This is a genomic window from Mesorhizobium sp. M0618 (genome assembly GCF_040320765.1).
In the GTDB taxonomy this organism is placed as follows: Bacteria; Pseudomonadota; Alphaproteobacteria; order Rhizobiales; family Rhizobiaceae; genus Mesorhizobium.
Window position 1 is genome coordinate 334,676 of record NZ_JAMYQH010000001.1, and the last position, 115,343, is coordinate 450,018.

Below are 115,343 nucleotides of genomic sequence, written 5' to 3' on the forward strand. Positions count from 1 at the left end.
GTGGCCGAGGCGACCGAGAGCATCTATGCCTCGCTCCGGGCGGACAATGCCTACATCGACACACATATCGCGGCGCTTAAGGCGGCGCTGACGCGAGAGGGGATAAAACAGGCGGTGTTCGATCCGACCAAGCTGGCGCAGAACAACCGCTCGGGCCGCAAGTTGATGCAGGCTTATTTTCGGCAGCGCGGCGTGAGCGTGAGGTTCTCAGACTAGAGCCGCGCGCGGGCGATCTCAACCGCGTCGTTGGGAGTTCTCAGCCGGGACATGCGCCGCACGCAGGTTCCAATCGTATGGGAGTTGTTTCAAGGCCGATCCTGGATCGCGGAGGGGATGTGACATGGTGGATTTTGACCGGATCGACAAGTTGATCGCAGCGGTGCCCCCCGCCTTGGCGCTTCGCGCCGGATTGGACCTTGGCATCTTCACCCGGCTCGGTGAAAGCGCGGTGACTGCTGACAGCCTCGGGGCCACGCTCAAAGTCGAACCCGATCGTCTGTCCCGGCTCCTCTACGCGCTCGCCAGCATCGGCCTCCTTGAAGTCGAGGATGGTCAATTTCGCAACGGAGCCGAAGCGTCGGCCTTCCTCGATGCGTCCAAGCCAACCTATCGCGGCGGCGATCATGCGCTCCTGCGCAAGCTCTGGGGAGCCGACCTATTAACCGCGGACTCGCTGCGACAGAACCGGCCGGCCGCGCTGCACGACTTTTCCGAAGCGGGACCTGAGGCCGCGGCCGCCTTCAGCCGCATGCTCGCGCCGGGCGGGGTGATTTTCGGCCGACATCTGGCGCAGGAGATGGACCTCTCTGCGGTCGGTTCGGTGATCGACATCGGCGGAGGCGCCGGGACCATACTGGTCGGGCTTCGCGAGCGGTGGCCGCACATTGCGGCGACGCTGATGGAACTGCCAACGGTCGCAGCGGTCGCGCCAGCTATCCTGTCGGAATACGGTGCCGACGACGTGGTTGTCGAAGAGGGAGATATAACCGCCGCGCCATCGATAGGTCGGCACGATCTGGCGATCCTGAAGGCCGTCGTCCAGGTGCTTCCGCCGGACAAGGCGCGCAGTTCGATCCTGAACGCCGCGCGTTGCCTTACACGTGGCGGCGAGATCGCAATTGCGGGGTGGGGTGTCGTCGATGACGACCGCCTCGGCCCGCCTGAGGGTGTCTTTCTCAATCTCACCTTCCTGAACCTCTATCGCCACGGCGAATCGTACACTGAAGGTCAGTATCGCGCGTGGATGACCGAGGCTGGATTCCGCGATATCTCCAGGTCGCGCCTGACGGACGGCTGCACGTTGTTCCGTGGACGCCTCACGGGCTGACTCAATAACAGCGATCTGCCGCCGCAAGGGCTTCGGTACGGCGAGCTTCGTCCAGGGCGCCAATCCGCCGGACCGATGCATAGAACCTGACATAGTCGCCCGAGCACAAGTCGAACAGGCGCAGAAACGCGGTCACCCGATCGCTATAGACGGAAGTCGCGGCGAGCTTCGCGTTGTTGATCGGGGACGCGAACCAGGCATCGTATCCCCGGTATCGGCCCCAGCGCCTGTCGCGCATGTGTCGGTAGCGCATCCGCAGCCGTTCAATCGCGGCCGTCTTCGCGGCCAGTTTTTGCTCCGAGGTGCCGGAGTTGGAATAGACTTGCGCCAACTCGTCCCGGGTCCGCGACACCAGCGAAAGAAATTCAGCCTTGCGTCCCCGGGCGGCTTCGTAACGGCGCAATGCGGCGGTATCGCCAGTCGCGCGCAGCCATTTTTTCACGCCGGTTGTTTCGACGGCGACAGCGAACGCCTCGTTGAATGCGGAATCGTCGTGCACATAGACGCGCTGGTGGGCCAGTTCATGGAACACCAGCGCTGCAAGATAGGTTTCATCCTGGCCGAACATCGTGCTGAGCAGCGGGTCGCTCGACCAGCCAAGCGTGGAATATGCCGTGATGCCCGTCACATAGACGTCCATGCCCTGTCCTTGAAGTTCGACAGCGGTTTCAGTCGCGGACTTCCTGGAGAAATACCCCCGGTAGGGAACACAGCCGAAAACGGGAAAACACCATGTTCGCAGCGTCAGCGAAAATGCCGGCGCGGCGAAGACGGCCCATGTCACCGAATCCCGACCAATGTCGACATAGCTGCGGTAGCTGTTGTTGTCGGGCAGCGCCAGCTCATCCGTTGCGAACTGTCTTATGGCGCTCGCCGATGCCATTCGGGCGCGCAACGCCTTCGGCGTCGAAGGATCCTCGATCAGTTTTCCGACATCCTGGCGTGCGGTCATGATCTGCAGATGACCCTTCATGGATTGCGCGTAGTAGGAAATGCTGGTGCAGCCGGTCACGCCGGACACCACGGTCATAACCGCAACCAATCGAAAGAATGCGCGCATCACGATTTGTCCACAGCAGTGCTCACCCGTTCCGATGGGGTCGCGATTGCCCCAGGTCGCAAGCAGTCGCCTCGATTGATCGAGGTCTATAGTTTTCTGAAGAATCCGGACAGGTGCTCATTGTGGTGACGCATGTCACCACGCGCAAACCGCGTCCCACCAACCTGCAGCTGATCAGTCCTTTCCCGCCCGCCCGAAAATCCGCGCGTAAAATTCGCCGACGATGCCGCGCCGGAAGATCAGCACGCACACCATGAAGATCAGGCCGGTGGCGATGGTCACCGGAAAGCCGGAAGTGGCAAGCGTGTTTTCCAGGCCGATGACAAGGCTGGCGCCGATGATCGGCCCGACCATCGTACCGATGCCGCCGAGAAGCGTCATCAGGATCACCTCGCCCGACATCTGCCAGGTGACGTCGGTGAGCGTGGCGAACTGGAAGACGATCGCCTTGAGCGAGCCGGCCAGCCCGGCCAGCGCCGCCGACATGACGAAGGCGCCCAGCTTGTAGTTGGCGACGGAATAGCCCAGCGAAATGGCGCGGTTCTCGTTCTCGCGGATCGAGCGCAGGATCATGCCGAACGGCGAATTGACGATGCGCCAGATGGCGAAGACGCCGATCAGGAACACCGCCAGCACGAAATAATACATGTTCAGCGAGACGTTCAGGTCGAGGACGCCTAGCAGCATGCCGCGCGGTATGCCCTGAATGCCGTCCTCGCCTTGCGTGAACGGCGCCTGCACGCAGAAGAAGAAGAACATCTGCGACAGCGCCAGCGTGATCATGGCGAAATAGATGCCTTGCCGGCGAATGGCGAAGAAGCCCATGACGAGGCCGAGCAAGGCCGCACCCGCCATGCCGAGCAGAATGCCGGCTTCCGGCGGCCAGCCCCAGACCTTGACGGCATGCGCGGTGAAGTAGGCGGCGCCGCCAAAGAAGGTTGCGTGGCCGAATGACAGCAGCCCGGTGTAACCAAGCAGAAGATTGAACGCGCAGGCAAACAGCGCGAAGCACAGCATCTTCATCAGGAAGATCGGATAGACCAGGAAGGGTGCGACCAGCAGCGCCAGGATGCCGAGCCCGACCAGCGTCCATTCAAGCCGTGCCGAGGTTTTGGCCGATGTCTCGCGAAGCGTCAGTTCCGACATGTCAGGCGTCCCTTCCGAACAGGCCGGCCGGCCGGACCAGAAGCACAATCGCCATGATGACGAAGACCACGAGGTTGGAGGCCTCGGGATAGAAGACCTTGGTCAGGCCTTCGGCAAGGCCAAGCATGTAGCCGGTGACGATGGCGCCAAGGATCGATCCCATGCCGCCGACCACGACGACGGCGAAGACGACGATGATGAGATCCGACCCCATAAGCGGGCTCACCTGATAGATCGGCGCTGCCAGAATCCCGGCAAGCCCGGCCAGCGCGGAGCCGAGGCCGTAGGTCAGGGTCAGCAGCAACGGCACGTTGACGCCGAAAGCCTGGACGAGGCGGGGATTCTCCGTCGCGGCGCGCAGGTAGGAACCGAGCCTGGTCTTCTCGATCAGCGCCCAGGTTCCGAAGCAGACGATCAGCGAGGCGACGACGACCCAGCCGCGATAGTTGGGCAGGAACATGAAGCCGAGATTGGTGCCTCCCGAAAGCAGCGGCGGCACCGCGTAGGGGTTTCCCGAGACGCCGTAATAGTAGCGGAAGATGCCTTCGAGCACGAGCGCGAGGCCGAAGGTGAAGAGCAGCCCGTAGAGCGGGTCGAGGTCGTACAGCCGCGACAGCGCCAGGCGCTCGACCACGATGCCGAAGACACCGACGATCAGCGGTGCAAGGATCAGCGCCGGCCAGTAGCCGATGCCGAGATGGGTGAGCAGCAGATAACCGACGAAGGCGCCGAGCATATATTGGGCGCCATGGGCGAAATTGATGACTCGCAGCAGGCCGAATATGACAGCCAGGCCCAGGCTCAGCATGGCGTAGAACGAGCCGTTGATCAGGCCGACCAGCAACTGGCCGAGGAAAGCCTGAACGGGGATGCCGAAGATCATGGTCATGGCGCCATCATACACCCAGGACTTCGTGGAGCAGCGTCATGCGGTCCGGCAGTTCGCCGACCGGAAACCCCGCCACCACCTTGCCGTGCTCCATCAGATAGAAACGGTCGGCGACACGACTGGCGAAGCGGAAGTTCTGCTCGACCAGCAGGATCGTCATGCCGCGCTTTTTCAACGTCGCCAGCAACGCGCCAATGCGCTGCACGATGACGGGGGCCAAACCCTCCGTCGGCTCGTCGAGAAGCAGCATTTTCACACCGGTTCTCAACATGCGCGCGATCGCCAGCATCTGCTGTTCGCCGCCCGACAGCCTCGTGCCTGGACTGTTGCGCCGCTCCTTCAGATTGGGGAACAGATCGAAAATCTCCTCGACGCTCATGCCGCCCTGCGCGACGACCGGCGGCAGAACCAGGTTCTCGTCGACGGTCAGCGTCGCGAAGATACCGCGCTCCTCCGGCACGAAGCCGATGCCTTGATGCGCGGTCCGGTGCAGCGGCAGCCGCATCAGATCCTGGCCGTCGAAAGCGATCCGGCCGGTTCGCTTGCGGATCAGCCCCATGATGGCGCGCAGCGTCGTCGTCTTGCCGACGCCGTTGCGGCCGAGCAGCGTGACCGTCTCGCCGGCAAACACCTCCAGATCGACGCCGTGCAACGCATGGCCCTCGCCATACCAGGCGTTGAGGCCGCTGACTGCAAGCAGAGGTGCGGCACTAGTCATCGGCGGTGCCCATATAGGCGATCTTGACGCGCTCGTCGCGGCTGACCGTGGCGTAGTCGCCGGCGGCCAGCACCTCGCCGCGCTGCATGACCGTTATCCAGTCGCAAAGGTCGGCCACGACGGTCAAATTGTGCTCGACCATCAGCACGGCGCGATCCCTGGCCACCGAACGGATCAGGTTGGAAACGGTGGCCACGTCCTCATGCCCCATGCCGGCCATCGGCTCGTCCAGCAGCAGCACTTTCGGATCGAGCGCCAGGGTCGTAGCGATCTCGAGCACGCGTTTCCTGCCGTAGGAAAGGTCGCCGGCGAGCCTGTTCCTGGCGTCGTCGAGACCGACCGAGCGCAGCAGTTCCTCGGCGCGCGGCGTCAGCCGGTCGAGCGCCGCGAGCGAGCGCCAGAACTGAACGCTGAGCCCGCCCGGCCGCTGCAGCGCGACGCGCACATTGTCGAGCACGCTGAGGTGCGGAAAAATCGCCGATATCTGGAACGAGCGCACCAGGCCCATCCGCGCGACCCTGGCCGGCGAGGTGCGGGTGATGTCGTGGCCGAGCAGCTCGATCCTGCCGCTGGTCGGCGCCAGGAACTTGGTGAGCAGGTTGAAGACGGTCGTCTTGCCGGCGCCGTTGGGTCCGATCAGGGCATGGATGTTGCCATGGCGGACATCGAGATCGACGTTTTTGACGGCGATGAAGCCGGCAAAGTCGCGCCGCAACCCGCGGGCGGAAAGCACCACAGGCGGCTCGTTCGCGCTCAGGTCAGTCGGCGCCATCGGCCGCGCCGATCACTGGCCGGCCGTCGGACAGCCGCTTTCCTTTTCGCTAAGGAAGGCCTCGTTGCCAGGAATGGTGGCGAGATATTTGTAGTAGTCCCACTCCTGGGTGCTCTCGGCTGGCGACTTGACCTGATAGAGGTACATGTCATGGACCATGTTGCCGTCCGCCTGCACTTTGCCGTTGGTTATCGCGGCGTCGTCCACGGGCATCGAATGCAGTTGCTTGGCGACCGCTTCGGTCTCGTCCGTGCCGACCTTGTCGATCGCTTTCAGGTACTGCGTCACCGCCGAATAGGTCGAGGCCTGGATCATGTTCGGCATGCGGTTGGTGCGCTTGAAAAAGCGCTGCCCGAATTCGCGGCTCTTGTCGTCGCGATCCCAATAATAGCCTTCGGTCAGCACAACGCCCTGCGCCGCTTGAAGGCCAAGCCCATGCACCTCGGCCAGCGTGAACAGGAGTGCGGCAAGACGCTGACCGCCCTGCACGATGCCGAATTCGGCCGCCTGCTTGATCGAGTTGGAGGTATCGAGGCCGGCATTGGCCAGGCCGATGACCTTGGCGCCCGACGATTGCGCCTGCAGCAGGAAGGACGAATAATCGGTCGATCCCAGGGGGTAACGCACCTCGCCCAGCACCTTGCCGCCATGGCTCTCGACGAACTTGGTGGTCTGATCCTTCAGCGAATAGCCGAATGCATAGTCGACGGTGACGAAGAACCAGCTGTCGCCGCCCTGCTGCACGAGAGAGCCGCCGGTCCCCACCGCTTGCGAATGTGTGTCATAGGCCCAGTGGAAGCCATAGGGCGAGCATTGTTTGCCGGTCAGCTCGGTGGTCGCCGCGCCGGTAACGATATCGATCTTCTTCTTTTCCTTGGAAATCCCCTGGACGGCGAGCGCCACCGAAGAGGTCGTCAGTTCCATGATGGCATCGACCTGCTCGGTGTCGTACCACTGCCGCGCGATGTTGGAGGCGATATCCGGTTTGTTCTGGTGGTCGGCGCTGATGATTTCTATCGGCGCTCCCTGCACCTTGCCGCCGAAATCCTCGACCGCCATCTTGGCCGCCTCGACCGACCACTTGCCGCCGAAATCGGCATAGACGCCCGACTGGTCGTTGAGGATGCCGATCTTGACCTTGCCGTCGGAAATTTCGGCGGCCGAGGCGGGGATCGCAGATGCGGCGAGAAGTGCGGCAGAAACGAAATAGCTTACCTTCATGGTTGACTTCCTCCCATAGCGATGAATCCGACCGACCCTCCTACGATCGATCATCGCAATAGTATTGAACATGAGGAAGATAGGGACAGAGGGCAAGAGGCCGTCCCGGATTTCGTGTTCGAAGCGATGCGCTTTGGCGGCGGAACGCCACCTTGAGCCCTGGATGGAAACACAAACACGTGAGCCGCGACCTGTGGCAGTCCTTACCTCAGCCCTCGGCGGCGACGAGGTGGCCGTTGCCGACATCCCTCAGCGCCAGTTTCAACGGCGCCTCGCCGATCCTGCGGGTGGCGCTCGGGATCTCCTGGTCGAGGCGGGCGAAGCGGCTTCTTCGCTTGGCTGGATCGGGCACCGGAACGGCTTCGATGAGGCGTCTGGTGTAGGGGTGGCGCGGGTTGGAAAAGACCTGGTCGCGCGTGCCCATCTCGACGATCTGGCCGAGATACATGACGGCGACGCGGTCGGAGATGTTCTCGACCACCGCCATGTCATGCGAGATGAAGAGATAGGCGACGCCGAATTCGCGCTGCAATTCCTTCAACAGATCGAGCACGCGCGCCTGCACCGAGACGTCAAGCGCCGAGACGCTTTCGTCGGCGATGATCAGCTTCGGCCGCAGCGCAAGAGCACGCGCAATACAGACGCGCTGGCGCTGGCCGCCGGAGAATTCATGCGGATAGAGTTCCATCTGATCGGCCGACAGGCCGACGCGCTCGAACAGCGCGGCCACACGGTCGCTGCGCTCTTGCTTCGAGGCGATGCCATGGATCAGCAGCGGCTCGGCGACGAGTTCGCCGACGCGCATGCGCGGGTCGAGCGAGGCGTAGGGATCCTGAAAAATCATCTGCACGTCGCGGCGCACCGCCTTACGCTCGTCGCGGCCAAGGCCAGACAAATTGCGGCCGCCGATGACGACGCCTCCGCTGTAGGGCACCAGTCCGGCCAGCGCCTTGGCAGTGGTCGACTTGCCGCAACCGGATTCGCCGACCAGCGCCAGCGTCTCGTTGGGCGCGATCGAAAAGCTAACGCCTTCGACGGCGTGGACGCGACGGGTGACCCGGCCGAAGAAGCCGCCATGCTGGTCGAAGCGGACATGCAGGTCGTTGACCTCGGCGATATTGGCCGGCCTTGCCGTCTCGGCATTCCTGGATTTCTGGCGCCCGACACCGCTGCCAATGCGCGGCACGGCGGCCAGCAGCTCGCGCGTATAGTCGGCTTGGGGCCTGGCAAAAATGTCAGCGGTTTTTCCCTCTTCGACCATGCGGCCATGCCGCATGATGATGACGCGGTCGGCCATTTCGGCGACGACGCCCATGTCGTGGGTGATCAGGATGACACTGGTGCCGTGCTGGCGCTGCAGGTCGCGCAGCAGCTCCAGCACCTCGCCTTGCACGGTGACGTCAAGTGCCGTCGTCGGCTCGTCGGCGATCAGCACGTCCGGCTCGAGCGCCAGCGCCATGGCGATCATCACCCGCTGGCGCATGCCGCCGGACAGTTCGTGCGGAAACTGCTTTAGCCGGCTTTCGGCTTCCGAAATGCGCACCGCTTTCAGAGCCTCGATGGCGCGCCGGCGGACTTCGCCCTGCGACAGGCTGGTGTGTGCCTCGATGGATTCGGTGAGCTGCCGGCCTATCGACAGCACGGGGTTGAGCGAGGTCATCGGCTCCTGGAAGATCATGGCGATGCGGTCGCCGCGGATGCGCCGCATCCGGCGCTCGTCCAGAGTTGTCAGATCTGTATCGCCGAGATGGATTTTCCCAGACGATATGCGTGCCGAGGGCTGCGGCAGCAATTGCATGATGGCCAGTGCGGTCATCGATTTGCCGGAGCCGGATTCACCGGCAATGCAGAGCGTCTCGCCACGCGCCAAAGTCAGCGACAGGTCGGAGACGACCTCGCGCTCGCCATCTTCGCCGCGCACGCTGACGCAGAGGTTGGCGATGTGGAGGATGGGTTTGCTGGCGGCGATCATTGCGCGTGTGACCCGGAGGGGGATTTACTCCGGCACACCCCCCTCTGTCCTGCCGGACATCTCCCCCGCAAGGGGGGAGATTGGCGGCTTTGCCGCGGCGTCCATTCGTCACCGTTGAAAAGTGGCGAAGCCCGTCGTGACATCCGATCTCCCCCCTTGCGGGGGAGATGTCCGGCAGGACAGAGGGGGGTGCAGCGCCGGCCCAACCTCATTCAAACACGCAGCGCGGGAAGTAGAACGACACCACCCAGTTCGGCATGTCGACGATCTCGCTGATGCGGAGATCGCCGCAGACCGAGGCCAGCATGTAGGCCTCGACGGGGTCTATTCTGTAGCGGGTGGAAAGCAGGTCGACCATCTGGGCAACCGCCTCCTTTGCACCCGTCATCAGGTCCGGCCCAACTCCCGTCGTCACCTCATAGCCCTTGGCGTCGAGATGGCGCGTCACCGGGCCTGGCGTGGTGAAGCGCGGCGTCTTCAGCCTGGCATCCTTGACCAGGTCGAGCTTGAGCACGACGTCCATCGGACTTTCGATCGCCGTGCCGCAGACCTCGCCGTCGCCTTGCGCGGCATGGGTGTCGCCGACCGAAAACAGCGCGCCCGCCACTTCCACCGGCAGGTACAGCGTGGTGCCGGCGGCGAGATCGCGGATGTCGAGATTGCCGCCGACGCGTCTTGGCGGGACCACCGAGTGGTGACCCTTTTCCGCCAGGGCGTTGCCGATGGTGCCGGCGAAGGGTTTCAGCGGCACCCTCGCATTTTTGCCGAACAGCGCCGGCTCGAGCGAGGCAGCGTCGTACTTCCAGATGTTCAGCGCCGGCTCCTTGAAGTCGTCGGCGAGCAGCCCGAAGCCCGGAATGTTGGCCGTCCAGCCGAAGCCGGACGGTTTGAACATCTCGATCGTCACCTTCAGTGCGTCACCCGGCTCGGCGCCCTCGACGAAGATCGGCCCGGTCACCGGATTGACGGTGGCGAAGTCGAGCTTGGCGACGTCGGCGACCGTGCTGTCGGCCTTCAACTGGCCACCAGAGGAATCCAGGCACTGGAACTCGATGGTCGAGCCGGGCGCCACCCGCTCGGCCGGGGCAAACGAATTGTCCCAGCCGAAATGATGTTGGCGCCCGTGGATGGTGTAGTCGCAGTTATTGCACATCTTTTACGTACACATTGTCGTAGTTGATCGGGATATGGACCGGGTCGACATAGAGGTTGTCGGCGCCGCCCATGCGCGCCGATTTCATGGTGAAGCGCTGCTCGTTGAAGACCGGCGCCCAAGGCGCGTCCTCCATCACCTTGTCGTAGATGGCGCTCCACATCTTGTCGCGTTCGCCAGCCTTGGCGGGATCGACCACCGAGTCGGCCTCGGCCGCCTTGGCGTCGAGATCCTTGTTGCAGTACCACGACCAGTTCCAGCCGCCCGGCACCGCACCGGCGCAGCCGAGGATCGGGCCGTAGAAGTTCGACGGATCGGGGAAGTCGGCGATCCAGGCCATGCCGCCGGACCAGATCATCGGTGCGCCGGCCTTGTCGCCGCCGGCGGCAATGACATTGGCCTGCGCCAGCGACTGGATGCTGGCCTTGATGCCAATGGCCGCCAGGTCCTGCTGGATCGCCTGGGCGATGCGCGGGTTGGGATCGGTGTTCATGGCGAACAATTGCGTCTCGAAACCATCGGGATGGCCGGCCTCGGCAAGCAGGGCCTTGGCCTTGGCGACGTCATAGGGATAGCCCTTGTATTCCTTGTCGTAGCCCGGCATCGACGGCGGCAGCGGCTGATTGGCCGGCACGGCGCGGCCGTTGATGATCTGGATCACGCGCGCCTTGTTGATCGCCATGTTGACCGCCTGGCGCACCTTCACATTATCGAACGGCGCCATGGTGGTGTTCATGGTGACATAGCCGGTGTGCAGCTGGCCGCCTTCGACGACGCGCGCCTTCTGCTCGGGATCAGCCATCACCTCCTGGAATTTTGCCGGCGGAATGCCGTCGCCGGGCACGTCGATCTCGCCCTTCTGCAGGCGCAGCAGCGCAACGATCGGCTCCTGGCCGATCTCGAAGGTGATCTTGTCCAGATGCGGCAGGCCCTTGTGCCAATAGTCCGCATTGCGCTCGAAGACGATGCGCTGGCCGAGTGTCCACTCGGCGAGCTTGAAGGCGCCGGTGCCGACCGGATGCTTGCCGAAATCGGCGCCGTATTTCTCGACCTCTTCCTTCGGCACGACATGCGAGAAGTTGATGGCCATGACATGCAGGAAGGTTGCGTCGGGGCGGGTCAGTTCGAACTTGACCGTGTAGGGGTCGACGACGGTGACGCCGGAGAGGCTCTCGGCCTTGCCGGCGGCGACATCGTCATAGCCCTTGATCGAGCCGAAAAAGCCGGCGCCGGGGCTCTGGGTCTTTGGATTGGTGACGCGGTCGAGCGAATATTTCACGTCGTCGGCGGTCATTTCGCGGCCATTGTGAAATTTCACGCCATGGCGCAGCTTGAAGGTGAAGGTCTTGCCGTCGGGCGAGATCTCGTAGCTTTCGGCGAGGTCGGGTTTCAAATTGGTGGTGCCCGGCTCGTAGTCCATCAGCCCGTCGAACAGGCTCTTGATCATCGACCAGTTCTGCCAGTCATAACCGATCGCCGGATCGAGCGTGGCGACATCGTCCTTGTAGGTGATGGTGATGGCGCCGCCCTGCTTGGCGTTCGGGTCGACGGCGTCTTCGGCGCGAACACTTGTCATGCCGAGCATCAGCGCCAGCGCCGATACCGCTACCGTGGATGCGAGAAACTTTTTCATTTTTATGTTCCCTTTCTCTGTCTGGTTTTCATTTTCATCTGAGCTTGATGCGGGGGTCGATGAAGGGCGCGATGACGTCGGCCAGCAGATTACCGAGCACGATGGCGAAGGCCGAGATCAGGGTGACGCCCATGATGATCGGGATGTCCACGCGCTGGATGGCCTGCCACGCCAGCTGGCCAATGCCAGGCCAGCCGAACACGCTTTCGACGACGACAATGCCACCCATGAAGATGCCGATGTCGATGCCGATCATGGCGATGACCGGCAGGATGGCGTTGGGCAGTGCATGGCGGAACAGGATGGCTCGCCGCGCCAGGCCCTTGGCGCGGGCGGTGCGGACATAATCCTGGCGCAGAACATCGATCATCGACGAGCGCATCATGCGGGCGTACCAGCCGGCGCCGAGTATGCCCATGGTCAGCGACGGCAGCACGAGATGACGCCAGGTGCCATAGCCGCCGATCGGGAACCAGCTGAGCCGCACGGCAAAGACGTAGAGCAGCAGCAGGCCGACGACGAATTGCGGCGCCGAAACGCCGACGAAGGAGGCGACCATCAGCGTCTGGTCGGTGGCGGTACCGCGCTTGACGGCAGCGATCAGGCCCATGCTCAGGCCGAGCAGCAGCTCGCACAGGATGGCGCCGACCATCAGCAACAAGCTGGCCGGCAGCCGTGAGACGATCAGCTCGGTGACTTCGGAGCGCTGGATGTAGGAGCGGCCGAGATCGCCGCTGATGAGCTTCGTGAGATAGCGCCAGTACTGGACGATGAAGGGCTGGTCGAGGCCGAGCTGCTGGCGGATGTTCTCGACCGTCTGCGGCGTGGCGCTGCGACCGGCGATCTGGCGCACCGGATCGGCGGGCAGGAGATAGAGCAGCGCGAAAGTGATCAGCGAGACGCCGAGCAGGATCAGCAGCGACTGGATCAGGCGGCGGCCGAGATAGGCGATCATGCCCGGCCCCTCTGCGTCGGATCGAGGATGTCGCGCAGTGCGTCGCCGATCAGGTTGAAGGCCAGCGCCAGCGCCAGGATCGCGGCACCGGGGAAGAACACCAGCCAGGGTGCGGCCTGGAAATAGGTCTGGTTCTCGAAGATGATGTTGCCCCACGACGCCGTCGGCGGCTGCACGCCGATGCCGAGGAAGGAGAGTGTCGCCTCGAGCAGCACCGTGGTCGAGATGCCGAGCGTGCCCCAGACGATGATGGTCGGCAGCAGATGCGGCAGGATATGGCGAAACAGGATGCGCGGTGCACTCGCCCCAATGGTGCGTTCGGCGTCGATGAATTCGCGCTCGGCCAGCGAAGAGGTTTCGGTGTAGATGACGCGGGCGGTCTGCACCCAGTTGACCAGCGCGATGACCATGGCGACGATCCACAGGCTGGGCTCGAACACCGCCGCCAGGCAAATGGCGAGCAGCAGTGCCGGAAACGCCATCATCAAATCGGTGAAGCGCATCAGCGCGCTGCCGATCCAGCCACGGAAATAGCCGGCGACAACACCGACCAGCGTGCCGATGAACAGCGCCACGCCATTGGCGACGATGCCGATGATCAGCGAGGTGCGGGCGCCGTAGAGGATGCGGGTCAACAGGTCACGGCCGAGCAGGTCGGTGCCCAGCCAGAATTTTGCATCCGGCGGCAAGGGCGAGCCCTCGATGGTCAGGCCGTCGAACATCTGCTCGTTGGGATCATAGCCAGTCAGCCATGGCGCCAGCACGGCGCCGGCAACGACAATGGCGACGATCATCAGCCCAAGCAGTGCGAGACGGCGCCTGACCAGCCGGCGCCAGACGCCGGCGCGTGGTTTGACCGGCATGCGCCCTGGCGCGGTGAGATCAGGCGCGATGGGACTGGTCATCGCCGCCTTCTTCCCCTGTTGCTTCTTCACTTGTCATTGCCACGATCCGCCGCGCGGCATCCTCGACGCTGATCTGCCAGCTCATCGCCAGCGAGCGAAGCTGCGCATAGGCGCGGCCGTCATCGGTGCCTTTCGCCAGTGCGGTCACCGCGCGCACGATGGTCTGGCGCTCGGCGACGCGCTGGCGAAGCGAGGCAATCTCACTGGCCAGGTGTTTTCGCGCCTCGAAACTCTGGCGCGCGATCAGCAGTGCGCTGTAGACGCCGGCATTGCCGACCGGCTTGAGGAGCTGGGCATCGGCCTTGTGCGACAGCGCCCATTCGATGCGGCCCGGCGCCTCGGAGCCGATCAGCGCCACCAGCGGCATCGGCGCCTCGCCCGGCTTCCAGGGGAACTGCTCGTCGAAACCGAGATCGGCGTCGAAGAACACGAAATCGGCCGCCAGCGCCTCGGGCGGCAGTTCCGGCCAGCAGTCCAGCGTGATCAGGCCGATGGCCGACAATTGCCTGGTGATCGCCTGCACCGTCGGATGCGGGCGATGCAAGATGAACGCCTTGGCGCCGCCGAGATTGGGGATGCGTGGGGCTCTCGTCACGACACCACCCTCAGGCGTGGGCGGCCGAATGTTTTTGCCGGGTCGTAGCGCGACAGATAGGGATCCGGCGCGACTTCGTCTTCGCGGCTGACGACCTCGAAGAAGCCGTCCGCGATCCGCCCGATGATCACCGGCAATGTGGCGTGCTGCGAGTGCGCGTCGATGACGATCGGCCCGAGCCGGGTGGAGAAGCGGCGTTCTGCGAAGGCTCTGGAAAATTCCGCCGGACCGGCTTCGGGATTGCTGGAGAGCACGTCGGCCATCACCTGCACGGAGGCATAGGCGGAGGCCTCGAAAGACGAGGCGAAGGCGGCCGGCCGCGGCGCGAAGTACGGCCCGACCGATAGATGTCCCTTGCCGGATTCACCGATCGCCGGCAGCTCACCTTCGGTGAGGTTGCAGGAGATGACGGGACAAGTCTCGGGACTGAAGGCGGCATCCTCGTGACCTAGGTCGCGATAGGCCGCGAGGAAGGCGTAGGACGAGGTGCCGATCAGGTTGTTGAGGATGAAGTTCGGCCGCGTGGCGCGGATTTCCGCGATCAGACGCGACACGTCGGTCTCGCCGATGCGCAGATAGCGTTCGCCCAGAACCTTGCCGCCGGCATCGGCGATCAGGTCGCGGGCGACGCGGTTCATCTCCCAGCCCCAGATATAGTTCGAGCCGAGCAGGAAGCCATTGGCGCCGAAACGCGGCACGACATGCGCCATCAACGGCACCAGATGCTGGTTGGGGCAGGCGTGCATGTAGACGACGTGCTCGTTGGCCTCGAAGCCCTCATAGGGGCAGGCGTACCACAGCATGCCGCCCGCCTTCTCGAGCACCGGAATGGTTTCCTTGCGGCTCCACGAGGTGACGCACCCGACGACATGGCGCGCGCTGCTGGTCCTGAAAATATCCTCGCACAGCGTTGCGTAGCGGTCGGCATTGCTTTGCGGATCGCGCTCGACCGGCACCAGTTCGATGCCTGAGCTGCGATCGGCGTTGATGTCGGCGATGGCGCGCATGGCGCCGATGCGGCACGCATCGGAGACGAGCTGATAGCTCCCCGAGCGGGAATACAGGATGCCGATCTCGATACGCCGTTTCAAACAGATCCCCAAAATGACAATGCCTCGCAGCCAGCGCCGGGAGGGCGAGGCATACGAGGCATTCTTGCCGCCCGGCGATCAGAGCCGGTATTTTGCGCTAGCGTATTCTGTCCGGCGGGTCAGTCAAGCCCTCAACGATATTTGCGTGACCGTCATCGCCGTTTCGCTGCCACTGGCCTCTGACCGTGTTGACGCGCATAGGTCACGCAGGCGTCCACCGTGCTGACACAAAGCGCGTCGCGCCTGTTCGGCATATTGTTGTCGCCGGCGTAGGCAACTTCGGCGACGCGACCGTCGACCATGCGAATTTGCGTATCGCAATAACCGCCGGGAGCGACATTGACGGAGCCACCGACCGCCGGGATCGCGCCCAATGCCATGGTTGGGACGACGATGCTGAGATTGCCGCGCTGAACGACGCGCTTATAGGACCAGATCTGGCCCGATCGGCCGGCGTCCGCGGTGGCGGTCGGAAACCCCGCGCACATGCGGACGTCGGCTTCGCTGAGGCCGACCATCTCCTTGCGAGCCGCCGCCGCGGTGGGGTCAACCTTGGCCACGCGCGACGTATCGTCGGGAACGACGCAGGAAGACTGGATGCCAACGAAGAGAATAGGAAGGGCAAGCTTTTGAATGCAGGAAAATATCATGCCGACCGTCAGATTGGTCCGATGTCAGATTTGCGTGGCACCCGCCGCTCCTTTCTACCTAGGCAGGCAGGCGAAGGGATCAACCCGTTCAGCTTCACGAAAAAGTGGCTGTGGCTGCAACATCGAGGATTGCGCGTCACGGGGTCTGCATTTCACGCAGGATCAATGGCCCTGCAAGTGCTTCCGGCGCCAGGCGGCGGGCGCTTCGCCGACTCGCGCGCGAAAGAACCGTGAAAAATACGCCGGGTCGTCGAAGCCGATCTCGTAGGCGATGTCCTCCACCGTGCGTACGGTGAACAGCAGCAGGCGCTTGGCCTCCAGCAGCCGCCTTTCGCTGACGACCCGCTTGACGCCGGCGCCCAGAACCGCATGGGCAGCCTTGTCGAGAAGATGCGGCGTGGTGGCCAGCGCCTCGACGTAGCGATCGACCGGCCAGTTGTCGCGGAAATGCGTGTCGGCGAGCCGACGCAGGCCCCGCGCCAGCGAAGCATCGGAAGAGGCGGCGGAGGCGGTCACGCCGGGGCTGAGGCGCGCAATGTGGGAGAGTGCGACGGCGATCAGCGCCGGCAGGACCCTGTCATTGCCGGCTTGCGCCTGGGCATATTCGGCGGCGATCATCTCCAGCACCGCCGCCAGTCTCGCCCACGCTGCGTGTCGTGGCAGACCGTCGGCAAAGACCGGCCTGTCCAGCGGCAGCAGGCTGTGAGCGGCGATGGCCGCGAGCGCGCCGTCGGCGACCGAGACGACGATGGCATCGGTGCCGGGTCCGATCGAGAAGCCATGCACGACAGCGCTCGGCACGAAGCTGACGGCAGGCGCCGAAAAGTCCCAGGATCGGTCTTCGATACGGTAGGTGCCGGAGCCGCTGGTCCAGTAGGTGATCTGGCCCATCTGCGGATGCTTGTGCGCCGCAACCTGACCAAGATGGATATTGCTGCGCGCAAGCACCGTCTCGACATGCAGGAAACCGACATCGAGCGGCCGCACAGGCTCGCCATAGACGAAGAAGTCGGGGATGGAATTCTGGCTCATGGCGCCTGAAAAAGTCCAATCGGTTTTGCCGTTCCGTCCATAACCGATGCATGCCCAAGGCGCTAGTGTTGCGACTCAAGAGGAGGACCATCATGCGATCAGAAGACTTCCGCGCCGACAAGGCACGGCCGTTCACCGGGGCCGAGTATCTGGAGAGCCTGCGCGACGGCCGCGAGGTCTATATCAATGGCGAACGCATTGCCGATGTCACCACGCACCCGTCGATGCGCAATTCGGCGCGGTCGCTGGCGCGCCTCTACGATGCGCTGCATGATCCCCTGCGACGGGACACGCTGACTTCGCCGACCGACACCGGCTCGGGCGGCTACACCCACAAATATTTCCGCGTCGCCAAATCCTCTGGCGAACTCGCCGCCCAGCAGACGGCGATCGCCGAGTGGTCACGCATGTCCTATGGCTGGATGGGGCGCACGCCCGACTACAAGGCGGCGCTGATGAATACGCTCGGCGCCAACGCAGACTGGTACGGGCCGTTCAGGGACAATGCCCTGTCCTGGCACAGGCGTGCCCAGGAAGCCGTGCTGTTCATGAACCATGCCATCGTCAACCCGCCGATTGACCGCCACAAGCCGGCCGAACAGGTGAAGGACGTCTTCGTCCACATCACCAAGGAGACGGATGCCGGCATCTACGTCTCCGGCGCCAAGGTGGTGGCGACGTCCTCGGCGCTGACGCACTATAACTTCCTGGCGCAGGGATCGGCGACGGTCACCGAGGATCCGTCGCTGTCGGTGATGTTCATCGTGCCGATGAATGCGCCGGGGATAAAGATGTTCTGCCGCGTCTCCTACGAGCAGACGGCCAACACGGTGGCGGCGCCGTTCGACTATCCGCTGTCGTCACGCTTCGACGAGAACGACGCGATCCTGGTGCTCGACAATGTCTTCATCCCCTGGGAGGACGTGCTGGTGCTGCGCGATGCGCAGAAGATCCTGTCCTTCCACCCGGCGTCCGGCTTCATGCATGGCTACTGCTTCCAGGGCTGCACGCGTTTCGCCGTCAAGCTTGATTTCCTCGCCGGCCTGCTGGCCAAGGCGCTGCGCGCCACGGGCGGCGATGCTTTCCGCGGCAACCAGGCGGCACTGGGCGAGGTCATTGCACTGCGGCACATGTTCTGGAGCTTTTCCAACGCCATGGCCTACAACCCGATCCCGTGGGCGAATGGTGCGGTGCTGCCCAATCTGGAAGCCGCGCTCGCCTACCGCACCTTCATGTCGGAAGCCTATCCGCGCGTCATCGACACCGTGCGCCGGGTGATCGCGTCCGGGCTGATCTACCTGCCATCGTCGGTGCGCGACTTCAACAACCCCGAGATCGACAAGTATCTGGCGCAATATGTGCGCGGCTCCAACGACATGGGCCACATCGAGCGCATCAAGATCATGAAGCTTTTGTGGGACGCGACCGGCACCGAGTTCGGCGGCCGTCACGCGCTCTACGAGCTCAACTATGCCGGCGCGCCGGAAGAGGTGCGGCTGCAGGTGCTGAAAGGAGCTGAACGCGGCGGGCGGCTGAAGGCGATGGAAGAGCTCGTCGACACCTGCATGGCCGACTATGACGAGAATGGCTGGACGGGCGATACCTGGTTCAATCCGCTTGTCTCAACGGCCGAGTGAAACCAGATGGCCACGCAGATTTCGAAAACCGATTTCCGCGACGCCATGGCGAGGGTCTGCGCGCCGGTCAACATCGTCACCACCGATGGCCCGGCAGGGCGCGGCGGCTTCACCGCCACCGCCATGTGCAGCGTCTCCGACGAGCCGCCGACGCTGCTGGTGTGCATGAACGGGCGCTCGACGCAGGCCGCCATGTTCCTGTCCAACCAGCGCTTCTGCGTCAACGTGCTGACGCATGACCACATGCATCTGGCGGGAAAGTTCGCCGGCGCGACCAGGGACATGGAAGCGCGCTACTCCGCCGCACGCTGGCAGACGCTGACCTCCGGTACGCCGGCGCTGTCGGATGCGATCGTCAATTTCGATTGCGAGATCGAGACTGTGCATATCGTCGGCACGCACAATGTCATGATCGGCCGCGTCATCGATGTCCGGCACGGCAGCGGCGGTTCGGCCCTGCTCTATGTCGACCGCAACTACACGCAGCCGACGCGGCTTGGCAGCTTTGGCGGGTGAAGCCGGGTGTCAGACGGTTTGGTGGCGGGGATGCCTCCGCCTATCCCGTACGCGGCCGTGCCACCAGCCAGTCTTTCACCCCCGCCGATCCAGCCTCGCCACCAGCCGGTCCCCCGCCCACTGGATGCCGCAGACCAGGATGATCAGCACGATGACCACGGCGATCATGATGGACGTCTCAAATCGTTGATAGCCGTAGCGGATGGCGAGGTCGCCGAGGCCGCCGGCACCGATGGCGCCGGCCATGGCCGAGGCACCGATCAGCGTCACCAGCGTCACCGTGAAGCCGGCGACAATGCCGGGCAGGGCTTCCGGCACCAGCACCTCGCGGATGATCGTCCAGCGGTTGCCGCCCATGGCGCGCGCCGCCTCGATCAGCCCGCGATCGACTTCGCGCAGCGACACTTCGGCGATGCGCGCATAGTAGGGCGTGGCGGCGATCGACAGCGGCACGATGGCCGCCCATGTGCCGATCGAGGTGCCGACGATCAGCCGCGTCACCGGGATGAGCGCGACCAGAAGAATGATGAAGGGCACCGAACGGAAGCCGTTGATGACGGCGCCAAGCGACCGGTTCACCCACAGGCTTTCGGCAATCCCGCCGCGTTCGGTGGCGATCAAGGCCAGGCCGAGCGGCAGGCCGAAGACCAGCGAGATGAGGCCGGAGGCGGCCGTCATCAGCACCGTCTCCCAGATCGAACGCAGCAGAAGTTCAAACAGGATCGGCGACATGGCCAAGCACCTCCACCCGCGCCTGGCGGGCCTTCAGGAATGTGATGATGTCAGCGAGATGATTTGCATCGCTGCCGGGAACCGAAAGGAACAGCGTGCCGACCGGCTGCTGCTGGATATGGTCGATGCCGCCATGGACGAGGCGGAAGGTGCCTGGAACAGCCGTGGCAAGGTCGGACAGCAATGGCCCGCTTGCCGCTTCGCCGGCCACATCCACGCGCAGGATCGTCTCCGCGCCGGCCGCCGGCAGCAGCCGGGCCGCCAGTTCGGCTGGCAGCTGCGGCCGGATGGCGCCGAGCAGGCTCCTGGTGATGTCCGAGCGCGGGTCGGCGAATACCGACCAGACCGGGCCTTGCTCGACGATGCGCCCGGCATCGATCACCGTCACGCGGTCGGCGATCGAGCGGATCACCTCCATCTCATGGGTGATCAGCAGGATGGTCAGGCCGAGCTGCCGGTTGATATCCCTGAGCAGCGCAAGGATCGAGCGCGTCGTCTCCGGATCGAGCGCCGAAGTGGCTTCATCCGACAAAAGCAGCGCCGGCCGTGCTGCCAGCGCCCTGGCGATGCCGACGCGCTGCTTCTGGCCACCCGACAGCGACGCCGGATAGGCTTTTGCTTTCTCCGACAGGCCGACGAGATCGAGCAGTTCGGCGGCGCGCTTCAGCCTCTCGGCTTTCGGGCGCCCCTCGATCTTGAGCGGTAGCGCCACATTGTCCTCGACGGTCTTGGCCGACAGCAGGTTGAAATGCTGGAAGATCATGCCGATGCGTCGCCGCAACGGCTGCAGGTCGCGCTCGCCTAGCCGGCTGATCTCGCGGCCCTCGATGAACACCTCGCCGGAGTCAGGCCGTTCCAACCCGTTCAGGCAGCGGATCAACGTCGATTTGCCGGCGCCGCTGCGACCGATGATACCGAGGATCTCGCCCTTGCGCACGGTCAGCGAGATGCCGTCGAGCGCCGCTGTCACACCGAAGCGGCGCTTCAGGTCGACGAGGCGCACGACGTCCTGAGACGCGTCGGGCCGGGCATGCGTCGGATCGGCGGTTTCTCCGGATGCCGTGATATGCTGGTTCATGAATGTTCCTGTTCTCCGAAAACGCAATCGCGGCCCGCGCCTGAGCGCGGACCGCTATTGCTCTCGAACCGGGTTTCCGGTCGACGATCGGGTCAATAGGCGCTGAGGCCGGTGCCCTTGTAGACCTTGTCGAACTCGGCCTTCACCGCCTCGTTCTGATAGGAGGCGACCAGCGTCTTCACCCAGGCCTCGTTCTCGTTGCCGGCCTTCACCGCGATGAAATTGCGGTAGGGATTGTCGGCGATGGGCTCCTGCGCGATGCGGTTTTCCGGCGTCAGGCCGCTTTTCAGCGCCCAGTCGGTGTTGACCACGGCCGCGTCGAGATCCTCGACCGAGCGGCCGACGATGCCGGCGTCGAGTTCCTTGATCACCACCTTCTTCGCATTCTCGGCGATGTCGGCGGTGGTGGCCAGAATGCCGGTGCCGTCTTTCAGCTTGATCACGCCCTCGTTCTGCAGCACGCGCAGCGCCCGGCCTTCGTTGGATGGGTCGTTCGGCACGCCGACGACCGCGCCCTCGGGCAGGTCGGCGACTGCTTTGTACTTCTTCGAATAGAGGCCGATCGGCCAGACGCCGGTATAGCCGACACGCACGATGTGATAGCCTTGAGTCTTGATCTGGTTGTCGAGATAGGGCTGGTGCTGGAAGGCGTTGGCGTCGATTTCGCCGCGCTCCAGCGCCTCGTTGGGCTGGGTGTAGTCGTTGAACACCACGGTCTCGATGGCGAGGCCCTTTTCGGCCGCCTGGGCAACGACGACGCGCCAGACATCCTCGTCCTCGCCGCTGATGATGCCGACCTTGATCACCTTCTTGTGCTCGGCGAACGATGCATGCGGTGCCATCAGGCTGCCGACCGCGACGGCCGATGCGAACAGCAGAGCCAGGCCGCTGCGCCGGTTGATGGTTGACCCTGAGGAAGATGGCAAAGTGTTTTTGAAGTCGGACATGATTGATCTCTGCAGTTGTGAAGTCATGCGGCCAAGCGGACTGCCTAGCCTTGATCACATCGTCAGGAATTCTATTGATTTAATCAAAGAACGCGTTTCGCCGTTCTCGCCAAAGCCAGGAATATTCTCTCAAAAATTCCAACGAAGAGAGAACAAGACGGCGCTCGGCCGACCGCCGCCGGATCTAAGGCGATCCTGGGCATCTCCGTGGGAAGGTCAGATTCGGAGGCAGGCCAGCGCCACGGTTGGTCTCAAAGCGCGATCCACGCGGTCTTGAGTTCCAGATATTTCTCCAGCGCGTGCAGCGACTTGTCGCGGCCGAAGCCCGACTGCTTGACGCCGCCGAGCGGCACGGTGATGTCGGCGCCGCCATAGGTGTTGACGTGGACGACGCCGGCATTGATGGCGCGCACCATGCGATGCGCGGTGGAGAGGTTGGCGGTCCACACCGCGGAGGCAAGCCCGTAGACGGTCGAATTGGCAAGCCGGACCGCCTCCTCCTCGGTTTCGAAGCGCATGACGCCGAGTACGGGCCCGAACACCTCCTCACGCGCAAGCTGCATGTCTTGCGTGACGTTCTCGAAGATCGTCGGCGCCATGTAGCTGCCGCCGGTCTCGGTCAGGATCCCTTCGCCGCCGGTGACGAGACGGGCACCTTCTTCCGTGGCCCTGGCGACGAAACCGAGGTTCTTGTCCAGCTGTTCGGCGCTCGACACCGCGCCGATGTCGCTGGAGAGATCGAGCGGGTCGCCGACTTTCAGCCGGGTCGTTGCCAAGAGAAGCTCGTCCATGAAACGGTCATAGACCGACGCCTGGACGAGCAGGCGCGAGCCGGCGACGCAGACCTGGCCGGAATTGCGAAAAATGCCGTTGGCCGAGACGCCCGCCGCCTGTTTTAGGTCGGGAGCATCGGCAAAGACGATGTTGGGCGACTTGCCGCCGAGTTCGAGGAAGACGCGTTTCAGGTTGGAGCGAGCGGAATATTCGAGCAGCCGCCGGCCGACCGGGCCGGAACCGGTGAAGGCGATGGCGTCGACATCCATATGCAGGCCGAGCGCCTCGCCGGTAACCGAACCACGGCCGGTGACGACATTGAGCACACCGGCGGGAAGTCCGGCCTCGCTTGCCAGTTCGGCCAGCCGCAGCAGCGTGAGCGAAGCGATTTCCGGGGGCTTGACCACCACGCAATTGCCGGCGGCAAGCGCCGGCGCAATCTTCCAGGCGCCGATCATCAGCGGAAAATTCCACGGCACGATGACGCCGACGACGCCGAGCGGCTCCTTGTGGATCAGTCCCAGAACATTGTCGGCCGTCGGCGCGATCTCGCCATAGACCTTGTCGATGGCCTCGGCGTAGTAGCGGATGGTGCCTGCCGCCGAGAGCGGTTCGGCCTTGTAGGCCATGCCGATCTCGGTGCCATTGTCGCGCACGCCGAGCACGGCGAGCTCGTCGGCATGCTTTTCGACCAGCTCGGCGAATTTCGTCAGCACCTTCTTGCGAAAGGCCGGCGCTGATCGCGACCACGAGCCCTTCTCGAACGCCTTGCGCGCCGACTTGACCGCGCGGTCGATGTCGGCGGCATTGCCATCGGCGATACTGGCAAACGGGCGGCCATCAACCGGCGACGTCACCGGCAGGGTTTCGCCGCTTGTAGCCTCGGTCTGTGCGCCATCGATGAACAGGCCCCGCGCGCCGATCTCCGTCTTGCGCAGCGTGTCGATGGCAACCTGACTGATCATGGATGACGGACTCCAAGGGACACATGCAATGTGGTGGGCGCGCGGAATTCCCAGCCGCGAAACACCGGTTCCCTGCCCTGCACAAGGCTGAGATCGGGGAAGCGTTGGAGCAACAGCCTTACCGCAAGGCACATCTGCTCGCGTGCGAAGAACCGGCCCGAGCAGAAATGATGGCCGAAGCCGAAAGCGGCATGGTTGCCTTCGTCGCGGTTGATGTCGAAGCGGTCGGGATCGGCAAAGCGGCTCTCGTCGCGGCTTGCCGAAGAGACGAGGGCGGCTACCGCGGCGCCGGCGGGGATCGTCACGCCGCCAAGCTCGACCGCCCGCGTCGTCTGCCGCGTCTGCGTGCCGATCGGCGCCACCCAGCGCAAACCTTCATCGACAGCCTTCGGCACAAAGGTCTCGGGATCGGCGAGCACCTGCCGCAATTGTTCGGGGTGGGCCAGCAGGCCGGCGACGATCGAGCCGGCGCCATGTCCGGGCTCCTGCATGCCGCCAAGCAGGATGACCTTGATGCTCGGCATCAGGAAGTCGATTGGCCGCGTCGTGCCCTCCGGCATGCCGTCATGCAGCATATGCGACAGCGCGGAATCATCCGGTGCGTGGACAAGCCTTTCCAGCGTCGGCAGGATGGCGTCGCCGACCTCGGCGCTGATCGCGTCGGCGATCTCCTGCCGCTTCGGGTCGTTCTCGAAATTGATGGCGCCCTGGGCAAGGCCATAGAACCAGCGGCGCAGCGTCGGCATGTCGATGTCGGCAAGGCCGAGCGAGCGCGCCAGGCTGAGCGTCGACACCGGCTCGAAATAGTCGGCCATCAGCTCGGCGGAACCCTGGTTGGCGATCCGATCGAGAAAAGGTTCGGCGATCGACCGCACGAGGTCGCTGGCATAGGCGGCGACTGTGCGCGGCCGGTATTTCGGGTCGACGCCTTGGCGCAGTTGCTTGTGCGTCTCGCCATCGGTGGTCAGGATGGTGGGCTTGCCGAAGGAGCGCTCGACCGGCGACGAGCCGACGACGGCGGAGAAGATGTCGGGCGACTTGGCGACGCTCTCGACATCCTTCCAGCGGGTGACGAACCACAGATTGACCGCCGGCACGAAAGCGACAGGCGCGCTGCGCCTGAGCTCTGCATAGATCGGGTAGGGATCGGCTTCCAATGCCTCGACGGTGATATTTTCGGCAAAGCTCAAATCCGCCACTCCCCTTGGTGTAAGGGGCGGCGTGGCACGCCGCCCCTTTGCTTTTCTCAATCTTTCAACGGCTGGCCGAGGGTTTCGAAGGCTATGGGATCGCGGCTCTTCAGCGCGCTGGCCAGCAGCAGGCCGACGATCGCGGCGATCAGCACCAGCCCCGGCAGGAACACACCGAGAAAACCGCCGGCCCCGGACAGGCTGCCGAAATTGATGACGATCAGGTAGATGATGATGACGAAGGCGATGAAGGTCAGCCCGGGCAGGATGGTGGTCTTCATCGCGTTCTCCTGCGTCGATGGATTGGCGCGGAAGAACATCACCACGGCAAGCGAGGCCACCGCCATCATGACGATGACGCCGAGCGTCGCGACATTGGTCAGCCACGAAAACAGCGCCAGCACCGGATCGAGGCCGAGCACGGCGAAGAGGCCGACGACGACCGCGGCGAGCACGCTCTGGATGATGGAAGCGACATGCGGGCTCTGGTGCACCGCATGCGTCACGCCGACCGTCTGCGGCAACAGTTTTTCGCGGCCCGAGACATAGATATAGCGCGCAACCGCATTGTGGAACGCCAGCACGCCGGCAAACAGGCTCGACACGAACAGGATGCTCATCGCCTGCGACAGCATCGTGCCGGCGTAACGATCCGACAGGCCGAACAGGAAGGTCGTCGGATCCTGCAGCCCTTGCAGCGTCGGCAGCAGCTTGTCGACACCGGCGCCGACCGCCATCAGCCATGCCGTGAGCATGTAGAAGACACCGATCAGCACGACCGAAAAATAGGTGGCGCGCGGAATGGTGACCTTTGGATCGCGGGCTTCCTCGGCATAGATCGTCGTCGCCTCGAAACCGATGAAGGCGGCAAAGCAGAACAGGATTGCGATGGCCGGCGAGCCGCTGACGATCTGGCTCCAGCTGAATGGCGCCGCCGACAGGCCGCTGTCGCCGCCGGTCTTGAGGATGGCGATGTCGAGGACCAGCACCACAAGATATTCGCACAGCACCAGCACCGTCAGGATCTTGGCGGAGAGGTCGACCTGCCGATAGCCGAGCACGGCGACCAGCGCGATGGCGATGAAGCTCCACACCCACCAGGGCAAATTGATGCCCCAGCCGGCGAACAGGCCTGATGTCGCGGCACCGAGCAGGCCCATGACCCCGATCTGCATGGCATTGTAGGACAGGATGGCGATCAGCGCCGTGGCGCCGCCGGCCATGCTGCCGAGGCCGCGCGCGGCATAGGCATAGAAGGCGCCGGCATTGCCGACATGGCGTGACATGGCGACATAGCCAACCGCGAACAAAAGCAGCAGCACCGTCACGATCAGATAGGTGCCGGCAAAGCCGGCGCCATTGCCCATCAGCATGCCGAGCGGCGTGCCGCCGGCGACGGCCGTGAGCGGGGCGGCCGCCGAAATCACCATGAAGGTGATGGCGCCGACGCCAAGACTGTTCTTGCGCAGCCTGTTGGCCGGCGCCTGTTCTGCAACTGCCGTCATTGATCCCTCCTGTTTGCAAACCCTCAGGCTCGCCGGCCGAATGGCCTGTCCCATGCACTCTGGTGGTCGGTTCATTATTCGAACCGTTATTTTGAATATAGACTTGCAAACAATGCCGATGCCTGTCAAGTTAATTCACACGTTAAATGATTGTCCCGAACCGGGAGGCAAATTTGAGTACGGTCGGAAAAGCGATCTCGCTTCTGGAGCTGTTCAGCGTCGACGAGCCCGAGCTCGGCCTGTCCGATCTGGCGCGCCGCTCGGGCTTCGACAAGGCGACGACAAGGCGGCTGCTGGTTGCGCTGGCCGGCCATGGTTTTGTCGAGCAGGATATCGGCACGCGGCACTATCGCCTCGGCGCCGGCCTGTCGCGGCTGGCGCGCATCCGCGAAGCGCGCTTTCCCTTCCTGCAGACGGCTGTTCCGCTGGTGCGGGACCTGGCAGCATCGACGGCCGAGACCGTGCATTTGTCGGAATTCGGCGTCGACAGCCTGGTCACCGTCCATGTCGAGCATCCGGCATGGGCGAACCGGGTCAACATCGACATCGGTCAGTTGCTGCCCCTGCATTCGACCGCGTCAGGCATCGCCTATCTGGCCTTCGCCCGCGACGAGACCGTCAAGGCATGCCTGACGGGTTCGCTCGACGCTTTCACGGCCCATACGCTGATCGAGCCGGCCGCAATCTCAAGATCCATGAGCGAGGCGCGCGAGCGCGGCTATTCGATCTGCGACCAGGGCTATGAGGAAGGTGTGATCAGCGTCGCGGCGGCAATCCGCGGGGCGGATGGCTTTGCGCTCGGCACCATCGCGGTGGCGGCGCCAAAGGCCAGAACGACGGCAGCCGCGATCGCCGAACGGGGACTTGCCGTGAGGGAGGCGGCACGGGAGATTTCCATGCGCCTCAACGGCGAAAACCTGCAAATCTTGAGGAGGCAGGCCTGATGCCCTCGGAGACAGCGCCCCGCATCCTGGTCATCGGCACCGGCGACACAAAGGCCGAAGAGCTGCTGTTCATGAAACAGTGCATCGAGGCGTCGGGCGGCAGCGCCGTGATGATGGATGTCAGCGTGCTGGGCGACCCGCCCTACAGCCCGGACCACGACAAGCACGCCGTGGCCCGGGCTGTAGATGTGACGATCGCCGAGATCGTTTCGAGCGGTGATGAGAACACCGCCATGACGCTGATGGCCGGCGGCGCCGTGCAGCTGGTGCGCAAGCTCCATCAAAGTGGCGAGATCGACGCGTTCATTGCCATAGGCGGCTCCATGGGAACCGATCTGGCGCTCGACGTGGCGCTTTGCCTGCCGCTCGGCGTGCCGAAATTCGTCGTCTCGACCATCGCCTATTCGCATCTCATCCCGCCCGAGCGCGTCGCCCCCGACCTGATGATGATCCTCTGGGCGGGCGGACTGTACGGCCTCAACAACATCTGCAGGCTGGTCCTGTCGCAGGCCTGCGGTGCGGTCGTCGGCGCGGCTAAAATCGTACTGGCGTCTCGCGCGTCGGCGCAGGCACCGGGGCCGACCATCGGCATGACCTCGCTCGGCAGCAGCTGCCTGCGCTACATGAAGACGCTGAAGCCGGCCCTGGAACGGCGCGGCTATGACGTTGCGGTCTTCCACACCACCGGAATGGGCGGCCGCGCCTTCGAATCGATCGCCGGCCAAGATCATTTCTGCGCGGTCTTCGACTTCAGCCTGCAGGAAATCACCAATCATCTCGCGGGATCCGTCGTCAGTTCCGGCGCCGACCGGCTGGAGAATGCCGGCGCTCGCGGCATTCCGCAGATCGCCGCACCCGGGGCGGTCGACATGGTCGATCTGCCGACCTGGCAGGATTTGCCGGCTAAATTCTCGACGCGGCCGTTTCATGCCCACAACAGGCTGATCGCTTCGGTCACCGTCGATGCCGACGATCGCCGCCAGGTCGCCAAGACCATCGCCGCCAAGCTCGGTGCCGCGAAAGGCCGCTCCGCCTTCATCCTGCCAACCGGAGGCATCCAGGAATGGGACGTGCAGGGCGAGCCGCTCTATGACCCCGAGGCTCTCGCGGCCTTCACTGACGAAATGCGCAGGGCTATTCCCGCCGGGGTCGAGTTCCACGAGATCGACGCTCACATCAACAGCGACGACTTCGTCGGCAAGGCGCTCGAGATCTTCGACCGCTGGGTCGAGGAAGGCATCGTCCCGCGCGGCAAGCCGGCCAAGGGAGTGGCAGCGTGAGTGCTGTTCCCGCCCAGGCGCTTGTCCTCGATTTCGGCGGCGTCGTCACCCGGACCCTGTTCGAAACGCATGCTTTGACCGAACAGGCGCTCGGCCTTGCGCCTGGAACGCTGCAATGGCGCGGGCCGTTCGATCCTGACAGCGATCCGCTGTGGCGCGCGATGCAAGCAGACGAGATCAGCGAGCGCGACTACTGGCGCTCCCGCACCAGTGAGGTCGGTCAGCTCATCGGCGAGGACTGGCAGGCGATGGAAACCTTCGTCCGGCGCGCGCGTGGCGCGGAGCCGGAAAAGGTGGTGCGGCCCGAAGCCGACAGCGCCATTCGCACGGTGCATGCGGCCGGCTTTCGACTGGCCATACTGTCCAATGAACTCGACCTGTTCTACGGCGCCGACTTCCGCCAGCGGCTGCCGTTGCTCGGCTTCTTCGATGTGATCACCGACGCCACCTACACCGGCATCCTCAAGCCCGATCCGCGCGCCTATGCCTTGGTCACCGAAGCGCTCGGCCTGCCGGCCGGTGCTTGCGTCTTCGTCGACGACCAGCAGCGCAATGTCGATGGCGGCTGTGCTGCCGGCATGCGCACGGTTCATTTCGACGTTGCTCACCCGGCCCAATCCTATGCCGAAGCACTCGGCCATTTCGACCTCGTTTCAGCTGCCTGAGATTTTTGCGGAGCCCTTTCATGCGCGACATCAATTTCCTCACCGAGACCAACGCCAAGCCGATCTGGCACCCAATGGCGCATCCGGCCGAGATGCGGGCCAACCCGCCAAAGGTGATCATGAAGGGCGAGGGCGTGATGGTCACCGACATCGCCGGCAACACGGTGCTCGATGCCGTCGGCGGCCTGTGGAACGTCAATCTCGGCTACAGCTGCGCCCCGATCAAGAAGGCGATCGCCGACCAGCTTGGCGCGCTGCCCTATTATTCCGGTTTTCGCGGCACCTCGACTGGACCGTCGATCGAACTCGCCTACGAACTCTGCGAATGGTTCGAGCCTGAAGGCATGGTGCGGACCTTCTTCACCTCGGGCGGCTCGGATTCGGTCGAAACGGCACTGCGACTGGCCAGGCAATATTGGAAGATCCGCGGCCAGGCCGACCGCACCAAGTTCCTGGCGCTGAAGAAAGGCTACCACGGCACGCATTTCGGCGGCGCGTCGGTTAACGGCAACGCCAATTTCCGTCGCAACTACGAGCCGCTGCTGCCCGGCGTCTTCCACATTCCCGCACCCTGGACCTTCCGCAATCCATTCGACGAGACCGATCCCGCGCGGTTGGCGAGGCTCTGCGCCAAGGCGCTGGAGGACGAGATCGCCTTCCAGGGCGGCGACACCATCGCCGCTTTCATCATGGAGCCGGTTCTCGGCGCCGGCGGCGTCATCGTTCCGCATGAGAGCTTCATGCCGCTGGTGCGCGAAATCTGCGACCGCCACGAGATCCTGCTGATCGCCGACGAGGTGGTGACGGGCTTCGGCCGCACCGGCGCATGGTCGGGTTCGCGTCTGTCCGGCGTGAAGCCGGACTTCATGACCATCGCCAAGGCGATCACGTCAGGTTATTTCCCGCTCGGCGCGACCTTGATCGGCGGAAAAGTCGCCGATGTCTTCGAGGCCGACAAGACCAGTTTTGGTGCGATCGGCCACGGCTATACCTATTCCGGCCACCCGGTCGGCTGCGCCGCGGGTCTGGCGGCGCTTGCCGAGACCAAACGGCTTCGCCTGAACGAGAACGCGGCGGCACGGGGCGTCGAACTCGCGGCCGCGCTGGAGGAGCTGAAGGCCAGGCATGCGATCGTCGGCGATGTCAGGTACAAGGGCTTGATGGCGGCGCTGGAGTTGGTCTCGGACCGCACGACGAAAAAGCCGGCCGACAAGAAGACCATGGCCGTGGTTTCGGAGGCCGCCTATGAGGCCGGCGTCATGCTGCGCGTGTCGGGCAACGCCATCATCCTGTCGCCGCCGCTCATCATCACCGCCGCCGACGTGACGAAGATCGGTGAGGCGCTGGATGCCGGCCTGTCGAAGGTCTGACGGTTTAGTGGATGGAACGGAGTTTCGAGATGCAAATGGCTCAATCGCAGGAAGCTCTGGTTAGCCGGCGTTCCCGCCTGCTCGGGGGGAAATCGCAATTGTTCTATGATGAGCCCGTGCACCTGGTGCGCGGTGAAGGCGTCTGGCTCTACGAAGCCGACGGCCGCAAATATCTGGACGCCTACAACAATGTCGCGCATGTCGGCCACTGCCACCCGCATGTGGTCGAGGCCCTTTGCCGGCAGGCAAGCCTGCTCAACACACACACGCGCTACCTGCACACCGCCATCCTCGACTATGTCGAGCGGCTGACCGCGACCTTCGATGCCAGCCTGTCGACCGCCATCCTGACCTGCACCGGCAGCGAGGCCAACGACATCGCGCTGCGCATGGCGCAGGCCGCGACCGGCCGCATGGGCATCATCGCCACCGACGCCACCTACCATGGCAACACCACGGCGGTTTCGCAGCTCAGCACCCGCATGCCGCCGGTCGGAGGCCGCGCCCGCAACGTCAGGCTGGTGCCGGCGCCCGACAGCTATCGCCAGCCGGATGCGATGGCCAACAGCAAAGCCTTTGGCGACGCGGTGCGCGAAGCCATCGCGTCGCTGGAAGAGAACGGCATCGGCCTGTCCGGCATCATCCTCTGCCCGCTGCTCGCCAATGAAGGCTTTCCGACGCTACCCAGCGGCTTCTTCGACGGTGCCATGCGCGCGGTGCGCGACGCCGGAGGACTGGTCATCGCCGACGAGGTGCAGCCCGGTTTCGGCCGAACCGGCAGCCATTTCTGGGGCCACCAGCGCGCCGGCTTCGTTCCCGACATCGTCACCATGGGCAAGCCGATGGGCAACGGCCATCCGGTCGCCGCCGTGGTCACCACCAAGGACACATTGGCGACCTTCCGCAACGCTTTCCGTTACTTCAACACCTTTGGCGGCAATCCGGTTTCCTGCGCGGTGGCCAATGCCGTCCTCGACGTCATCGAGCAGGACGATCTCGTCGCCAACGCACGCGATGTCGGCGCCTATGCGCTCGGTCTGCTGCGCCCGCTGGCCGAGCGCCATGAATGCATCGGCGAGGTCAGGGGCGCCGGCCTGTTCTTCGGCGCCGAACTGGTTCACGACCGCGAGACGCGCGAGCCGGCGCCCGACATTGCCGAGCAGGCCGCCAACCGCATGCGCCATCGCGGAGTGCTGATGGGCAAGACTGGTATCCACGGCAATGTGCTGAAGATCCGCCCGCCAATGCCGTTTTCACGCGACAATGCCGACGTCCTGATCGGGCTGCTTGACGAGGTGCTTGGTGAAGTCGGCGGAGTGAAGGCGTGAGCGCTGTTTCCGCGCAGTCCGAGCCCGAGACGGCAGCCGATGTCACGGCGCTTGCCAGGCGCGCGCTCACCCATTGGGGCATTGATGAGGGTGAGCCGGAGCTGCTGAAATTCCGCGAGAACGCGGTGTTTCGCGTCATCTTGCCAACAGGCCAGCCGGCCGCCATGCGCATTCATCGGCTTGGCTATCACACGGACGCCGCCCTGCGCTCGGAACTGCAATGGATGGGCTTTCTGCAATCGGCCGGCATCGCCACACCCTCGCCGGTCGCCACGCCGGCCGGCGATCTGTTCGTGCTTGTCAGCGCCAACGCCTCAGTGCAACCCCGTCAAGTCGATTGCTTGAGCTGGCTGGAAGGCCGCGCCGTCGGCGCGCGAGGCGTGCCGCTGGATTTTACGCCCGAGCAGGCAAGACAGGTCTTTACCGCGATGGGGCGAACCATCGCCCACATGCACAATGTCACGTCTGCCTGGACGCCGCCCGCCGGCTTTGCCCGCCATGCCTGGGATTTCGACGGCTTCTTCGGTGCGAACCCGATTTGGGGCCGTTTCGAGACCTCGCCCTTCCTCGACGGCCCTCGTCGCGAGCTGATTTTCCAGGCGCGGGAAAAGGCCGTGGAGGCGCTGTCGGAGCATGAACGCAGCGCCCGCAATTTCGGCATCATCCACGCCGACCTGGTGCGCGAGAATGTGCTCGTCCATGACGGCGCGATCCGCATCATCGACTTCGACGATTGCGGCCATGGCTGGCACATGTACGACCTTGCCGTCGCGCTGTACCAGAACCGCGAGGAGGCGATCTATCCGCTGATCGAGGCCGCTCTGCTCGACGGCTATCGGCAGGAGCGGGAGCTGACGGCGCGCGACATCGCCGCGCTGCCGCTGTTTTCGGCTCTGCGCGCCTTCGCCTTTCTTGGCTGGGTGCAGAGCCGCGTCGAAGGCGACATCACCAGGGATGTCGGCATGCGCATGTCGGCCATCGCAGCCGATGTGGTGGTTGCCTATCTGCGTGGCGAATAGAGGCTGCCGTGCGGGTTGGCGGCGGAACCGTCAGCCCTTCGCGAAGTGAATGCTGACCGTGCCCGAACTGCCGAAATCGGCGACGATTGTGTCGCCGGGCCGCGCCTCGACCGGGCGCACGAAAGAGCCTGACAGCACCACCTCGCCGGCCGCGATCGACATGCCGTAGCGGGCGAGCCTGTCGGCCAGCCAGGCAATGCCCATCGCCGGATGGTTGAGCACGCCGGCGCCGAGCCCGGTTTCCTCGACCTCGGCATTGCGCGAAACGATGGCGCCGATCCAGCGCATGTCGGCCTCATCAGGCCGCTGCGGCCGGCCGCCGATGACGATGCCGGCATTGGCGGCATTGTCGGAAATCGTGTCGAAGAAGGTGCGTGCCTTCTTCGTCTCGGCATTGATGCGTTCGATGCGCGTGTCGAGGATTTCCAGCGACGGGGTGATGTAGTCGGTGGCGTTGAGCACATCGGAGATGGTCACGCCGGGGCCTTTCAGCGGCGCCTTCATGACGAAGGCGATCTCGGCCTCGACGCGAGGCTGGATGAAGCGGCCGGCCGGCACCGTCGCGCCGTCATTGAAGAACATGTCGTCGAACAGCACGCCCGAATCCGGCGTGTCGATGGCAAGAGCGTACTGCATCGCCTTGGAGGTTAGCCCGATCTTCCAGCCCTTCGGCTTCAGCCCGGCATCGATCTTGCGCGTCACCAGCGCCGCTTGCACGCGGTAGGCGTCCTCCATCGTCGCATCGGGAAAATCGAGGCTGAGCAGACGGATCTGGCGGCGCGACCGCTCGGCCTCGAACAGCCGTGCCGCGGCGTCTTCCACTTGCTCCGGGGTCATTGCGCTGCCCCGTCGACGACACCGTTTCTGAGCACGCCGATGCCATCGGCCTCCACCTCGATCACATCGCCGGGCTTCAGCCAGATCGGCGGATCGAAGCGGGCGCCGGCACCCGTCGGCGTGCCGGTGACGATGATATCGCCCGGCACCAGCGTCGTGAAGGTCGAGATGTAATTGATGATCTTGCGGAACGGGAAGATCATCCGGCTGGTGCGATCCTGCTGGCGCAGCTCGCCATTGACGCGGGTGGTCAGCGCAATGTCGGCAATCTGCGCCTCGTCGGTGAACGGCACCAGCCAGGGGCCGATCGAACCCGTGCGGTCGAAATTCTTGCCTTGCGTGACGTTGAACTTGGCATGGCGCACCCAGTCGCGGATGGTGCCCTCGTTGCACAGCGACAGCGCCGCAATATGGCCGAGCGCGTCGGCTTCCGCGATGCGCCGGCCTGCCTTGCCGATGACGATGACGATTTCGCCCTCATAGTCGAGCTGGGGTGATTCCGGCGGCCGCACCAGCGGCGCGCCATGGCCGACGAATGAACGGGGAAAGCGGATGAACAGCGACGGGTTGGAGGGCGCAGCCTGGCCGTCCTTGTACTCCTCGTTGCGGTCCGAATAGTTGACGCCAACGCAGATGATCTTTTCCGGCGACGGGATCGGGATTTCGTAGGCGATGGCGCCGAGCGGGAAATCGGCGGCGAAGGCCTCAGCCCCTTCCGCCAGCCGGCGCAAGGCGCCGGCCTCGATCACTTCGCGCAGCGTCGGCCACTGTCTGTGGCGCGCCGACAGGTCGACGACGCCCTTGCCCGTGATCGCGCCATAGCGCGCCTTGCCGCCGACGGTGAAGGTGGCGAGCCGCCCATGTCCAGTCATCCGGGTCTCCTCGTCCATCGTCACGGCGCAATGATCGGCGAAGCCGCCAAATCCGGCTGGCGCACCGCAGCTCCGGCAAATACACTACCCTCCTCGAACCAGCTTTTCGGCGCCGGCGCGCCCCACAGCGTCTGGCGCTGCGGGTCCTTGAGGTCCCATTTGATCGGCTCGAGGTCCGGATCGACCGTCTGGTAGTCCGAACAGTAGATCTCGATGCGGTGGTTGTCCGGGTCTCTGACATAGAGGAAGAAGGCATTGGAAATGCCGTGCCGGCCGGGGCCGCGTTCGATGTTCGGCAAATAGCCCGTCGTTGCCATCAGATCGAGCAGGTCGATGATGTTGAGCGGCGTCGGCACCCAGAAGGCGACGTGGTGCAGGCGCGGGCCGATGCCGTTGGTGAAGGCGATGTCGTGCACGCCGCCCTTGCGGTGCGTCCACGCCGCCCACAGTCTTCCGCTGCTGGCGTCCTCGGTATACTCGGTCACCCGGAAGCCGAGCTCGTTGTAGAAGGCGACGGACTCGTCGACATTGGGCGAGAAGCAGTTGAAGTGGTCGATGCGCAGCGGCTTCACGCCCTTGTACAGCGCGTATTTCTGGTGGATCGGCGGCAGCCGCTCCATCTCAGCGTAGAATTCGAGCGGAATGCCGTGCGGATCGCGGGTGCGGAAGGTTCGCGACTGGTAGGGTCGCTCGACCCATTTCACCGGCAGGCCTTTTCCCTTGAAGAAATGCACCGCTTTGTCGAGATCCTCGTCCGAGAAGACCTTGAAGCCGAGGTCGCGGGCTTCGGCCGTGGCCCCCTTCTTCAGCACGATACAATGGTGCCCGCGCTCCTCCAGCGCCCTGAGATAGATGGTGTCCGAAGTCTCGTCGGTGACCTGGAGGCCGAGCGTATCGACATAGAACGCACGGGATTTGGCGAGGTCGGTGACGGCCAGCTCGACATGGCTGAGGCGCACGATGTTGAAGGCGGGATAGAGATTGGGCTTGGGCAAGGGCATCTGATTTCCTCCGGTCAGCCGCCGAGTTTCTGGATCGCGTGCGCGGTCGTCGCGAAGGCTACGTTCTTCGTCTCCATGTAGAAGTCGAAGGAATGGTCCCCGCCGTCGCGGCCGATGCCGGAACTCTTGACGCCGCCGAACGGTGTCGGCAAATGGCGCACATTCTCCGAGTTGACCCAGATCATGCCGGCATCCAACGCATCGGTGAAGCGGAAGGCGCGGGTGACGTCGGACGTCCAGAGATAACCGGTCAGACCGTATTGGGTGTCGTTGGCCAGCGCGAGCGCTTCAGCCTCGTCCTTGAAGGGAATAGCGCTCAGCACCGGCCCGAAAATCTCCTCCTGCGCGATACGCATGCCGTTGGAGACGTTGGTGAACAGGGTCGGGCCGACATAACAGCCGCCGCCCGGCCCATCGACCTTGCCGCCGCCGACGGCGAGCGTGGCCCCCTCCGACCTGCCGATCTCGATATAGGACAGCACCTTCTTTTCATGCACCGGATGGATCAGCGGCCCGACCACCGTTTTCGGATCGAGCGGGTGGCCGACGACGATGCGCTTCGCCCTCTCCGCGACTTTGGCGGTGAAGCTCTCATAGACCGAGGCTTCAACCAGCAGCCGCGACGACGAGGTGCAGCGTTCGCCATTCAGCGAATAGATCATGAATACGACGGCGTCGGCGGCGCGTTCGAGATCGGCGTCGGCAAAGACGATCACCGGGTTCTTGCCGCCAAGCTCGAAATGCACGCGCTTCAACGTGTCGGCGCCTTGTTTCATGATCATCGAGCCGGTGCGGCTTTCGCCGACAAAGCCGATCGCCTTGATGTCGGGATGCTCGGTCAACGCCTTGCCGGCATCTTCACCCAGGCCGTTGACCAGGTTCCAGACACCCTTCGGCAGGCCAGCCTCCTCGGCGATCTCGACGAGCAGGCGGGCGGTCAGCGGCGAAAATTCAGCCGGCTTATGAACCACGGTGCAACCGGCCGCCAGCGCTGGTGCGATCTTCCAGGTCGACAGCATGAACGGCGTGTTCCACGGCGTGATGATGCCGACCGGGCCGATTGGTACCCGCGTGGTGAGGTTGACCTGGCCCGTGGTCCGCAGCGTCTCGCCGTCGCGCGCTTCGGGCGCACGGTCGGCGAAGAAGCGGAAATTCTCGGCACCCCGCAACGCCGCCTTGGCCATAAATTTCAGCGCCTGGCCGGTATCCATGCATTCGACGAAGGCGATCTCCTCGGCACGCGCCTCGATCGCGTCGGCGATTCTGTGCAGCAGCTTCTTGCGTGCCTCGCCAGGCATGGCGGCCCAGGCCGGGAAAGCCGCCTTCGCCGCCCTGGCGGCGCGGTCGATGTCGGCAGCCCCGCCGCGCGCGACGCTTGCCAGCGGCTTCAGGTCGACCGGCGACAGCGTTTCGAACGTCGTGCCGTCGAGCGCCGGCACCGCCTCGCCGCCGATCTGGTTCAACACGCCATCGTGCTTGAAGCGGGCCAGATAGGCCTCGGCCTTATTCAGATTGCCTTGCAGGTCGGACATGTCGGGTTCCGTCACTTGCCGCGCAGTCGCGGGTGGATTGCGTTTCTCTTCCAGCTGAGCACCGGGTCGATTTCCCGGATTTCGAGCGACAGGGCGAAATGCGGGGTCTCGAACAGCGTGCCAAGGTATTCGCTCACCGCCGCGAAGACAGCCTCGCCAGTCCGCTTCTTGTCGTCGGCGCTGCGGCCGGTGCCGATGCGAAACGACATGTCGAGAAAGGCGTTTTCCGGCAGCCTGTCGGCCATCGCGTAGGCCTCGGCGCGAAACGCCCGCACCCGCACGGCGCCGGTTTCGAACAGCCCGGTGTCCAGCACTGTGCGCAACACCAGAGCGCACAATTCGCCCATATCGACCTTGGCATCGAGATTGGCCGAATACTCGATGGAGAAGTGAGGCACGGCGTTTCGTTCCCTGGGTTATTGCCTTGTTGTAATTAACGCGTTAATTACATGCAGCATGCGCGAAGTCAAGCCTTGCATCGGGCTTGGTGCAACGATACGGGATGGCGGGAACGGGCCCTGGCAGGCGGATTCGGCCGAGGGAGGCCTGTTTCGATCGCAAGCGTGGGAGGCTCTTTTCTTGCTGCCGGAAAATACCCGTCGTTCTCTGCCGATGGCGCTGCTTCATGCCCGCGAAGCGGTGATGGCGCGGTTTCGGCCGATGCTTGCCGCGCATGACGTGACCGAACAGCAATGGCGCGTGCTGCGCGTGCTGAGCGAAGCCGGCCCGGTCGAGGCGACGGAACTCGCCGACCGCGCCTCGGTTTTGCCGCCCAGCCTGACGCGCATCATCAAGGCGCTCGAGGGACGCAAATTCATCACCCGCAACAAGGCCGAAGGCGACGGCCGCCGCGTCGTTCTAACCATTGCGCCCGCGGGTTCCGCCTTGATCGACGCCCTGTCGCCCGAGCGTCGTGTCATTTATGACGACATCGAACAGCGCTTCGGCCACGAAAAGCTCGAGCAGTTGCTCGATTTGCTGGAGACGCTGATCGATGGCGAAAGCTGATCGTTCCGGCTACCGCAGAAGTTTCGACGGTCGCTCGGGTTGACGGACCGCATACCTTGGACAGGCCGAAACACCCGATGGGGGTCAGCTAACCTCGCAACCTCACACCTTCCGGATCGAAGAACGGTATCGGCGCCACGACCGCACGCGTCGGCTGACCACCGATATCAATGTTCAATTCGGTGCCGACAGCCGTGAAGGGCAGCCGCAGATGCGCGGTGGCCAGCACCTTGCCGAGGGAATAGCCGTGGTCGCTGTAGGTGACGATGCCGGCGTCCTCGCCATCGGCCAGAACCTTGGCATCGGTCGCGGCCGGCTTGTCGCCGTCGAGGATCAGTCCGACCCATTGTTCGTCGAGGCCGGTGTCGCGGACCTTGAGAAGCGCCTCGCGGCCGACGAAATCGCCCTTGTCGAACTTGATCCAGCGGTCGAGGCCGACATGGAACGGGGTGCGGCTCTCGTCCATGTCGATGCCGTGCGCCGGGTAGGCCTTTTCCAGGCCCAGCGTGAACATCGCCAGCACGCCATAGGGTTTCAGGCCAAAGTCACGGCCGGTGCGCATCAGCGCGTCCCAGAGCGAGGCCGCCTCGTCGGCCGGCACGAACAATTCGAAGCCGAGTTCGCCGGTCACGCCGGTGCGCGAGATCAGCACCCGCGTGCCGTTGATATGGCCCGACGTGAACGACCAGCGCTTCAGTCCATCCAGATCGGCATCCGCAATCAACGCTTTCAGCAGTTCGCGCGAGCGCGGGCCCTGGATGGTCGGGAAGGCGATGGCCGCCGTGATGTCGGTGACATAGGCCTTGCGGCCCTGGGCGTGATGATGCAGCCAGGGCAGCATCTTCAGGCGGTTGACCGAGCCGGTCACCAGCATGAAGTGCTCCGGGCCCAACCGAAACACGGTGAGGTCGTCCATGATGCCGCCATCGTCGCGACAGACGGTGGAATAGCGCACCTGCCCCGGCTTCATCGCGGCGGCGTCATTGACGATGACATGGTTGACCAGCGCCTCGGCGTCCGGCCCCTTGACGTCCATCTTGCCCATCGTGCTGAGATCCTGCACGCCGACATTTTTGCGGGTGTTCAGGTGCTCGTCGGCAATGTCGGAATAAGTTTTGGCCGAGATGAAATCGCCCCCGACACGACCCATGGTCGCGCCCAGCCCGACGATGCTGCTGTAGAAAGGGGAACGCCGCTCAGCCAAGGAAGTCTCCATCATCCAAGAAAAACGGCAGCGCCAGGCGGCGCTGCCGAAGGTGATTGCGTCAGGATCAGCCGCCGTAGACGTCGAACGAGAAATATTTGTCGTTGATTTCCTTGTATTTTCCGTTGGCGCGCAGCGCGTCGATGGCCGTATTGAGCTTGTCGGCCAGTTCCTTGTTGCCCTTCTGCAGCGCGATGCCGACGCCGGGGCCGTGAATGGCCGGATCGGCCGTCAGAGTGCCGAGCAGCTTGCAGCAGGCGCCGTCGGGCTTCTTCAGCCATTCGGTCAAGATGATCGAGCCGTCCATCATCGCGTCGAGGCGGCCATTGGCCATGTCGGTGCGGGCGTCGTCGCCGGTCGGATAGGCCTTGACGGTGGAGCCTGAATATTTCTGCTCGGCGAATTTCTGGTGGATGGTCGCGGTCTGCACGCCGAGCGCCTTGCCTTTCAGGTCGTCCGGCGAGGTGCCCGCGACGGTTGAGTCCTTCGGTACGGCGATGGCCGGCGGTGTCTGGTAGTATTTGTGGGTGAACTCGACCTTCTCGGCCCGCTCGGGCGTGATGGTGATGTTGATGATGGCGTCGAACTTGCCGGCCTGCAGCGCCGGTATGGAACCATCGAAATCCTGCACGCTGAACTCACACTCGGCCTTCATCTCGGCGCACAGCGCCTTCCCCAAGTCGATGTCGAAGCCACCCAGCGTGCCGTCGGCACTGGCGTAATTGAAGGGCGGATAGGCGCCCTCGGTACCGATCCTGAGTTTTTTGTCCTGGGCGGAGGCGGCGCCCGTGGCAAGGGTGAGAGCGACGGAAGCGGCAAGCACGAAACGACCGGAAAGACGCATGTTCGAGTTCCCCGTTGAAAGCGGGAAGTCTACGGTCTTCCAGGCGTGTGACGGAGACGGAAACGACATGCGCTGCGGCGATCGCGGCGCGGCGGGCGATCCAGGCCAGGCGATCGGTGGTGCGTTACCCGGCGCGCTGCTTGTTGGTCGCCGCCCGGTCGATGGCCAACTCCCCGGCCGAGAGGACAACGCCAAACTTTTCGGTGGCTTCCTCTGATGTGTAGTACCCCAGCGCCACGTCGCGCAGCACCAGATCCGGATCGCGCTGCAGCGGATCGCCGTAGCCGCCGCCGCCCGGCGTGCCGACGCGCACGCGGTCGCCGGCCTTGAGCGCAATGTCCTGCTCCTTCGAAAGGTGCAGCGGCACATGTTCCTCGCCGTTGCGGAAGACGGTCACCGTGTTGACCGCGCCATCCCTGCCGCCGAGTGCGCCCTGTGGGCCGAAACGGCCGTGGTCCATGACGAAGGAGGCCCGGGCGTCACCGCGCAGGATTTCGACCTCATAGGCGAGGCCGAAACCGCCGCGATGCTTGCCAGCGCCGCCCGAACCCTCGCGCAAGGCATAATGGCGGTAGAGCACCGGGAATGCCTGTTCCATGATCTCGACCGGTGGCGACTTCGAGATGCCGATGGTCGAGCAGCCATTGGTCAGCCCGTCATGGCCTGAATTGCCGCCATAGCCGCCGCCGGAGATCTGGTACATCACATAATCGCGGCCGCGCGCCGGGTCGTTGCCGCCAAGAGCGAAATTGCCGCTGGAGCCGGCGGGCGCCGCCGTCACCTTGTCGGGCAGCGCCTGCACCATGGCCGCGAACACCGCCTCGGCGATGCGCTGCGACACTTCGGCGGCGCAGCCCGAGACGGGGCGCGGGTATCTGGCGTCGAGGAAAGTGCCTTCCGGCCGCTTGACTTCAAGCGGTTCGAAGGCACCGGCGCTGATCGGCACATCAGGGAAAATGTGGCGCATGGCGAGATAGACCGAGGACAAAGTCGTCGCCAGCACGCTGTTCATCGGCCCGGCGCAGGGCTTTGACGAGCCGGTGAAATCGAAAGTCAGCGTATTGCCTTTTTTCTCGACGGCGAGCGCGATGGTCAGCGGCTCGTTGACCACCCCGTCGGAATCGACAAACGCCTTGGAATGGTAGGTGCCGTCGGGAATGGCTGAGATGTTGGCGCGCATCTGCTCGGCGGCGCGGCGGCGCAGTTCGGCGATCGCCTCGACAACGGTTTCGTCACCGTAACGATCCAGGATTCCGTTAAGCCGGTCCTGGCCGATCAGCAGTGCGGCGGCCTGGGCCCTGATGTCGCCGATGCGCTGGTCGGCAACGCGGATGTTGGAGCAGATGATGGCGTAGATCTCCGGATCGAGCACGCCCTTCTTGAACAGTTTTACGGGCGGCAGCCGCAGGCCTTCCTGCTCGACCGCGGTCGCGGAGGCCGAAAAACCGCCCGGCACCGAGCCGCCAATGTCTGGCCAGTGGCCGGTGTTGGACAGCCAGCAGAAGATTTTTCCGGCCCGGTAGACCGGCATGGCGAAGCGCACATCCATCAGATGGGTGCCGCCGAGATAGGGGTCGTTGACGATGTAGATGTCACCCGGCTCCGGGGCTAGGCAGCGGCCGTCGGCGATCATCTCGATCACCGTCCTGGTCGAATATTGCATGACGCCGACGAACACCGGCAGGCCTTGGCTTCCCTGCGCGATCAGCGAACCATCGACAGCCGAATAGATGCCGTCGGAGCGGTCGTTGGCTTCGGCGATGACAGGCGAGAAAGCGGCGCGAGAGAACGTAAGGTCCATCTCGTCGCAGACCTGTTGCAGGGCCGCCTGGAGGACCGAAAGGGTGATGGCGTCGAGTTTTGCCATATCAATGTCAGGCATCTCAGGCCTCGCCGATGTCGATGATGATGTTGCCGTCGGCGTCGCAGCGTGCGCGGTCGCCGGGCTCGAGCACGGTGGTGGCGTCCATCTGTTCGAGGATCGCCGGCCCTTCGATTTCAGCGTCAAGCGGCAGTTTTTCGCGTGCATATACCGGCGTATCGTGCCAACGCCCGCCATACCAGACCGGCCGGATTTCGCGCCTTGCCTCATCCAGCGTTGTTGCGCGCCCCGCCGGATCGATCAGCCGCGACAGATCGATCGCCGGACGCACGCCGGTCACCGACGTGTTGAGATTGACGAGGTTGGCGCGGATTTCCGGCAGTTCGACCTTGAAGCGGGCGAAATAGGCCTTTTCGAAAAGCTGCTGCAGTGTTGCCCGCGTCACCGATGAGGACGGCAGCGGCACGTTGATGATGTGGGTCTGGCCGACGAACTGCATGTCGGCGGAGTGGGTAACGCGGATCGTCTCCGGCTTCACCGCTTCCTTGCCGATCAGCTCTTCACCTTCGTTTCGGTGGCGTTCCAATACAGTAGGAAGCTGTTTTTCGTCGAGCACCGCCACCGGCTGGTTGATGGTGTTGACGAAGTCATGGCGCAGGTCGGCGACGACGCAGCCGAGTGCGTTGGTGATGCCCGGACGCGCCGGCACCAGCACCTTGGGCAGGCCGAGTTCGCGCGCCAGGGCGGTCGCATGCAGCGGGCCGGCGCCGCCAAAGGCGAACAGCGCGAAATCACGAGGGTCATGGCCGCGCGACACCGAGACCATGCGGATGGCGCCGGCCATCTTCATGTTGCCGAGCCGCAGCACCGCGCCCGCCGCCTCGACGCCGGACAGGCCGGTCGCCTTGCCGATCTTGTCCTCGAAAATGCTGGTGACGCGCTCTGATGTGACGGGATTTTGGACCGCCAGCAGCTTCTTCGGCGCCAGCCGGCCGAGCACCAGATTGGCGTCGGTAATGGTTGGCTCGAGGCCGCCACGTCCGTAGCAGATCGGGCCGGGATTGGCGCCGGCACTTTCCGGACCGATCTGGATCAGGCCGGCCGCATCGACGCGGGCGATCGAGCCGCCGCCGGCGCCGACCGTGTGCACCGCCACCATCGGCACATGGATCGGCATCGCATATTCGATCTCGATCTCGTTCGAGACTGCCGGCTCGGCATTGCGGATCAGCGCCACGTCGGTCGAGGTGCCGCCCATGTCATAGGTGACGAGGTTTTCGAAGCCGGCGCGTTTTCCGGTATAGGCGGCGGCGATGACGCCGGAGGCCGGGCCGGACATGACCGTCTTGGCCGATTCACGTGTGACGAAGCGGGCCGAGATCATGCCGCCATTGCCGTTCATGATCAGGAAGTCGCGGGCATAGCCTTTTGCGCCCAATTCCTTGCGCAGCCGCTCGACATAGCGCTCGAGGATCGGCTGCACGGAGGCGTTGACCGACGCGGTGACGCCGCGCTCGAACTCGCGCGCCTCCGACAGCAGCGCGTGGCCTGCCGTGATGTAGCCGTTCGGCCAGAGCTCGGCGGCGATTTCGGCGGCGCGCCGCTCATGTGCCGGGTTGGCGTAGGAATGCAGGAAATGGATGACGAGGGATTCGCAACCGGCCGCGATCAGCGTCTGCACGGCGTCGCGCATCTCGGTCTCGTCGAGCGGCGTGCGCACCGCGCCCGATGCTTCGACGCGCTCCGAGACTTCGAGCCTGAGATTGCGCGGAATGATCGGCACGAAGCTGCCGGTCATGCCATAGGCCTGCGGCCGCGTGCGCCGACCCAGTTCGATCACGTCGCGAAAACCGCGCGTGGTGATCATGCCGGTTTTCGCCAGCCGGCGTTCCAGCACCGCATTGGTGGTGGTGGTCGTGCCATGCACGATGAGGTCGATGCTATCGATGGCAAATCCGGTGGCGCCGAGTGCCGAAACGACACCGAAAGCCTGGTTGTCCACCGTGGTCGGCGTCTTGGCCAGATACACCCGGCCGCCGTCGCTTCCGTCGATCAGGAGCAGGTCGGTGAAGGTGCCGCCGACATCGATACCGGCGACGACATTTCCCCGGGAATTGCGCGCTTGCGCCGAAATATTCTCTTCCATCGTCGAAACCCGAAATGCGCGGACTACGGATATGCGCCAGTTTGGAAAGCTGTTTTAAGGGAGCATCTTGACGCAAATATCGTTTGTATACTAATAAATTCCGGACACAAGAGCTTGCCGCTTTGCAGTGTGCGAACAGCCCGCCGGGATCTGAATGGTCCGGGCGTGCAGGTGAAAGTTTGGCGCCCGCGTCCACGGTTGGGCCAGAAGGTTGGATTTGATGAACACCACATCCGCTCTCAACACCGTCGGCGCCCGACCGCTGCAGTTCCCGATTCCGGCCAACGTCTATGCCGAAACCGTCGTCTCGGTGAAGCACTACACCGACCGGCTGTTCTCGTTCCGCATCACCCGTCCGCAGTCGTTGCGCTTCCGCTCCGGCGAGTTCGTCATGATCGGCCTGCCCAATGCCGAGAAGCCGGTGTACCGCGCCTATTCGGTGGCAAGTCCGGCCTGGGACGAAGAGCTGGAATTCTTCTCGATCAAGGTGCCGGACGGCCCGCTGACCTCGGAGCTGCAGAAGATCCAGGTCGGCGACACCGTCATCATGCGCCAGAAGTCGACCGGCACGCTGGTGGTCGACGCGCTGACCCCGGCCAAGCGGCTGTTCATGATCTCGACCGGCACCGGCATCGCGCCTTTCGCCAGCCTGCTGCGCGACCCTGACACCTACGACAAATTCGATCAGCTGGTCCTGACCCATACCTGCCGCGACAATGCGGAACTCACCTACGGCCAGGAGCTGGTCGCGGCGTTGGAAAGCGACCCGCTGATCGGTGAACTGACCACTGGGCGCGTCACGCTCTACAATTCGACGACCCGCGAAGAGTCGGCACGCATGGGCCGCATCACCGCGCTGATCGGCTCCGGCAAGTTCTACAGCGATCTCGGCATCGACAAGCTCAGCCCGGAAACCGACCGCATCATGATCTGCGGCTCGATGCATATGCTGAAGGACGTCAAGGACCTGGCCGAAAGCCTCGGCTTCGAGGAAGGCTCGCTGAGCCATCCAGCGACTTTTGTCGTCGAGCGCGCCTTCGTCGGCTGAGCCGCACCAACATCTCGAAGTCTATGCTTTTGACCGCACGGTCAAAATTGCTGCTTTCGCCGCCTTTTTCGGTTATGACCGCCCGCAGGACTCGTGAAGTACGGCTTCACGGGCTATCTTCGGCACACGTCGCTGAATGAAAGGGCAGGAGATGAGCAGCACAATCCGAGAAGCCGATATCGGCTCGTCCAAGGTGACGCCGCTGCCGGCGCGTGCCGCCGCCAACACAGCCGTTCCACCGGACCATCGCATTGCGCGCAATCCCGGCATGAAGCTCGATCTCGGCTTCATGGAATCGGTGCGCAGCGTCAACCGCTCGGCGCTGGAACGGCGCGTCGCCAGCCTGACCAAGCGGCGCTCGATCAAGGCCGACAACCAGGCGGCCTGGCTGCTGCGCGCTGTCGCCTGCATGGATTTGACGACGCTGAATTCCAACGACACCGAGGAGCGTGTGCGCCGGCTCTGCGCCAAGGCGATCAATCCGTTCCGCCGCGACATCGTCGAGGGCCTGGGCATATCAGGTGAAACCATCCGCCCGGCCGCCGTCTGCGTCTACCATCCCTTCGTCACCACCGCCGTCGATGCCGTGCGCGGCGCCGGCATCCATGTCGCCGCCGTCTCCACCGCCTTCCCGCATGGTCTGGCACCCCTGTCGACCCGCCTGCAGGAAATCGAAGCCTCGGTCCGCGACGGCGCCGACGAGATCGACGTGGTCATTCCACGCGGGCTGGTGTTCGGCGCCAAATGGCGCGAGCTATACAATGAGATCGTCTCGATGCGCGCCGCTTGCGGTGACGCGCATCTGAAGGTCATCCTCGGCACCGGCGACCTCGCCACGCTGCGCAATGTCATGCTGGCCTCGATGGTAGCGATGATGGCAGGCGCCGACTTCATCAAGACCTCGACCGGCAAGGAAAGCGTCAATGCGACGCTGCCCGTCGGCCTCGCCATGGTGCGCGCCATCAGGGCCTATTTCGAGGAAACCGGCTATCTCATCGGCTTCAAGCCGGCCGGCGGCATTTCCACGGCCAAGGCCTCACTCGACTGGCTGGTGCTGATGAAGGAAGAACTCGGCCGCCCATGGCTGGAGCCGGACCTGTTCCGCTTCGGTGCGTCGAGCCTCTTGACCGACATCGAGCGCCAGCTCGAGCACCATCTGACCGGACACTATTCGGCCAATCATCGCCACGCGATGGCTTGAGAGATTTACCCCCACCCCGATCGGCAAGCCGATCGACCCTCCCACAAGTGGGAGGGGTGAAGGAGGCGCCCAATGAACATTCTCGACCGCTACCACGCCATGGAATACGGCCCGGCGCCGGAAGCCCGCAACGAGGCCGATGCATGGCTTGCCGCGCGCGATTTCGGCAAGGCGCTGTTCATCGGCGGCGACTGGAAAGCCGCGTCCGGCGGCAAGACTTTCGAAACCAGCGAGCCGTCTTCCGGCAAGCTGCTGGCCAAGATATCCGACGCCAATGCCGTCGACATCGACGCGGCGGTTGCGGCGGCCACCAAGGCGCTGCCGAAGTGGTCGGCAGCCTCGGGCTATCAGCGCGCCAAGGTGCTTTATGCCATCGGCCGCGCCATGCAGCGCCACCAGCGCCTGTTCGCAGTGCTTGAGACCATCGACAACGGCAAGCCGATCCGCGAAAGCCGCGACATCGACGTGCCGCTGGCGATCCGCCATTTCATACACCATGCCGGTTGGGCGCAGGCGCTGGACAAGGATTTCCCCGGCCACAAGGGTGTCGGCGTGGTCGGCCAGATCATCCCGTGGAACTTTCCGCTGCTGATGCTGGCCTGGAAGATCGCGCCGGCCCTCGCCGCCGGCTGCACCGTGGTGCTGAAGCCGGCCGAGTTCACGCCGCTGACATCAATCCTGTTTGCTGAGATCTGCGAGCGCGCCGGCGTGCCGAAAGGTGTCGTCAACATCGTGCAGGGCGGTCCTGAGGCCGGCGGGGCCATCGTCAACCATCCCGGCATCCAGAAGATCGCCTTTACCGGTTCTTCCGAAGTCGGCAAGATCATCCGGAAAGCCACCGCCGGCTCGGGCAAGAAACTGTCGCTGGAACTTGGCGGCAAGTCGGCCTTCATCGTCTTCGAGGATGCCGATCTCGACAGCGCCGTCGAAGGCCTGGTCGACGGTATCTGGTTCAACCAGGGCCAGGTATGCTGCGCCGGTTCGCGACTGCTGGTCCAGGAAGGCATCGCCGACGCCCTGATCGCCAAGGTCAAGACGCGGATGAGCCGGCTGCGCGTCGGCAGCCCGCTCGACAAGAACACCGATATCGGCCCGCTGGTCGACGCCACACAGCTCGAGCGCGTCAAGGGCCTGGTCGCCGAAGGTGCCAGGCAGGGCGCCGTCTGCTGGCAGCCGGATGCGGCGCTGCCGTCTTCCGGCTACTACCATCTGCCGACGCTCGCCACAGGTGTTTCGCCGGCTAACATATTGGCGCAAGAAGAGGTGTTCGGCCCTGTTCTGGCGACCATGACCTTCCGCAATACCGAGGAAGCGATCGAGCTCGCCAACAACACGCGCTATGGCCTCGCCGCCTCGGTGTGGAGCGAGAACGTCAACCTTGCCCTGCACGTCGCGCCGCAATTGAAGGCCGGCGTGGTCTGGGTCAACGGCACCAACATGTTCGACGCCGCCTGCGGCTTCGGCGGCTACCGCGAGAGCGGTTTCGGTCGCGAAGGCGGGCGCGAGGGCATGTTCGAATATCTCGCGGCGAAACTGCCGCTCGGCCAGATCATCAAGCCGGCGACGACCTCCGCACAGCCAGTCGAGCAGGCCGACGGCTCGGCAATCGACCGCACGGCAAAGCTATTCATCGGCGGCAAGCAGGTACGGCCGGACGGCAATTATTCGCTGGCTGTCGCCACCGCCAAGGGCAAGCTGGCCGGTGAGGTTGGTCTCGGCAGCCGCAAGGATATCCGCGACGCTGTCTCCGCAGCCCGCGCCTGTAGGGGCTGGCCCGAGGCGACCGCCTGTAACCGCAGTCAGGTGCTTTACTATCTGGCCGAAAATCTCTCCGGCCGCGCCGCCGAGTTTGCCGCCCGCCTCACCGAGCTGACCGGCGCCAGCGCCAAGGCCGCGCGGGAAGAAGTAGAACAGTCCATAGAGCGCCTCTTCCTCTATGCCGGTCTGGCCGACAAGTTCGAGGGCCGCGTGCACCAGCCGCCGGCGCGTGCCGTGACGCTGGCGCTTCATGAACCGGTCGGCGTCGTCGGCATCGTCGCCCCCGACAGCTCGCCGCTGCTCGGCCTGATCTCGCTGGTCGCACCGGCGCTGGCCATGGGCAACACCGTGGTCGCGGTGCCTTCGGAGCGCTATCCGCTGCTGGCCACCGATCTCTACCAGGTCATCGAATATTCCGACGTTCCCTCAGGCGCCATCAACATCGTCACCGGTCGCAGCGCCGAACTTGCCGGCGTGCTGGCCAAGCATGACGATGTCGACGGGCTCTGGGTGTTCGCCGACGCTGAGACCTGCGCCCAGGCGGAAGCCGAGTCCACCGGCAACCTCAAGCGCATCTGGAGCGGAAATGGCCGCGGCCTCGACTGGGCATCCGACGAAGCCGCCGGCGACGCCTTCCTGCGCCGCGCCGTCGAGGTCAAGAATGTCTGGGTGCCTTACGGCGATTAATGTATGTCGCCCAAAAGTGCGCAGCGGTTTTGGGGCAACGACATATATAAAGGCAAAGAGCCAAAGCGCGTCGCGCGCTTTAAGCTCCCCCCGGTGCTGTCGAGACCGTGTTCGGGGTTGACGCACGGACAGATGTTCTTTAACGAGAAAAAACATCTTTATCAGTGAACGATCAACGGCGCAGGCTGCACGATCATGCGTGACTGGCACATGACGCCTTGGCCAGCCGCAGGTAGACCCGAACTATCCCAGTGGACGAGGAGAACAGTATGGCGGATCTGGCAGGCAAGGTCGTTGTCGTCACGGCAGCGGCGCAAGGCATCGGCAAGGCGAGCGCACTGGCCTTCGCAAAAGCTGGCGCCATCGTCTACGCCACCGACATCAACGAGGCCCTGCTGGCGGAACTCGCCAAGACGCCGGGGATCAAGACCCGCAAGCTGGACGTGCTCAACGACGAAGCCGTCAACGCCGCCTTTGCCGAGATCGGTGTCGTCGACGTGCTGTTCAACTGCGCCGGTTTCGTCCATTCGGGCTCGATCCTGGAGATGAAGGACGGCGACCTCGATTTCGCGCTGAACCTCAATGTTCGCGCCATGATCCGCACCAGCCGGGCTGTGCTGCCCGGCATGCTGGAACGCGGCGACGGATCGATCATCAACATGGCCTCGCTGGCCAGTTCGACCAAGGGCGTGCCCAACCGCTTCGTCTATGGCCTGACCAAGGCCGCCGTCATGGGCCTGACCAAGGCGATCGCCGCCGACTATGTCGGCAAGGGCATACGCTGCAACGCCATTTGCCCCGGCACGGTCGAGAGCCCGTCGCTGCAGGACCGCATGCACGCGCAAGGCGACTACGATGCCGCCCGCGCCGCCTTCATCGCCCGCCAGCCAATGGGCCGGCTCGGCACGCCGGAGGAAATCGCCGATCTCGCCGTCTATCTGGCCGGCGCCACCTACACGTCCGGGCAGGCCTACAATATCGACGGCGGCTGGTCGATCTGACTGCGGAAATCATACGCGAGCAGGACGATCTGGCCCTTTCCCGGCGTTTAACAGGGGATCGAAGAGTCTGAAAATCCCGCGCGCCGGCTATCTTGTATGGCGATCGCGCTTGTCCGTAGTCAGGTCGATGGGTACGGTCCGCCGGTTCCTTGAAGGAGCATCGCCTTGGCGGAAAGTTTGCAAAGGGCCACGAGGCCGCAATCAGGAGAAGGATTTAGATGAAACTGCTGCGCTATGGCGAGGTGGGAAGCGAACGTCCCGGCCTGCTCGATGCGGATGGAACGATCCGTGATCTCTCCGCTCACGTCACCGATATCGGCGGCAAGACGCTCGACCCGGCATCGCTGGCTGCACTGGCCAAGCTGGATCCCAAGTCGCTACCGGCGGTTTCCGGCAGCCCGCGCCTCGGCGCCTGCGTTACCGGAACCGGCAAGTTCATCTGCATCGGCCTCAACTATTCCGACCACGCCGCCGAGACCGGCGCCACCGTGCCGCCGGAGCCGATCATTTTCATGAAGGCAAGCTCGGCCATTGTCGGGCCGGATGACGACGTGCTGATCCCGCGCGGCTCGGAGAAAACCGACTGGGAAGTCGAACTGGCCGTGGTCATCGGCAAAACCGCCAAATATGTCAGCGAGGCCGATGCGCTCGACTATGTCGCCGGCTATAGCGTTGCCCACGATGTCTCCGAACGCGCCTTCCAGGCCGAGCGCCAGGGCCAGTGGACCAAGGGCAAGTCCTGCGACACGTTCGGCCCGACCGGCCCGTGGTTGGTGACCAAGGACGAGGTAGCCGATCCGCAGAACCTCAAAATGTGGCTGACCGTCAACGGCAAGACGATGCAGAACGGCTCGACCAAGACCATGGTCTACGGCGTAAAGTATCTGGTGTCCTACCTCAGCCAGTTCATGTCGCTGCACCCCGGCGACATTATTTCGACAGGCACGCCGCCCGGCGTCGGGCTCGGCATGAAGCCGCCGGTGTTCTTGAAGGCCGGCGATGTCGTGGAGCTGGGCATCGAAGGGCTGGGCCAGCAGAAGCAGACGTTCAAGGCGGACGTATAGAGGTTGCGCTGCCCCTCATCCGGCCGCTTCGCGGCCACCTTCTCCCCGCTGGGGAGAAGAAGTGAGCGTCGGCGCTGACAATCTCCTCTCCCCTCGGGGAGAGGTCAGCCGAGCGAAGCGGAGGCTGGGTGAGGGGGCTGCGCCCGCCTACTTCAGCACCTTCCCATCAGCCCCAAACCTATATGTCTTCGCCGGATCCGGCGTCGCATAGAGCGTCGCACCCGGCTCTGCATCATAGACGCCGAAAATGCGCACGGTAATCAGCCCCGCCTTCTCGCAATCGAGATACAGATTGGTGTCGGCGCCGAGGTGCTCGGCGTGCACCACCGTTCCCTTCCAGGCGCCGGATTTCGGATCGACGGTCAAATGTTCCGGCCGCACGCCGATGGTCTTGGCGGTTTCGCCGAGGCGGGCGCCGTCGACGAAATTCATCTTCGGTGAGCCGATGAAGCCGGCGACGAACTCATTTGCCGGCGAATTGTAGAGCTCCATCGGGCCGCCGATCTGCTCAATCCTGCCGGCATTGAGCACGACGATCTTGTCGGCCAGCGTCATCGCCTCGACCTGGTCGTGGGTGACGTAGATCATCGTTGCCTTCAGCCGGCGATGCAGCTGCGCGATCTCCAGCCGCGTGTTGACGCGCAGTGCCGCATCGAGGTTCGAAAGCGGCTCGTCGAAGAGAAAAAGCTTTGGCTCGCGCACCACGGCGCGGCCGATGGCGACGCGCTGGCGCTGGCCGCCGGAGAGTTCGGCCGGCCGTCTTTCGAGATAGGGCTCCAGCGACAGCATCGATGACGCGATGCCGATGCGGCGCTCGATTTCGGCCGCCGGCGTTCCTGCCTGCTTGAGGCCAAGGCCCATATTGTTCTTCACCGTCAGATGCGGGTAGAGCGCATAGGTCTGGAACACCATGGCGATGCCACGCTTGGCCGGCGGCGTGGCCGAGACGTCCGCGCCGTCGATGACGACGCGGCCCGAGGTCGAATCCTCCAGTCCGGCAATGACTCTGAGCAAGGTCGACTTGCCGCAGCCAGACGGGCCGACGAAGACGACGAACTCGCCGTCGTTCACTTCGAGGTTGATGCCCTTCAGCACCTCGACCGGCCCGAAGGCCTTCTTCACGTTCTCAATGTTCAGCGAGCCCACGGCAGTCCTCCAAATTGGAATGTGGGCGCGAATGCAACCCGTGACGACAATTCTGCGGTCACAATCGCACCGCCTTTCCACTGCGCACGCTCTCGTCTGCGGCAAGGCAGACGGCGAGCGATTTGACCGCGTCGTCCATATGTTTGGTGAGATCCAGATCCTCGCGGATCGCCTTCAGCACGAAGGCCTGTTCGAGGTCGCAGAGGTCCTGATGGCCGGGTTCGCCCTCCATTGACAGCATCTCGTCGGCTTTGAGAAACTTGCCGTCCGCGCCGGTCGCCGCATTGTGCAGGCGGATGGTGGAGGTCTTGGTGTGGGTGTCGATGTCGTCGGACTTCACACCTTCCTTCATGACGATCGACACGCAGCCATTGGGCGAGATGACGTCCTTCACAAAGAACGCCGTTTCCGAAATCATCGGCCCCCAGCCGGCCTCATACCAGCCGACCGACCCGTCATCGAACAGCACCTGCAGATGGCCGTAATTGTACATCGAGGGTGCCACCTCCTCGGTCAGCCGCACGCCCATGCCACGCACCTCGATCGGTTTGGCATCGGTGATCTGCAGCATGACGTCGAGATAGTGCACGCCGCAGTCGACGATCGGCGACGTCGTCTGCATCAACTGCTTGTGCGTCTCCCAGGTGTGGCCCGAGGATTGCTGATTGAGGTTCATGCGGAAAACGTAGGGGCCGCTTAGCTTGCGCGCTTCGGCGATCAGCCTGATCCAGGACGGGTGATGGCGCAGGATATAGCCGATCACCAGTTTTCTGCCATTGGCCTTCGCCGCCGCGACGACGCGCTTGGCGTCGGCCACCGTCGTTGCCAGCGGCTTTTCGACGAAGACATGGCAACCGGCCTCGAACGCCCTCACCGCATAGTCGGCATGGCTGTCGGAATAGGTGGCGATGCAGGCGACATCGGGCTTTTCGTCACGCAGGGCTTCATCGAAGGAGCGCCTTATGCCGTAACCCGACAGCCTGTCCGGCAGCGGCACGTCGGAGCGGTTGATCAGCGCTGCGATCTGAAAACCTGGATTGGCATGGTAGGCCAGCGCGTGGCTGCGGCCCATATTGCCGAGGCCGGCAACGACGACGCGAAGAGGTGTTTCAGAGTTCACTTGACGGCTCCCGACGTGATGCCGCGGATCAGCTGCCGCGAGAAGATGACGTAGAGGATCAGCACCGGCATGATCGCCAGCGACAGTGCGGCTAGGATGGCATTCCAGTTGGTGACGAACTGGCCGAGGAAGAGCTGTGCGCCAAGCGTCACCGTCTTGGTTTCCTCCGATGGCGCCAAGATCAGCGGGAACCACAGGTCGTTCCAGATCGGGATCATGGTGAAGACGGCGACGGTTGCCATCGATGGCCTGACCAGCGGCAGCACCAGGCGGAAGAAGATGGTGTATTCGGACAGGCCGTCGATGCGGCCGGCATTCTTCAGATCGTCCGAGACCTGCTTCATGAATTCCGACAGGATGAAGACGGCAAGCGGCAGGCCCTGCGCGGTGTAGACCAGGACCAGCGCCGTCAGCGTGTTGACCAGCCCGCTCACCACCATCAATTGCAGGATGGCGACGGTGCCCAGCCGGATCGGGATCATAATGCCGAGCGCCAGATAAAGCCCCATCAGCGAGTTGCCGCGGAAGCGGTATTCCGACAGCGCGAACGCCGCCATGGCGCCGAACAACAGCACGAAGAACAGCGAGGCGACGGTGACGACGAGGCTGTTCTGGAAATAGTGGATGAAGTCGCCCTGGCCGATCACCGTCGTGTAGCCGATCAGGTCGAAGGTTTTGGGCGTCGGCGGCGTCAGCGGCGCGCCGAAGATGCCCGCGCGCGACTTGAACGAGTTCATGATGACGAGGATCACCGGAAACAGCGCGATCGCCGTGTAGGTCAACAGGATCGCGTGGGCGCCGATGGTGCGGGGCACGGAACGGGTGGCGGTGCTCATTGGGAGGTCTCCTGACGCACACTTCCAAGGAATGGCGCCAAGGCACCCCCCTCTGTCCTGCCGGACATCTCCCCCGCAAGGGGGGAGATCGGATGTCGCGACTGCTTTCGCCAATCACCAACGCAGCAAGATGGCCGGCAAGGCCAACGCTGCCAATCTCCCCCCTTGCGGGGGAGATGGCCGGCAGGCCAGAGGGGGGTGTTCAAGCTCGACATCTCGCCCCTCAGAACTGGTAGCGACGCAGGCGCGTCTGGACGAGGAAGAGGTAGACGCAGACGCCGCCGAGGATGATCAGGAACATCATCGTGGCGATCGCCGCGCCCATATTGGGGTCGCCGACCTGCAGCTGGAAACCGAAGAAGGCGCGATAGAGGAAGGTGCCGAGAATGTCGGTCGAATAGTTTGGCCCGGCGAGCGCCCCTTGCGCGGTGTAGATCAGGTCGAAGGCGTTGAAATTGCCGACGAAGGTGAGGATCGAGATGATGCCGATCGATGGCAGGATCAGCGGCAGCTTGATCTTCCAGAACTGCGACAGGCCGGTAATGCCGTCGCATTCGGCCGCCTCGATCACCTCTTCGGGAATCGACAGCAGGGCTGCGTAGATCAGCATCATCGGGATGCCGACGAACTGCCACACCGAGATCAGGCTAAGCGCCGTCAGAGCATATTGCTCCTTGCCCAGCCACGGCGTGAACAAGCTTTTCAGGCCGACAAGATCCATCAGATGCGGCGCCACGCCCCACAGCGGCGACAGGATCAGCTTCCAGGCGAAGCCGACGATGACGAAGGACAGGATCGTCGGAACGAAGATCGCCGTGCGGTAGAAGGCCGCGAATCTCAGTCTCGGGCTGGACAGCAGCGCGGCCAGCATGACGCCGATCGGGTTCTGCACCAGCATGTGGATGATGAAGAACCAGGTGTTGTTCCTGAGCGCGTTCCAGAAACCCACCGACCAGTTGGGGTCGCCGAACAGGGTGCGGAAGTTTTGCAGCCCGACGAAGACCTGGTGCTGCTCGATGTTGCGGAACAGCGACAGCTGCAGCGTGCCGGCGAGCGGCAGGATCATGATCGCCGTGTAGACGAGCACCGCCGGCGCCAGGAAGATGCCGATGTGCCAGCGGAACGGTCTTTTCGGTCGTGTTTCTGCGGCCATGAGTTCGGTCCCCGCCGTCTCTCGGTTCCAAAGGGTATCGATCTAGATGATGCCTCGATGCACGGCCCGACCGTTCTTGCCCGATGCGGCAAGAACAAAGGCCTGCGACTGGTCAGCTAGCCTTTCCCCACAACAGCGAGGGTAAGGCCGAGAGGCGGTGCCGACAATCGCAATCTGAAAAACCAGGATAGTCCGAGACCGGCCAGGCATACGCCCGGCCGATCTCGTTGCCTGAGCGCTTACTTGGCCGGCTTGTACCAGCTGTCGAGACCGGTCTGCAGCTTCTTGGCTGCAGCGTCCGGGGTGTCGGTGCCGTTGATGACGTTGGCCGATTCAACCCAGGTCTCGTTCTCGAGGTTCGGCGTGCCGCGCGACAGGATCTGGTAGGTCGAGCGGATCGTCGACTTGCACTTGCCGCGCCAGGAGACGAATTCCTGCGCCAGCGGGTCTTCCATCTTCACCGGCGCGGAGTTCAGGCTGAAGAAGCCCGGCAGCGCGTTGGCATAGATGGTGGCGAAATCCGGCGAAGCGACCCAGGACAGGAAGGTCTTGGCCGCATCGGCGTTCTTCGAAGCCGCATTCAGGCCCATGCCGATATCGGTATGGTCGGAGATGTAGCAGGTGTCGCCGGCCTTTTTGACCGGCGGCGGGAAGGCGCCCATCTTGAACTGGGCCTGGGTGTTGAACAGGCCGATTTCCCACGAGCCGGCCGGGTAGATGGCGGCGCGGCCGAGCGTGAACAGGTTCTGGCTGTCCGGATAGGTCTGCGCCTCGAAACCGTCACCCAGATAAGGCTTCCACTTGGCCAGTTCCTCATACGGCGCGACCCAGTCCTTGTCGGTCAGCTTCTGATCGCCCTTGATCAGCGCTGCGCGGCCGTCCTCGCCCTTCCAGTAGTTCGGGCCGATGTTCTGGTAGCCCATGGTCGCGGCTTCCCAGAGATCCTTGGTGCCCATCGCCATCGGGATGTAGGTGCCGTCGGCCTTGATCTTCTCGAGCGCGGCGAAGAACTCGTCGCGGGTCTCCGGCACCTTGATGCCGAGCTTTTCGAAGGCGTCCTTGTTGTAGATGAAGCCGTGAATGACCGAGGCCATCGGCACGCAGAAGCTCGCCTTGCCGTCGTCGGTCTGCCAGGCGGACTTGGCCACCGGCGAGAAGTTCTCCATGCCGGGCAGCGCCGAGAGGTCGGCAAGGTTGCCCTTCTTGAACAGTTCAAGCGACTTGTCGAACGGGCGGCAGGTGATCAGGTCGCCCGCCGAGCCGGCGGCGAGCTTGGCGCCAAGTGCGGCGTCATACTCGGTCGGGGCCGACGGTGCGAACACCACCTTGATGCCCGGGTTCTTGGCTTCGAAGGCCGGGATCAGCTTGTCCTTCCAGATGGCAAGGTCGTCGCCGCGCCAGCTTTCGATGTTGAGTGTTACGTCGTCGGCATAAGCAACCCCGGCCGAGCCGAGAATGCTGGTGCCCAGAAGCAGTGCCGTCAGTAGTTTCGTTGTCATGCTCAGTCTCCCTGTTGACCTTTTTCAGGTTCGGTTTTGATGAGAACGGAGGCAGTGCGCCCCTTGCTCCCCTCTATAGCGGAAAGGGCCGGCCGCAGCTTCTGGCCGGCCTCTTCCAGTATTTTCTGCGCCGCGTCAGCGCTGGCGGCGCCGGCGGCGAGCAGAATGGCGGTCTTGACCGCGCCGCCGCTCTTCTCGAGCAGGCGGGCCGCCTCGTCCGTGTCGCGCCCGCTGACGGCGGCGACGATGCGCGCCGCGCGGTCGCGCAGCTTGATGTTGTCGGCCATGAGATTGACCATGTAGCCGTCATGCACATGGCCGAGATGGATTGCGGTCAGCGTCGACAGCATGTTGAGCGCGATCTTCTGGGCGGTGCCGGCGCCCATGCGCGTCGAACCGGCGATCAGCTCCGGCGGCGTTTCGAGCAGGATGGCGGTTTGTGCCTGGCGCAGCAGCGCACAGTCCCTGTTGTTGGCGATGCCGATGGTGGCAGCGCCACGGCGGGCAGCCTCCTCGATGGCCTTGACGGCATAGGGCGTCGTGCCGCTGGCGGAAATGGCGATCAGGCAGTCGCCCTTGCCGAGGCCCGCCTCGGCGACCGCTGCCGCAGCCTCCTCGGTATCGTCTTCCGGCCCGCCGGCCAGCGTGCGGAAAGCGTCGGCGCCGCCGGCGATCAGGATGGCAATACGGTCACGATGAATGCCGAAGGTGCCCGGAAGCTCCAGCGCATCGGCCAGTGCCATCAGGCCTGAGCTGCCGGCCGCGGCGTAGGCAAGCTTGCCCCCGCTCTTCAGCCTGCCCGCGATGATTTCGGCTGCCCTGGCAATGGATGGAATGGCATGGCGCACGACCTTCGCGGCTTCGATCTGCGCGTCGGCCAAATAGGAAAGGACGGTGTCCGGGGCCTGGATATCCAGCCCCTCGGCATTTTTGTGAAGCGCTTCGGTGCGCGTTTCGGCCATCCCGGTTCCTCCAATACCAGAACAATACCAAAAAAATACCACTTGTCCACACGCATTAACGAATTCGCTGGTCGGAAATCGCTGAGCCGACGAGATGCGCAGATTTTCCAATAAAATACGGCTTAATCTTTTTGAAACGGAAATTAACCCTTGGCTATTGGTATTTTATTGGTATTATCCGCCTGGAGGAGAAATCACGTGAATTTCGTGCTCGGAATCGATGGCGGCGGCACCAGCTGCAGGGCCGCCCTGGCAACGGCGGACGGCATGGTGATCGGCCGCGCCAAAAGCGGCGCCGCCAACATCCGCACCGACCTGACCGGCGCCCGCTCGAACATCGTCGAGGCCGCGCGGCAGGCGTTCCTCGCCGCCGGGCAGGATGCGGAATTGATCCCGCGAACTCCCGCAATTCTCGGCCTTGCCGGCGCCAATGTCGGCACCTACCGTCAGCAGCTCGAAGCGATCCTGCCGTTCAGCATCAGCCGCGTCGAGACCGACGCCGAGATCGCACTGGAAGGCGCTGTCGGCTCCGGCGACGGCGCCATGGCGATCCTCGGCACCGGCACCGCCTATATGGCGCGCAGACAAGGCAAATCGCGCGCCATCGGCGGCTGGGGCTTCCAGGTTGGCGACCAGGGCAGCGGCGCCCGTATCGGCCGCGACCTGCTCGAACAGACACTGCTTGCCTATGACGGCGTCCGCGAAGGTTCGCCGCTGACGCAGAGCATGCTGGCCGTGTTCCGCAACAACCCGGAGGACGTCGTCGAATTCACCACCAATGCCAAGCCGGGTGACTTCGGCGGCTTCGCACCCAAGGTGTTCGAGCATGCCGGGAAGGGCGACAGCGTCGCCAACTGGATCCTCGACAGGGTGGTCGCCGATGTCGAAGCCTCGCTCGGCGCGCTCGACCTCTCAGAAGACGCGCCGCTGTGCCTGCTCGGCGGGCTGGCGCCGCTCTACGCGCCGCGGCTGTCTGCCCGCTACCGGGCGCTGCTGAAGCCGCCGCTCGACGACGCGCTGGGCGGCGCGGTGCAGATGGCGGTTCGCCTTTTCGCCGGACACGCGGAGGCAACTCGATGAGCGAGGCCGCCGACCAGATCTTCGCCACGCTCAAACATCAGGCGCAAAGCGGCGCGCCGCTTTATCTGCAGCTTCGCAAGAGCATCGAGGACGCGGTCAATCGCGGCCTGATCGGGCCGGGCGACGCGCTGCCTTCCGAGCGCGACATCGCCACCAAGGCCGATATTTCGCGGGTCACCGTGCGCAAGGCGGTGCAGGACCTCGTCAAGGGCGGCATCCTGGTGCAGCGCCACGGCTCCGGCACTTTCGTGGCGCCGCGCATGGAGCGTGTCGAACAGTCGCTGTCGCGGCTGACCTCGTTCACCGAAGACATGGCGCGGCGCGGCATGGCTGTGCGTTCGGCATGGCTCGACCGAGGCCTTTACGCACCTTCGCCCGACGAGATGATGGTGCTCGGCCTGTCGTCGAGCGAACTCGTGGCGCGCGTGGCGCGCCTGCGCATCGCCAACGACACACCGCTGGCGATCGAGCGCGCCTCGCTGTCGGCCAGCGTGTTGCCCGACCCGGCCGATATAGGCTCCTCGCTCTATGCGGCGCTGGAATTGACCGGCAACCGGCCGGTGCGCGCCGTGCAGCGCATTTCCGCCGCCAATCTCGGCGACAGCGACGCGCGCCTGCTCGAAGTGCCGCCAGGCATTGCCGGCCTGCACATCGAACGCATTTCCTATCTGGCGAGCGGCAAGGTGATCGAATTCACCCGCTCCATCTACCGGGGCGACGCCTATGATTTCGTCGCCGAACTGCGGCTGACAGGGCCGAGCGAAGAGGGCCGACCATGAGCACGACAGAAATGACCCATATGCGGCGCGAGATCGAGGAGGTCCCGCAAGCGGTCGCCCGCCTGCTCGACGGCTCCGGCGCCGTGTTGACCGAGGCCGGGCGCGGCATCCGCGAACGCGACCCGCAGTTTGTCGTCACCGTGGCGCGCGGCTCGTCCGACCATGCCGCCACCTTCATGAAATATGCCGTCGAACTGACCGCCGGCCTGGCCGTCGCGTCGGTCGGCCCGTCGATCGCCTCGATCTACGGCCGCAAGCTCAGGCTCGCCGGCTCGGCCTGCCTGGCGATCTCGCAGTCGGGCAAGAGCCCCGATATCGTCGCTATGGCCGAAACCGCGCGGGCGGGGGGCGCGCTGACCATCGCCATCACCAACACCGCTGATTCGCCGCTGGCGCGCGCATCGGACTATGCGATCGATATCCTGGCCGGCCCCGAGCGCAGCGTGGCGGCCACCAAGACCTTCATCAATTCGGCCGTCGCCGGCCTCGCTCTGATGGCGCACGCCACCGGTGACGATGCGCTGTTGGCCGCACTTGCCCGCCTGCCGGAGCATTTCGGCAAGGCGATCGCCTGCGACTGGATGAGCGTGCTGTCTGAGACGATCGAGAAGCAGAAATCGCTGTTCATCCTCGGCCGCGGACCGTCGGCGGCGATGGCCAATGAGGCGGCGCTGAAATTCAAGGAAACCTGCGGCATGCATGCCGAGGCCTATAGTGCGGCCGAAGTCATGCATGGCCCGCTGGCGCTGATCGGCCCCGACTTTCCGGTGCTGGCGCTGGCCGCGCGCGATGCGTCCGAACCGTCCATTGCCGAGGCCGCCGACAGCCTGGCGGCCAAGGGCGCGCCGGTGTTCGTCACCTCCGCACTAGCCCAGCGCGCCGTGCGCCTGCCGCATGTCGCTACCGGCCATCCGCTGACCGATCCGCTGACGCTGATCGTCTCCTTCTACATGTTCGTCGAGGCCTTTGCCCGCCATCGCGGTCTCGACCCGGACACGCCGCGCAATCTTCGCAAGGTGACGGAGACAGTATGAGCGATCGCTTTGCCCTGACTGGCGCCCGGATTTTCGATGGGGACGACTGGCATGAAGGCCACGCACTTGTCGTGCGCGACGGTCTCGTCGAGGCCATTTTGCCCGCCGGCGCCATCGCCTCGGATATCCGCGTCGTCGACACCGGCGGCGGCGTGCTGGCGCCGGGCTTCGTCGACCTGCAGGTCAATGGCGGCGGCGGCGTCATGCTCAATAACCACCCCGATGTCGCTTCGATCGAGACCATCTGCCGCGCGCACGCGCCTTTCGGCACGACGGCGCTGCTGCCGACGCTGATCACCGACACGCCCGGCATCACTGCCGCCGCTGTCGCCGCCGGCGAGGCAGCGGCGCGCCAGAAGGTGCCTGGGTTTCTCGGGCTGCATCTCGAAGGCCCGCATCTGTCGGTCGCCCGCAAGGGCGCGCATGATCCGGCGCTGATCCGGCCGATGACGGATGCAGATCAGGCGATGCTGATCGCCGCGCGGCAGAAACTACCGGTGCTGCTCACCACCATTGCCCCGGAATCCGTCGAGCCGGCGTGCGTCGCGGCACTCGCCAAGGCCGGCATCATCGTCAGCCTTGGCCATTCCGATACCGGCTATGCCACCGCCAGCGCTTTTGCCGCGGGCGGCGCCTCGATGGTCACCCATCTGTTCAACGCGATGAGCCAGATCGGCAATCGCGAGCCCGGACTGGTCGGCGCGGCCATCGACATCGGCAGCTTGTCGGCCGGTCTCATCGCCGACGGCATCCATGTCGATCCGGCCACGATCAAGATCGCGCTGCGCGCCAAGCAAGGTCCCGGCAAAATCGTGCTGGTCACCGACGCCATGGCGACAATCGGCACCGACATGACGTCGTTCACACTCAACGGCCGCACCATCTATCGAAGGGACGGCAGCCTGAGGCTGGCCGACGGAACACTGGCGGGCGCCGATCTCGATATGATCTCGGCCGTTCGTTTCATCCACCGCGTCGTCGGAGTCGAGCTTTCCGAGGCCTTGCGCATGGCCTCGCTCTATCCGGCGCAAGCAATCGGCCAGTCGCACCGGCTGGGCCGATTCGCCAACGGCACGGCCGCGGACATGGTCGCGCTGTCGGACGATCTCGACACGAAGGGCGTCTGGATCGGCGGCGAAAAGATTTTTGCGGCCGGTTCCGCCACTGCGTTGATTTCAGGTTCAAGTCGGCTGACGTCATGAAACCTTTTGATTTTGAGGTCGTTGTCGGAGCGTATGTCCGAGGCGAAACCCAAATTGAAACAGGCCGACGGCATCAAACCGCGCGGTGCCTTGAAGCCGCGACAGCAAGCGCCGCGTGACCAGAGGCCACGCCACGAGGAGCTGCGCGAAAAAAAGCCGTCGGCCGCCGAAGCTGCCCCCGAGGTCGACGGCCAGCCGGGACCGCCACCGGAGGCTGTCGAGCCCGATCCGCAACTGACGCTCGAAGAGGCCGAGCAGGCGCGCAAGAAATATCTGCTGCGGCGTTTCTGGATCAGCGCGCGCGGTTACTGGAGCCGGCGCGGCGACCGGCTCGCCTGGCCGTTCACGATCGGGGTGTTGCTTCTAATCTGCATCAATATCGGCTTCCAGTATGGCATCAATGTCTGGAACCGCTCGATGTTCGATGCGCTCGAGCAGCGCAACGCCCGCAGCGTCTACTTCCTCAGCGCGGTATTCGTGCCGCTGGTGATCTGCAGCGGCAGCCTTGTCGTCGCGCAGGTTTACCTGCGCATGACGATCCAGCGCCGCTGGCGTTCCTGGCTGACCACCGCGGTCATTGCGCGCTGGCTGGCAAGCGGTCGCTACTACCAATTGAACCTCGTCGGCGGCGACCACCAGAACCCCGAGGCCCGCATGACCGAGGATTTGCGCATCGCCACCGAGTCGCCGGTCGATTTCATCGCCGGCGTCCTCAACGCGTTCCTGTCGGCCTCGACCTTCATCGTCGTGCTGTGGACCATCGGCGGCGCGCTCACCCTGCCGATCGGCAGCGAGAGCATTACCATTCCCGGCTTCCTAGTCATCACCGCGATGATCTATGCCGCCATCACCTCGACCTCGATGGTGGTCATCGGCCGCCATTTCGTCCGGCTCTCCGAGCAGAAGAACCAGGCGGAAGCCGAATTGCGCTACACGCTGACGCGCGTGCGCGAAAACGGCGAGAGCATCGCCTTGCTGGGCGGCGAGGAGGAGGAGCGCAGCGGCATCGACAGGAATTTCGGCCATGTGCTCAGGCAATGGGCGCTGCTGACGGGCCAGCACATGCGCACGGCGGCGGTGTCGCAGGGATCGAGCCTGTTTGCGCCGGTCGTGCCGATCCTGCTGTGCGCGCCAAAATTCCTCGAAGGCTCGATGACGCTTGGCGAGGTGATGCAGGCAGCGTCTGCCTTTGGCATCGTGCAAGGCGCGTTCGGATGGCTGGTCGACAACTACCCGCGTCTTGCCGACTGGAACGCCTCGGCGCGGCGCATCGCCTCGCTGATGATGTCGCTCGACGGGCTCGAGCGTGCGGAGCAGAGCGACGCGCTCGGACGCATCCAGCACGGCAAAACCGAAGACGGTGCGATGCTCAGCCTCGACGATCTCTCCGTCACGCTCGACGACGGCACCTCCGTGGTCAAGGAAACCGAGGTTGCGATCGAACCGGGTGAGCGCGTGCTGGTGGCTGGCGAATCCGGCTCGGGTAAGTCGACGCTGGTGCGGGCCGTTGCTGGCCTGTGGCCATGGGGCGGCGGCAGCGTCAATTTCCACGCCGACAGGCGACTGTTCATGCTGCCGCAACGCCCCTACATCCCCTCGGGCACGCTTCGCCGCGCGGTCGCCTATCCCGCGGCGGCGGACAAGTGGACGATCAAACAGATCAAGGCCGCCCTCGACAAGGTCGGCCTTGCCTATCTTGCCGAAAGGATCAAGGAAGAAGCGCCATGGGACCAGACGCTGTCGGGCGGCGAAAAGCAGCGCCTCGCCTTCGCGCGCCTGCTGCTGCACCGCCCCGATATCGTCGTGCTGGATGAAGCAACCTCGGCGCTCGACGAGAAGAGCCAGGACACCATGATGGCGACGGTGATCCGCGAATTGCCTGATGTCACCATCATCAGCGTGGCGCACCGGGCCGAGCTGGAAGCCTTCCACAGCCGCAAGATCACCCTCGAACGGCGCGAGGGCGGCGCCAAGCTTGTCAGCGACATCAATCTCGCCCCACGCAAGCGCAACCTGCTGAAGCGCGCCTTGTGGGGTTCCGGCAGCCGGGCCGAAAGGCCGCGCAAGGAGTAAGGCGCCCCTGCCCCAGCGCAACTATGATGCGTATATGTCCTTGTAGGTGTCGCGCAGCAGGTTCTTCTGTACCTTGCCCATGGTGTTGCGCGGCAGTTCATCGACGAAGATCACCCGCTTCGGGTACTTGTATTTCGCCACCCGCCCGGCGATGGCGCCGAGAATTTCGGCACCGGTGATCGGCGATGACGGCGCCCGCACGACGACGGCGGTGACGCCTTCGCCGAAATCCGGATGGGCAACGCCGATGACGGCGCTTTCGCTAACCCCGTCGAGGGCGTCGATCTCGCTTTCGAGTTCCTTCGGATAGATGTTGTAGCCGCCCGATATGATCAGGTCCTTGCCGCGGCCGACAATGTGGACGTAGCCGTCGGCGTCGACCATACCGAGATCGCCGGTGATGAAAAAACCGTCGGCGCGGAATTCCGCCTTGGTCTTCTCCGGCATGCGCCAATAGCCGCCGAAGACGTTGGGGCCTTTGACCTCGATCATGCCGACCTCACCCTGCGCAAGTGCTGCGCCGCTGTCGGGATCGGCGATGCGAAGCGTGACGCCGGGCAAGGGGAACCCGACCGTACCGGCGCGCCGCTCGCCCTCATAGGGGTTCGAGGTGTTCATGTTGGTCTCGGTCATGCCGTAGCGTTCGAGGATCGCGTGGCCGGTGCGCTCGCGCCAAGCCTTGTGCGTCTCGGCCAAAAGCGGCGCCGAGCCGGAAATGAACACACGGATGTTTTTTGCCGCCTCATGGGCCAGCCCATCCTGCTGCAGCAGGCGCACGTAGAAGGTCGGCACGCCCATCAGGGCCGTGGCACGCGGCATCAGCGAGACGATGCGGGCCGGATCGAGCTTCTGCTCGAACAGCATCGAGGCGCCGGCCATCAGGACGACATTGGTGGCGACGAACAGGCCGTGCGTGTGGAAGATCGGCAATGCGTGGATCAGCACGTCGTCTCCAGTGAAATGCCAGTGCTCGACCAGCACGCGCGCGTTCGAAGCAAGATTCTCGTGGCTGAGCATGGCGCCTTTCGAACGGCCGGTGGTTCCCGACGTGTAGAGGATTGCCGCAAGGTCATCCCGCCCGCGCGCCACGTCACGAAAATCCGTCGGCAGCCGCGAGGCCTGATCGGTCAGCGATCCCCGGCCGTCGCGGCCGAGCGTGACGGTGACGGCGCCCGTCTTTTCCGCCAGCGCGCCGATATCGGCCGCTCTTGCCGGATCGCAGACGACCAGGCGTGGTTCCGCGTCGCCGAAGAAATACTCCAGCTCGGCCAGCGTATAGGCGGTGTTGAGCGGCAGGAAGACGGCGCCGGCTCGCAAGCAGGCGAGATAGAGCATGACCGCTTCCGGGCTCTTCTCGACCTGCACGGCAATGCGGTCACCGGGTTCGACATCCAGTTGCAAGAGCGCATGCGCAAGCTGCGCAGAGCGGGCCAGCATATCGCCATAGGTGAGCAAGCGGCCATCATCGGTCTCCATCAGCAAGCGCGCTGGCGCCGGCATCCGGGACCGGAACGCATCGAACAGATGATTGCTCATGAAGACTTCCTGGGGTGCTACGGCGCTGAGCATGCGCCTGTCGCGGCATGCCTCGGCGGCGAGAGTTCGCGGTTCTTGGCCGCGCCGTCAAGCCCGCCGACAGCAGTTCACGCCAGCCGCTCTCCACGCAGGCTGAGCGCAAGAAACGAGCGCAAGAGACCCGCCAGGAAACGACTGCTATCGCCGAGCGCGTTTGCCGGCGAGTTCCTTCGTTTCGTCGTCCTGCTCGAAGCGCTTCATGCACATGGCGGCAGTCAACCGGTAGTGGTTGAGCAGTGCCTCGACGGCACCGTCGGCATTGCCGTCCAGGGCACATTCGGCGATCAGGCGATGCTCGCCGAAATCGTCGCGCTGGACGCCTTCGCCATCATTGGCCATTTGCCGGTAGCGATAGGCGTGATCGGAGAGCTGGTCGCAAAACCCCACCAGCCATTGCGACCGGCAGGCCGAAATCAGCACCCTGTGAAAGATGCGATGCAGCCTCTCCCAATCGGGATTGAGCGAGACGAGGTTCTGCGGCGAAAAACGTGACGCACGGCCCAGGCGATGCAGCGCCAGCACGAGTTGTTCTTCCCATTCGGCGGTGCGGTGGACGATGGATTCGCGAAGCGCCCGCTCCTCGAGCCAGCAGCGGGTGCGCGTCAGCTCTTCGAGTTCCGGCGCACTGACCGGCATGATGAAGAAGCCGCGCTGGTCGTGCCGGCCGAGAAGTCCTTCCGAGGCGAGGCGATTGAGAGCCTCGCGGACAGGTGAGGCGCCGGCCCCATATTTGGAGACAACCCATTCGACCCGCAGTTTGCTCTCGGTTTCAAGGACACCGCCGAGAAGATCGTCCCGCAATTGCTGATAGACCGTACTCGCAAGCGTGCTCTTCGGTCCCGCAACGTCGTCGTTCAGATTGGCAGCTCCGTATGTCATAGCGACTCCTTGTCCCCAAGACTTGGCCTGGGCGATTCGAGTCTGAAAGCATTCGCCGTCTCGTACTTGTACCATACAGCGCGAGCATTCGCCTGCTCAAGCAGAAGATCACGCTATTGTACTTTAGCACGAAGGAATATGCGGCATTCCGGAGCTCAATGCTGTAATTCCGCGCATTTTCACAACCTGTGGAAACTTAACATGTTTTGTATGCACGCAGGAGAATCTGTCTTTCTGTTCTTTTGTATGCGCGCGAGATCAACTGTCTGCTTTGGGCATAGGCCGGCGGACCTTGAGACCGAATCAGGCAACCGCTCAGCCCGATGCCGTTGCGCATCAGATTTTCACAAGCCCCGCCCGGGACCAGAACCTTAGCCGGCATGTCGGGCCGACCGCGGGAACACCGCTGGTCAGCCGGCTGCGTTGTCGGCTGCCGTCCTGATCGCCTGGATGTTCTGACGATAAGCCTCGACGCTGCCGCCTTTGAAGATGGCGGCGCCCGCCACCAGCACGTCGGCGCCGGCAGCGGTGACCAGCGGCGCGGTCTCGGCTGAAACACCGCCGTCGATCTCGATGCGGATCGGCCGGCCGCCGATCAGGGCCTTGACCCGCTTCACCTTGTCGACGACCGCCGGGATGAAGGCCTGGCCGCCGAAGCCCGGATTGACGGTCATGATCAGGATCAGGTCGAGCCGGTCGAGCACGTATTCGACCACGCTTTCCGGCGTCGCCGGATTGAGCGACACACCGGCCTTCTTGCCAAGGTTCCTGATGGTCTGCAGCGAGCGGTCGAGATGCGGGCCGGCCTCGGCATGGACGGTCAAACCGTCGCAGCCGGCCTCGGCGAAAGCGGCCAGATAGGGGTCGGCCGGGGCAATCATCAGATGGCAGTCGAAGAAGGCCTTGGTGCGGTTGCGGATCGCCTTGATCACCGGCGGGCCAAAGGTGATGTTGGGCACGAAATGCCCGTCCATCACATCGAGATGGATCCAGTCGGCGCCTGCCGCCGCCACCGCTTCGACCTCATCGCCGAGTTTGGAAAAATCCGACGCCAGCACCGATGGTGCAATCAGGGTCTTTCTGCTCATGGGTGCGGCCTTTCCGAGTGTCCTTCTCGTTCGGCCACCCTATCGACTGCCTAATGCGCCACAGCCGACTTGTCGAGGGTGCAGGCGCGGGCACCGCGCAGGCTGACGTGCCAGCATCCCCGATCACGTGCGGCCAATTCCCGCTTGCCCCCACAGCTACGAAGAAAAACCCGCCGAATTGCTCCGGCGGGTTTCTGGTTTCGTGTCGAGCAGTGGTTATTGCTGCTGGAGTTTCAGGATTCTGTCTGGAACCGGATCCTGTTGCTGTTCGACCTGCGGCCTGCGCCGTGGCAATACCTGCTGCAGCAGGCCGGGGTTGAGCTCCAGCGACGGTTGTCCGCGGACGGGCCGGCAGTTCGGATAGCGCCCGATCGTGCCTTCCGGGCAGCGCCGCCTGATGATCGGCTGGCATTGGCCATTGATCATCTGCGAGCCCGGTGCGCATTCCACCTCCTGTCTGGGCTTGCGGCATGCGCCGTTGATCACCTGCGTCCCACGCGGACAGACACACTCGCCACGCTTGTTGTGGACCTGGCCGCGTATGTCGCATTGCTCTTGCGTCGGCTGCTTGCGCCGGCAGGCATTGCCCCGCACCTCGGTACCCCTCGGGCAGACACAATTGCCGTTGGTGTCGTGGACCTGACCACGGATGGTGCACTGGTCAGGCTTTGGCCGGATCGGACGACAGGCGCCGTTGCGCACCTCGGTCCCTCTCGGGCAGACGCAGTCTCCATCCGCGTCGTGAACCTGACCACGGATCGTGCACTGCTCAGGCTTTGGCTGGATCGGGCGGCAGGCATTGCCCCTGATCTCGGTTCCCCTGGGGCAGACACAATCGCCATCCGCATTGTGGACCTGGCCACGGATGGTGCACTGCTCGGGCTTGTCGGTCCTGACACATCTGCCGTTCTCGAGCCCGGTTCCGCGTGGGCAGACGCAACGGCCGTCCTCGGTGCGGATCTGGCCTTCGAGCAGCACACAGCGCTTCGGCTGTTCCGGCTTCGGCACGATACCACCGCCCGGCGAGCACTGGCCGTTGCGGTAGGTGGTGCCTTCCGGGCAAACGCAGCGGCCGGCATCGTTCATGACGAAGCCTTGCGAGCATTCCTTCTTCGTCTCCTGGCCAATGGTGAAGGGATGGCAGGCATAGGCCTTGCCGCGATCGCCCTCGATGTTGGCCTGGTCGTCGGAAAGCACGTCGCCACCGCCTTGCACCCGTGTGTCGGGAGAGAGCACGCCGACGCAGTTCTGGCCGCTGACATTGCCCTGCAGATTGGCCAGGCGACCGTCGTCGGGAATGACCACGGTGACATGGTGCACCCGGCTTTCGCCGGCGCCGAGCGACAAATTGGCAATGCAGGATAGTGGCAAGATTGCCGGTTCCGGCGAACAGCCAAAGGGCGGATCGATCGACGTGATCTCAACGCCTTCCAGCCTGCCGAGACCCTCCACGCCGATCGCATCGCCAATGCGGACCGGCCCGGAGAAGGGGGTCGTTCCGTCATTGGTGATGGTGATCTCGAACGAACAGGGTTGGCCGAGCCTGCATTCACGGTCGCCGGTCTTTTCGACACGGATGGTCGAAGAACCGCCGCCCTTGGCGCAGGCCTGGCCAAAGGGATAGACGACGTCGTCGCCCGGTGCCGGCCCATAGGAGCCGCGCGCGCAGTTTTCGAACGCGCCATTGGCCGAGACCGTCACGTCGAAGTGGCGGCTGGTTCCAGGTACCATGACGGCACCGGGAATCTGGCACGACAGCGCGTTGGCCGGAACCGGTCCACACGCCCATTCCGCACCGTCAGGGGTGACGGTTTGGATCTGGACAGGCGCGCCGCCGGCAACCAGCGTGGCGGCATCGTTGACCCGCACCGGGCCGGTGGGGGCAGCGGTGCCAAGGCTGATGACGGTGATGCGGCAAGAGATGACCGCAGCGCCGGCGAGCGAGCCGTTGCACACCTTGGTGATGCGCAAGGTCGGCTTGCCGCCATTGGGATGACGGAAGCGTTCCTTTGCGCAGGCCTTGTTGTTGGTGAGATCGTTTTCACCGGGGATGGGCTTCACCGTCGCGCAATTCTCGACAGTGTCCGACTGGTAGCCGGCCGGCATGACCGCCTTGACGACGATCGGCGTCGAGCCGCCCGGAGGCAGCGAGATGCCCGCATTGTCGCAGCGGAACAGCCCGGGGCCGGTTGGTGCGCAGGTCCATGGCGGGCTCGGGCCGAAGGTCGAGGAGGCTGGCGCGCCGCCGGGATAATTGTCGATGACCGTCAGCGGTCCATTGTAGGTGGCGCTGCCGTTGTTGATGATGTCGATCACGAAGTAGCAGATGCCGTCGGCCGTGCAGACCGGGATACGGGCACGCTTCTTCAGGATCAGGTCGACCTTCTTTTCGACCGGCGGCCGGCAGTCGCGGTCACGGTCGCCACGTCGGCAGACCGGGATCGAGGCACAGCCGCGGTCGTTCGACTGGCTGCCGAACAGTGGCTTGTCGCTGGCGCCGTAATTATAGGTGGCGCAGTTGCGCAAGACGCTGCCTTGCCAGCCTCCGGCCGGCTTGAAGCCGAGCTTGAGGTCGACGGAGGCCCCCGGATTGAGCGTGGTCACCGGATGGGTGCAAATCATAGGGGTGGTGCCGGGTACGCAGACCCAGGGCGGATTGGGCCCTGAATCGAGCGTCGAGCCGGCCGGCAGCGTCACCTCGTCGAGCACGATCTTGCCGTGGTAGGCACCGGTGCCGACATTGGTGACCCTGATGGTGAAGTCGCAGCCGCCGCCCATCGTGCAACGCGTCACGTCGGCGCGTTTCTCGACCTTGAGGTCGGGCTCCTTGTCTTTGGGCGGGCACCTCTGGTCACGCGGGATGACGATGTCGATGGTCTGCGTGCAGCACAGGCCCCAGCCTTCCTTCGGACCGGCATAGGTTTCGATGCCGGTGACGATGAGGTGGATGACGTCGCCGGGCGATGCGCCGACGATCTTCCAGTTGAGCACACCGCCGCCCGCCGGCACCAGTTGCGTGTCGGGGATGATGGTGATGCCGGGCGTGGTCGTCGAAACCTGCACCCATTTGCCGCCCATCTCCGGGCCGACCGGCATGTGGTAGATGAAGGCACCGCCGCCGAGCACGCAGTCGACGGTGCCGCGCTCCACCTTGAAGCATTCCTTGCCGGGAGGTGGCGGCGGCGGGTTGCACTTGGTGACGTCGATCTTGATCGAGGTCTTCACGCCGGTCTTGAAGTCGCCGTCGTCGGGCTTGCTCGGATCCTGCGACGGGATGATGGTCCCGGTGCCCGGTCCGGCGGTCACCTTGATCATCCCCTGGTTGTCGACGATCGTCGGCGCGGGAAATGCCGCATGATCGATCTTGGCCGTGATCTTGAAGTTGATGACGCGCTCGTTGGGAGCGCCGGCGTCGTCGAGATCGGAAGTGGAGATGCGGAAGTCTGAAACAACAGCGGTATCGTTGGGACCCGCCGAGGTGCTGATCGTCGCGCCCGGCAGTGGTCCGCCGGATGAATCCGTGCCGTCGCCGGACACATTGACGTTGACGATCTCAAGGCCGTGCGGAAGCTGGTCCTTGAAGTCGACCCGGACCTTCTTCAGCCTGGCCTCAAGGCTCGGGTCGGCAAGGCCCTGCGGATCGCCGCGCAGGCCGAAGCTCAGCGAATAGACGACGTAGTCGCAGCCTCGTTGAGTGCCTTTCTTGGTGAAGAAGGGTACGACCCGGTCGGGCCTCGGAGTGATGACGCGCGAACTGTCGAGATCGAGCTTCAGCTCCGGGGTGATCGGGGCAGCGCCTTCCGCAAAGCCTTGCACCGGGGTTAGCATGGCGACCGCGATACCGGCCGCCATCAGCCAGCGCGCGCCGCGCCTGGCGTATGACAGGGGTTTCATGATCGTCTCCACGATGGTTTCTTGAGTGTTGGTTGCGAATGGGGAGAGTGCGAGATTTTTCATCTTCCCCTCCTCAACGTTCGCAGCTGACGGCTGGGGTTCGGAGCGGCAAGATCATCTTGCAGCAAGGGTAGTAGCCACCCTTGTCCTTGTCGGACTTCCTGTAGAAGCAAAGTCCAACATCCACTCTGTCGCCCGGATAGTGGCCAGTAATGTCGATCGTGTAAGGCTGGCCGGGCGCATGCGACTGGGATGACGTCACCCCGACGCCTGGCGTCCTGGACTTTGTCTCATTCGAAGGTTGGGCCTTGATCGAATCGCCGCCGAAGCCGGCATGGTCATGGAGATAGAGATCGGCCTGGAGGCCGCGAGGCGTGCAGTAATACCTGATATCCTCGACATCGATGCACGGAGGCAGATTGCCGGGCGGTGGGAAGTCCGGCGGGTAGAAGGGGGGCAGGTAGCCGCCCGGGATTTCTTCATAATAGCCGGCGCGGCCTTCACAAGGATGCCAGACGGCGACGTCGCCGACATGGCCCTCGACCTCCGGGTCTTCGAAATAGCTGTCGAAGTCGACGAACCAGGAGCCGAAGGGCGGCACATTGGCCGGCTTGACCAGCTCTTTCGGCGTGATCTGCACGCCATGAACGGCGAGCGGCCCGCCGGCGGCGAGCTGTTCGGCAAGAGCCGGATTGTCGCGAAATTTGTCGCCGGTGTTGACCAGCGTCTGCGTGCAGACCGAGGTGTCGAGATTGCCGTCGGAATCATAGCCATACTGCAGGTCGAGACCGCCGGCCGACTGCCGGTTGCCCTGCGGGAAGCCGACCGCATATTCCTGCGGCACTTCGACCCAGACCGATTCCGTTTCCGGATCGTCCGGGTTCTCTCTGAAGTAGCGGATGACCTCGCTCTTGCCGGAATCGGCGAACTGGCTGTAATCGTAGCGGTTCTCGACCGGGCCGCGCTGGGCCAGGTACATGAAGCCGGTGTTGTCGAAAGCGATGTCGGTGACGGCGTAGTCCTTGTCGGCCTTGACCGTCAGTTCCCAACGCGGGTCGCCGGCAAAGCTGCCGTCGCGGGCAATGCCCACCGACCAGATTTCAGACTTTTCACCGACCGAATAATAAAGCCGGCCGCCATGGTAGGAGACGCCCCAGACGCGGCGCTCGTCCTGCGTGTAGCCCCAGCTGTCGGGGTCTTCGCTGTCGAAGGCCGCGCCCTGTATGTCCATCACCGAACCATCGTCGGCGACTGGAGCGAGCTCATGCGCCGGGCGCCCGGCAACGCCGTGGTCGAAACTGTCGATCAGCGCGCCGGTGGCGTCGATGCGATGGACCAGGCCGGTATCGAGGTCGGAGGCGAAGAACTGGCGGTGAGTGGCGTCGAAAGTGAGATTGCCGATGCCGGGACCGCTGTTGGTGTCGATGTCGGCGAATTTGGAGACCTGGCCGGTGATGCCGTCGATCTTCCAGATGGTGCCCGGCCCGCCACCGTTTTCGGTGCCGAACTGGCCGTCCATGAAGGTGGCGCCGGCCGCGCCGCGGCGCTGCCGCTCGGGGCGGCCGTCATCGTCGGCGTCCAGGGTGACGATGCGGATGCCGTGCAGCGAGGTGGCGCCGGCATAGAGATTGGGAATGCCCGATGGAACGCCGTCGCGCACGCCGTCATCATAGGTGACGCCGAACACCTGGCCGATCTGCTCCGCCGTCACCTCGAGGGGCGGCGGGGTGTTGACCAGTTGCCCGGAGGCCGGGCCGCCCAGATGCGAGACGTCGAACACGCGCAAGGTGGCGCGCGTGGTGTCGATGAAGGTTTCGTCGACCGGATCGACGCCGGGCGGCAGGCCCCCTTTTTCGGAATCAGGAGGGTCGAAATTGGGAATGATGGTGCCGGAAAATCCGGTCACCGCCATCGAACCGGGATAGATGATCCGGGTTTCCTGCGCCTGCGCGGCGCCCAGCCACAGGCCGAGTGCCAGCGCCAGCAACCCGCCTGGATGCACAGCGCGGCGCAAGCCGCCATCAAGAGACGACACGAACGAGCCGCGGATGCGAGACATGACACTACCCCCCGTAGTCGACGGGAGAACGTCGGGTCTGGCCGCGCAAATCAGGGCAAGGCGCGGCGGTCCGGCTCGTTCTTCCCTGATCGAATTGTCTGCTTTCCTCAAAATCACGATACGCCTGCTCTTACGCAGGGTCAACGGAATCAGCGGGAAGCCCAGCGCATCGACCTCGTCCCGAAGGCGTTGGTCGCGCCGAGCTCCTGTTGTTCCCGGAGACCGCAGAGCCTCTGGGTTATTGGTCATGGGGGCTTCCTTTCCGGGCCGCACCATGCGGCACCTGGAGATCAGTCGCGGGCGGAGGTGGAAAGGTTCATGGAAGCCTTGCGCAGAATGCTTGCGCGCGATGCCGCCTGTTCTTATATACGCGCCAAGCCGTTCGGCGCCGGAATGCCGGTTTGCCGGAACGGGATTTCTTGTGAACAGGGGCTTTCGTCGGAACGCCTGTACGGGTCCTGAGAGCCTGCTTAGCGGAGAGACTAGAAAAATGGCAAAAGTAATCGGTATCGATCTCGGCACCACCAACTCCTGCATCGCCATCATGGATGGCAAGGAGCCGAAGGTAATCGAGAATGCGGAAGGCGCGCGCACGACGCCTTCCATCGTCGCCATCTCGGGCGACGACGAACGTCTGGTCGGCCAGCCGGCCAAGCGCCAGGCGGTCACCAATCCTGAAAACACCATCTTCGCGGTCAAGCGCCTGATCGGCCGCCGCTATGACGATCCGGTGACGGAGAAGGACAAGAAGCTTGTCCCCTACAAGATCGTCAAGGGCGACAATGGCGATGCCTGGGTCGAGGCCGGCGGCAGGAAGCAGTCGCCCTCGCAGATTTCGGCCATGATCCTGCAGAAGATGAAGGAGACGGCGGAAGCCTATCTCGGCGAAAAGGTCGAGAAGGCGGTCATCACCGTTCCAGCCTATTTCAACGACGCCCAGCGCCAGGCGACCAAGGACGCCGGCAAGATCGCCGGCCTCGAAGTGCTGCGCATCATCAACGAGCCGACCGCGGCAGCGCTTGCCTATGGCCTCGACAAGAAGGAAGGCAAGACCATTGCCGTCTATGACCTTGGCGGCGGCACGTTCGATATTTCGGTGCTCGAAATCGGCGACGGCGTGTTCGAGGTCAAGTCGACCAATGGCGACACCTTCCTCGGCGGCGAGGATTTCGACATGCGCCTGGTCGAATACCTGGCGGCCGAGTTCAAGAAGGAACAGGGTATCGACCTGAAGAACGACAAGCTTGCCCTGCAGCGCCTCAAGGAGGCGGCTGAAAAGGCCAAGATCGAGCTGTCGTCGACCACCCAGACCGAGATCAACCTGCCCTTCATCACCGCCGACGCGACCGGGCCGAAGCACCTGACGCTGAAGCTGACGCGCGCCAAGTTCGAGCAGCTGGTCGACGACCTGGTCCAGCGCACGATTGCCCCTTGCAAGGCGGCGCTCAAGGATGCCGGCCTGAAGGCCGGCGAGATCGACGAAGTCGTCCTGGTCGGCGGCATGACCCGCATGCCCAAGATCCAGGAGATCGTGAAGCAGTTCTTCGGCAAGGAGCCGCACAAGGGCGTCAATCCGGATGAAGTCGTTGCTCTCGGCGCCGCCATCCAGGCCGGCGTGCTGCAGGGCGACGTCAAGGACGTGCTGTTGCTCGACGTGACGCCGCTGTCGCTCGGCATCGAGACGCTGGGTGGCGTGTTCACCCGCCTGATCGAGCGCAACACGACGATCCCGACCAAGAAGAGCCAGGTGTTCTCGACGGCCGAGGACTCACAGTCGGCCGTGACCATCCGGGTCTTCCAGGGTGAGCGTGAAATGGCCGCCGACAACAAGGCGCTCGGCCAGTTCGACCTGGTCGGCATTCCGCCGGCGCCGCGCGGCGTGCCGCAGATCGAGGTCACCTTCGATATCGACGCCAACGGCATCGTCAACGTTTCGGCCAAGGACAAGGGCACCGGCAAGGAGCACCAGATCCGCATCCAGGCATCGGGCGGTCTTTCGGACGCCGACATCGAGAAGATGGTCAAGGACGCCGAGGCCAATGCCGAGACCGACAAGAAGCGGCGTGCGCTGGTCGAGGCCCGCAACCAGGCCGAAGCGCTGCTGCATTCCTCGGAGAAGTCGCTGAAGGAATATGGCGACAAGGTTTCGGAAGGCGAGCGCACGGCGATCTCCGACGCGATCGCGGCGCTTAAGACCGCGACCGAAGGCGACGACCCGGCCGACATCGAAGCCAAGAGCCAGGCGCTTGCCGAGGCTTCGATGAAGCTTGGCCAGGCCATGTACGAGGCTTCGCAGAAGGAAGCGGCGGAAGCCGACGCCAAGGCGGACGCCGCCAAGGACAGTGACGTTGTGGACGCCGATTTCGAGGAAATCGACGAGGACGACGACAAGAAGAAGTCGGCCTGAACCGTTTGACGGCAAGATAAAGCGAAAAGCCCGGCGAAGGCCGGGCTTTTTTGCAACCCCTTGCAGAAAAACAGCGGGCCTTGCTGAAAAAATGCAGGCAAGGCCGCGTCGACACTGGCATCGCCCTTCCATCGCACCTAAATCGAAGCGTCAGTGCCGGCAAGAGACGCAACAATGCTTCAAGACGTTGAGCATCCGGACAGCGGGAAAAAATGAAAGCTGATTTCTATGAGACGCTGGGCGTCCAAAAAGGCGCCGACGAGAAGGAGCTCAAGAGCGCTTTTCGCAAGCTCGCGATGCAGTTCCATCCCGACCGCAACCCCGGCGATCATTCCTGCGAGCACAAGTTCAAGGAAATCAACGAAGCCTACGAGACGCTGAAAGACCCGCAGAAGCGCGCGGCCTATGACCGCTTCGGTCACGCGGCCTTCGAACAGGGCGGCATGAATGGCGGCGCGCAAGGTTTCGGCGCCGGCGGTTTCGCCGACATCTTCGAGGATATTTTCGGCGACATGATGGGCGGGCGCCAGCGCCGCTCGTCGGGCGGCCGCGAGCGCGGCGCCGACCTGCGTTATAACATGGAAATCACCCTGGAAGAGGCTTTTGCCGGCAAGACCGCGCAGATCCGGGTGCCGGCGTCGATCTCCTGCTCTGAATGTTCGGGCAGCGGCGCCAAGCCCGGCACCCAGCCTGTCACCTGCTCGATGTGCAACGGCCACGGCAAGGTGCGCGCCACGCAAGGGTTCTTTTCGATCGAGCGGACCTGCCCGCAATGCCAGGGGCGCGGCCAGACGATCAAGGATCCGTGCCCGAAATGCGCCGGCCAGGGCCGCGTCACCGAGGAGCGTTCGCTGTCGGTCAACATCCCGGCCGGCATCGAGGACGGCACCCGCATCCGTCTTGCCAATGAGGGCGAAGCCGGCCTGCGCGGCGGGCCATCGGGCGATCTCTATATTTTCCTGGCGGTCAAACCGCACGAGTTCTTCCAACGCGACGGCGCCGACCTGTATTGCAAGGTGCCGATCTCGATGACCACAGCCGCCCTTGGCGGCTCCTTCGAGGTGACGACGCTGGACGGGACGCAGACCAAGGTCAAGGTGACCGAAGGCACGCAGAACGGGCGCCAGTTCCGCCTCAAGGGCAAGGGCATGCCTGTGCTGCGCCAGCCCAATATCGGCGACCTCTACATCCAGACCGCGGTCGAGACGCCGCAGAACCTCACCCGCCGCCAGCGCGAACTGCTGGAGGAGTTCGAACAGCTCTCCTCGCAGGACAATTCGCCACAATCGAGCGGCTTTTTCGCCCGCATGAAGGATTTCTTCGAGTCGTTCGGCGAACGTTGATGTACTTTGGCCCGCCTAAGCCGATTTGCAACGCGTAAATCCTTGAATCTCGTCACCCCTTGAGACGCGACGAAAATTATCTTATCCACGACATGCGTCCGGCCGCGCCTTGCCTAGCACCGCTCAGGTGCTAAGTAACTTGCGGGGAGCGCTGAGGAGAGCTTGCATGACACGTGGCCCTGGACTGCGGAAGGCGCTTGTCGAAAAGTTCGACGACGAACTCAAATTCTTCAAGGGCTGGATCGACAAGCCGAAGGCGGTTGGTTCGATCGTGCCGACCAGTTCGGTCACCGCGCGCAAGATGGCGTCGATCGTCAATCCTAAATCCGGCCTGCCGGTGCTCGAGGTCGGTCCCGGTACCGGCGTCATCACCCGCGCCATCCTGGCCCAGGGCGTGCGGCCCGAGAACCTCTACGCGGTCGAGTATTCCACGGATTTCGTCCGTCACCTGCGGCGACTCTATCCCGGCGTCAACGTCATCGAGGGCGACGCCTTCAACCTCAACGCCACGCTTGGCGACAAGAGCGGGATGATCTTCGATTCCGTCGTTTCCGGCGTGCCGCTGCTCAACTTCCCGGTCGCCCAGCGCATTGCCTATATCGAAAGCCTGCTCGACCGCATCCCGGCCGGACGGCCGATCGTGCAGCTGACCTACGGCCCGATGTCGCCGATCCCGGCCGGCCGTGGCAATTATACGGTCAAGCATTTCGATTTCATCCTCCGCAACATCCCGCCGACCCAGCTGTGGATCTACCGCCGCGAAGCGCATTAATTTCTCGGCGCAGGGTTGTTCGCGGATCGCCAGTGCTCACCGCATACCTTGGCGATGGCGGGAACGTCCCTCGCTTCGTCATCCACGGGCGGAGCAAGGAGCGCAGCGACGCAGCGCAGACCCGAGGATCCATGCCGCGACTTCCGAGCGCCGCTACGGCGCAGAATTCTGTTCCGCTGCACTCCTGGATAGCTGTCACGGAATGGATTCCAGGGTCTCCACGACGGAGCTTCGCTCCTGCTTCGCCCAAGGATGACGAAGTTGGCGTTGATTTGCTCGATCCTTGGCTGTACCTGTCCGGGAACAAGGGTGGCCAATGGCAGTGATCCCGAAAATCCTCGTCTTCGCCGGCTCGGTTCGCAGCGGCGCCTATAGCGGCAGGACCGCCGACGTGGCGCAGAAGGAACTCGCCATGCAGGGCGCCGAGGTGACCCGCATCTCGCTTGCCGACTACCCCCTGCCGATCATGGACGAGGATTTGGAAAAGGAAAAAGGCGTTCCTGAAAACGCCCAGAAACTTGGCCGTCTGGTGATCGCCCATGACGGGCTGCTGATCGCCACGCCCGAATATAATGGCTCCATTCCGCCGCTGCTCAAGAACACGATCGACTGGGTGAGCCGGGTGCGCAGGGATGGCGGCCGGCCGGTGAGGCCGCTGGCCGGCAAGGTCGCCGGCCTCTGTTCGTCCTCCAGCGGGCACTTTGCCGGCATCCGCTGCATCAACCATCTGCGCGCGGTGCTGGTGCGCTGCCAGATGGAGGTGGTGACGCCGGAATGCTCGGTGCCCGACGGCGGCGGCGCCTTCGACGAGGATGGAAACTTCCGTGACGAAAGACTGCACAAATCGATGGAGCACCTATGCCGCACCCTGATCGAAACCTCGCGCATGCTGTCCACCCGGATCGAGGCGTGATCGCAACGACGATGCAGGCACAATCCATACAGGCACGATCCATGCAGGAAAGACTGATAGTCGGCCTCGATGTCCCGACCGTGAGGGAGGCCGAGCAGGCGGTGCGCGAACTCGACAGCGTCGTCTCCTTCTACAAGATCGGCTACCAGCTTGCCTTCGCCGGCGGGCTCGATTTCGCCAGGGAACTGGCCAGCGGCGGCACCAAGGTTTTCCTCGACATGAAGCTGCTCGACATCGACCACACGGTGGCCAAGGGCGTCGAGAACATCGTCAAGATGGGCATGACCATGCTGACCATCCACGCCTACCCGAAGGCTATGCAGGCCGCCGTAGAGGCGGCCAGAGGCAGCGATCTTTGCCTGCTTGCGGTCAGCGTGCTGACCTCGATGGACGAGCAGGACATGATCGACGTCGGCTATGAGTACGACCCGCATACGCTGGTGCTGCGGCGCTCGGAACAGGCGCTGCATGCCGGCATGGGGGGCATCGTCTGCTCGGCCGCGGAAGCCGAAGCGGTGCGCCGCATCGTCGGCCCCGACATGGCGGTGGTGACGCCCGGCATCCGGCCGGCGGGCAGCGATCATGGCGACCAGAAGCGCGTGGTGACGCCGGGCCAGGCGATCCGCAACGGCGCCAGCCACCTCGTCGTCGGCAGGCCTATCATTGCTGCGGCCAACAAACGGGAAGCGGCCGAAGCCATCCTCGACGAGATGCGCTCGGCCTGAGATTTCCAAGAACAAGTTCGGAGACCAAGAAAATGCCCAAGGGATACTGGATCGCCCGTGTCGATGTGCGCGACGCGGAAGGCTACAAGGACTACGTCGCCGCCGCCAAGCCTGCCTTCGAGCGCTTCGGCGCGAAGTTTCTGGCGCGCGGCGGAGAGCATGAAAAGGCCGAAGGCCCCGGCCGGGCACGCAATGTCATCATAGAGTTCGAATCGCTCGCCGCCGCGCATGATTGCTACCATTCGCCGGAATACCAGCGCGCCGTCGCCATCCGTCAGAAGGTCGCCGACGGCGAGATCGTTCTGGTCGAGGGCGCCTAAAATCCGCCTCGAGCAGTTTTGACGAATCGCGGGTGTGACGGACGGCATACCTTGGCGATTGCCGCAAACGCCCAGCGCCTTCGTCATCCACGGGCAAGCAAGGAGCGTAGCGACGCAGCGCAGACCCGAGGATCCATGCCGCGACTTCAAAGCGTTGCAGCGGTGTAGAATTCTGCTCCGCTGCATTCTTCGGCCAAGGTCGCGGCATGGATCCCAGAGTCTCCGCGACGGAGCTTCGCTCCTGCTTCGCCCTAGGATGACGAAGTTGGGAGGCTTCGGCCAATCTCGAACGCTTAGGATGGTCCACCAACGAACGATGAAATCTCGGCCGTCGATAGGCATCCTGTCAAATCCCTGCTGCAGCGCTAGTAGCAGGACTTCAGACGAAATCCTGCAGGTTTACGTCCGCAGTTTGGCGCCGCTAAGCAGGGCTCCGACATCAGGTACATGGCCGGGGCGGCCCATCGCGCAATCAACGTCCGAGTCCGAATAGCCGCATCCAGTCTTGCGATGCGGGGCGAACTGTAGGTTGACATGCAGGTATTTACCTGCATATTATGCCTTACAACAGAGTGAGGCAGATGGACGCCGACAAGGTTTTCAAAGCGCTGGGCGACCCGACACGCAGAAGGCTGCTTGACCTTCTGTGCGAGCAGAACGGGCAGACGCTCGGTCAGCTTTGCGAAAACCTGGACATGGCCAGGCAATCCGCCACCCAGCACCTCGATCTGCTGGAGGCGGCCAATCTGGTGAGCACGGTCAAGCGCGGCCGCGAAAAGCTGCATTTCATCAATCCCGTGCCCTTGCACGAAGTCTACGAGCGCTGGGTACGGAAATTCGAACGGCAGCGGCTCAGCCTGCTGCACGACCTGAAGCAAGAACTCGAAGGAGAAGACCAATGACCAGGGAAACGACCAGCTTTGTCTACGTGACCTATATCCGCTCGACGCCGCAGAAGGTGTTCGAGGCCATAATCAAGCCCGATGTCGCAAAGCGCTACTGGGGTCACGAGAACGTCTCCGAATGGACGCCGGGCTCGAAATGGGAGCATATCCGCGCCAATGACGAACGGACCGTCGAACTCGTCGGCAATGTCGTCGAGGTTTCGCCGCCGACCCGCCTCGTCATCACCTGGGCGAACGCTTCGCAGGCCGACGATCCGTCAAAAACGAGCCGGGTGACGTTCGCCATCGAGGAATACGACACCATGGTGCGGCTGACCGTCAGCCATGACGAACTCGAAGCCGGCAGCGGCATGGCGAAAGGCGTCAGCCAGGGCTGGCCGGCGGTGCTGTCGAGCATGAAATCCTTCCTCGAAACCGGCAGCGGCATCGACATTTTCGCCAAGCCGAAATCAGCCCTGATCGCCGCGGGAGAATAACGATGACCAAACGCTATACCGGCGGCTGCGCATGCGGCGCGATCCGTTACGAAACCAATGACGAGCCGATCTTCCAGAACCACTGCCAGTGCAGCGATTGCCAGAAGCGCTCAGGCACCGGCCACGGATCCTACCTGACCTTCGGCCAGCGCACCGATATGGCAATTACCGGGGAGGTGAGCACCTGGCGCGTGGCGGGCGCCAGCGGCAATGAAAAAATCCACACCTTCTGTCCAACCTGCGGAACGCCGGTCTTTTTGATATCCGTCGCCATGCCGGAATTCATAGCGGTCCACGCGGCCAGCCTCGACGATCCGGAACAGTTCAGCCCGCAGATGGTGACCTACACGAGCCACGGCCATGCCTGGGACAAGATGGATCCGTCCTTGCAGGCGGCCGAGCGAATGCCTGGCGGGTAGCGTCTGCTGGTTAGCCCGCCGACACAAGGCGCACAGCTATCGGTCGACACCGGTCAGCCGGCTGGCCGCAGTTTCGGCCATGGCGCCGGCCAGATCGAGGCCCCATTGCTGGCGGCAATAGGCGCGAAAATCGAAGCAGGGCAGGCCGGGGCAAACCTCGAACTCGATGAGGTGGACGGTGTCGTCGGCCTCGACCCTGAGATCGATGGAAAACACATCGCGCAGGCCGAGCCCGCTCATCAGCTGCCCGGCGATCGCACGTATCGTGGCGTCGGCGGCCGGCTGGCTGTCGGCAACCGCAACGAGCTCCGGTTCGGCGTAATGTCCCTCCGCCTTCGCTGCCTCGCCGGTGTCGCCGTAGAGCGCCAGGCTGTCCGCCATGGTCTGGAAATCGGCGCCTGAATCGACAAAAGCCACGCCAAGCGCTTCGACCCCGGCGCCTGGCACCAGGCCGAGGAAACTGGCGCGCACGTTGCGGCCGGCGACATAGGGCTGGACGACGACATCGTCGCGATAGGCCGAAAAGACGCGCCGGCTGAGTTCCAAAGCGTGGGCGAGATCGCAACAGCGCGAATCCGGCCAGATGCCGATCTTGGCGCCGAGCCGGTTGGGCTTGACGAACCAGCCGGCGGGCGAGGCCGGCGGCTCGACCAGCCATTGGCCGTCGCGCGCAAGCCCGGCCTGCGGCACCGGCAGGCCGAGTGCGCCGAGCACGGCGCCGGAGCGGAACTTGTCCTGGCAGAGCGCGAACAGCGCATCATCTGCGCCGATCGTCTTGAAACCGCCCAATCGCGCCAGAGCGGGCGCCGCGCCGCCGCGAAAATAGGCGATGCCGTCGGTCAGCGTCCAGACCAGCGTTGTGCTGGGATGCTCGCCGGCGAGCACGCCGGTGGCCTCGTCCAGCGCCACCGGCGTGAACGACAGGCCGCGTGCCTGGCAGGCACGGCCAAGCACGTCGAATTCGGGGGCGAGGTCGGTCGACTGCGCCAGATAGGACGCGATTTCGCCGGCGCGCTGCGGTGCATGACCGTCGGCGACCAGACGGTCCAGGCAGGCCTTTTCCGGCTCATGGACGAGGATCAGTTTCGGCTTGCGGCTGGGCATGAGATGACGATCCCCGGCAGTAGGATTGCCTACCATCGCATGGTCAAGGCGTCAGGCTCTCGTGAAACCGACATGGCGCGGGCGGTTGCGTGACAACGCACCGTCCAACCGCAGAATCCAGTTCGCTCAGGCGATCAGCACGCGCGGCTCGAAGCGGCCGTTGACGGGAATGTCGAGCAGAAAGGTCATGCCGCCCTGCAGATCCAGCAGACGCTGCTTCTCATCCTTGCCCGACCAGGCGGAGGTGACCGCCAGCCGGTCGGCCTTGGCGCCGACAAAGGCCGGGCAGGACGGTTGCGTCACCGGCATGGCGACCGTGCGGACGAGCTTGCCGTCGGGTCCGTAGGCTTCGATGACGCTGCCGCCCCAGACGGCGTTCCACAGGATGCCGTCGCGGTCGAGCACGGATCCGTCAATATAGCCCTTGGCCGAGCGGTGATCGACGAACAGCTTTGGCTCACCGGCAGGCAGGCCGGTCGCCGGGTCGCAGGCGACGCGCATCAGCAGCCCGGTCGAGGTGTCGGTGTAGTAGGCGATTGCGCCATCCTCGGTAAAACAGATCGAATTGGAGACGGTGATGTCCGAAAACAGCCGGCGCAGTTCGCCTCTGAAAAACCAGTAGATCGAACCCGCACCCTTTTCCTCGCCCTTGCCCATGGTGCCCATCCACAAGGCGCCGCAGGGGTGGACCCGGGAATCGTTGGAGCGCGTAACCGGATTGCCGGCCTCGACAGGCGTGTGCAGCGTCAGTTTGCCGGTCGCGACGTCGCGCACATAAAGGCCGGTCTCGGCGGCGATAAGCTGGCGCTTGTCGTCGATGACGGCGATGGCGCTCGCCATCTGGCCAAGCTCATGGACGGTGGTCGCGCCGCCGGACAGCCGCTTTTCCAGGAGCTGGCTGTTGACGATGTCGAACCAATACAGCGTATCGGTGGCGGGATCGTAGCTCGGCCCTTCGCCGAGCTGGCAGACGTGGTCGGAAAAAACCGAAACGATCGCTTCGCTCATCCTGCTTCTCCGAACGCCGCATCCCAGGCTGTCACCGCCGCCTCGGCCCGCGCGGCCACCTCGTCGACGCTCATGCCCGGCTTGAACAGGCTGGATCCCAGTCCAAAGGCGGTAACGCCGGCCGCCTTGTAGCCGGCAAAATCTTTTTCGGAGACGCCGCCGACGGCACCGACCAGCGTCTGCGCCGGCAACACAGCGCGCATCGCTGAAATGCCGCCGGCACCCAGCACGCTCGCCGGGAAAAATTTCAGGGCTGAGGCGCCGAGCTTGATCGCCAGCAAGGCTTCGGTCGGCGTGAACACGCCGGGCATCGTCACCATGCCGTAATGCATGGCGCGCGCCATGACCTCGGCATCGATGTTGGGACTGACCAGCAGCCGCCCTCCGGCCTGGTGCAAGCCATCGACATCGGCCGGCGTCAGCACCGTGCCGGCACCGACCAGTGCCGTTTTCGGCAGCACTTGGACGATGCGGGCGATCGACGAGAACGGTTGCGGTGAGTTCAGCGGCACTTCGATCGCCTCGATGCCGGCGTCGAACAGCGCCTGGCCCATGGCCATCGCCTCGGTGGGCTTGAGCCCGCGAAGGATGGCGACCAGCCCGCGCTTGAGTTTTGGAAACGGTGCGGTCTGGCTCATCGGGCTGCTCCAATTCTGGCGATCATGCCGTTCTCACGCGCCGCCTCGACGAGACCGGCACGCACCGCCTCATCAGCATCGACGGTCCGGACCTTAAGCCCGGCAGAACCAAGTGCGGCCCGGTAGAGCGCGGCGAGCGCGCCGGACGCAATCAGCACCACGGGTTCCGTGCCAGCGCCATGCCGGCGGCTGGCGGAGGCGATCTCGCCGCCGATCAGAAGGCCGGACAGGCAGGCGGCGGCATCGTCGGCTTGCAAATCCTGCAGCAGGCCGGCGGCGCGAATGGAAAACAGCCGCGAGGTGACATCGCCGCCATCAGCCAATGCGGTTTCGCACCAGCGGCGGAAGAACGGATTGTCCGATGTAACGGGTTTCGGATGTTCGCCGAGCGAATGGCGCAGGATCGAATGCGCGGCAAGCACGGAAAACAGCTCGCCGGTCGGCCAGGTGCCGAAGCCGGCAACCGCGCCATCCTCTATCAGCACCCATTTCGAATGGGTGCCGGGCATGCAGACCAGCTGGCGCCCCCTGGCCGGCAGGCCGGCGCCGGCGAGCTGGGTTTCCTCGCCGCGCATGACGTCGGGCGCATCGGCCAGCCGCTGGGCAAGACCCGGAACGATGCGGATGTCGCGGCTCTGGCCGGGCACGCTGGCGGCACCAGCAAGAATGGCGCTAAGCGGCGCCGGCACGGTGACATAGGGCGCTTCCAGCCAGCCCTGGCGGGATCCGGCCATGCCGCAGATGATGACGGGCAGCGCCGCTGGTGCTCCCATCGCCGCCAGATGCCCTTCGAGGATGGTCGAAAAGCCCTTCTGCTGCGCCGTGATCAGGCCATCGTCGCCACGGCGTTCGGCAAGCACCTTGCCTTGCCCATCGATCAGCCAGACCCGCATGCGGGTCGTGCCCCAGTCGACGGCGGCGACCGCCGGTGCGTTGCCGGCTGGGCTCACAGGAAACCTCCATCGACGATCAGCATCTGCGCTGTCAGCATGCGCGAGGCGTCCGAAGCGAGGAACAGCACGGTGCCGACGATGTCGTCCGGCTGCATCACCTGCTTGATGCACTGCTTGGCGACATGGGCGGCAAGCCCCTGTTCGGTCACCCAGAGCTCCTTCTGCCGCTCGGTGATCACCCAGCCAGGCGCAATGGCGTTGACGCGGATGCCGTCGACACCGAGCTTGCCGGCCAGCCCCTTGGTCAGACCCAGGATGCCGGCCTTGGCGGCCGTGTAGGACGGCATGTCGGGGTGGTTGATCAGATAGGATGTCGAGGTGAAGTTGATGATCGAGCCGCCGCCGGCCCGCTTCATGCCCGGCGCCACCGCCTGCGCAGTGAAGAAATGCGGCCGCAGATTGATCGCCTGGTTGTTGTCCCAGAACTCGACCGTCACATCCTCGACGGCGTGGCGTTCATCCCAGGCCGCATTGTTGACCAGCACGGTGACATCGCCATGCGCCTCGGCCGCCTTCGCGGCGGACGCACGCAGAGCCTCGACGTCGCGCAAATCGGTCTTGAGATAGAGCGGCCGGCGGCCGAATTCTTTCTCGATGCGATCGGCAAGGGCCGTGCTCGGACCGTCGGCGATGTCGATGAAGGCGACATTGGCGCCCTGGCGCACAAACCCCTCGGTCAGTGCAGCACCTATTCCGGAGCCGCCGCCGGTGATCAGCACCGAGGCTCCTTCGAGGTCGGCAAAATGCGCCGATGGCATCATCGTTCCTGTCTCCCAGCGTGATCGGCGCGCATCCTAGCCACGCAAGGCGCGCGGGCAAGGGCGAACCGCCGGATTTCAGGGCTTATGTCAGACAAAACGACAATACGCCGCGCTGGACACCCGAGGTGAAGTCACCAGGATCGCAAACCGCTTCGAGATCGCCGGTCAGATCGCCTTGGCGCGCAGGGCCCCGCGGAAGGAATCACGGAGATAGCCGAGCGTGGCGTCGGCATCGACGGGCTTGCCGAACAGATAGCCTTGCCCGCCGGCACAGCCGAACTGGACGAGGCGGTCGGCCTGCGCTTCCTGCTCGATGCCTTCGGCGACGACGTCCATGCCAAGCCCCTCGCACATTGCGAGAATGGCGCGGATGATGTGTTCCGACGGCCTGTCGTCGAGAATGGAGGAGACGAAGGCGCGGTCGATCTTGAGCTTGTCGAAATGGAATTCGCGCAAGCGGCCGAGCGATGACTGGCCGGTGCCGAAATCGTCGAGCGAGACGCGGATGCCGACGCGGCGCAGATCCTCGACGATCTGCGCAGCCGAGGCCGGGTCGTTCATCAGGCCAGTCTCGGTGATCTCGATCTCCAGCCGCCGCGGATCGAAGCCGGTGCGATCGAGGATCGCCAGTATGTGCAGGCCAGTGTTCTGGTCGACGAGCTGCGAGGGCGACAGGTTGAAGGACAGGAACAGATCCTTCGGCCAGCTTCTGGCGGCCTCGGTCGCCTTGCGCAGCACCAGCTGCGACAACGGGCCGATGATGCCACGCTCCTCGGCGATGGGAATGAAGACGGTCGGCGGCACGGAACCCAGGTCGCGATCTGTCCAGCGCGCCAGCGTCTCGAAGCCGATGGTGCGGCGCGTGTTGAGGTCGACGATGGGCTGGAAATGCGGCTCCACCTCGCCGGCCGAGACAGCACGGCGCAGCGCCTGTTCGATGCGGGTGACGCGCTTGGCCGCTTCTTCCATCTCACGGGTGTAGACGACGACGCGGCCACGGCCGGAACGCTTGGCATGGTAGAGCGCCGTCTCGGCCTTGTTGATGAGGATTTCCGTGGTCTCGTCGCCCGAATAGAACAGCGAGCAGCCGACCGAGGCCGAAAGCCTGGCGGTGCGTTCGCCGACATCATAGGGCGCCGACAGGATCTCGATCAGCATGCGGGACTTTTCGGCCGCTGCATCCTCGCTGAACACCAGGGGATAGAGAAAGGCGAATTCGTCGGCACCGATGCGGCAGACCGTGGAATGGCCGTCCATCGAGGCGCGCAGCCGCATCGCGACCTGGATCAGGATGTCGTCGCCGGCCTTGTGGCCGAACAGATCGTTGATCGGCTTGAAGCCGTCGAGGTCGAGAATGCCGACGGTAAAGGGCGCGGGATCCTCGGCACGGTCGGCGATCAGGCGATCGACCTTGTCGAAGAAGCGGCGATGGTTGCCAAGCCCGGTCAACGGATCGGTGAATGCCAGATCCGTGCTCTCCCTGTTTGCCTGACCGGTGCCAAACGAAGTTTGCATCGGTGTCCCTGTTTTGTGACGTCGGAATTTATTTTCAGACTGGCAGCAAACCCTTTAGGAAACGTATCGCGAAATCGATATTTCACAGACAAGCGCGACCTTTCCGAAGGGTCGATGAAAGCAACGCATTCGGGTGTCGGATGCCAAACCCAGGAATGTCGCGATTGGCAGACGGGCAGTGAGCCTGTACAGGCAAGACAGTCGTCCATCCGAGCCGCCGGAGACCCGCAATGAAGCTGAAAATCGCCGTCCAGATGGACCACATCTCCACCGTGTCGATCGCCGGCGACACCTCGTTCGCGCTGTCGCTGGAAGCGCAGCGGCGCGGCCATGAGCTGTTCCACTACACGCCGGATCGGCTGTCGCTGCGCGACGGCAAGGTGTTTGCCCGCATCGAGAAAATGCAGGTGCGCGACGAGAAGGGCAGCCACTATTCGCTGGGCGAGAAGGTGCGCACCGATCTGTCGGAGATGGATGTCGTGCTGCTGCGCCAGGATCCACCCTTCGACATGAACTACATCACCACCACGCACATTCTCGAACGCATCCATCCCGGGACGCTCGTGGTCAACGACCCGGCTTGGGTGCGCAACAGCCCCGAAAAGATCTTCGTCACCGAATTTGCCGACCTGATGCCGGACACGCTGATCACCAAGGATCCACTCGAAGTTGCCGCCTTCCGCAAGGAATTCGGCGACATCATCATCAAGCCGCTGTACGGCAATGGCGGCGCCGGTATCTTCCACATGCTGGAGGCCGACCGGAACCTTGCCTCGCTGCTGGAAATGTTCGGCCAGATGTTCCGCGAACCCTATATCGTGCAGCGCTATCTCAAGGACGTGCGCAAGGGCGACAAGCGCATCATCCTGATCGACGGCGAGCCGGTCGGCGCCATCAACCGGGTGCCGGCCGAGCATGATTCCCGCTCCAACATGCATGTCGGCGGCCGCGCCGAAAAGACCGAACTGACGGCGCGCGAACGCGAGATCTGCGCCCGCATCGGTCCATCACTGAAGGAGCGCGGCTTCATCCTGGTCGGCATCGACGTCATCGGCGACTACATGACCGAGATCAACGTGACCTCGCCGACCGGCGTGCGCGAGGTCAAGCGCTTCGGCGGCGCCGACATCGCCAGCCTGTTCTGGGACGCGGTCGAGGGCAAGCGCGGGTAAGCCGTTTTCATTTTGTCTTAACCATGTTCCGGTTTCTGCAACCGGCCACAACCCAGCCGCGACCGGCGCGGCTGCATATTCTTGTAATGTTCCTCATTTGATCAGGCGATTGTATAAGCCCGCTGCGGATCGACACCGGCGATGGGCTTCCCTCCCCGCCACTGACCTTGCTGTTTCCACTTGGTTGCGCGACGGCTAATATGTGCGTGTAATTCGAAGCCTGAAGGCCCGCGCCATGAAAATCAATGTCGTCTACGCGCATCCACTAGCCGACAGTTACCAGGCGGCGCTCCACAAACGGGTCGTTCAGACCCTCAAAGCCAGGGGTGACGAGGTCGTTGATTTCGATCTCCATCAGATGAAGTTCGATCCTGTGATGCATGCCGAAGAAAGACATGGCCACTTTGACCCTGCCCAGGCACCCAGCGACTTGCAGGTTTACATCGACGCGTTGAGATGGGCGGAGGCATGCGTTTTCTGCTTTCCGACATGGTGGTCAGGCATGCCCGCAATCTTGAAGGGTTATTTTGATCGAGTTTGGCGACCGGGGGTGGCTTACGAGTTGCCGGCAGACGGTGGCGTGATCAAGCCGGCGCTATTGAACATCCGGCGGATGGGCGTTGTTACCACATGCGGGTCGCCGTGGTGGTATACTGAACTGTACATGCAAAACCCGGGAAGGAAGGTGCTGCTGCGCGGTCTCAAGACTATGTGCGGCCGCAACGTGAGGCACCTCTACCTGACGAGATATTCCGTCGAAAACATCTCTGATGACCAGAGGGAAATGTTCGCCCGCAAGGTGGAGCGCCTGTTCGACAAATTCTAGCCATCTATGCTCGGGTATGTCATCTTTGATGCCAGCGAGCCTTTGACGGAGCGGGCGCTCAAGCTTCCGATCAAAGCCTAGCTTATGGACGGCGCTCCTTGCCGGCAGAATTCCTCACCGTGGTGAAGCTATATGTTCTCGTAATGTTCTTGCTTAACTCCGAAATCTGTGGTTGTCTTCTTTGACTTCGCTCACACCCTGATCGCCAGGGCATGGGCGAACTACTGTCCGGGGGTACAAAAAATGGTGGCGCGGGTTCGCACGGTCGCTTTCCAGGGCATCGAGGCCGTGCCGGTCGACGTGCAGGTGATGATCGCGCCCGGCAAGGTCAACATGCACATCGTCGGCCTGGGCGACAAGGCGGTGGCCGAAAGCCGCGAGCGGGTGCAGGCCGCACTGCATGCTTCCGGCCTGTCGATGCCGTCGAAGAAGGTGACTGTCAATCTGGCGCCGGCCGACCTGCCGAAGGAAGGCAGCCACTACGACCTGCCGATCGCACTCGGCCTAATGGCCGCGCTGGGCGCCATTCCGGGCGACATGCTGGCCGGCTATGTCGTGCTTGGAGAATTGTCACTCGACGGCACGATTGCCGCGGTCGCCGGCTCCTTGCCGGCGGCGATCGCCGCCAATGCCGAGGGCAAGGGCCTGATCTGCCCGTTCGCATGCGGGCCGGAAGCGGCCTGGGCTGGAAAGGATATCGACATTCTGGCACCGCGCAGCCTGATTGCCATCGCCAATCATTTTCGTGGCACGCAGGTGCTGTCGCGCCCCGAGGCCGGTATGCACGCCGCGGCGCTGGATCTGCCTGACCTCGCCGACATCAAGGGCCAGGAGACCGCCAAGCGGGCGCTGGAGGTGGCGGCGGCCGGCGGTCATAATCTGCTTATGATCGGACCGCCTGGATCCGGCAAATCGATGCTGGCGCAGCGGCTGCCGTCGATCCTGCCGCCGCTGGCGCCGAAGGAATTGCTCGAAGTCTCGATGATCGCCTCGGTGGCGGGAGAGCTCGGCGAAGGCAAGCTGACCGACCGGCGGCCGTTCCGCGCCCCGCATCATTCGGCCTCGATGGCGGCGATGGTCGGCGGCGGCATCCGCGCACGGCCGGGTGAGGTGTCGCTTGCCCACCACGGCGTGCTGTTCCTCGACGAGTTTCCCGAGTTCACGCCGCAGACGCTCGATGCGCTGCGCCAGCCGCTGGAGACCGGCGACTGCATGATCGCGCGGGCCAACCATCGCGTCACCTATCCGGCGCGTATCCAGCTGGTGGCGGCGATGAACCCGTGCCGTTGCGGCATGGCCGGCGAGCCGGGCTATCGCTGCCTGCGCGGCGAGCGTTGCCGCACCGACTATCAGGCGCGCATTTCGGGTCCGCTGCTCGACCGCATCGATCTCAAGATCGAAGTGCCCGCGGTGTCGGCCAGCGACTTGATCCGGCCCGACCGGGCGGAGAAAAGTGCCGATGTGGCGCTGCGTGTGGCACGCGCCCGCACCATCCAGCGCGAACGCTTCGAGCGGCTCGGCGCCACCCGCGCCACCACCAACGCGCATTGCTCACCGTCGATCATCGAGGAAATCGCCATGCCTGACGCCGCCGGCCTGTCGCTGCTCAAGGACGCCAGCGAAAAGCTCGCCTTTTCGGCGCGGGCCTATCACCGTGTGCTGAAGGTGGCACGGACGCTTGCCGATCTCGACGCCAGCGAAACCGTCGGCCGAATCCATCTGGCCGAAGCGATCTCCTACCGCATGAGCTCGGAGCGGATGGCGCAGGCGGCGTAGGTCACTCGCCGCCCGACAAGCCGACCTCGCCACATTGCCTTCCGCGATCACGCCATAACACCGCCTCTGCGAATCGATCATCTCCACGGTGCGGCGGACCTGATTGTCCGCTTGGCCGGCGTCCTCACCACCCAACGGCCTCACCGAGCGGGCGCCGGCCATTTTCTTCCTCTTCCAGAAGCGTGGATGTCATCGACGCCGGACCAAAGTCTTGGTCTCTGCATTGGACATTCCTTATTTAGACAATGCGAATATGGTTGCGGTCGGGGAGCCCGCTATGTTCATTGACTACTACGAAGTTTTGGAAGTTAGCCCGAACGCCAATTCGGAAACGCTGGAGCGCATATTTCGCTATTTTGCGATGCGCTATCATCCCGACAATCGCGAAACCGGCGATGAAGCCCGCTTCAGTGAAATCGTGGAAGCCCACAACACGCTCAAGGATCCGGTCAAACGCGCTCAATACGACATCGCGTACAAGGACCATGCCGGCCTTCGCCGCGAGCTGACCGAGGAAGCCAGCAGCACCAAGGGCGTCGAGCGGGATGTCGTGATCCAGGCCAGGCTGCTGTCGCTGCTTTACGCGAAGCGCCGGCACGACGTCAGCAATCCCGGGATCGGAGATGTGGAGCTCGAACGCTTGTCAGGCTGTCCGCGAGAGCATCTCGAATTTCATCTCTGGTATCTGAAAGCGAAGGGCTGGATAGCAAGAGTGGAAAACGGGACGATCGCGATTACGGTGGAAGGCGTCGATCGGGTCAACTCCGAACACCGTCGCGATCCCACCATCCGGCTCCTGGACCATACAGCTTCCTGACGCCTCACCTCCGGAGGAAGCCAGGCCGAAGACCTGCCGCTCCATTCACGGCAGGGACTGGGCTCTTCAGCTCAGTTGCGCCTTCAGTTCCAGCCGCCGCGCGTGCAGCACCGGCTCGGTGTAGCCGTTGGGCTGGACGCGGCCCTTGAAGACCAGGTCGCAGGCGGCGAGGAAGGCTATCGACTTGTCAAAGTCGGCCGCCATCGGCTGGTAAAGCGGGACGCCCGCGTTCTGGCGGTCGACGATGTCAGCCATGCGCTTCATCGTCGCCATCACCTGGTCCTCGCTGCACACGCCGTGGTGCAGCCAATTGGCGATGTGCTGTGAGGAAATACGCAGCGTGGCGCGGTCTTCCATCAGGCCGACATCGTTAATGTCAGGCACTTTCGAGCAGCCGACGCCTTGGTCGATCCAGCGCACGACATAGCCAAGAATGCCCTGCGCGTTGTTGTCGAGTTCCTTCTGGATGTCTTCAGGCGACCAGTTCGGCCGCACCGCGACCGGCACCGACAGGATGTCGTCGAGCTTTGCCTTGGGCCGGTTCTTGAGTGCGGCCTGCACGGCATGGACATCGACCTTGTGATAGTGCGTGGCATGCAGCGTCGCCGCCGTTGGCGACGGCACCCAGGCGGTGTTGGCGCCGGCCCTGGGATGGGCGATTTTCTGTTCCAGCATCGCAGCCATCAGATCGGGCATCGCCCACATGCCCTTGCCGATCTGGGCGTGGCCGGCCAAACCGCATTCCAGCCCGATGTCGACATTCCATGCCTCGTAGGCGGAAATCCAGGCGGCCTGCTTCATGTCGCCCTTGCGGATCATCGGGCCGGCTTCCATCGAGGTGTGGATCTCGTCGCCGGTGCGGTCGAGGAAGCCGGTGTTGATGAACACGACGCGCTCTTTTGCGGCGCGGATCGCCTCCTTGAGGTTGACGGTGGTGCGCCGCTCCTCGTCCATGATGCCCATCTTGATGGTACTTCTGGCCATGCCGAGCAGGGCCTCGACACGGTCGAAGATCTCGACGGCGAAAGCGACTTCGTCGGGCCCGTGCATCTTGGGTTTCACGACATACATCGAGCCGGCGCGGGAATTGGCGCGGCGGCCGTTCGGCCCGACATCGTGCAGCGCGATCAGCGCCGTCATCGCAGCATCCAAGATGCCTTCCGGAACCTCGTTGCCGTCGTGATCAAGGATCGCCGGGTTGGTCATGAGGTGGCCGACATTCCTGATCAGCATCAGCGAACGGCCGGGCACGGTCAGCGTGCCGCCGGCGGGCGCGGTGTAGGAGCGGTCGGGATTGAGCTTGCGGACAAAACTCTTGCCGCCCTTGGTGATCTCTTCCGCCAGATCACCCTTCATCAGGCCGAGCCAGTTGCGGTAGACGACGACCTTGTCTGGCGCATCCACCGCCGCGACCGAATCCTCGCAGTCCTGGATGGTGGTCAGCGCCGATTCCAGGATGACATCGGCGATGCCAGCCGGATCGGTGCGGCCGATCTGGTTGTTGCGGTCGATCACGATCTCGATGTGCAGGCCGTTGCGCACAAGCAGCACGGTATCGGGATTGGCGGCATCGCCACGATAGCCGACGAATTGCCTGGGGTCGGCCAGCGTCGTCGAGCCGGCGCCGGCGCTTAGCCGCAGGGCGCCTTGCGCCAATGACAGACCGTTGACCCCGGCCCATTTGCCCGAGGTGAGCGGGGCAGCCTCGTCGAGGAAGGTCTTCGTCCAGGCAACGACCTTGGCGCCGCGCGCCGGATTGAAGGCTTTGCCCTTTTCGGCGCCATCCGTTTCGGGGATGGCATCGGTGCCGTAGAGCGCATCGTAGAGCGAACCCCAGCGCGCATTGGCGGCGTTGAGCGCATAGCGCGCATTCATCACCGGCACGACCAGCTGCGGTCCGGCAACATCAGCGATTTCGGGGTCGACATTGTCGGTCGACACGCTGAAGGGCGGGCCCTCCAGAACGATATAGCCGATCTCTTTCAGGAAGCCCTTGTAGGCCTCCATGTCGACCGGCGCGCCGTGATCGCGATACCAGCCATCTACCTGTTCCTGGATGGCGTCACGCGCTGCCAGCAGCGCCCGGTTCTTCGGCGCCAAATCATGGATGATGGCCGAAAAACCGTTCCAGAAGGCGTCCGCTTCGATCTCCGTGCCCGGCAGCGCTTCCCTGGCCACGAACTCATGCAGCTCGCGGGCAATCCGCAATCCGGCGATCTCGATGCGGTCGGTCATCAGGCTACTCCAGATGAAAGGCTTTGCGGGCCTTTGGCATGTCAGGTTTGCCGGGTCAATTCAGCTTAGGGTGAAGGTGGCGTATTTCGCCGCCCCGCTCAAACCGCAATGCGCGGCCTTCCCGAGGCCACGGCCACGACATGCGCCTCGATGAACATGCGCTGGGCTTCGACGGTCGAGACCCGGAATTCGGTGGCGACGTCGATCTCGGCGCTGTCGGTGCCGGCATCCCTGGCGCGCTCCGCGACGATGGCGCGGACATCGGCCTCGGCCGCCGCGATCGCCGTCGCCTCGTCGAGGAAATCGCGCACGGTCTCGCCCGAGGCGAGACGAAACAGCCCTTCCATGGGCTGGCTGACCCGCGCCTCGGCCGATACCCTGACCTGGCCGACGACGGCGCCGAGCGCGTTGGCGACATCGGTATCCCTGGGCACCACGCAGTCATTGCCGATCAGCGGCGGCAGCCCGGCATAGTGCAGCGGCGCCGAGGCGCCGAGGCCGATGACCGGGCGGTCGAGCGCAACGCTCAGGCGGGCGATGCCGGGATGCGCGTCGACCGCGCGCTGCACCAGGGCGTGCGCCACCGTCGACGCGCCATCGAGCCCATCCTCGGCAAAGGCGGTCTCGAGGATATATTCGGCCGACCAGCGCGTCAGCGTCACCAGCACCCGTTCCGAAATCGCTTCCGGCGAAGCGGCGATGTTCTGGCCACGGCCGTCACGCTTGCGGGCGAACAGTTCGGCGCCGAGGCGCGCGGCGATGGGATCCCAGTTCGCCTGCTTGCCCAGCACATGGGCGGCGTCCGACGGGGTGAAGCCGGCGACATGCACCAGCCCGCGCGACACCAGCCGGTTCAGCGTCGCGTTCTGCGCGTTGGAACTCAAAAGCCTGTCGACGGCGAGCGGCACGGCACCGATGGCCTCGTAAAGCCTGGCTTCGGCGCCGGTCAGGCCGGCGGCGAGCCGGTCCGGCACGCCGGTGCGCACCGCGAAGCGGCCGTCCATGCGGCCGGGATTGGGCGCCCGCAGCTGGCGTTCGAGTTCGGAGGTGACAGCTGTACCGTGCGCCATGCCGGCCAGCGCCAACGGCACCAGGCGGCGCGGCCCGAGCAGGATCTTCGGGTTGAGCGCGCCATCTTCCAGCGCCACTTCGGAATCGCCGCCGAGGCCGAAGGTGCGCATGGCGACGGCCTCGACCATGGTGCGGAAGCCGCCGACGGTGGCGCCTTCCGGGTCGAGCCTGGGACGGCCGCCATCGAGCACGGCGACGTCGGTGGTGGTGCCGCCGATATCGGACACCATGGCATTGTCGAGCCCGGTCATGTGGCGGGCGCCGACCAGGCTGGCGGCCGGGCCGGACAGGATGGTCTCGATCGGCCGCTGGCGGGCAAACGCTGCCGAAACCAGCGCACCGTCGCCGCGCACCACCATCAGCGGGGCTGCAATGTTGCGCGCCTGGAGAAAGCCTTCGGTTGCCGCCACCAGCCGGTCGATCATTGAGATCAGCCTGGCGTTGAGCAGAGTGGTGAGTGCCCGGCGCGGGCCGCCGAGCTTGGCCGACAGCTCGTGGCTCGATGTGACCGGCAGGCCTGTCTTTTCGCGGATCAACTCGCGGGCGGCGATCTCATGCGCCGGATTGCGGGTGGCAAAATAGGCGCAGACGGCAAAGCCGGACACCGAGGCGCCGAGTTCCGGCAACGCCGCCTCCAGTCCAGACAGATCGAGCTTGGCGGCATTGCCGTGCACATCGTGGCCGCCCGGACAAAAAACCACCGGATCGGTGCCGAGCGCGGCCTTCAGCCCGTCGCGGGCGAGGTCGCCCTCGGAAAAGCCGATCATCACCAGCGCGACGCGGCCGCCCTGGCCCTCGACAAGCGCGTTGGTGGCAAGCGTCGTCGACATCGACACCAGCTTGATATCAGCCGGATCGGTTCCCGCTTTCTGCAGCACCGCGTCGACGGCGCCGGAAATACCCACGGCAAGATCATGCCTGGTGGTCAGCGCCTTGGCCTTGGCCAGCACCTTGCCTTTGTTCGGCCCCTCTTGCGGGCCTTCCGTCTCAGACCACAACACGGCGTCGGTATAGGTGCCGCCGGTGTCGATCCCGAGGAACAGCGGCTTTGGCTTGGTCTTGGCTGTCATCTTTTTGGCGGCGGTCCGGGTGGCAATTTATTTGTCCCTGCCCTTAGCCGATACGGAACGGACGATAAAGCCGCGAGCGCTGGGCCACGGTAGGTAGGTTGGTGGTGGTGAACAAGCGAGGTCGGCGGGACAGCACCCCCCTCTGCCCTGCCAGGCATCTCCCCCGCAAGGGGGGAGATCGGATGTCATCCCCGCTTTCGCCATCTTCAATGCCGAAAAGGGCGCCGCCGGCGGAAACTGCCAATCTCCCCCCTTGCGGGGGAGATGTCCGGCAGGACAGAGGGGGGTGCTGTCCCGCCGGCCAAAACAGCTACCCCACAAACCCCACCTTCTTGTGCGTGCCATCGCAGAACGGCTTGTTGGCGGAATGGCCGCAGCGGCAGAGGAAGGCGCGTTGGGTACGGTCGACCGTATGGCCGGTTCCGGTGACGATCTCGAGATTGCCCTCGAGCTTGAGCGGGCCATTGGTGGTCGGCGTCACTTTCAGCGGACCATTCCTCGCTTCGAGCGCCGGCGTGTCCTTCAGCGGCGGCTCGCCGGTGGCGGCAAAACCGGACTTGTTGTGGCTGCCGTCGCAAAACGGCTTGTTTTCCGAAGCGCCGCAGCGGCAAAGCGTGGCACGATAAGAAGTCTCGCCGTCGAGCACGATCTCGGCGTGTACCGCCAGCGGGCCGTTTTCCCGCAGCCGCACCGTGTTGACCACCGGCGATTGCTCCTGCGGCCCGCCATCCTTCCGGACATAGGTGATGGCGCCCGAGGGGCAGCTTTCGGCGATGGCAACGATCTTCTCGACGCTGGCCGCCTCGGGATGGATCCATTGGCCCGGCGCGTTGGGCACGAAGACATGCGGATCGCCGAGCACGCAGTTGCGCGAATGGATGCAGCGCTTGCCGGAAAACCCGACGTCGATCTTGTCGCTTTCGACCATGCCGGCCATAGCTGAGCTCCTTTTGCCTGAAGCGCGTCGCGTCTGAACAGGTCGAGGCGTCGCGCGCTGGGTATTTGCACAGGCTATGGCTTCCGGTCCGAAGACCGTCAAGCTGGCAAACCGGTCAGGGGACCAGTTCGATCTCCTCGGTCTCGCCGCCGTTGCAGGTGTAGCAGCAATCCTCGCATTTTTCCGTGTTGCCTGGACCGACGCCCCAATAGGTGCCCTCGTCGCCATCGACCCAGGCGCCGTAGCAGATCGATTCGCCCGCGTTGCAGGATATCGGCAGCTGCTTGGTCTCGCCGTCGTCGAGGACGTAGTCCTTGTCCTCGCCCGGCCAGACATAGTCGCGATCCTGGCTGTAGAGCTCGACGCGCATGGCATTGGGATGGCTGTTCTTGATGGCGAAGGTGACATCGTCGGCATGCGCCGCCGACGCAACCAGCATGACGAAGGACAGCGCGGCCAGCATGCGGCGCGCATAGGCATGAAACATGATAACCCCCGAATAAGCGGCCCACCCGGCCGCGGGGCGACCATTGCATGCAGCGCTGAATCGCGGAAGTGGACCGGACGGGCCGATCCCCGACTTAATTTGGGTCCAACGAAACTTCCGCGCTCTACGGCACCAGATCGATCGTCTCGGTCGAGTGTTCCACGCAGATGAAGCAGCAAGTGTCGCAGGGCTGGTCATTGTCCGGCCCGACGCCGGCCGAGAGGCTGTCATTGCCGTCAACCCAGGCGCCATAGCAGATATGTTCGCCCTGATTGCAGGACAGCGGCACGGATTTCTGCGACTCGGGTTCGATCAGGAACACCTTGTCGTTGCCCGGCCAGACCGTCTCACGGTCGCGGCTGAACAGCTCGACCGCGACAGATTCCTTGCGCAGGTTCTTGACGAAAAAGGCCATGTCGGCGGCCTGCGCCGGGGCGGTGAAGACCAGCGCTGCCAGTGCAACCATACGAAACAGCGTCACGGCCTGGATCTCCCGAATCATCGCGGCAGAATCGCATGCCTGCCCGTAACTAGGAAGGCGCGGAACCCTGCGTTGCGATGTCATGCCCCAGCCGCACCGTTTCATGCACCAGAAGGTCGAGATCCTCGCGCCGTGTGCGATGGTTGGTGATCGCCACGCGCAACCAGTGCTCGCCATGCACCGTGGTGTCCGAAAGGGCCGCAATGCCCTGTTCCTGCAGCCGCAGCATGATCTCCGTGTTGAGCGCCTTCAGAGCCTCGCCTGTCAGACCGGGCTGATAGCGGAAGCAGACGATGTTGACGGTCGGCGATGCCGCCAGCTGCAACCGCGGCGCGGCCTCGATCAAGCCGGCAAGATAAACGGCCTGGGCAATGTTCTGGTCGATCAGGCGGCCGAATTTTTCGACGCCATGCTGCTTCAGCGCCATCCACACCTTCAGCGCGCGAAAACCGCGCGACGTCTGCAGGCCGTAGTCGTGCAACCATTCGCCGGAAGCGAGGCCGCGCGGCGTCGATTCCAGATATTCCGGCGTCACAGCGAAGGCCCCGCGATGCGCGGCGGCATCCCTGACCAGGGCGCAGCCGACTTCGAACGGCGCGTGCAGCCATTTGTGGGGATCGAGCGCGACCGAATCCGCCCGTTCGATGCCGGCGACGCGATGGGCATTTTCAGGCGCAATCGCGATCAGCGCGCCGATGCAGCCGTCGACATGGAACCAGAGGTCTTCCTCATGTGCCAGCTTCGCAAGCGCCTGCAAATCGTCGATCGCCCCGGTGTTGACCGTGCCGGCCGTACCAATGACGCAGGCCGGTTTGAACCCTGCCCTGCGGTCCTCGGTGATCGCCGCACGCAAGGCAGCGATATCGATGCGCAGCCCGGCATCGGTCGGTATGCGGCGCAGTGCCCGGTTGCCGAGGCCGAGTGCCTCCATCGCCTTGCGGTGGCACGAGTGGATCTGCTCCGAGCCGTAGAAGCGCAGCGGCTTTTCGATGGCGGCGACACCGTGCTCACGCACGTCGATGCCGGCCTTGACATTGCGCGCCACGGTCAGCCCTATGATGTTGGCCATCGAGCCGCCGCTGACCAAGGTACCGCCGGCAGAAGCTGGAAAGCCCAGCATCTCCTTGCACCAGTTCACCACCTGGCTGTCCATCAGCCCGGCGGCGTGGTTGCCGCCGCCGAGGTTCGAGCCCTGGATAGCCGCCAGGAAATCGCCGAGCGCGCCGGTGAAGTTGCTCGACCCCATATACCAGGACCAGAAGCGCGGATGGATATTGCCCATCGGATAGGACATCACCGTGCGGGACACCTCGGCATAGACAGCATCCAGCGGCGCCGGGGAGCGCGGCAGCGGCGCCGAGAAGGCCTTTCTCACATCGGCCGGCATCTCCCGCCAGACCGGGCGGTCGCGCACATCGCGGAGATAATCGACCGCATCGTCGATGACCCGGTGCGACAGGGCCTGCACATCGGCCCAGTCCAGGGGATCGAGCGTTGCCTCGGCCACCAGGCCGGGGTTTTCTTGCACGGCGTCCATGACGGATCTCCGTCAAGCCGCGGGAAACTGACAGCCGGGCGTCGAGCGCGACAGGGCAGTCTCGTCGGCATCCATCTCGGCCTCGATGCCGTCGAACAGCGGCGTCGACATGTAGCGCTCGCCGGTGTCGGGCAGCATGCACAGGATCACCGCGCCGGCCGGCGCCTTCTCCGCGACCTGCCGCGCCACGGCGAAGGTGGCGCCGCCGGAAATGCCGGTGAAGATGCCCTCTTTCCGCGCCAATTCTCTGGCCCATTTGATGCCCTCGGGCCCGGCGATCGGCATCACCTCGTCATAGAGGCTGGTGTCGATCGCCTCCTGCAGCACGTTGGGGATGAAATCCGGCGTCCAGCCCTGGATCGGGTGCGGCTCGAAGGCTGGATGGCTGGCGGCCGGGGCACCATCGGTGCCGCGCTGCTGCACCTTGCCGCTGCCGATGAGCTGCGCGTTGGCCGGCTCGGAGAGCACGATGCGGGTTTCCGGACGCTCGCGGCGCAGCACGCGCGCCACGCCGACCACCGTGCCGCCGGTGCCATAGCCGGTGACGAAGCAATCGAGCCGCGAGCCGGCGAAATCATTGACGATCTCGCGCGCCGTCGTTGCCTCGTGGATGGCGGCGTTGGCCGCTGTTTCAAACTGGCGGGCAAGGAACCAGCCATTGGCCTCGGCCAGTTCCACCGCCTTCTTGTACATGCCGAAACCTTTTTCGGCGCGCGGCGTCAGCACCACCCTGGCGCCCAGCATGCGCATCAGCTTGCGGCGCTCGACCGAAAAACTGTCGGCCATGGTGACGACCAGCGGATAGTCCTTTTGCGCGCAGACCATGGCGAGGCCGATGCCGGTGTTGCCGCTGGTCGCCTCGACCACCGTCTGGCCCGGCTTCAGCGCACCGCTGCGCTCGCCCTCCTCGATGATGTTGAGCGCCAGCCGGTCCTTCACCGAGGCGCCGGGATTGAAATACTCGGCTTTGACGTAGATCGTCGCGTGGGACGGTCCGAGATTGTTGATGCGAACCACCGGCGTGTCGCCGACGGTGTCGAGAATGCTGTCGAACAGGCGGCCGCGCCCGGCCGTGGTTCTGATCTTCTGCTGCTGCAACATCTTGGTCTCCCTGATTGTCATCGTGTTTTGTCTTCACGGGCCGGTTACAAGCCAGCGGGTTGGGCGGCGAGGTTTGGTGACCTTGCCGCGCTAGGACTGACATGCCGCACAGCGGCAATGGCTGTATCGGGCGCTGAAATCCGCTGCCGGATGCGCCGTGTCGTGTTTGGTGATACAGGAGAGGCCGACAGGCCAGCGTGGGAGCAGGCGTGGAAACACACGTGGAATCCACCCGATCGAGGCCGGACGTCGAGATGCCGGTCCTTTCCGTGCGCCTGCTCGGGCCGCTGATGATCTCCCACGACGGCGCTCCGGTTGCCCTCCCCGCGTCACGCAAGCTGCGCGCGCTGCTCGCCTATCTGGCGCTGGCGCCGCATCCGGTTGGCCGCAGTCGCCTGTGCGAGTTGTTGTGGGATGTGCCGAACGACCCGCGTGGCGAGTTGCGCTGGTGCCTGAGCAAGCTGCGCGGCGTTCTCGACCAACCGGACCGGCGCCGGGTCTCCACCCAAGGCGACACGGTCGCGCTTGATCTGAGCGATTGCCTGGTCGATGTACTCGAAGTCACCGGCGCCGCCACAGAAGGGCTCGGCACCCTTGATGTCGAGCGCTTGCGGACGCTGGCCAAACTGTTTGCCGGCGATTTCCTCGACGGGCTGGAGCTCGAGCGCAGCCCGCATTTCAACAGCTGGCTGACCGCGCAGCGCCGCCGCTTCCACTCGTGCCACGTCGCCGTGCTGGAGCAACTCGTCGGCAGCCTGGCGGCAGACAGCGACGAGGCGATCGCCCATCTCGACACATGGGTGGAACTGGCGCCGTTCGACCGGCGTGCACATGCGGCACTTTTGGCAGGTCTGGCCGGACGCGGCGAGATCGGCGCGGCTGAAGAGCATCTGGCGGCGGCAGAACAGTTGTTCAAATCGGAAGAACTGGATTTCGCACCGCTTCGCGCGGCCTGGCGGGCGATCCGTGACCGACAGTCGGGCATCTCGCTTCGGACGGCCTGCCTGTCCACATCGCCATTGGTGGCCACGCCGACCGCACCCGGCCCGGTCGAGCCCAGCCATGCTTCGCTGGCGGTGATGCCGTTTGTCGAGGAGGTCGGCGGCGCACGCGGCGGATTGGCCGACGGTTTCACCCACGACATCATCACCCGCCTGGCCAAGCTCAGGGATTTCTTCGTCATCGCGCGCGGATCGGTGTTTGCGCTGGCAGAGCAGAACATCGCGCCCGAGGATGCCGGCCGCCGGCTGAATGTTGACTATGTCGCCACCGGCACCGTGCGCAGCCCGTCCGGCCGCCTCATCGTCAGCGTCGAACTGATCGAGGTGCGCAGCGCCAGGATCGTCTGGGCCGAGACCTTCGAGCGCAGGCCCGATGACATCTTTTCCGTGCTTGACGACATCGGCAACAGCATCGTCTCCTCGATCTCGGCCGAGATCGAAACGGTCGAGCGCAACCGCGCCATGCTGAAGGCGCCCTGCTCGCTCAACGCTTGGGAGGCCTATCATCGCGGCCTCTGGCACATGTACCGCTTCACCCAGGCCGAAAACGAGCAGGCGCGGCATTTCTTTGCCCAGGCCCTGCAGCTCGACCCGACCTTTGCCCGCGCCTATGCCGGCCTGTCCTTCACCCACTGGCAGAACGCCTTCCAGCGCTGGGGCGACCGCGACCGCGAAAGCGCGCTGGCCTTCGAGAGCGCCGGACACGGCCTGCTGGTCGACGACCACAATCCGGCCGCGCATTGGGCAATGGGCCGGGCGCTGTGGCTGCGCGGCGAGCAGGACGGCTCGCTGCTCGAACTGGAGCGGGCGGTCGATCTCAGCCCCAACTTCGCGCTTGGCCACTACGCGTTGTCTTTCGTGCATTCGCAGTCGGGCGACCCGCAAGCGGCGATCGGCTCTTCCGATCATTCGCGCCATCTCAGCCCGTTCGACCCATTGCTGTTCGGCATGCTGGGCGCACGCGCCATGGCGCATGTCCGGCTCGGCCAGTTCGAGGAAGCGGCCGAATGGGCACTGAAGGCGGCGGCGCGGCCCAACGCCCACGCCATCATCCTGGCGATCGCCGCGCACTGCCTGGCGCTGGCCGGACGGCTCGACGAGGCGCGCGGCTTCGCCGCCGCCATTCGCAAGACAAGGCCGGACTATTGCGCCGACGATTTCATCGGCACCTTCCGCTTCGAGCCGGATGCCGTGGCGCTGTTCCGGCAGGGCGCCAGGCTTATCGGGCTGAACTGAAGCCTGGCATCGCCGTCTCTGGGGCATCGCTTGGGAATTTCGCCTCAATTCCGCTGGGTTAACGAAGTCGGAAGGAGTTGTTTAACCGTTCGCGGCTATGTCACCGCGTGGGGGACCGACAAAGTGAGTATGATGAGCAACAGCCCCGACAAGCGCAATGAATGGCGCGCCATATTCTACGTGCAAGCTCGCGTCGCCATCCTGTTTGTCCCGGTGGTTGCCAGCCTGCTGATCATAGCGGCGCTTGCCGGAAACGAACGCAAGTCCGTTCCCAGCATGATCGACCCGACCGTCACCGGCTCCGTGCGGTAGACCAGCGGTCATCGGTTCTTCGAGGCGCTCCCGGAGGCGGGCGCCTGGCGTGCGCTATCGGCGGTTTTCATTTGGCGCTAAACCATCTGATGGCACTGAATGAGTGGGCCCGAACGATCAAGCGCGATGTGCATGCGCTCTACCTCGCCGCTCGCGATCCCCGAACGCCTTGGTATGCCAAGGCGCTTGCCGTGTGTGTTGCAGGCTATGCCTTGTCGCCAATCGACCTGATCCCCGATTTCATTCCGGTGATCGGCTATCTCGACGACGTCATCCTTGTCCCTTTGGGCGTCCTTGCCGTGGTCAGGATGATACCGCCCGAGGTGATGGCGGAACACAGAAAGACCGCCGCGCTGGCCGCCGCCAGGCCGGTGAGCCGCTACGCGGCGGTGATCATTGTTTGTATCTGGGCTGCCTCGATCGTGCTGGCCGGCTGGCTGGGATATCTGTATTTCGCCGACTGACTGCCAAGCCGTTCTGCAGGGGGGGCGGCCGCCAAGAAAGCCCGGATGGATCGCGCTTTTCTCGGGATTCCTTCGCCATCTGGCGTCGCTCAAACAAAGCGCGGGATCGGACCGTTCTGCGGGGTTACATCGTCGCCAAGCTCGATAAAAACCTCGTCGACATAGCACCATGCCCAGCCTTCGGGTGGATCGTAGCCCTCGATGATCGGATGCTTGGTGGCGTGGAAATGCTTGGTGGCGTGGCGGTTGGGCGAGTCGTCGCAGCAGCCGACATGGCCGCAGGTGCGGCAGAGCCGCAGATGCACCCATTGCGACCCACTCTGCAGGCATTCCTCGCAGCCGAGCGCGCTCGGCGTCACCTTCCTGATGTCGCGCGTATGTCTGCATTCATCCATCATGTTCTCCTGCCATTCGAGGTGTATCGGCGTTGCCGCGCGCGAGATATGCATGCAATGCCGCGACCACCTGGGCGCCTTCGCCGACAGCCGCCGCGACACGTTTGACCGAGCCGGCGCGGACGTCGCCTATGGCGAACACGCCGCTGCGGCTGGTCTCCATCTGCGCCGATCCTATGTCCGAGCCGGTGCGCACGAAACCTCTGGCGTCCAGCGCCACATCGCAGTTCGCCAGCCAATCGGTATTCGGATCGGCGCCGATAAAGAGGAAGAGATGGCGGATCGAGCGCGTCGTTTTCGCGCCGCTGGCGCGGTTGCGCCAGCGCACTGTTGCAAGATTGCCCTCTTCGCCCTCCAGAGCCTCGATTTCGGTCCCGGTCAGCACCTCGATGTTCGGCTGCGCCCGGATGCGCTCGACCAGATAGCGCGACATGCTGGCATCGAGGCTGCCGCCGCGCGCCAGGAGCGCCACTTTCCGCGCATGACTGGCCAGATAGACGGCCGCCTGTCCGGCCGAATTGCCGGCGCCGACCAGCGCCACTTCCTGGCCCGCGCAAAGCCGGCCTTCGATGGGCGACGCCCAATAATGCACGGACGTTCCCTCGAACCGCGCCAGATTGGCGATGTCGAGGCGGCGATAGCGCGCGCCGCTGGCGATCACCACGCTGCGCGCGCGCACGGTCTCGCCGTCGCCGACATCGAGCAGATAGCGGGCGCCTGACGCGTCGGCGGCGGCGCTCAAAAGCTTCGCCTCGTCCGGGATCACCATTTCGACACCGAATTTCTGCGCCTGGTTGTAGGCGCGCGCCATCAGCGCCATGCCCGAAATGCCCGTGGGGAAACCGAGATAATTCTCGATGCGCGAGGAGGCGCCGGCCTGTCCGCCGAAGGCACGGCAATCGAGCACGATCGTCGACAGGCCTTCGGATGCCGCATAGACCGCCGCCGCCAGCCCTGCCGGGCCGGCGCCGACGATGGCCACGTCATACACCGTATCGGCATCGATCGGCCGCAGCAGGCCGATGCAGCGGGCGAGGTCCTTTTCACCGGGGTTCATCAGCAGCCTGCCGTTTGGACAGAGCACGATCGGCAGGTGGTGCGGATCGACCTCGAAGCGTTCTACCAGGGTTTTGGCGCAGGGATCGCTGTCTGAATCGAGCACGCGGTGCGGTTGGCCGCTGCGGGCGAGGAAACCCTGCAGCCGCAACACGTCGGCATTGTCCTGGGGTCCGATGATGATCGGCCCGCTGGTGGCGCTCTCCAAAAGCCCGACGCGGCGCAAGATCAGCGCCCGCATGATGCGCTCGCCGAGATTGGCCTCCTGCACCATCAGGTCGCGCAGCCGCTGCGAGGCGATGACGAACGCCTCCACCGGTTCGGCGGCCTGCGCATTGACCAGCGAGGGACGGGCCGAAAGCTGCGCCAGTTCGCCGACAAAGCTGCCTGGACCGTGGGTGACGATCGTCTCGTGCCGGCCGAGCCCCCCGTCCTGGGTGATATCCACGCTGCCCGACAGCACGACGATCAGACCGGGCGCTACATCGCCCGCCGTGACGATGTTCTCGCCGGCCGCATAGGCGCTGGCCTCGCCGAACCGGCGCATGCGGTCGATGTCCACCTCGGCCAGCGTGGGGAACGCCTGGTCGCGGCGGGCACCGAAGATCTGGGTGGTGGATTGAGCCATGGTTGAGCGTAGCGAAGCGGGCGCGGAGTTTGAAGCGGTTTGTTGGAGCCCTGACCAGGAGGGGAGGTCTGGCTGGTAGACACCACGCCGTCGTCATCTCGGGCGAGGATCCAAACCGAGACACCAGCCGAAGAACCTCAGTCGGAAGGCCTTCGTCAGTGGCTGAAGACTCGTTCCAAAGCACCCGGCTCATTGTGCATGGCAAGTTTGTCCATGATGGTGACGCTGGCCTCGTTGAGACCTACCACCTCCACCTCGACGCCCTCGCGGCGGAACTTGAGAACGGCGGTGTCGACTGCGCCGACGCCAGTGAGGTCCCAGATATGAGCGTGAGTGACGTCGATGACGGCGCGCTGGAGGCGCTCCTTGAAATCGAACGCGTTCAGAAAGTCCTCCGCTGAAGCGAAGAATAACTGGCCCTCGATAAGGTAATGGCGCTCCGCGCCGTCGCCACTGAGGGTCGAGGTGACGCGGAAAATCTGCGACACCTTCCAAGCGAAGAAGATGCCCGAGAGCAGCACGCCCACCCCGACACCAAGCGCGAGATTGTGGGTCCCGACCACGGTGATCACTGTCGCCAGCATGACGATGCTTGAACGACGGGGGTGCTTCCTGAGATCGTTCAGAGAAGACCAGCTGAACGTGCCGATCGATACCATGATCATGATGGCGACCAGGGCCGGCATGGGAATGACGCGCAGCCAGTCGCCGAGCGACATGAGCATGAACAACAGGAACGCCCCGGCCACAAATGTGGAAAGCCGCGTGCGTCCACCAGATTTGACGTTGATAACCGACTGGCCGATCATGGCGCAACCGGCCATGCCGCCCAGGAACCCGGTTACGAAGTTGGCGATACCCTGGCCAACACATTCACGGTTCTTGTCGCTTTTTGTGTCGGTCATCTGGTCGACAATGGACGCCGTCAGCAGGCTTTCGAGCAGGCCAACCGCGGCCACGCCTAGTGAATAAGGCAAAATGATCCACAGCGTTTCCAGCGTGAAAGGCACGTCTGGCAGCAGGAAGGTCGGCAAGCTCGACGGCAGTTCGCCGAGGTCGCCCACCGTCCGCACGTCGATGTGAAGCAGCAGCGATAGGGTGGTGAGCACGATGATGCACACCAGAGGCGAGGGCACCGCCTTCGTGATGCGGGGAAACAGATAGATGATGGCAAGGCCGAGACTGATCATCGCATAGGTTTGCCACGGCATGCCGACCAGCTCCGGCAGTTGGGCCATGAAGATCAGAATCGCAAGCGCGTTGACAAATCCGGTCATCACCGAGCGCGACACGAACCGCATCACATAACCCAGCCTAGCGAAGCCGGCCGCGACCTGGACCACGCCGGCCAGAATGGTTGCCGCGAGCAGGTATTGCAGACCATGGTCGCGCACCAGTGTGACCATGAGCACGGCTGTCGCCGCGGTGGCTGCTGAAATCATCGCCGGCCGGCCGCCGGTGATGGAGATAATCATGGCGATGGAGAAAGAAGCGTAGAGCCCAATCTTGGGGTCAACGCCGGCAATGACAGAAAAACCGATGGCTTCTGGTATCAGCGCCAGGGCGACAACAATGCCCGCGAGCACGTCGCCGCGCAGGTTGCCGCGCCACTCGTCGCGGTAGGTTTTGAATGTGAGCATGGAATTCCGGTCAATCATTTCCAGACCGCGACGGACCGCAGCCCATCATAGTCAGCGCAGATCTGGTTTTGTTGTTGTCCGGCGGATCGGCGGCCGGAAGAGCCACCCGGAATTGCACCGGGTCCATCTTGGATATCTGCACATAGCCGCAAATTTTGGTGCAGTGCAACAAGTCTTTGCTGCACGGCGTAGGCGCTGGCCTCGCTGAAACGGCCGTTTTAGAGTGACCTTGAGCCGCACAAAGAAAAAGCCCGGACGAAACCGGGCTTTTTCTTTAAGTTTCTGAACCGTCGAAGGGTTCGAAACCGGAATTTGGTGCCCAGAAGAGGACTCGAACCTCCACTCCTTGCGGAACACGGACCTGAACCGTGCGCGTCTACCAATTCCGCCATCTGGGCTGGTGCGGGCTCATGTAAGCGGGCAAGCGATGTGTGTCAACGCGCTTTTTTCGCGGTTGCTCCGTTCGCCGGCTCAGTCGTCCAGCACTTCCTTGGACGCGACGGTGGAATCGGCGTTGAGCTGGTAGATGACCGGCACGCCGGTGCCGAGTTCCAGCTTGACGATCTCCTCGCCCGACTTGCCGTCGAGCGCCATGATCAGCGCGCGCAGCGAGTTGCCGTGCGCGGCGACCAGCACGGTGCCGCCGCGCAGCACATGCGGCTGCAGATCGTGCAGGTAATAGGGCCAGACCCGGGCGCCGGTGTCCTTCAGGCTTTCGCCGGCGGGCGGCGGCACGTCGTAGGAGCGGCGCCAGACATGCACCTGCTCCTCGCCCCATTTCTTGCGGGCATCGTCCTTGTTGAGGCCGGAGAGATCGCCATAGTCGCGCTCGTTCAGCGCCTGGTCGCGGATGGTCTTCAGGTCGCTTTGACCGACGGCGTCGAGGATGTGCTGACAGGTCTTTTGCGCCCGGATCAGCGCCGAGGTGAAGGCGATGTCGAATTTCAGGCCGCGCGCCTTGAGCCTCTCACCGGCGGCCTTGGCCTCGGCATGGCCCTGCTCGGTCAGGTCGACGTCGCGCCAGCCGGTGAACAGGTTCTTCAAATTCCATTCGCTCTGGCCGTGGCGCACGAGCACGAGGGTTCTCGACATGTTTGCTCCCTTCAGGTTGGGCAAGTTGGCAGATTGGCCGCTCAGCTGAGGCCGAGCACGTCCCGCATCGAATACAGTCCGGGCTTCTTGCCGCGCGCCCAAAGCGCTGCCTTGACGGCGCCGCGGGCGAAGATGGCGCGGTCCTCGGCATGGTGGGCCAGCGTGATGCGCTCGCCGGTGCCGGCCAGCAGCACGCTGTGATCGCCGACCACCGAGCCGCCGCGCAGCGTGGCGAAGCCGATCGAGCCCGTCTTGCGCACCCCGGTGTGGCCGTCGCGGACGCGCACATCATTGCCGGCAAGCGCAATGCCGCGCCCGGCAGCAGCGGCCTCGCCGAGCAGCAGTGCCGTGCCCGACGGCGCATCGACCTTGTGCTTGTGGTGCATTTCGAGGATCTCGACGTCGAAATCGTCGGCGTCGAGCGCGCGCGCGGCCTGTTCGACCAGCACCGCCAGAAGATTGACACCGAGGCTCATATTGCCCGACTTGACGATCATCGCGTGGCGCGCCGCCGCCGCTATTTTCGCGTTATCGTCGGCTGAACAGCCCGTCGTGCCGATGACATGGACGATGCGCGCCTGCGCCGCGTAGCCGGCGAATTCCACTGTCGAAGCAGGGGTGGTGAAATCGAGCACGCCATCGGCTTTGGCGAAGACCGGCAGCGGATCGCCGCTGATCGCCACATCGATGCGGCCAATGCCGGCGAGTTCGCCTGCATCCTTGCCCAGATGCGGCGAATCCGCCCGCTCGACCGCGCCGATAACTCGAGCGCCTGATATAGAGTGGATGGCACGGATCAGCGTCTGGCCCATGCGGCCGGCAGCGCCCACCACCACAAGGCCCATATCGCTTGCTTCGCTCATGTGCTCCTCACAGCAGTCTTCTTCGCACGCGTGGCCCGGACCGGAGTTTGGATCGGCTTGCTGTCATCGACAAGCCCCAGCCCCTTCTTGCCCTGGATGCGGTGGAAGCGGGAATAGATGCTGTCCGGGTCGGCCATCAGCGTCGCATGGGTGCCTTCCTCGACCAACCGGCCCTCTTCCAGCACGATGATGTGGTCGGCATTGACCACCGTCGATAGCCTATGCGCTATGACGATGGTCGTGCGGCCTTGCATGACTTGGGTCAGCGCTTCCTGGACGCGCGCCTCCGCCTCGTTGTCGAGCGCCGATGTCGCCTCGTCGAGCAGCAGGATCGGTGCCTGGCGCACGATCGCGCGGGCGATCGAGACGCGCTGGCGCTGGCCGCCGGAAAGGGTCGAGCCGCCTTCGCCGACCGGCGTATCGTAACCTTGCGGCTGCTGGCGGATGAACTCGTCGGCTGCCGCCTGTTTCGCCGCCTGCTCGATCTCGGCGTCCGTGGCCGACAGACGGCCGTAGCGGATGTTGTCGCGGATCGTGCCCTCGAACAGATATGGCGCCTGCGCCACATAGGCGATCGACTGCCGCAGCGAATGCTTGGTTACCTTCGAGATGTCCTGGCCATCGACCTCGATGCTGCCCCGGTCGACGTCGTAGAAGCGCTGCAAGAGCGCCACCAGCGTCGATTTGCCGGCGCCCGACGCACCGACGATCGCCGTCACCTTGCCGGCCGCGGCGGTAAAGCTCAGGTCCCTAAGCACCGGCATGTCGGCGCTGTAGCCGAACGTCACATTGTCGAAACGCACCTCGCCGGTGGTGATCCTCGCCTCGACGGCATCGGGTGCGTCGCCCTGTTTCGGCTCCAGGTCGAGCAACTCGTAGATCATGCGCGCGTTGACCAGGGCACGTTCCATGCCCACCTGTGTGCGCGCCAGGCGTCTTGCCGGATCGTAAGCCATGATCAGTGCGGTGATGAAGGAGAAAACCGCGCCCGGCGGCTGCCCAAGATACAGCGCCCGGTAGCCGGAATAGGCAAGCACGGAGGTGATGGCGAGACCGCCCAGAATCTCGGAAATCGGCGACAGCCGCTCCGAGACGCGGGCGATCTTGTTGTTACGCTGCTCGGCCGTGTCCGCCATGATGCCGATGCGGCGCGCCAGCTCGGCCTCCAAGGTGAAGGCCTTGACGATGGCGATGCCTTGCGTGGCTTCCTGCACGGACCCGTTCAGCCGCGAATTGATCAGGACGGATTCCCGGTTGATACGCCGCAGTCGGCGGGTGATATAGACGACGGCCCAGATCAGTGGAGGGCCGATCAGCAGCGAGCTGAGCGACAACACCGGATCCTGATAGATCATCACGCCGACGAGAGCGACCAGCGTGACCGCGTCGCGGCTGATGGAGGTCAGTGTCAGCGACAGCAGATCGCGAACGCCGCCGACATTCTCGCTGACCTGTGCCGCCAGCCGACCGGAACGCGTATCGTTGAAGAAGTTGACGCCGAGCTTCATTAGATGGTCGAAGCTGCGCTTCTGGTAGCGCGCGACCAGATTGTTGCCGATACTGGCCAACGCGACTGCTTGGCCGTAACCGGCGAAGCCGCGCAGCAGGGAGGCTCCCATGAAACCGGCGCAGATCAACCAGAGCATATCGCCGCGTCGTTCGTAGAAGATCTGGTTGATCATCGGGGCCATGATCCACGCCGTGAAGGCAGTGGTGCCGGAAACGATCAGCAGGCAAGAGACGGCGACGACATAGGTCCAGCGATACTCGTTGCCGTTTTCAGCGAGGATGCGGCGGAGCACCGCTGTGACCTCGCCGGGCCGGGCTTTTTGTTTGTTTGGAGCTTGAAGTGTCAAATCGGGAGCGCTTTGTGGTTTTCCGCCTCGTGGGACCGGGGCTGCAAATTCGGCACCCCTCTTAACGCCCTGCGGCCTGATTGCCTATGCCCGCACCTGATTAACTTCGTCGCGGGGGCGCGAGCGCTTCGCTGGCTTTCAGGCCTGCCAGCGCCGGCCCTCGGTCTGGACACCGAACAGCGAGGGGGTCCTGGCATAGGCGGCAAGGCCCAGAAGTGCAGCCAGCGGGTGGATGATGACGTAGACCGGCATGGTGCGCATCATCGCGCTGTGCGGCGCCTTGTCCTCGAAAGCGGCCCGGAAATTGCCGGCTTTCAGCGCCGGCACGATCTTCTGCGCGATGCCACCGGTGAGGAACACGCCGCCGCGGCTCATGAATACCAGAGCAAGGTCGCCTGCGGTGCGCCCAAGGCAGGTGACGAAGATCTCCAGCGCTTCCTCGGCAACCGGATCGGTTTTCGCAAGTGCCGCGGCGGTGATCTCGGCCGGCGTCGTGAAGGGCGACGCCTTGCCGTCCGCCTTGGCCACCGCCCGGTAGACATTGACCAGGCCGCGCCCGCACAGGATCTGCTCGCCCGAAACGCGGCCTTCGAGCTTCTCGATATGCGGAAAAACCTCGAAATCGCGCGGTGTGCGCGGGCCGATGTCCATATGGCCGCCCTCGCCGGGGACCGGTATCCAGTGGTGCAGCGCATGGACCAGCCCGGCGACGCCGAGCCCGGTTCCCGGACCGAGCACGACGCGCCCGGCATTGGGCTCCGGCGTGCCGCCGCCGATCTTTTCCATTTGCTCCTCGCCGAGCGCGACGACGGCCAGCGCCTGCGCCTCGAAATCGTTGAGCACGACGATGTCGCTCAGGCCGAGGCTGGCGAACATTTTCCTCGGCTTGACGATCCAGGGGCAGTTGGTCAGCTCGATCTCGTCGCCGTCGACCGGGCCAGCCACCGCCAGCACCGCCGAATTGGGACGCACCGACGAGCGGTCGAGCACGGCCGCCTGGATCGCCTCGTCGATGGTGTTGTAGTTTGCCGTCTGGACGATGGTCGGCTCGCCAGCCTCGGAATTGGCGTCGAGCACGATCGAAAAGCGCGCATTGGTGCCGCCGATGTCGCCGATCAGGATCGGAAACCGCAGCAAAGTGTCGTCGTCGCCTGTGCGTGGCATGCTCTCGTCCGTCTCCGGCGCCCCCGACGGCATCTGGCCGTTCTTCCGTTGACTAGCGCATGGGTTTGAAAAGGGAAACGGTTTTCGACCCCGGCGGCGCGCTGAGGCCGGCTCTGCGGCCAAACCGCCACGGTTTCGCAAAAATGCGGCGCTGAACCGATTGAGTCTGCCTATAAGCCGTGATCGTCAGTTTCCAGGCGGCCGCGGTCTCGGCAGCGGCACGCCGATCTCGGGCGTCGCCGTGAAAGCGTTCATCGTGCTTGGCAAGCCGGCGGCGGCCGGGGTGGCGGGCAACGAGGGCGCTTCGGGTTCGGGCGCGGCAGCCGCGACCGGCACGCCGCCGCCATGGTAGGTCGCCGCCTCGGCCGACGACGGCCCCGGCGCGTCGAGCACGGCGCGGCATTCGCTCGGCAGGTTCTCCATCGTCATCAAGTCGCGGGCCTTGGGCGCATCGGGGTTCTTGTTGGGGCGCCAGGGCTCCTGCGTGAACCACCAGGCCAGCGGCTTGCCGCAACCGTCATCGTCCGGCGTCGCTTCCTGCGCCTTGCAGCCGGGCGATCCGGGCTGACAGCCGATGCGCATGTGGAAATGATAGTCGTGGCCCCAGAACGGCCTGACCTTACGCAGCCAGAAGCGGTCGCCCTTGACGGTATCGCAGAGCTTTTTCTTGATGCCCGGATTGACCAGGATGCGCTCGACCTGGCTGTAGCTCGCCGCGCGCTTCAAAAGCCTTGTGTGCGCTGGCGTCCACAGCGCGTCCTTCACCAGATGGGTCTTCTCATCGACCATCAAGGTGGCGCTCATCGATTCGCGCTGCGCCATCGACAGCGGGCGGCTGGGCATCGGCGTCAGCCAGATGTCGGCGTCGAGCCCGATCTGGTGCGAGGCATGTCCTGTCAGCATCGGGCCGCCGCGCGGCTGCGAAATGTCGCCGATCAGCAGGCCTGGCCAACCATCGGCCGCTGCGTCGCGCGACAATTTCTCGACTACCGCGATCATCGCCGGATGGCCCCAGCGGCGGTTGCGCGACGGCCGCATCACCTGCCAGGTCGGACCGTCCAAGGGAATGGCGACGCCGCCGGCAAAACAGCCCTTGGAATAGAATCCGATCGACTGCGCCGCGGTGGCGGCCGGCAGTTTCTTGGCGCCGAACAGGTCTTTTGCCCGCTCCTCGGCGCTCGCCGGCTGAACGGCTAACCCAAGCACGGCAAGCAGGCCGACCGCAGCGGCCAACAGGGGCGTTTTGCCGAAAGATGGCCTCATCGCTGTCTTCATGAACCCGGTTCTCCACCGCAATCCCAAGGCCGAATCATAGCACGCCGCGCCCGCGGCTTCGATCGTCAGCGCTTCATCGGGCTGCGCGCTTCGCCGTCACGCCAATCGCCGCTTGCCCACATATGATCGAAGGCGGCGCGGTAGTCGCGAAAGCGCAGGGAATAGCCCGCCGCCTTGATCGCCGCGTTGGCGACACGCTTGTTCTCGCCATAGAAGGACCGCGCCATGGGCGAAAGTTGGGCGGCGTCGAAGGGAATCTCGGGCGGCGGCTCTATGCCCATCAGCGAAGCGGCATAGGCGACGACATCCTGTGGCGGCGCCGGCAGATCGTCGGTGACGTTGAAGATGCCGCCTGTGTTTCCTTCGATGAGCTGCCACAGGGAGCCTGCAATGTCCTCGCAATGGATGCGGTTGAACACCTGGTCTGGCTTGACCAGCCGCCTTGCGGTGCCGTTTTCCAGATTGACCAGCGCGTTGCGGCCGGGGCCGTAGATGCCGGACAGGCGCAGGATCGCCCCCGGTCGGCCGATCTCGCGGCCCAGCTCCAGCCAGTCCTGTTCGGCGGCAACTCGCATCACCGAGCGCTTCGACACCGGCCGGCATTCAGCCGTTTCATCAACCCAGGCGCCGTCATAATTGCCATAAACCCCGACCGTAGAGAGATAGCCGATCCATTCCAGCAAAGGCATTTGAGCGATTGCCGCGCGCGCGGCATTCAAAACGGGATCGCCGGCCTCTTCCGGGGCAATCGAAATCAGCAGATGCGTTGTTTTTCCCAATGCATCACCGATTTCGCCGGTCATCGCGCCGTCGAACAGGAGCGGCGCGATACCGGCCTGCCGCAGCGTCTCGAATTTTTCCGGCGAGCGTGTCGTGCCGAAGATCGTCGCGGCGCCTTTGTTAGCCCGAGCAAAAGCCCTGCCGGAATAGCCGGCGCCGAAGATGAAGATCTGCTTTTCGCTCATGCATTCGCCCTGGTTGGCCGCGCCAGACGCCATTCGTCGCGCACGGCTTCGTCGCTCTCGGTTTTCAGGCCGATGGCTGCCCTTTCTGAATATTCGGCGTCGAGCACCAGCCGCGCCAGCGCCCATATTGCCGCGCCCCGCACCAGCGGCGAAG

At 64.2% G+C, this 115,343-nt stretch carries 101 protein-coding genes, 1 tRNA gene and 1 other annotated feature (2 of these 103 running past the window's edge); of the genes, 37 read left to right on the plus strand and 65 right to left on the minus strand.

Going from position 1 to position 115,343, the window contains the following annotated elements:
- Both NKJ04_RS01665 and NKJ04_RS01670 read left to right on the plus strand, forming a co-directional pair.
- Positions 1–216, plus strand: partial view of a hypothetical protein gene (locus tag NKJ04_RS01665; protein WP_352611502.1) — the 3' portion only. The gene continues 15 nt to the left of window position 1, outside the view; the window shows 216 of its 231 coding nt (coding positions 16–231); the start codon falls outside the window, past its left edge; its stop codon occupies positions 214–216.
- Positions 217–340: 124 nt separating this feature from the next.
- Positions 341–1,327 carry a methyltransferase gene (locus tag NKJ04_RS01670; RefSeq protein ID WP_352673075.1) on the plus strand — a complete coding sequence of 329 codons (987 nt, stop codon included), beginning with the start codon at positions 341–343 and terminating at the stop codon, positions 1,325–1,327.
- Between the two features lies 1 nt (position 1,328).
- Here NKJ04_RS01670 and NKJ04_RS01675 read toward each other — a convergent pair whose 3' ends face one another.
- From NKJ04_RS01675 to NKJ04_RS01745, 15 genes are all read right to left on the minus strand, one after another.
- On the minus strand, positions 1,329–2,387 hold the full coding sequence (locus NKJ04_RS01675; protein ID WP_352673078.1) for an aminopeptidase: 1,059 nt from the start codon (positions 2,385–2,387) through the stop codon (positions 1,329–1,331).
- 174 nt (positions 2,388–2,561) lie between these two features.
- On the minus strand, positions 2,562–3,533 hold the full coding sequence (locus NKJ04_RS01680) for a branched-chain amino acid ABC transporter permease (protein WP_352553209.1): 972 nt from the start codon (positions 3,531–3,533) through the stop codon (positions 2,562–2,564).
- Position 3,534: 1 nt separating this feature from the next.
- The gene (locus tag NKJ04_RS01685) at positions 3,535–4,422 is read right to left on the minus strand and encodes a branched-chain amino acid ABC transporter permease (protein WP_127294643.1); all 888 of its coding nucleotides are present in this window, start codon (positions 4,420–4,422) and stop codon (positions 3,535–3,537) included.
- Positions 4,423–4,429: 7 nt separating this feature from the next.
- Positions 4,430–5,140 (minus strand): ABC transporter ATP-binding protein, encoded by a 711-nt coding sequence (locus NKJ04_RS01690; RefSeq protein WP_352628967.1) that lies wholly within the window; start codon positions 5,138–5,140, stop codon positions 4,430–4,432.
- On the minus strand, positions 5,133–5,912 hold the full coding sequence (locus tag NKJ04_RS01695; protein WP_352673082.1) for an ABC transporter ATP-binding protein: 780 nt from the start codon (positions 5,910–5,912) through the stop codon (positions 5,133–5,135). The genes NKJ04_RS01690 and NKJ04_RS01695 overlap by 8 nt, the downstream gene beginning before the upstream one ends.
- A gap of 12 nt (positions 5,913–5,924) precedes the next feature.
- Complete coding sequence (locus NKJ04_RS01700) at positions 5,925–7,133, minus strand: ABC transporter substrate-binding protein (RefSeq protein WP_352673085.1); 1,209 nt, start codon at positions 7,131–7,133, stop codon at positions 5,925–5,927.
- A gap of 208 nt (positions 7,134–7,341) precedes the next feature.
- A complete protein-coding gene (locus NKJ04_RS01705) occupies positions 7,342–9,105 on the minus strand; it encodes an ABC transporter ATP-binding protein (protein ID WP_352673088.1) in 1,764 nt (587 codons plus the stop codon).
- A gap of 208 nt (positions 9,106–9,313) precedes the next feature.
- Positions 9,314–10,258, minus strand: a complete 945-nt coding sequence (locus tag NKJ04_RS01710) for an acetamidase/formamidase family protein (protein ID WP_352611507.1) — start codon at positions 10,256–10,258, stop codon at positions 9,314–9,316.
- Positions 10,248–11,843 carry an ABC transporter substrate-binding protein gene (locus NKJ04_RS01715; protein ID WP_502895179.1) on the minus strand — a complete coding sequence of 532 codons (1,596 nt, stop codon included), beginning with the start codon at positions 11,841–11,843 and terminating at the stop codon, positions 10,248–10,250. The genes NKJ04_RS01710 and NKJ04_RS01715 overlap by 11 nt, the downstream gene beginning before the upstream one ends.
- An 82-nt stretch (positions 11,844–11,925) precedes the next feature.
- Positions 11,926–12,846 (minus strand): ABC transporter permease, encoded by a 921-nt coding sequence (locus tag NKJ04_RS01720; RefSeq protein ID WP_023810821.1) that lies wholly within the window; start codon positions 12,844–12,846, stop codon positions 11,926–11,928.
- Positions 12,843–13,709, minus strand: coding sequence for an ABC transporter permease (locus tag NKJ04_RS01725; protein WP_196815320.1), 867 nt, complete (start codon positions 13,707–13,709; stop codon positions 12,843–12,845). Before NKJ04_RS01725 ends, NKJ04_RS01720 begins: the two co-directional genes overlap by 4 nt.
- 19 nt (positions 13,710–13,728) lie before the next feature.
- Positions 13,729–14,346, minus strand: a complete 618-nt coding sequence (locus tag NKJ04_RS01730; protein WP_023810823.1) for an ANTAR domain-containing response regulator — start codon at positions 14,344–14,346, stop codon at positions 13,729–13,731.
- Positions 14,343–15,437 carry a transporter substrate-binding protein gene (locus NKJ04_RS01735; protein WP_352673093.1) on the minus strand — a complete coding sequence of 365 codons (1,095 nt, stop codon included), beginning with the start codon at positions 15,435–15,437 and terminating at the stop codon, positions 14,343–14,345. The genes NKJ04_RS01730 and NKJ04_RS01735 overlap by 4 nt, the downstream gene beginning before the upstream one ends.
- Before the next feature lie 152 nt (positions 15,438–15,589).
- Complete coding sequence (locus NKJ04_RS01740; RefSeq protein ID WP_245273201.1) at positions 15,590–15,997, minus strand: hypothetical protein; 408 nt, start codon at positions 15,995–15,997, stop codon at positions 15,590–15,592.
- Between the two features lie 252 nt (positions 15,998–16,249).
- Positions 16,250–17,119, minus strand: coding sequence for a helix-turn-helix domain-containing protein (locus tag NKJ04_RS01745; RefSeq protein ID WP_352673096.1), 870 nt, complete (start codon positions 17,117–17,119; stop codon positions 16,250–16,252).
- Between the two features lie 92 nt (positions 17,120–17,211).
- On the opposite strand from NKJ04_RS01745, the gene NKJ04_RS01750 reads away from it, so the two are divergent.
- Positions 17,212–18,756 carry a 4-hydroxyphenylacetate 3-hydroxylase N-terminal domain-containing protein gene (locus NKJ04_RS01750; protein WP_023810827.1) on the plus strand — a complete coding sequence of 515 codons (1,545 nt, stop codon included), beginning with the start codon at positions 17,212–17,214 and terminating at the stop codon, positions 18,754–18,756.
- Positions 18,757–18,762: 6 nt separating this feature from the next.
- Positions 18,763–19,272, plus strand: a complete 510-nt coding sequence (locus NKJ04_RS01755; RefSeq protein WP_352673099.1) for a flavin reductase — start codon at positions 18,763–18,765, stop codon at positions 19,270–19,272.
- Between the two features lie 75 nt (positions 19,273–19,347).
- Here NKJ04_RS01755 and NKJ04_RS01760 read toward each other — a convergent pair whose 3' ends face one another.
- The 6 genes from NKJ04_RS01760 to NKJ04_RS01785 all read right to left on the minus strand — a co-directional run bounded on the left by NKJ04_RS01760 (position 19,348) and on the right by NKJ04_RS01785 (position 26,463).
- Entirely contained in the window at positions 19,348–20,004 is a 657-nt protein-coding gene (locus NKJ04_RS01760) for a methionine ABC transporter permease (RefSeq protein ID WP_023810829.1), read from the minus strand.
- Complete coding sequence (locus NKJ04_RS01765; protein ID WP_352673103.1) at positions 19,985–21,082, minus strand: methionine ABC transporter ATP-binding protein; 1,098 nt, start codon at positions 21,080–21,082, stop codon at positions 19,985–19,987. The genes NKJ04_RS01760 and NKJ04_RS01765 overlap by 20 nt, the downstream gene beginning before the upstream one ends.
- 92 nt (positions 21,083–21,174) lie before the next feature.
- Positions 21,175–22,029 (minus strand): MetQ/NlpA family lipoprotein, encoded by an 855-nt coding sequence (locus tag NKJ04_RS01770; RefSeq protein WP_352673105.1) that lies wholly within the window; start codon positions 22,027–22,029, stop codon positions 21,175–21,177.
- A gap of 251 nt (positions 22,030–22,280) precedes the next feature.
- Complete coding sequence (locus NKJ04_RS01775) at positions 22,281–23,768, minus strand: aldehyde dehydrogenase (protein WP_352673107.1); 1,488 nt, start codon at positions 23,766–23,768, stop codon at positions 22,281–22,283.
- The gene (locus NKJ04_RS01780) at positions 23,765–24,958 is read right to left on the minus strand and encodes a cytochrome P450 (RefSeq protein WP_352611510.1); all 1,194 of its coding nucleotides are present in this window, start codon (positions 24,956–24,958) and stop codon (positions 23,765–23,767) included. The genes NKJ04_RS01775 and NKJ04_RS01780 overlap by 4 nt, the downstream gene beginning before the upstream one ends.
- 56 nt (positions 24,959–25,014) lie before the next feature.
- Positions 25,015–26,463, minus strand: a complete 1,449-nt coding sequence (locus NKJ04_RS01785) for an APC family permease (RefSeq protein ID WP_352611511.1) — start codon at positions 26,461–26,463, stop codon at positions 25,015–25,017.
- A 173-nt stretch (positions 26,464–26,636) separates the two neighbouring features.
- Here NKJ04_RS01785 and NKJ04_RS01790 point away from each other — a divergent pair, with 173 nt between their 5' ends.
- The 6 genes from NKJ04_RS01790 to NKJ04_RS01815 are packed head-to-tail and all read left to right on the plus strand — an operon-like array spanning position 26,637 to position 33,069.
- Positions 26,637–27,407, plus strand: coding sequence for an IclR family transcriptional regulator (locus NKJ04_RS01790; RefSeq protein WP_352440634.1), 771 nt, complete (start codon positions 26,637–26,639; stop codon positions 27,405–27,407).
- Positions 27,407–28,687: a Tm-1-like ATP-binding domain-containing protein gene (locus tag NKJ04_RS01795; RefSeq protein ID WP_352553237.1), complete on the plus strand. Its 1,281-nt coding sequence runs from the start codon at positions 27,407–27,409 to the stop codon at positions 28,685–28,687. Before NKJ04_RS01790 ends, NKJ04_RS01795 begins: the two co-directional genes overlap by 1 nt.
- On the plus strand, positions 28,684–29,352 hold the full coding sequence (locus NKJ04_RS01800) for an HAD family hydrolase (protein ID WP_352673111.1): 669 nt from the start codon (positions 28,684–28,686) through the stop codon (positions 29,350–29,352). The genes NKJ04_RS01795 and NKJ04_RS01800 overlap by 4 nt, the downstream gene beginning before the upstream one ends.
- Positions 29,353–29,372: 20 nt before the next feature.
- Positions 29,373–30,722: an aminotransferase class III-fold pyridoxal phosphate-dependent enzyme gene (locus NKJ04_RS01805; RefSeq protein WP_352673113.1), complete on the plus strand. Its 1,350-nt coding sequence runs from the start codon at positions 29,373–29,375 to the stop codon at positions 30,720–30,722.
- A gap of 35 nt (positions 30,723–30,757) precedes the next feature.
- Positions 30,758–32,050 (plus strand): aminotransferase class III-fold pyridoxal phosphate-dependent enzyme, encoded by a 1,293-nt coding sequence (locus NKJ04_RS01810; RefSeq protein WP_352673218.1) that lies wholly within the window; start codon positions 30,758–30,760, stop codon positions 32,048–32,050.
- Positions 32,047–33,069 carry a phosphotransferase enzyme family protein gene (locus NKJ04_RS01815; RefSeq protein ID WP_023810841.1) on the plus strand — a complete coding sequence of 341 codons (1,023 nt, stop codon included), beginning with the start codon at positions 32,047–32,049 and terminating at the stop codon, positions 33,067–33,069. Before NKJ04_RS01810 ends, NKJ04_RS01815 begins: the two co-directional genes overlap by 4 nt.
- A 30-nt stretch (positions 33,070–33,099) precedes the next feature.
- On the opposite strand, the gene hpaH is transcribed toward NKJ04_RS01815, so the two are convergent.
- Genes hpaH through NKJ04_RS01840 form a run of 5 tightly spaced genes read right to left on the minus strand, consistent with a single transcriptional unit; the run spans position 33,100 to position 37,709 of the window.
- Positions 33,100–33,906 (minus strand): 2-oxo-hept-4-ene-1,7-dioate hydratase, encoded by an 807-nt coding sequence (gene hpaH / locus NKJ04_RS01820; RefSeq protein WP_023810842.1) that lies wholly within the window; start codon positions 33,904–33,906, stop codon positions 33,100–33,102.
- Entirely contained in the window at positions 33,903–34,778 is an 876-nt protein-coding gene (locus NKJ04_RS01825; protein WP_023810843.1) for a fumarylacetoacetate hydrolase family protein, read from the minus strand. The genes hpaH and NKJ04_RS01825 overlap by 4 nt, the downstream gene beginning before the upstream one ends.
- A gap of 20 nt (positions 34,779–34,798) precedes the next feature.
- Entirely contained in the window at positions 34,799–35,779 is a 981-nt protein-coding gene (gene hpaD, locus NKJ04_RS01830; protein ID WP_023810844.1) for a 3,4-dihydroxyphenylacetate 2,3-dioxygenase, read from the minus strand.
- A gap of 14 nt (positions 35,780–35,793) precedes the next feature.
- Complete coding sequence (hpaE, locus tag NKJ04_RS01835) at positions 35,794–37,311, minus strand: 5-carboxymethyl-2-hydroxymuconate semialdehyde dehydrogenase (protein ID WP_023810845.1); 1,518 nt, start codon at positions 37,309–37,311, stop codon at positions 35,794–35,796.
- Positions 37,312–37,322: 11 nt separating this feature from the next.
- On the minus strand, positions 37,323–37,709 hold the full coding sequence (locus tag NKJ04_RS01840; protein ID WP_023810846.1) for a 5-carboxymethyl-2-hydroxymuconate Delta-isomerase: 387 nt from the start codon (positions 37,707–37,709) through the stop codon (positions 37,323–37,325).
- Positions 37,710–37,923: 214 nt separating this feature from the next.
- On the opposite strand from NKJ04_RS01840, the gene hpaR reads away from it, so the two are divergent.
- Complete coding sequence (gene hpaR / locus NKJ04_RS01845; protein WP_127276380.1) at positions 37,924–38,319, plus strand: homoprotocatechuate degradation operon regulator HpaR; 396 nt, start codon at positions 37,924–37,926, stop codon at positions 38,317–38,319.
- An 88-nt stretch (positions 38,320–38,407) separates the two neighbouring features.
- Here hpaR and NKJ04_RS01850 read toward each other — a convergent pair whose 3' ends face one another.
- The 4 genes from NKJ04_RS01850 to NKJ04_RS01865 all read right to left on the minus strand — a co-directional run bounded on the left by NKJ04_RS01850 (position 38,408) and on the right by NKJ04_RS01865 (position 44,335).
- Positions 38,408–39,538, minus strand: a complete 1,131-nt coding sequence (locus NKJ04_RS01850) for a glycine cleavage T C-terminal barrel domain-containing protein (RefSeq protein WP_031213091.1) — start codon at positions 39,536–39,538, stop codon at positions 38,408–38,410.
- Between the two features lie 52 nt (positions 39,539–39,590).
- Positions 39,591–40,367 carry an ABC transporter substrate-binding protein gene (locus NKJ04_RS01855; protein ID WP_031213093.1) on the minus strand — a complete coding sequence of 259 codons (777 nt, stop codon included), beginning with the start codon at positions 40,365–40,367 and terminating at the stop codon, positions 39,591–39,593.
- Between the two features lie 124 nt (positions 40,368–40,491).
- Positions 40,492–42,234 (minus strand): hydantoinase B/oxoprolinase family protein, encoded by a 1,743-nt coding sequence (locus NKJ04_RS01860; protein ID WP_023810849.1) that lies wholly within the window; start codon positions 42,232–42,234, stop codon positions 40,492–40,494.
- A gap of 16 nt (positions 42,235–42,250) precedes the next feature.
- Complete coding sequence (locus NKJ04_RS01865; RefSeq protein WP_023810850.1) at positions 42,251–44,335, minus strand: hydantoinase/oxoprolinase family protein; 2,085 nt, start codon at positions 44,333–44,335, stop codon at positions 42,251–42,253.
- 220 nt (positions 44,336–44,555) lie between these two features.
- Between NKJ04_RS01865 and NKJ04_RS01870 the strand changes: the two genes are divergently transcribed.
- The 5 genes from NKJ04_RS01870 (at position 44,556) to NKJ04_RS01890 (ending at position 51,094) form a co-directional block, all read left to right on the plus strand.
- Positions 44,556–45,383: a ferredoxin--NADP reductase gene (locus tag NKJ04_RS01870; protein ID WP_023810851.1), complete on the plus strand. Its 828-nt coding sequence runs from the start codon at positions 44,556–44,558 to the stop codon at positions 45,381–45,383.
- 151 nt (positions 45,384–45,534) lie between these two features.
- Positions 45,535–46,584, plus strand: a complete 1,050-nt coding sequence (gene deoC / locus NKJ04_RS01875; protein ID WP_031213095.1) for a deoxyribose-phosphate aldolase — start codon at positions 45,535–45,537, stop codon at positions 46,582–46,584.
- A gap of 72 nt (positions 46,585–46,656) precedes the next feature.
- Positions 46,657–49,029: an aldehyde dehydrogenase family protein gene (locus tag NKJ04_RS01880; RefSeq protein WP_352673120.1), complete on the plus strand. Its 2,373-nt coding sequence runs from the start codon at positions 46,657–46,659 to the stop codon at positions 49,027–49,029.
- A gap of 269 nt (positions 49,030–49,298) precedes the next feature.
- Positions 49,299–50,030: an SDR family oxidoreductase gene (locus NKJ04_RS01885; protein ID WP_352673122.1), complete on the plus strand. Its 732-nt coding sequence runs from the start codon at positions 49,299–49,301 to the stop codon at positions 50,028–50,030.
- Positions 50,031–50,248: 218 nt separating this feature from the next.
- Positions 50,249–51,094, plus strand: a complete 846-nt coding sequence (locus NKJ04_RS01890; RefSeq protein ID WP_023810855.1) for a fumarylacetoacetate hydrolase family protein — start codon at positions 50,249–50,251, stop codon at positions 51,092–51,094.
- 147 nt (positions 51,095–51,241) lie between these two features.
- On the opposite strand, the gene NKJ04_RS01895 is transcribed toward NKJ04_RS01890, so the two are convergent.
- The 6 genes from NKJ04_RS01895 to NKJ04_RS01920 form a co-directional block, all read right to left on the minus strand.
- Positions 51,242–52,240, minus strand: a complete 999-nt coding sequence (locus tag NKJ04_RS01895) for an ABC transporter ATP-binding protein (protein WP_023810856.1) — start codon at positions 52,238–52,240, stop codon at positions 51,242–51,244.
- A gap of 58 nt (positions 52,241–52,298) precedes the next feature.
- A complete protein-coding gene (locus NKJ04_RS01900) occupies positions 52,299–53,360 on the minus strand; it encodes a Gfo/Idh/MocA family protein (protein WP_352553262.1) in 1,062 nt (353 codons plus the stop codon).
- On the minus strand, positions 53,357–54,196 hold the full coding sequence (locus NKJ04_RS01905; RefSeq protein ID WP_352628931.1) for a carbohydrate ABC transporter permease: 840 nt from the start codon (positions 54,194–54,196) through the stop codon (positions 53,357–53,359). The genes NKJ04_RS01900 and NKJ04_RS01905 overlap by 4 nt, the downstream gene beginning before the upstream one ends.
- Before the next feature lie 223 nt (positions 54,197–54,419).
- Complete coding sequence (locus NKJ04_RS01910) at positions 54,420–55,349, minus strand: carbohydrate ABC transporter permease (RefSeq protein ID WP_352553266.1); 930 nt, start codon at positions 55,347–55,349, stop codon at positions 54,420–54,422.
- 239 nt (positions 55,350–55,588) lie between these two features.
- On the minus strand, positions 55,589–56,848 hold the full coding sequence (locus NKJ04_RS01915) for an ABC transporter substrate-binding protein (RefSeq protein ID WP_352673127.1): 1,260 nt from the start codon (positions 56,846–56,848) through the stop codon (positions 55,589–55,591).
- 2 nt (positions 56,849–56,850) lie between these two features.
- On the minus strand, positions 56,851–57,810 hold the full coding sequence (locus NKJ04_RS01920) for an N-acetylmuramic acid 6-phosphate etherase (RefSeq protein WP_352628928.1): 960 nt from the start codon (positions 57,808–57,810) through the stop codon (positions 56,851–56,853).
- Positions 57,811–58,008: 198 nt separating this feature from the next.
- On the opposite strand from NKJ04_RS01920, the gene NKJ04_RS01925 reads away from it, so the two are divergent.
- The 5 genes from NKJ04_RS01925 to NKJ04_RS01945 are packed head-to-tail and all read left to right on the plus strand — an operon-like array spanning position 58,009 to position 63,978.
- Positions 58,009–58,890 (plus strand): glucosamine kinase nucleotide-binding domain-containing protein, encoded by an 882-nt coding sequence (locus NKJ04_RS01925; RefSeq protein WP_352628926.1) that lies wholly within the window; start codon positions 58,009–58,011, stop codon positions 58,888–58,890.
- Positions 58,887–59,669 (plus strand): GntR family transcriptional regulator, encoded by a 783-nt coding sequence (locus NKJ04_RS01930; RefSeq protein WP_027040192.1) that lies wholly within the window; start codon positions 58,887–58,889, stop codon positions 59,667–59,669. Before NKJ04_RS01925 ends, NKJ04_RS01930 begins: the two co-directional genes overlap by 4 nt.
- Positions 59,666–60,703, plus strand: a complete 1,038-nt coding sequence (locus NKJ04_RS01935) for an SIS domain-containing protein (protein WP_352673131.1) — start codon at positions 59,666–59,668, stop codon at positions 60,701–60,703. The genes NKJ04_RS01930 and NKJ04_RS01935 overlap by 4 nt, the downstream gene beginning before the upstream one ends.
- On the plus strand, positions 60,700–61,905 hold the full coding sequence (gene nagA, locus NKJ04_RS01940; protein ID WP_352673133.1) for an N-acetylglucosamine-6-phosphate deacetylase: 1,206 nt from the start codon (positions 60,700–60,702) through the stop codon (positions 61,903–61,905). The genes NKJ04_RS01935 and nagA overlap by 4 nt, the downstream gene beginning before the upstream one ends.
- A 33-nt stretch (positions 61,906–61,938) precedes the next feature.
- On the plus strand, positions 61,939–63,978 hold the full coding sequence (locus NKJ04_RS01945; RefSeq protein WP_352673135.1) for an ABC transporter ATP-binding protein/permease: 2,040 nt from the start codon (positions 61,939–61,941) through the stop codon (positions 63,976–63,978).
- A 21-nt stretch (positions 63,979–63,999) separates the two neighbouring features.
- Here the strand turns inward: NKJ04_RS01945 and NKJ04_RS01950 are convergent, their stop codons facing one another.
- From NKJ04_RS01950 to NKJ04_RS01970, 5 genes are all read right to left on the minus strand, one after another.
- Complete coding sequence (locus tag NKJ04_RS01950; RefSeq protein WP_352673137.1) at positions 64,000–65,514, minus strand: malonate--CoA ligase; 1,515 nt, start codon at positions 65,512–65,514, stop codon at positions 64,000–64,002.
- A 177-nt stretch (positions 65,515–65,691) separates the two neighbouring features.
- The gene (locus NKJ04_RS01955; protein ID WP_023810868.1) at positions 65,692–66,432 is read right to left on the minus strand and encodes a GntR family transcriptional regulator; all 741 of its coding nucleotides are present in this window, start codon (positions 66,430–66,432) and stop codon (positions 65,692–65,694) included.
- 410 nt (positions 66,433–66,842) lie between these two features.
- Complete coding sequence (gene rpe, locus NKJ04_RS01960) at positions 66,843–67,520, minus strand: ribulose-phosphate 3-epimerase (RefSeq protein ID WP_023810869.1); 678 nt, start codon at positions 67,518–67,520, stop codon at positions 66,843–66,845.
- A 216-nt stretch (positions 67,521–67,736) separates the two neighbouring features.
- Positions 67,737–71,477, minus strand: a complete 3,741-nt coding sequence (locus NKJ04_RS01965) for a DUF7929 domain-containing protein (protein ID WP_352673140.1) — start codon at positions 71,475–71,477, stop codon at positions 67,737–67,739.
- 10 nt (positions 71,478–71,487) lie between these two features.
- Complete coding sequence (locus NKJ04_RS01970; protein WP_502897882.1) at positions 71,488–73,473, minus strand: hypothetical protein; 1,986 nt, start codon at positions 73,471–73,473, stop codon at positions 71,488–71,490.
- A gap of 490 nt (positions 73,474–73,963) precedes the next feature.
- Between NKJ04_RS01970 and dnaK the strand changes: the two genes are divergently transcribed.
- The 9 genes from dnaK to NKJ04_RS02015 all read left to right on the plus strand — a co-directional run bounded on the left by dnaK (position 73,964) and on the right by NKJ04_RS02015 (position 81,753).
- Positions 73,964–75,880 carry a molecular chaperone DnaK gene (gene dnaK / locus NKJ04_RS01975; RefSeq protein ID WP_023810872.1) on the plus strand — a complete coding sequence of 639 codons (1,917 nt, stop codon included), beginning with the start codon at positions 73,964–73,966 and terminating at the stop codon, positions 75,878–75,880.
- A 212-nt stretch (positions 75,881–76,092) separates the two neighbouring features.
- Positions 76,093–77,223, plus strand: a complete 1,131-nt coding sequence (gene dnaJ / locus NKJ04_RS01980; protein WP_023810873.1) for a molecular chaperone DnaJ — start codon at positions 76,093–76,095, stop codon at positions 77,221–77,223.
- Positions 77,224–77,389: 166 nt separating this feature from the next.
- Positions 77,390–77,995 carry a phospholipid N-methyltransferase PmtA gene (gene pmtA / locus NKJ04_RS01985; protein WP_128305147.1) on the plus strand — a complete coding sequence of 202 codons (606 nt, stop codon included), beginning with the start codon at positions 77,390–77,392 and terminating at the stop codon, positions 77,993–77,995.
- A gap of 316 nt (positions 77,996–78,311) precedes the next feature.
- Positions 78,312–78,908: an NADPH-dependent FMN reductase gene (locus NKJ04_RS01990; protein ID WP_023814188.1), complete on the plus strand. Its 597-nt coding sequence runs from the start codon at positions 78,312–78,314 to the stop codon at positions 78,906–78,908.
- 11 nt (positions 78,909–78,919) lie between these two features.
- On the plus strand, positions 78,920–79,633 hold the full coding sequence (gene pyrF / locus NKJ04_RS01995; protein ID WP_352442646.1) for an orotidine-5'-phosphate decarboxylase: 714 nt from the start codon (positions 78,920–78,922) through the stop codon (positions 79,631–79,633).
- A gap of 32 nt (positions 79,634–79,665) precedes the next feature.
- Positions 79,666–79,953, plus strand: a complete 288-nt coding sequence (locus NKJ04_RS02000; RefSeq protein ID WP_023762651.1) for a DUF1330 domain-containing protein — start codon at positions 79,666–79,668, stop codon at positions 79,951–79,953.
- Positions 79,954–80,534: 581 nt separating this feature from the next.
- Positions 80,535–80,855, plus strand: a complete 321-nt coding sequence (locus tag NKJ04_RS02005) for an ArsR/SmtB family transcription factor (RefSeq protein ID WP_056592605.1) — start codon at positions 80,535–80,537, stop codon at positions 80,853–80,855.
- Positions 80,852–81,334: an SRPBCC family protein gene (locus NKJ04_RS02010; RefSeq protein ID WP_128305149.1), complete on the plus strand. Its 483-nt coding sequence runs from the start codon at positions 80,852–80,854 to the stop codon at positions 81,332–81,334. Before NKJ04_RS02005 ends, NKJ04_RS02010 begins: the two co-directional genes overlap by 4 nt.
- 2 nt (positions 81,335–81,336) lie before the next feature.
- Positions 81,337–81,753 carry a GFA family protein gene (locus NKJ04_RS02015; RefSeq protein ID WP_128305150.1) on the plus strand — a complete coding sequence of 139 codons (417 nt, stop codon included), beginning with the start codon at positions 81,337–81,339 and terminating at the stop codon, positions 81,751–81,753.
- Between the two features lie 36 nt (positions 81,754–81,789).
- On the opposite strand, the gene NKJ04_RS02020 is transcribed toward NKJ04_RS02015, so the two are convergent.
- The 6 genes from NKJ04_RS02020 to NKJ04_RS02045 form a co-directional block, all read right to left on the minus strand.
- Positions 81,790–82,857: a D-alanine--D-alanine ligase family protein gene (locus NKJ04_RS02020; protein WP_352673149.1), complete on the minus strand. Its 1,068-nt coding sequence runs from the start codon at positions 82,855–82,857 to the stop codon at positions 81,790–81,792.
- Between the two features lie 126 nt (positions 82,858–82,983).
- A complete protein-coding gene (locus NKJ04_RS02025; protein WP_352673151.1) occupies positions 82,984–83,865 on the minus strand; it encodes an SMP-30/gluconolactonase/LRE family protein in 882 nt (293 codons plus the stop codon).
- Positions 83,862–84,503, minus strand: coding sequence for a 2-dehydro-3-deoxy-6-phosphogalactonate aldolase (locus NKJ04_RS02030; RefSeq protein WP_128305153.1), 642 nt, complete (start codon positions 84,501–84,503; stop codon positions 83,862–83,864). Before NKJ04_RS02030 ends, NKJ04_RS02025 begins: the two co-directional genes overlap by 4 nt.
- Positions 84,500–85,453 (minus strand): 2-dehydro-3-deoxygalactonokinase, encoded by a 954-nt coding sequence (locus tag NKJ04_RS02035; RefSeq protein ID WP_352673154.1) that lies wholly within the window; start codon positions 85,451–85,453, stop codon positions 84,500–84,502. The genes NKJ04_RS02030 and NKJ04_RS02035 overlap by 4 nt, the downstream gene beginning before the upstream one ends.
- The gene (locus NKJ04_RS02040) at positions 85,450–86,217 is read right to left on the minus strand and encodes an SDR family NAD(P)-dependent oxidoreductase (RefSeq protein WP_063169668.1); all 768 of its coding nucleotides are present in this window, start codon (positions 86,215–86,217) and stop codon (positions 85,450–85,452) included. Before NKJ04_RS02040 ends, NKJ04_RS02035 begins: the two co-directional genes overlap by 4 nt.
- A gap of 165 nt (positions 86,218–86,382) precedes the next feature.
- The gene (locus NKJ04_RS02045) at positions 86,383–87,732 is read right to left on the minus strand and encodes a putative bifunctional diguanylate cyclase/phosphodiesterase (RefSeq protein ID WP_128305156.1); all 1,350 of its coding nucleotides are present in this window, start codon (positions 87,730–87,732) and stop codon (positions 86,383–86,385) included.
- 230 nt (positions 87,733–87,962) lie between these two features.
- On the opposite strand from NKJ04_RS02045, the gene gshB reads away from it, so the two are divergent.
- The 4 genes from gshB to NKJ04_RS02065 all read left to right on the plus strand — a co-directional run bounded on the left by gshB (position 87,963) and on the right by NKJ04_RS02065 (position 92,323).
- Positions 87,963–88,904, plus strand: a complete 942-nt coding sequence (gene gshB, locus NKJ04_RS02050; protein ID WP_352673158.1) for a glutathione synthase — start codon at positions 87,963–87,965, stop codon at positions 88,902–88,904.
- A gap of 235 nt (positions 88,905–89,139) precedes the next feature.
- Positions 89,140–89,730: an NAD(P)H-dependent oxidoreductase gene (locus tag NKJ04_RS02055; RefSeq protein WP_128305158.1), complete on the plus strand. Its 591-nt coding sequence runs from the start codon at positions 89,140–89,142 to the stop codon at positions 89,728–89,730.
- A gap of 243 nt (positions 89,731–89,973) precedes the next feature.
- Complete coding sequence (locus tag NKJ04_RS02060) at positions 89,974–91,506, plus strand: YifB family Mg chelatase-like AAA ATPase (protein WP_352673161.1); 1,533 nt, start codon at positions 89,974–89,976, stop codon at positions 91,504–91,506.
- 277 nt (positions 91,507–91,783) lie between these two features.
- Positions 91,784–92,323 (plus strand): DnaJ domain-containing protein, encoded by a 540-nt coding sequence (locus NKJ04_RS02065; protein ID WP_127296986.1) that lies wholly within the window; start codon positions 91,784–91,786, stop codon positions 92,321–92,323.
- 66 nt (positions 92,324–92,389) lie between these two features.
- On the opposite strand, the gene NKJ04_RS02070 is transcribed toward NKJ04_RS02065, so the two are convergent.
- The 7 genes from NKJ04_RS02070 to NKJ04_RS02100 form a co-directional block, all read right to left on the minus strand.
- Positions 92,390–94,558: a malate synthase G gene (locus NKJ04_RS02070; RefSeq protein ID WP_352673164.1), complete on the minus strand. Its 2,169-nt coding sequence runs from the start codon at positions 94,556–94,558 to the stop codon at positions 92,390–92,392.
- Positions 94,559–94,656: 98 nt separating this feature from the next.
- Positions 94,657–96,699: a hydantoinase/oxoprolinase N-terminal domain-containing protein gene (locus NKJ04_RS02075; protein WP_352673167.1), complete on the minus strand. Its 2,043-nt coding sequence runs from the start codon at positions 96,697–96,699 to the stop codon at positions 94,657–94,659.
- Between the two features lie 310 nt (positions 96,700–97,009).
- A complete protein-coding gene (locus NKJ04_RS02080) occupies positions 97,010–97,636 on the minus strand; it encodes a CDGSH iron-sulfur domain-containing protein (protein WP_352673170.1) in 627 nt (208 codons plus the stop codon).
- 115 nt (positions 97,637–97,751) lie between these two features.
- Positions 97,752–98,123: an RES family NAD+ phosphorylase gene (locus tag NKJ04_RS02085; protein WP_352554311.1), complete on the minus strand. Its 372-nt coding sequence runs from the start codon at positions 98,121–98,123 to the stop codon at positions 97,752–97,754.
- 124 nt (positions 98,124–98,247) lie between these two features.
- Positions 98,248–98,604 (minus strand): hypothetical protein, encoded by a 357-nt coding sequence (locus NKJ04_RS02090; protein ID WP_127296991.1) that lies wholly within the window; start codon positions 98,602–98,604, stop codon positions 98,248–98,250.
- 49 nt (positions 98,605–98,653) lie between these two features.
- Positions 98,654–100,141, minus strand: coding sequence for a pyridoxal phosphate-dependent decarboxylase family protein (locus NKJ04_RS02095; RefSeq protein ID WP_352673173.1), 1,488 nt, complete (start codon positions 100,139–100,141; stop codon positions 98,654–98,656).
- 12 nt (positions 100,142–100,153) lie between these two features.
- Entirely contained in the window at positions 100,154–101,242 is a 1,089-nt protein-coding gene (locus NKJ04_RS02100) for a PLP-dependent cysteine synthase family protein (RefSeq protein WP_352673176.1), read from the minus strand.
- Positions 101,243–101,496: 254 nt separating this feature from the next.
- Here NKJ04_RS02100 and NKJ04_RS02105 point away from each other — a divergent pair, with 254 nt between their 5' ends.
- The 3 genes from NKJ04_RS02105 (at position 101,497) to NKJ04_RS02115 (ending at position 104,255) form a co-directional block, all read left to right on the plus strand.
- On the plus strand, positions 101,497–103,479 hold the full coding sequence (locus NKJ04_RS02105; protein WP_352673222.1) for a BTAD domain-containing putative transcriptional regulator: 1,983 nt from the start codon (positions 101,497–101,499) through the stop codon (positions 103,477–103,479).
- Between the two features lie 129 nt (positions 103,480–103,608).
- Positions 103,609–103,791 carry a hypothetical protein gene (locus NKJ04_RS02110; protein ID WP_013528612.1) on the plus strand — a complete coding sequence of 61 codons (183 nt, stop codon included), beginning with the start codon at positions 103,609–103,611 and terminating at the stop codon, positions 103,789–103,791.
- An 89-nt stretch (positions 103,792–103,880) separates the two neighbouring features.
- Entirely contained in the window at positions 103,881–104,255 is a 375-nt protein-coding gene (locus NKJ04_RS02115) for a YkvA family protein (RefSeq protein ID WP_352673179.1), read from the plus strand.
- Between the two features lie 89 nt (positions 104,256–104,344).
- Here NKJ04_RS02115 and NKJ04_RS02120 read toward each other — a convergent pair whose 3' ends face one another.
- The 11 genes from NKJ04_RS02120 to queG form a co-directional block, all read right to left on the minus strand.
- Positions 104,345–104,653: a UBP-type zinc finger domain-containing protein gene (locus NKJ04_RS02120; RefSeq protein ID WP_352673182.1), complete on the minus strand. Its 309-nt coding sequence runs from the start codon at positions 104,651–104,653 to the stop codon at positions 104,345–104,347.
- Positions 104,643–106,334 (minus strand): FAD-dependent oxidoreductase, encoded by a 1,692-nt coding sequence (locus tag NKJ04_RS02125; protein ID WP_352673185.1) that lies wholly within the window; start codon positions 106,332–106,334, stop codon positions 104,643–104,645. The genes NKJ04_RS02120 and NKJ04_RS02125 overlap by 11 nt, the downstream gene beginning before the upstream one ends.
- 155 nt (positions 106,335–106,489) lie before the next feature.
- Positions 106,490–107,974 carry a SulP family inorganic anion transporter gene (locus NKJ04_RS02130; protein ID WP_128305274.1) on the minus strand — a complete coding sequence of 495 codons (1,485 nt, stop codon included), beginning with the start codon at positions 107,972–107,974 and terminating at the stop codon, positions 106,490–106,492.
- Positions 107,975–108,046: 72 nt separating this feature from the next.
- Positions 108,047–108,102, minus strand: a sequence feature (sul1 is cis-regulatory element that is thought to sense ions involved in sulfur or methionine metabolism; They are found in Alphaproteobacteria).
- 185 nt (positions 108,103–108,287) lie between these two features.
- Positions 108,288–108,372: transfer RNA gene (locus NKJ04_RS02135), tRNA-Leu, on the minus strand.
- A 73-nt stretch (positions 108,373–108,445) separates the two neighbouring features.
- Positions 108,446–109,066, minus strand: a complete 621-nt coding sequence (locus tag NKJ04_RS02140; protein ID WP_128305275.1) for a 2,3-bisphosphoglycerate-dependent phosphoglycerate mutase — start codon at positions 109,064–109,066, stop codon at positions 108,446–108,448.
- Positions 109,067–109,107: 41 nt separating this feature from the next.
- Positions 109,108–109,929, minus strand: coding sequence for a 4-hydroxy-tetrahydrodipicolinate reductase (dapB, locus tag NKJ04_RS02145; protein ID WP_128305276.1), 822 nt, complete (start codon positions 109,927–109,929; stop codon positions 109,108–109,110).
- Entirely contained in the window at positions 109,926–111,785 is a 1,860-nt protein-coding gene (locus NKJ04_RS02150) for an ABC transporter ATP-binding protein (protein ID WP_352442639.1), read from the minus strand. Before NKJ04_RS02150 ends, dapB begins: the two co-directional genes overlap by 4 nt.
- Positions 111,786–111,923: 138 nt before the next feature.
- Positions 111,924–112,949 carry a glucokinase gene (locus NKJ04_RS02155; protein ID WP_352673190.1) on the minus strand — a complete coding sequence of 342 codons (1,026 nt, stop codon included), beginning with the start codon at positions 112,947–112,949 and terminating at the stop codon, positions 111,924–111,926.
- A 186-nt stretch (positions 112,950–113,135) separates the two neighbouring features.
- Positions 113,136–114,224 carry a penicillin-insensitive murein endopeptidase gene (mepA, locus tag NKJ04_RS02160; protein WP_352613496.1) on the minus strand — a complete coding sequence of 363 codons (1,089 nt, stop codon included), beginning with the start codon at positions 114,222–114,224 and terminating at the stop codon, positions 113,136–113,138.
- A 65-nt stretch (positions 114,225–114,289) separates the two neighbouring features.
- A complete protein-coding gene (locus tag NKJ04_RS02165) occupies positions 114,290–115,189 on the minus strand; it encodes an SDR family oxidoreductase (protein ID WP_128305280.1) in 900 nt (299 codons plus the stop codon).
- Positions 115,186–115,343 carry the end of a tRNA epoxyqueuosine(34) reductase QueG gene (gene queG, locus NKJ04_RS02170; protein ID WP_352673194.1) on the minus strand. It continues 997 nt past the right edge of the window, so 158 of the gene's 1,155 nt are visible here — the last part of the coding sequence; its start codon lies beyond the right edge, outside the window; the stop codon is at positions 115,186–115,188. Before queG ends, NKJ04_RS02165 begins: the two co-directional genes overlap by 4 nt.

Bases quoted from the DNA above. Each gene is read 5' to 3' on its own strand.
- NKJ04_RS01670 (WP_352673075.1), top strand. From the start codon at position 341: ATGGTGGATTTTGACCGGATCGACAAGTTGATCGCAGCGGTGCCCCCC.
- NKJ04_RS01675 (WP_352673078.1), bottom strand. From the start codon at position 2,387: ATGCGCGCATTCTTTCGATTGGTTGCGGTTATGACCGTGGTGTCCGGC.
- NKJ04_RS01680 (WP_352553209.1), bottom strand. From the start codon at position 3,533: ATGTCGGAACTGACGCTTCGCGAGACATCGGCCAAAACCTCGGCACGG.
- NKJ04_RS01685 (WP_127294643.1), bottom strand. From the start codon at position 4,422: ATGACCATGATCTTCGGCATCCCCGTTCAGGCTTTCCTCGGCCAGTTG.
- NKJ04_RS01690 (WP_352628967.1), bottom strand. From the start codon at position 5,140: ATGACTAGTGCCGCACCTCTGCTTGCAGTCAGCGGCCTCAACGCCTGG.
- NKJ04_RS01695 (WP_352673082.1), bottom strand. From the start codon at position 5,912: ATGGCGCCGACTGACCTGAGCGCGAACGAGCCGCCTGTGGTGCTTTCC.
- NKJ04_RS01700 (WP_352673085.1), bottom strand. From the start codon at position 7,133: ATGAAGGTAAGCTATTTCGTTTCTGCCGCACTTCTCGCCGCATCTGCG.
- NKJ04_RS01705 (WP_352673088.1), bottom strand. From the start codon at position 9,105: ATGATCGCCGCCAGCAAACCCATCCTCCACATCGCCAACCTCTGCGTC.
- NKJ04_RS01710 (WP_352611507.1), bottom strand. From the start codon at position 10,258: ATGTGCAATAACTGCGACTACACCATCCACGGGCGCCAACATCATTTC.
- NKJ04_RS01715 (WP_502895179.1), bottom strand. From the start codon at position 11,843: ATGCTCGGCATGACAAGTGTTCGCGCCGAAGACGCCGTCGACCCGAAC.
- NKJ04_RS01720 (WP_023810821.1), bottom strand. From the start codon at position 12,846: ATGATCGCCTATCTCGGCCGCCGCCTGATCCAGTCGCTGCTGATCCTG.
- NKJ04_RS01725 (WP_196815320.1), bottom strand. From the start codon at position 13,709: ATGCCGGTCAAACCACGCGCCGGCGTCTGGCGCCGGCTGGTCAGGCGC.
- NKJ04_RS01745 (WP_352673096.1), bottom strand. From the start codon at position 17,119: ATGAGCCAGAATTCCATCCCCGACTTCTTCGTCTATGGCGAGCCTGTG.
- NKJ04_RS01750 (WP_023810827.1), top strand. From the start codon at position 17,212: ATGCGATCAGAAGACTTCCGCGCCGACAAGGCACGGCCGTTCACCGGG.
- NKJ04_RS01755 (WP_352673099.1), top strand. From the start codon at position 18,763: ATGGCCACGCAGATTTCGAAAACCGATTTCCGCGACGCCATGGCGAGG.
- NKJ04_RS01760 (WP_023810829.1), bottom strand. From the start codon at position 20,004: ATGTCGCCGATCCTGTTTGAACTTCTGCTGCGTTCGATCTGGGAGACG.
- NKJ04_RS01765 (WP_352673103.1), bottom strand. From the start codon at position 21,082: ATGAACCAGCATATCACGGCATCCGGAGAAACCGCCGATCCGACGCAT.
- NKJ04_RS01770 (WP_352673105.1), bottom strand. From the start codon at position 22,029: ATGTCCGACTTCAAAAACACTTTGCCATCTTCCTCAGGGTCAACCATC.
- NKJ04_RS01775 (WP_352673107.1), bottom strand. From the start codon at position 23,768: ATGATCAGTCAGGTTGCCATCGACACGCTGCGCAAGACGGAGATCGGC.
- NKJ04_RS01785 (WP_352611511.1), bottom strand. From the start codon at position 26,463: ATGACGGCAGTTGCAGAACAGGCGCCGGCCAACAGGCTGCGCAAGAAC.
- NKJ04_RS01795 (WP_352553237.1), top strand. From the start codon at position 27,407: ATGCCCTCGGAGACAGCGCCCCGCATCCTGGTCATCGGCACCGGCGAC.
- NKJ04_RS01805 (WP_352673113.1), top strand. From the start codon at position 29,373: ATGCGCGACATCAATTTCCTCACCGAGACCAACGCCAAGCCGATCTGG.
- NKJ04_RS01810 (WP_352673218.1), top strand. From the start codon at position 30,758: ATGGCTCAATCGCAGGAAGCTCTGGTTAGCCGGCGTTCCCGCCTGCTC.
- hpaH (WP_023810842.1), bottom strand. From the start codon at position 33,906: ATGACCCCGGAGCAAGTGGAAGACGCCGCGGCACGGCTGTTCGAGGCC.
- NKJ04_RS01825 (WP_023810843.1), bottom strand. From the start codon at position 34,778: ATGACTGGACATGGGCGGCTCGCCACCTTCACCGTCGGCGGCAAGGCG.
- hpaD (WP_023810844.1), bottom strand. From the start codon at position 35,779: ATGCCCTTGCCCAAGCCCAATCTCTATCCCGCCTTCAACATCGTGCGC.
- hpaE (WP_023810845.1), bottom strand. From the start codon at position 37,311: ATGTCCGACCTGCAAGGCAATCTGAATAAGGCCGAGGCCTATCTGGCC.
- hpaR (WP_127276380.1), top strand. From the start codon at position 37,924: ATGGCGCTGCTTCATGCCCGCGAAGCGGTGATGGCGCGGTTTCGGCCG.
- NKJ04_RS01850 (WP_031213091.1), bottom strand. From the start codon at position 39,538: ATGATGGAGACTTCCTTGGCTGAGCGGCGTTCCCCTTTCTACAGCAGC.
- NKJ04_RS01855 (WP_031213093.1), bottom strand. From the start codon at position 40,367: ATGCGTCTTTCCGGTCGTTTCGTGCTTGCCGCTTCCGTCGCTCTCACC.
- NKJ04_RS01860 (WP_023810849.1), bottom strand. From the start codon at position 42,234: ATGGCAAAACTCGACGCCATCACCCTTTCGGTCCTCCAGGCGGCCCTG.
- NKJ04_RS01865 (WP_023810850.1), bottom strand. From the start codon at position 44,335: ATGGAAGAGAATATTTCGGCGCAAGCGCGCAATTCCCGGGGAAATGTC.
- NKJ04_RS01870 (WP_023810851.1), top strand. From the start codon at position 44,556: ATGAACACCACATCCGCTCTCAACACCGTCGGCGCCCGACCGCTGCAG.
- deoC (WP_031213095.1), top strand. From the start codon at position 45,535: ATGAGCAGCACAATCCGAGAAGCCGATATCGGCTCGTCCAAGGTGACG.
- NKJ04_RS01880 (WP_352673120.1), top strand. From the start codon at position 46,657: ATGAACATTCTCGACCGCTACCACGCCATGGAATACGGCCCGGCGCCG.
- NKJ04_RS01885 (WP_352673122.1), top strand. From the start codon at position 49,299: ATGGCGGATCTGGCAGGCAAGGTCGTTGTCGTCACGGCAGCGGCGCAA.
- NKJ04_RS01890 (WP_023810855.1), top strand. From the start codon at position 50,249: ATGAAACTGCTGCGCTATGGCGAGGTGGGAAGCGAACGTCCCGGCCTG.
- NKJ04_RS01905 (WP_352628931.1), bottom strand. From the start codon at position 54,196: ATGAGCACCGCCACCCGTTCCGTGCCCCGCACCATCGGCGCCCACGCG.
- NKJ04_RS01910 (WP_352553266.1), bottom strand. From the start codon at position 55,349: ATGGCCGCAGAAACACGACCGAAAAGACCGTTCCGCTGGCACATCGGC.
- NKJ04_RS01915 (WP_352673127.1), bottom strand. From the start codon at position 56,848: ATGACAACGAAACTACTGACGGCACTGCTTCTGGGCACCAGCATTCTC.
- NKJ04_RS01920 (WP_352628928.1), bottom strand. From the start codon at position 57,810: ATGGCCGAAACGCGCACCGAAGCGCTTCACAAAAATGCCGAGGGGCTG.
- NKJ04_RS01930 (WP_027040192.1), top strand. From the start codon at position 58,887: ATGAGCGAGGCCGCCGACCAGATCTTCGCCACGCTCAAACATCAGGCG.
- NKJ04_RS01935 (WP_352673131.1), top strand. From the start codon at position 59,666: ATGAGCACGACAGAAATGACCCATATGCGGCGCGAGATCGAGGAGGTC.
- nagA (WP_352673133.1), top strand. From the start codon at position 60,700: ATGAGCGATCGCTTTGCCCTGACTGGCGCCCGGATTTTCGATGGGGAC.
- NKJ04_RS01945 (WP_352673135.1), top strand. From the start codon at position 61,939: ATGTCCGAGGCGAAACCCAAATTGAAACAGGCCGACGGCATCAAACCG.
- NKJ04_RS01950 (WP_352673137.1), bottom strand. From the start codon at position 65,514: ATGAGCAATCATCTGTTCGATGCGTTCCGGTCCCGGATGCCGGCGCCA.
- NKJ04_RS01955 (WP_023810868.1), bottom strand. From the start codon at position 66,432: ATGACATACGGAGCTGCCAATCTGAACGACGACGTTGCGGGACCGAAG.
- rpe (WP_023810869.1), bottom strand. From the start codon at position 67,520: ATGAGCAGAAAGACCCTGATTGCACCATCGGTGCTGGCGTCGGATTTT.
- NKJ04_RS01965 (WP_352673140.1), bottom strand. From the start codon at position 71,477: ATGAAAAATCTCGCACTCTCCCCATTCGCAACCAACACTCAAGAAACC.
- NKJ04_RS01970 (WP_502897882.1), bottom strand. From the start codon at position 73,473: ATGTCTCGCATCCGCGGCTCGTTCGTGTCGTCTCTTGATGGCGGCTTG.
- dnaK (WP_023810872.1), top strand. From the start codon at position 73,964: ATGGCAAAAGTAATCGGTATCGATCTCGGCACCACCAACTCCTGCATC.
- dnaJ (WP_023810873.1), top strand. From the start codon at position 76,093: ATGAAAGCTGATTTCTATGAGACGCTGGGCGTCCAAAAAGGCGCCGAC.
- pmtA (WP_128305147.1), top strand. From the start codon at position 77,390: ATGACACGTGGCCCTGGACTGCGGAAGGCGCTTGTCGAAAAGTTCGAC.
- NKJ04_RS01990 (WP_023814188.1), top strand. From the start codon at position 78,312: ATGGCAGTGATCCCGAAAATCCTCGTCTTCGCCGGCTCGGTTCGCAGC.
- pyrF (WP_352442646.1), top strand. From the start codon at position 78,920: ATGCAGGCACAATCCATACAGGCACGATCCATGCAGGAAAGACTGATA.
- NKJ04_RS02000 (WP_023762651.1), top strand. From the start codon at position 79,666: ATGCCCAAGGGATACTGGATCGCCCGTGTCGATGTGCGCGACGCGGAA.
- NKJ04_RS02005 (WP_056592605.1), top strand. From the start codon at position 80,535: ATGGACGCCGACAAGGTTTTCAAAGCGCTGGGCGACCCGACACGCAGA.
- NKJ04_RS02010 (WP_128305149.1), top strand. From the start codon at position 80,852: ATGACCAGGGAAACGACCAGCTTTGTCTACGTGACCTATATCCGCTCG.
- NKJ04_RS02015 (WP_128305150.1), top strand. From the start codon at position 81,337: ATGACCAAACGCTATACCGGCGGCTGCGCATGCGGCGCGATCCGTTAC.
- NKJ04_RS02020 (WP_352673149.1), bottom strand. From the start codon at position 82,857: ATGCCCAGCCGCAAGCCGAAACTGATCCTCGTCCATGAGCCGGAAAAG.
- NKJ04_RS02025 (WP_352673151.1), bottom strand. From the start codon at position 83,865: ATGAGCGAAGCGATCGTTTCGGTTTTTTCCGACCACGTCTGCCAGCTC.
- NKJ04_RS02030 (WP_128305153.1), bottom strand. From the start codon at position 84,503: ATGAGCCAGACCGCACCGTTTCCAAAACTCAAGCGCGGGCTGGTCGCC.
- NKJ04_RS02040 (WP_063169668.1), bottom strand. From the start codon at position 86,217: ATGATGCCATCGGCGCATTTTGCCGACCTCGAAGGAGCCTCGGTGCTG.
- NKJ04_RS02045 (WP_128305156.1), bottom strand. From the start codon at position 87,732: ATGCAAACTTCGTTTGGCACCGGTCAGGCAAACAGGGAGAGCACGGAT.
- gshB (WP_352673158.1), top strand. From the start codon at position 87,963: ATGAAGCTGAAAATCGCCGTCCAGATGGACCACATCTCCACCGTGTCG.
- NKJ04_RS02055 (WP_128305158.1), top strand. From the start codon at position 89,140: ATGAAAATCAATGTCGTCTACGCGCATCCACTAGCCGACAGTTACCAG.
- NKJ04_RS02060 (WP_352673161.1), top strand. From the start codon at position 89,974: ATGGTGGCGCGGGTTCGCACGGTCGCTTTCCAGGGCATCGAGGCCGTG.
- NKJ04_RS02065 (WP_127296986.1), top strand. From the start codon at position 91,784: ATGTTCATTGACTACTACGAAGTTTTGGAAGTTAGCCCGAACGCCAAT.
- NKJ04_RS02070 (WP_352673164.1), bottom strand. From the start codon at position 94,558: ATGACCGACCGCATCGAGATCGCCGGATTGCGGATTGCCCGCGAGCTG.
- NKJ04_RS02075 (WP_352673167.1), bottom strand. From the start codon at position 96,699: ATGACAGCCAAGACCAAGCCAAAGCCGCTGTTCCTCGGGATCGACACC.
- NKJ04_RS02080 (WP_352673170.1), bottom strand. From the start codon at position 97,636: ATGGCCGGCATGGTCGAAAGCGACAAGATCGACGTCGGGTTTTCCGGC.
- NKJ04_RS02085 (WP_352554311.1), bottom strand. From the start codon at position 98,123: ATGTTTCATGCCTATGCGCGCCGCATGCTGGCCGCGCTGTCCTTCGTC.
- NKJ04_RS02095 (WP_352673173.1), bottom strand. From the start codon at position 100,141: ATGGACGCCGTGCAAGAAAACCCCGGCCTGGTGGCCGAGGCAACGCTC.
- NKJ04_RS02100 (WP_352673176.1), bottom strand. From the start codon at position 101,242: ATGTTGCAGCAGCAGAAGATCAGAACCACGGCCGGGCGCGGCCGCCTG.
- NKJ04_RS02105 (WP_352673222.1), top strand. From the start codon at position 101,497: ATGCCGGTCCTTTCCGTGCGCCTGCTCGGGCCGCTGATGATCTCCCAC.
- NKJ04_RS02110 (WP_013528612.1), top strand. From the start codon at position 103,609: ATGATGAGCAACAGCCCCGACAAGCGCAATGAATGGCGCGCCATATTC.
- NKJ04_RS02115 (WP_352673179.1), top strand. From the start codon at position 103,881: ATGGCACTGAATGAGTGGGCCCGAACGATCAAGCGCGATGTGCATGCG.
- NKJ04_RS02120 (WP_352673182.1), bottom strand. From the start codon at position 104,653: ATGATGGATGAATGCAGACATACGCGCGACATCAGGAAGGTGACGCCG.
- NKJ04_RS02125 (WP_352673185.1), bottom strand. From the start codon at position 106,334: ATGGCTCAATCCACCACCCAGATCTTCGGTGCCCGCCGCGACCAGGCG.
- NKJ04_RS02130 (WP_128305274.1), bottom strand. From the start codon at position 107,974: ATGCTCACATTCAAAACCTACCGCGACGAGTGGCGCGGCAACCTGCGC.
- NKJ04_RS02140 (WP_128305275.1), bottom strand. From the start codon at position 109,066: ATGTCGAGAACCCTCGTGCTCGTGCGCCACGGCCAGAGCGAATGGAAT.
- dapB (WP_128305276.1), bottom strand. From the start codon at position 109,929: ATGAGCGAAGCAAGCGATATGGGCCTTGTGGTGGTGGGCGCTGCCGGC.
- NKJ04_RS02155 (WP_352673190.1), bottom strand. From the start codon at position 112,949: ATGCCACGCACAGGCGACGACGACACTTTGCTGCGGTTTCCGATCCTG.
- mepA (WP_352613496.1), bottom strand. From the start codon at position 114,224: ATGAAGACAGCGATGAGGCCATCTTTCGGCAAAACGCCCCTGTTGGCC.
- NKJ04_RS02165 (WP_128305280.1), bottom strand. From the start codon at position 115,189: ATGAGCGAAAAGCAGATCTTCATCTTCGGCGCCGGCTATTCCGGCAGG.